We start from the raw sequence: 114,093 nt of genomic DNA, 5'->3' as shown, positions 1-114,093 counted from the left end.
GCCCGGCGCCGAGTATTTCCGCGGCCAGGAAACCGCCGTACTCGTTGGTCTCCCGGATGATCAGGTCCGGTCGCCACGGCTTCGCGACGTCGAGCAGGTTCGCGGTGAAGGCCGCGGTCATCCGTTCGTCGAACAGCGGAACGCTGAGCGGGCCGGACACCTCCGGCCGCCACGCGCTCACTGTCCTCCGCAGCGTCTTCGTCTGGATCTGTTCGGGCGCAAGGACATCCGGCAGTACCAGTACCGGCACGCCCAGTCGTTCGATCTCGGCGGCGACCGCGCCTCCGGTGGCGATCGCGACCTCGTGTCCGGCGCGGCGCAGCGCTTTCGCCGCCGGGACCAGGGCCGGGACGAGATGCGAGCGAATAGGCAGCCCGGTGAACAGCACGCGCATCGAGAAATGCCTCCGGAATCATTCGCTGTCGGGAAAAGCGCTGTGTTCAGGCTGGCACGCTTTTCGGTGAACCGGGCATACCAAAAGTTGGGGGGTGCGGGAAACGTCGTTGCCGGGTGGGAACGAGGCGGCCATGCTTGCCGAATGGACGAGGTGCGCGAGGCTGTCCGGCAGGGCGCTGGCTCAGCCGAGGTGGGCGAGGCGCTGTCCGATGCACTGGCGCCGCTGGTGGCGCACGACGCGCTGCGCGTAGCGGCGACAACCCCGGCTGCCGGGTTCGGACCGGCTGCCTTCAGCTTCTGGCACAAGTTCGATCCCGGCCTCGGATTGGCAATGCTGCACCGTGCGTACGCCTGCGGCAGCGAGCGCACACCATCGGCTCAAGTGCTGGGCGGCGACCTTTACCGCGGGTACGGCGTCGGCAGTGCGCTGACGGTCCGGCTGCAGGACCGCCGCGGCACCTGGGGAACGCTGGAGTTGCTGCGGTCCCACGGCGGCAGGCGGTTCGCCGAAGAGGACGTACGCCGGGCGCTGCGGCTGGGCCCGGCGCTGGCCAGCGTGCTGCGCCAGTACGTCACGGCGGGACCGTTGGCGCCGCGAACGCCGATGCTGGCCCCCGGAGTGTTCATCGTGGGACCGGACCACCGGATGCGAGCGGCCACGCCGCAGGCTCGCGCCTGGTGGGACCACTTGCGCGCCAGTCACCGAACCCCGGACTTCACCGATGCCGCGCACCTGGCCGGGTTGTCGCTGCAGACACGGCTGCACCTCAAACACCCGCTTGCCCACCCGCCGGTGCTGACCGCGCCAGCCGCCTCCCACGGCCGATGGGTCGGCTGCCACGCGGAGCCTCTTGACGACGGCTCCGGAGACGTCGCCGTGGTCATCGAAGCGTGCACCGGCCCGCGACTGGTGCCGTCGTTCTGCGAGTGGTACGGCATCACTCCCCGCGAGCGCCAGGTCGTCCAGCACGTCTGCGAAGGAGCAGCGGCCAAGCAGATAGCTCGCCGCCTCGATCTCTCAGTGCACACCGTCAACGAGCACCTGAGAGCGGTCTTCCGCAAGACCTCGGCCGGAGGGCGGGAAGAACTCGTCGCCGCGCTCACCGGCTGAATTCCTTGTCGCCAAAGAGAAACAGCGCGGAAACGAGGGCAGTTCCGTGACGGAGGAACTCGGAGTGCAGCCACGCCAAGAGCCCGCCGTACTGAACCCCGCGGCACCCCCTCGGCAGACCCTTCGGTGACAGTCCCGCATCCGATTGCCGGAGAAGGGTTGACCCGCCGTCTGTTATCGCTAACATTGCCCTCCACACGCCCGCCGACTTCAGCGAGGAGGTGCGGGGATGCCCGCCGACGGGTCTTCAGCCAAACGCCAGCCAGGGCTTGCCGAAGTGGCGGCGATGGCGGGTGTTTCGCACATGACGGTCTCCCGCGTCGTGAACGACACCGGGCCGGTCCGCGCCGAGACGCGGGCGCGGGTGCTGGCCGCGGTGGACCAGCTGGGGTACCGGCCCAATTCGGCGGCCAGGACGTTGGCGACCGGGCGGTCGAGCGTGCTCGGCGTCGTGGCACTGGAGTCCAATTTGTACGGTCCGGCGAGCACGCTGTACGGGATCGAGCACGCCGCCCGCGAGGAAGGGTACGGCGTCACGATTTCCAGCGTCAGCCGTCCGCGGCGGTCGTCTTTCGCCGAGGCGGTGGACAATCTGCGGCGGCAGGCGGTCGGCGGGATCGTGGTGATCGCGCCGCACGTCGCGGCGGGCGAGGCGTTGCGGCAGGTGGCCGACGACATTCCCATGGTCGCGGTCGGCGGCGGCGAATCGGCTCCGGTGCCGGTGCTTTCGGTCGACCAGTACGACGGGGCGCGCCGGGTGACCGAGCACCTGCTGTCGCTCGGGCACGAAACCGTGTGGCACGTCGCCGGTCCGGAGGACTGGCTGGAATCGCTGGAGCGGGAACGCGGCTGGCGGGAAGCGCTCGAACGGCGCGGCGCGCGGGTGCCGCCGCCGTTGCGCGGGGACTGGAGCCCTCGTTCCGGCTACGACGCGGGCCGCCGGCTGGTCGCCGAGGCACAGCCCGACGCGGTGTTCGTCGCGAACGACCAGATGGCGCTGGGCGTGCTGCGCGCGTTCGCCGAGGCGGGCCTGTCGGTGCCAGGACAGGTGCGCGTGGCCGGTTTCGACGATGTCCCGGAGGCGGCTTATTTCAGCCCGCCGCTGACCACCGTCCGGCAGGACTTCATCGAGGTCGGGCGGCGGACTTTCCGGATGCTGATCGAACGCATGGAAGGCGGCGACCCCGGCGTCCGCCATCTCGTCGCGCCCGATCTGATCGTCCGGGACAGCACCGGACCCCGGTAACCGGCACCGCACAGCCGGGTCCGCGCTCGCGGGCACCTGCTTATGTTAGCGCTAACAGTCGAGCGGCGACCTCGTCGCACGGCACGGAACGCGGAAGGAAATCCCTCCAGTGCCAGCAGATTCCCTCGTCGTCGGCGTCGACTTCGGCACGCTGTCGGGACGCGCGGTGGTGGTCCGGGTGCGCGACGGCGCCGAACTCGGGACCGCCGTGACCAGCTACCGGCACGGGGTCGTCGACGACCGGCTTCCCGCCACGGCCGAGGACCTGCCGCCGGGCTGGGCGCTGCAGGTTCCCTCGGACTACGTGGACGTCCTGCGCACCGCCGTGCCCGCCGCCTTGGCCGAAGCGGGCGCCGACCCGCGGGACGTGATCGGGATCGGCACGGATTTCACGGCCTGCACGATGATCCCGACCACCGAGGACGGCACTCCGCTGTCGGAACTGCCGGAGTTCACCGGCAATCCGCACGCGTACGTGAAGCTGTGGCGGCATCACGCCGCGCAACCGCAGGCCGATCGCATCAACGCCATCGCTCGCGAACTCGGCGAGCCGTGGCTGCCGCGGTACGGCGGGCTGATCTCGTCCGAATGGGAGTTCGCCAAGGCGCTGCAGCTGTTCGAGGAAGCCCCCGAGGTCTACCGCGCCATGCGGCATTGGGTCGAGGCGGCGGACTGGATCGTCTGGCAGCTCACCGGGACCTACGTCCGCAATGCCTGCACCGCCGGGTACAAGGGGATCTATCAGGACGGCCACTATCCAGGCCGGGATTTCCTCCGCGCGCTCGCTCCCGGCTTCGAGTCCTTTGTGGAGGAAAAACTGGACCGTCCGGTCGGGCAGCTGGGCTCGCTCGCCGGGAAGCTCAGCGCCGAGGCCGCGGCCTGGACCGGGCTGCCCGCCGGGATCGCGGTCGCGGTCGGCAACGTCGACGCGCACGTTACCGCGCCAGCCGCGCAGGCGGTCGAGCCAGGCCAGATGGTCGCGATCATGGGCACGTCGACCTGCCACGTGCTGAACGGCGCCGACCTGCGCGAGGTCCCAGGCATGTGCGGAGTCGTCAACGGCGGCATCGTCCCCGGGCTCTGGGGTTACGAGGCGGGGCAGAGCGGAGTGGGCGACATCTTCGGCTGGTTCGTCGACCACTGCGTGCCATCGTCCTATTCGGACACTGCGCGCGCGGAAGGGCTTTCCCTTCACGAATTCCTGACCCGGCTCGCGGCGCGGCAGGAGATCGGCGAGCACGGTCTGGTCGCGCTCGACTGGCACAGCGGCAACCGGTCGGTGCTGGTCGACCACGAGCTGTCCGGGGTGCTCGTCGGGCAGACCTTGCGCACCCGGCCCGAGCACGTCTACCGGGCGCTGCTGGAGGCCACCGCCTTCGGCACCCGCAAGATCATCGAGACTTTCGAGGCCGCCGGGGTTCCGGTCACCGAGCTGATCGTCGCGGGCGGCCTGACGAAGAACCCGTTGCTGATGCGGATCTACACCGATGTCACCGGCCTCCCGCTGTCGGTGATCGGCTCGGCGCAGGGACCCGCTCTCGGCTCGGCGATCCACGCCGCGGTCGCCGCCGGCGCCCACCCCGACGTGCGCGCGGCCGCGGCGGCGATGGGCTCGGTCGAGCGGATGGCCTACCAGCCGGTGCTGGCGAACGTGTCCGCCTACGACGAGTTGTACGCGGAATACACCGCGCTGCACGACTATTTCGGCCGCGGCGGCAACGACGTGCTGCACCGTCTCGCCGCGCGCCGCCGCGAACTGGCCACTGTCGCGAAAGGACAGAACTGATGACGCTGACCGCCCAGGCGCGCGGGACGATCGCGGAGCTGCGGGAATCCGTCGCACGGCTGCACAGCGAGCTGACGCGCAACGAGCTGGTCGTCTGGACCGCGGGCAACGTTTCGGCGCGGGTGCCCGGCGAGGACCTGATGGTGATCAAGCCGTCCGGGGTGTCCTACGACGATCTGACGCCCGACACGATGGTCGTCACCGACCTGTACGGCAAGCTCGTGCACGGAGAACTCGCGCCGTCGTCCGACACAGCCGCGCACGCCTACGTCTACCGGCACCTGCCCGAGGTCGGCGGCGTCGTGCACACGCATTCGACCTACGCCACGGCCTGGGCCGCTCGCGGCGAGCCGATCCCGTGCGTGCTCACGATGATCGCCGACGAGTTCGGCGGCGAGATCCCGGTCGGCCCGTTCGCCCTGATCGGCGACGACTCGATCGGCCGCGGCCTCGTGGAAACCCTTCGCGCGACCCGCTCCCCCGCGGTCCTGATGCGCAACCACGGCCCGTTCACCGTCGGAGCCACCGCCCGCGACGCGGTGAAGGCCGCGGTGATGGTGGAAGACGTCGCCCGCACCGTCCACATCGCACACCAGCTCGGCACGCCCGCCCCGCTGTCCGGAGCCGACGTCGACCGGCTGCACGCCCGGTACCAGAACGTCTACGGGCAGCGCTGAACCCATGACCCAGCAAGGAGAAAAGATGATCTCCGCGACCAAGCCGCAGGTGTGGTTCCTCACCGGCAGCCAGGCGCTCTACGGCGAGGAGACCCTCGACCAGGTCGCCGGGCAGTCGTTGCGGATCCGGCAGCTGCTGTCCGGTTCCGGCGAGCTGCCGTGCGAACTCGTCAGAAAAACGGTGCTGACCGAATCCGCCGGGATCCGGCAGGTGCTCCAGGAAGCCAATGCCGACCCCGCGTGTGTCGGGGTCATCGCGTGGATGCACACTTTCAGCCCCGCGAAGATGTGGATCAGCGGGCTGGACGCGCTGCGCAAACCGTTGCTGCACTTGCACACTCAGCTCGACGCGGCACTGCCGTGGGCCACTCTGGACATGGACTACATGAACCTCAACCAGGCCGCGCACGGCGACCGGGAGTTCGGGTTCGTCCAAACGCGACTCGGGATTCCGCGCAAGACGGTCGCCGGGCATGCGGCCGATCCGGCGGTGGTCGCCCGCATCGACGCCTGGGCGCGGGCGGCGATCGGCGCGGCGCATCTGCGGACCTTGAAACTGGCGCGCTTCGGCGACAACATGCGCGACGTCGCGGTCACCGAAGGCGACAAGGTCGAGGCTGAGCTGCGGTTCGGCGTCTCGGTCAACACTTACGGCGTCACCGAACTCGCCGCGCGGGTGGACGCGGCCTCCGAGGTGGACGTCGACGGCCTAGTCGCGCAGTACGCGGACGAGTACGCGCTCGCTCCGGAACTGGCGCGAGACGGAGAACGGCACGAATCACTGCGGTACGCCGCGCGGATCGAACTCGGCCTGCGATCCTTCCTCTCCGAAGGCGGATTCGGCGCGTTCACCACGAACTTCGAGGATCTCGGCGGGCTGCGGCAGCTGCCGGGGCTCGCGGTGCAACGGCTGATGGCCGACGGCTACGGTTTCGGCGGCGAGGGCGACTGGAAGACGTCCGCGCTGCTGGCCGCGGTGAAAGCGATGGGCCGCGGCTCGGAGCGCGGAACGTCCTTTATGGAGGATTACACCTACCATTTCGGGCCGGGCGAACCGAAAATCCTCGGCGCGCACATGCTCGAGGTGTGCCCCAGCATCGCCGCGGACACGCCGTCGTGCGAAATCCACCCGCTCGGCATCGGCGGTCGCGAGGACCCGGTGCGGCTGGTCTTCGACGCAGCGCCCGGCCGGGGCGCGGTGCTCGGCCTGAGCGATCTCGGCGACCGGTTCCGCCTGGTGGCCAATGAGATCGAAGTCGTACCGCCGGACGAACCGCTGCCCAACCTGCCGGTGGCTCGCGCCGTGTGGAAGCCCGCGCCGTCGCTCGCCACGTCCGCGGAGGCGTGGATCACCGCGGGCGGCCCGCACCACACCGTGCTCACCCAGGCCGTCGGCGTCGAAACCCTGCGGGACTTCGCCCGCATGCTCGACGTCGAACTGCTCGTCATCGACGGCGAAACCACCACGGCGGACTTCGCCGACCGCATCCGCTGGAACCAGGCCTACCACCGGCTCGCCCAGGGTTTCTGAAAGAAGGAGAACGAACAATGAGGTTCATTCGGGGAATCCGCACCGCCGCCGCGGCGGCCGGGGCCGTCGTACTCGCGTTCGGCGCCACCGCCTGCGGGTCCAGCGCGAAGACGGCCGACCAGCAGGCTGGCGGGGCGGCCGGCGCGCTGGTCGGCGTGACGATGCCGACCAAATCGTCCGAGCGCTGGATCCACGACGGGGACAACATCAAGGCGGCGCTGGAAAAACTCGGCTACCAGGTCGACCTGCAGTACGCCGAGAACGACATCCCCACCCAGGTCAACCAGATCGAGAACCAGCTGACCAAGGGCGCGAAGCTGCTGGTCGTCGCCTCGATCGACGGCACCGCGCTCACCACCCAGCTCCAGGAGGCCGCCGACCGCAAGGTCCCGGTGATCGCCTACGACCGGCTGATCCGCAACTCGCCCGCCGTCGACTACTACGCCACCTTCGACAACTTCAAGGTCGGCGTCGAGCAGGCCAATTCGCTGCTCAAGGGCCTCGGCGACGGCCCCGGCCCGTTCAACATCGAACTGTTCGGCGGATCGCCGGACGACAACAACGCGACTTTCTTCTACAACGGCGCCATGTCGGTGCTGAAACCGTTGATCGCCAGCAAGAAGCTGGTCGTCAAGAGCGGCCAGGTCGACTTCGCGCCCACCGCGATCCTGCGCTGGGACCCGGCCACCGCGCAGCGCCGGATGGAAGACCTGCTCACCAAGACCTACACCGGCGGCGCGAAGGTCCAAGGCGTGCTCTCGCCTTACGACGGGCTGTCGATCGGGATCCTGTCCGCGCTCAAGAGCAACGGCTACGGCACCGCCGGGCAGCCGTATCCGGTGGTCACCGGGCAGGACGCCGAGGTCGCCTCGGTCAAGTCCATCATCGCCGGGGAGCAGTACTCCACCGTCTTCAAGGACACCCGCAAACTCGCCGACGTCACGGTGAAAATGGCCGATTCCGTCCTCAAAGGACAGAAGCCCGCGGTCAACAACACCACCGACTACAACAACGGCACGAAGGTCGTCCCCGCCCAATTGCTGCAGCCGGTCGTGGTGGACAAGTCCAACTACCAGAAGGAGCTGCTCGACTCCGGCTACTACACGGCGGGCCAGCTGAAATGACCGAACTGCTCGGCATGCGCGGGATCACCAAGACCTTCCCCGGCGTCACCGCGCTGTCCGACGTCACGCTCTCGGTGCGGCGCGGGGAGATCCACGCCGTCTGCGGCGAGAACGGCGCCGGGAAGTCCACCCTGATGAAAATCCTTTCCGGCGTCTACCCGCACGGCAGCTACGAAGGCGAAATCTCCTTCGACGGCCAGGACTGCGCGTTCGGGTCCGTCCGCGACAGCGAACGCCGCGGCATCGTGATCATCCACCAGGAACTCGCGCTGTGCCCGCAGCTTTCGATCGCCGAGAACATCTTCCTCGGCAACGAGCGGGCCAGCCGCGGCTGGGTCGACTGGAACCGGACCAACCACGAGGCCGCGGAGCTGCTCCGCCGGGTCGGGCTGCGCGAGAACGCCGTCACGCCGGTCAGCGACCTCGGCGTGGGCAAACAGCAACTGGTGGAGATCGCCAAAGCCCTGTCCAAGCGCGTCAAACTGCTCATCCTCGACGAGCCGACCGCCGCGCTCAACGACAGCGATTCGGCGCATCTGCTCGCGCTGCTGCGCGAACTGCGCGACGACGGCGTCACCTGCGTGATCATCTCGCACAAGCTCGGCGAGGTGACCGCGATCGCCGACACCGTCACGATCCTGCGCGACGGCAAGACGATCGAAACGCTCAGCGCGGCCGGGCTGAGCGAGGAGCGCATCATCACCGGCATGGTCGGGCGCGACCTCGAACACCGGTTCCCGCCGAGGGAGCCGGACATCGGCGGCGAGGTGCTCCGGATCGAGGACTGGACCGTGCACAGCCCGAGCCAGCCCGGCCGGGTCGTGGTGGACGGGGCGAACCTGACGCTGCGCCGCGGCGAGATCGTCGGGCTCGCCGGGCTGATGGGCGCGGGCCGCACCGAACTCGCGATGAGCGTCTTCGGCCGCTCGTACGGCACGAACATCTCCGGCAGGCTGGTCAAGGACGGCAAGGAGATCACGCTGCGGTCCGTGCGCGACGCCATCCGCAACGGCCTCGCCTACGCCACCGAAGACCGGAAACTGTACGGGCTCAACCTGATCGACGACATCCAGCGCAACACCTCCGCGGCCGGGCTGTCCGCCCTGGCCCGCCGCGGCTGGGTGAACGAGCACGCCGAACACGACGTCGCGACCCGGTTCCACCGCGAGCTGCGGATCAAGGCTCCGTCGGTGCGCAGCGTCACCGGCAAGCTGTCCGGCGGAAACCAGCAGAAAGTCGTGCTGGCCAAGTGGATTCTCACCGACCCGGACGTGCTGATCCTCGACGAGCCCACCCGCGGCATCGACGTCGGCGCGAAGTACGAGATCTACACCATCGTCAACGAGATGGCCGCGCAGGGGAAAGCGGTCCTCGTCATCTCCTCCGAACTGCCCGAACTGCTCGGCCTGTGCGACCGCATCTACACGCTGTCGGCGGGCCGGATCACCGGCGAGGTCGCCCGCGCCGACGCCACCCAGGAACTGCTCATGCGACACATGACGAAGGAACGGCCATGACCACCACGAACCCCGTGCGGCCGGCCGATCCGGCCGCCCCGCCCGGCAGGCGCAGCCCCCGGCGGATCTCGATCAACCTCCGGCAAAGCGGCATCTACGTCGCCTTCGCGCTGATCGTGGTCCTGTTCGAGGCGATCACCGGCGGCGCGCTGCTCGAACCGCAGAACATCTCGAACATCATCGTGCAGAACTCCTACGTGCTGATTCTCGCCATCGGGATGATCCTGGTGATCATCTCCGGGCACATCGACCTCTCGGCGGGCTCGGTCGTGGCGATGACCGGCGCGGTCGCCGCGGTCCTCACGGTCAACCTCGGGCTGCCGTGGCCGCTCGCGGTCGTGCTCACCCTGATCGTCGGCGCGGTGATCGGCGCCTGGCAGGGCTACTGGGTGGCCTACTTCGGCATCCCGGCGTTCATCGTGACGCTGGCCGGGATGCTCGCCTTCCGCGCGCTCACCCTCACCGTGCTCGGCAACCAGGGCATCGGGCCGTTCCCGGACGCCATCCGCACCCTGTCCAACGGCTTCACCGGCGGCTACCTCGGCAACATCGGCCTCGGCCCGCTCGGCGGCGCCGACCTCGTCAGCCTCCTCGCCGGGGTCGTCGTGGTCGCCGGGATCGTGCTCTCCCAGTGGCGCAAACGCACCGCCCGGCTCGGCTACGGCCAGGAAGTCGACCCGTTCCCGCTGTTCGTCCTGAAAATCGCCGTCGCCGCCGCGCTCGTGCTCGCCGTCGTCGTGCAACTGGCCCGGTTCCGCAACCTGCCCTGGGTGCTCGTGCTGCTCGCCGTCCTCGTGCTCGGCTACTCCCTCGTCGCCGGGAAATCCGTGTTCGGCAGGCACGTCTACGCCATCGGCGGGAACCTGCAAGCCGCGACGCTGTCCGGGGTCAAGGTCAAATCGGTGACGTTCTGGGTTTTCGTCAACATGGGCGTGCTCGCCGCACTGGCCGGCATCATCTTCGCCGGACGGCTCAACCAGGCCGGGCCGACCGCGGGCGTCAACTTCGAACTCGACGCCATCGCCGCCGCGTTCATCGGCGGGGCCGCGGTCCAGGGCGGGGTCGGCAAGGTCGTCGGAGCCATCACCGGCGGCCTGATCATGGCCGTCATCAACAACGGCATGTCCCTCATCGGCGCCCCCAGCGAGCGCGTCATGCTCGTGAAGGGCGCGGTCCTGCTCGCCGCGGTCGCCTACGACATCTGGACCAAACGCCGCGCGGGCGCCGCCGCTCGCTGATCGTTTCCGGTGGGCGGCGAAGCGTCGCCCGCCGGAGCCTCGGCTACTGGAGGAACCGGGCCAGAACCTCGGCGAGCTGGCCCGGATTCTCCTCGGCCATGTGGTGCCCCGACTCGATGCGGGCGGACGTCAGCTCGCCGCGGACCCACGGACGCCAGACGGCGACCGGGTCGCCGTAGAGGTCCTCCATGTCGTCCTTGACCGACCAGGCGACGAGGGTCGGGCACTCGATGCCGCGGCCCGCCGCCCGGTCCGCCTCGTCGTTCGCGCGGTCTACGGTCAGCCCGGCCCGATAGTCCTCCAGCATGGCCCGCACGGTCGCGGGATCGGCTACCGCCCGGGTCATATCGAGGTAATTCTCGCGCCCCATGGCCTGTTCGTCCGGGTGGTACCAGGCCATCGGATCGGCCGTGATCACCCGCTCGGCGTGCGGGGAAGCGCCGAAGAAGAACCAATGCCACCAGGCCGTCGCGAACCGGGAGTCGGCGCGTTCGAGCGCTTCGAGGATCGGCACGCTGTCCAGCACGCCGAGGCGAGACACCGAATCGGGATGGTCGAGCGCGGTCCGATAGGCGACGTAACTGCCGCGATCGTGGCCTACGACGGCGAAGCGGCGGTGGCCGAGACTACGCATCAGCGCCACGACGTCGGCCGCCATCGCGCGGTCGCAGTAGACCTCGTGCTTCTCGTCGGGGACGGGTTTGGCCGACCGGCCGTATCCGCGCAAGTCGGGGCACACGACGGTAAACCCTGCCCGGGCGAGCTCGGGAGCTACCTGATACCAGGTGGTGTGCGTGCGGGGATGCCCGTGCAGCAACACGACGGGCGGTCCTTCTCCCCCGCTTCTTCCGTGGAGGGTTACGGATTCGCTGACCGGGACGTCCCATTCGGTGAAGGTGTCGAACACTTCGCCACTCTCTCACCGCGGAGGCTCGGCCGCGCGCTGCGACGACTCGGGAATTACCGTGCGGCCAACCGGTTCCCGAGCGCGTCGCCGCCGTTCCTAGAGGTCGATGACGACCTTGCCGTGCACGTGCCGCTCCGCTTGAAGCTCGACCGCGGCCCGGATCTGGTCGACCGGGAAGCGCGCCGCGATCGGAATCCGGAGCCGTCCCGCCGCGACCAGACCCGCGATTTCGTCGAGAGCGCCCGGGGCCGCGTTGGCTCCGTTGGCCGGAGTGATCCCGTCGACCCGGGCCGCGATGGTGGTGATGCGCTCGTCCGGCACGCCGAGTTCGCGGGCTGCCCGCGCGGTGTCCGTCCCGTGGAGGTCCATGGCCGCGGTGACGCCGGCCGGAGCCAGCGCACGGACCCGGTCGGCCAGGCCGTCGCCGTAGACGACCGGCTCGGCTCCCAGTGCGTGCAAGGCGTCCGCCGAGGCCGCCGACCCCGTGCCGATCACGCGCGCGCCCGCGAGCCGCGCGAGCTGGACCGCGAAGACGCCCACCCCGCCTCCGGCCCCGCCGACGAGCACTGTGTCCCCGGGGCCAGGGTTGACCACAGCCAGAGCCGCGGCCGCGGTGCGGCCCGCGATCGCGAGGACGGCGGCGGTGCGGTCGTCGACGCCAGTTGGGGTGTGGTGCGCCTCGCCGCCCACCGCGATGGTCCCCGCCTCGTCCACGACCACGTAGCCAGCGACCGCGCGGGACAGGACGCCGCCGAATACGCGGTCCCCGACCGAGAACGCGCGCACGCCGTCGCCGACCTGGTCCACGGTCCCGGAGTAGTCGGTGCCGAACCCGCACGGCAGGCTCAAGCCGAACCGCGCGGCGGTCTCCGCGTCCGAGGTCATGAACCAGTCCATCGGATTCAGCCCGGCCGCGGCGACCCGCACGCGAACTTGCCCCGGCCCGGCCCGCGGCACGGGCACTTCGCGGACCTCCAGGCATTCCGGCCCGCCGAACGACGCGAACTGGACCGCCCGGCTCGGAATGGCGTTCGGTTCTTCCATGCTCACCCGTCTCCTGGAGCGCTTCGAGAAGGTACGGTAAACGGACTATGCTCCGTTTCTGTCCGTCAGCCTAGCACAAGTGGAGCGTGATCCGTTTTGACTGCCGCGAAGCCCCCCAGAGCGCGCGCGGACGCGACCCGCAACCGCCAGCAGCTCCTGGCCGTCGCGACCCGGCTGTTCGCCTCGGCCGAAACCGAGCCGTCGATGCGCGCGATCGCTCTTGAAGCGGGCGTCGGCATCGCCACCCTCTACCGGCACTTCCCCACCCGCGAATCGCTGGTCGACGCGGTCTACCAGGACCAGGTCTCGCGCCTCACCAGCGGTGCCCGCGAGCTGCTCGCCGAGCTCGGTCCCGCCGCGGCACTGCGCCGCTGGATGGACCTGTTCGGGGACTGGATCGCGACCAAGAACGGAATGCTCGACACGCTGCTCGCGATGGTCGAATCCGGCGAGATCGCCCACGCCCACACCCGCGCCGAACTGCTGGAAGCCATCGACGCCATCCTCGAAGCGGGCCGCACGAGCGGGGAACTCCGCGACGACGTCCCCGCCGAAGACATCGCCGCCGCTCTGATCGGCATCTTCACGGTGGCTGGCGCGCCCGGGCGCGAAGCGATGGCGGCCCGGCTGCTGGATCTTGTGCGGGACGGGCTTCGGCCTTCCGCTCGCCAGGCTGAGTGAACGGGAAAGCGGGGCAGGCTTGGCGGTCACTGCATTTCCAGGAGCCACAGCGACCCTGCTGAGCCCGCGAAAGCCCGAAGTCGTTTCTCGCGGCTCTCAGCATCGTGCATAACCGCGCGTCTCTGCCCGCGATTCACCGGACCGCAGTCGTCAACTCCCCTCGCGAAGCGACCTTCAGCTTCCGCAGCACGCTGGCTACGTGCTGTTCCACCGTCCGGCGGGACAGGAACAACACCTCGGCAATCTCGCGATTCGTGTGCCCGTCCGCGAGAAGCCTCGCGACATCCTGCTCTCGCGGCGAAAGCTTGTTGCCGTAACCACGTCTTCCCCGCCTCGACGGCGACACCGCACCGGTCGCACGGTGGGTGTGGCGGCAGCGAGCCGCCGCCCGGGTCGCGCCCAGATCCGCGAACACCTCCGCCAGGCCGGAGAACGGCTCGGCTGCGTCCGGTTCGCCCATCGCGAGACGGCTTCGCGCGGCCTGTTCCCTCGCCAGCGCTGCCGGATACGGCGCGGGGAGCCGGTCGTAGCCCTCGCTCGCTTCGTGGAAGAACTTCGCCGCGGGTGCGTGGTCGTGGCGATGTGCGGAAAGGACGCCGCGACTGCAGAGCAGCGCCGCGGCCGCCAGTGGCGCGTCCAGGTGGCGCACCTCCCGTTCGGCCTCGTCGACCAGCGCGGCAGCGGCTCCGGTGCGCCCGACGCGGCAGTACGCCTCGACAGCCACCGGCAGCAGTTCGCCGGACCAGGCCCACACTCCCTTGGCGCGCAACAACTCCAGGCCGAGACCGGCCCGCGCCGCGGCTGCCTCGTCCTCGGAATGCGCCAGCAGCATGGTCGCGATTCCGGCGTGGGCGGCGAGCACGACGGGAGTCACCGCGTTTTCCGGTTCGTCGGGGCCGACCGCCGCGAAATGGGCGGCCGCTCGCTCCCGTTCGCCGCGGGCGTCCGCCAGCAGGGCCAGCACGAGGGAGAGCTCACCGCTCATCGGCAGCAGTTCCCGGTACTCCGCCAGCAGCGCGCGGGCTTGGGCGTCGAGCCCGTCCCATCTGCCGGTGAGCCAGTCGGTGTGCACGCCGGTGGAGCGGGCGATGCCGATCAGGTATGGCGCACCGCAGTCCGACGCGAGTTCGATCGCGCTGCGCACCAGGCTGCCCGCGCGCCGATGGTGGCCGATCCACGCGCACGCGTCGGCGACATTGGCGTGCAGCCGGGCCAACTGGCGTTGCTGTTCGGCCGACGAGACCGCGGTCGAGACGGCGTCCATCGCCGCCAGCGCGGCCGGGTCGCCGAGCTGGAGCCGGGACGGGAGGCTGTTCGCCAGCAGGGTCAGCACGAGGGTGCGCTCGGTCGTGTTCGCGACGATCTCGTCCGCCCGGTCGAGCCAGCGCAGGTGCTCGGCGACCGGCGTGGCCCCGAACCACGGCTGGCCCAGCACCGCGATGCCGCGGCCGGCGAGATCGGGCCGGTGGCCGAGATCGTGCACGGCCAGCTCGATCTGGGTGCGCGCCGCCTCGATGCCGCCCGCCTGGCGGATCAGCAGCAGGCCGCGGCTGAGCCGGATCTGCCCTCGGTGGGTACGGGAAAGCCGGTCGTCGGACAGCAATCGCTCCAGCGCGCTCGCCACCTCGTGCTGGGCGGTGCCGTAGTTGGCCAGCTCGCTGAGTTTCACCGCCATCCGGTCCACATCGGACGAATCGAGCCCTGGTTCGGACAGCAGGGTGCACAACAGGTCGGTCGCGGTGGCGAGGTCGCCGGCCGACGTGGCGGCGTCCGCGGCCGCTTCGCCGTAGCGTCGCGCGTCGGCGAGCGCGCCCGCTTTCCGGCTGTGGTGGGCCAATTGCGTCAACGGTGCCGGATTTTGCTGGCAGAGCAGGGAAACCGCACGCCGGTGCAGTTCTTGCCGGTCCGGGCCGGGGATGGCGCGGTACACCGCCTGTTGTGCGAGCGCGTGCCGGAAGCCGTAGTGAAAGTCCGCCTCTTCGACCAGCGCGTGCCGCTCGAGCGCGAGAACGAGAGCTTGCCTGGCCCGCGGTGGCGGCAAACCGGCCATCGCACCCAGGAGGTGCGCGGACGCAGGCACGCCGAGCACCGCGGCGGTTTCGACGATCCGTCTCGCGGGCACCGGAAGGCCGGAAAGCCGTTCGAGCACGGCTTCGCGAAGCCGCACGGGCACCGCGACGTCGTCGAGAATGCGACGCGCAGTCAGGCGATCGGCGTGCGCAGCGGCCGGTGCGTCCAGCGTGCGCACCATTTCCTCGATGACGAAAGGAATTCCAGCGGTGCGCTCGTAAACCAGTGCGGCGAACTCGGCGGACACGGTAGTGCCGAGCAGTTCGCTGGCGAGCAGCCGAGTCCTCTCCGCATCGAGGGGACGCAGTTCCAGCAAGAGGTTCGTCGCGCCCACCGCGGGGCGGAATGCGCTGCCGAGCGATGCCTCATCCCCGCGATAAGTGAGCACCAGGCTGGTTTCCGGTGGCGGCTCGGCGGCGAGAAAGCCCAGCAGCCGCCGCGATCCGTCGTCACACCAGTGCAGGTCTTCGACGACCAGCAGCACCGGCCCAAGCGCTTCGAGCACTTCGCGGACCGCACGGAAGAGCCGGTGCTGGTCGGCCCGGCGGTCGCCCAGCGGAAGCGGGGCCGCGGGGAGCCAAGCGCCGAGTTCGGGCAGGTACGGGCGGAGCGCCCCGGCGACCTCGTTGAGCGGCCGCGCGTCGGGCAGGTACCGGCCGGCGTCGCGCAGCGCTTCGAGCAGCGCGCCGTACGGGAACGGCTCGCGCGTCGCCTGCCCGCCCCCGGCGAGGACCCGGCGACCGGCCAGCTCCGGGCTTCGGAGCGACTCCGCGACCAGCCAGGTCTTGCCGACGCCCGCCTCGCCCTCGACCAGCACGACCGACGGCGGCCGGATGACAGCCGCCACCAGCGAGCGCAGTTCCCCGGCCCGGCCGACGAGCGCGGCGGCGCCCGCCGTGGCGTCGTTGCGCACCATGGCCTCCCGATTCCGGAAAAACCGGCACAGCACCCAAACCATCCTTCTGGCGTAAACGGAGTTTAGGTCGCGCCGGGTGCTCACGGAACCCGCACGGCCGGTTACCGGACTTTCGTAGGACGGGCCAATAGTTACGTAGTCCTACGGACCGCAGCCTCGCTTGTTCGGACCGGGCGGCCAGCCGAAGAGTGGTGTCTCTGTGGCTCTCCGTCACAGGAACCCGACGAATTCCGAGGTGAGTTCCAGATGCGCGGGAAGGCAACGACGGCATTGGCGCTGGCAGTGTTCGGCGCAGCGGCGCTGGGCACAGCGAGCACGGCACAGGCGGCAGAGGGCACAGTCGTGCCAGCCAAACAGCACTACGGCGACCAGTACATCGTGGTGCTCAAGGACGCCTACAGCGGGCAGTCCTCGGCGAGTTCGTTCACGCAGCGTTATGGCGGCGAAGTCCGCTCCACCTACTCGGCCACGCTGCACGGGTTCTCCGTGCGCGGGATGACCGCGCAGCAGGCCCGCCGGCTGGCCGCCGATCCGGCCGTGCGCACCGTCTACGAGGACGGCACGGCGAAGGTCACCGGCACTCAGCAGAACGCGACCTGGGGCCTCGACCGGATCGACCAGAAGAACCTGCCGCTCGACCACAGTTACACCTACCCCAATACCGGCGAAGGCGTCACCGCCTACGACCTCGACACCGGGATCAAGCCGGACAACCCCGAATACGAGGGACGCGCGAGCGTCGGCAAGGACTTCGTCGGCGGCGACGGCATCGACTGCAACGGGCACGGCTCGCACACCGCGGGCACGATCGGCAGCAAGACCTACGGCGTGGCGAAGAAGGTCAAGATCGTCGCGCTGAAGGTGCTCGGCAACGACTGTTCCGGCAACGGCCCGGACTCCGCCGCAGTGGACGCGATGGAGTGGGTCACCGCGAACGCGGCCAAACCCGCCGTGGCGAACATGAGCCTGACCATGGACCAGGTCGGGGTGGGCGACGACGCGATCAAGAAGTCCATCGCGTCCGGCGTGGTCTACTCCGTCGCCGCCGGGAACTCCTCGACCGACGCGTGTAACACCAGCCCGGCGCGCGTGCCGGAGGCGATCACGGTGAACGCCTCCGACGAGAACGACAACCGGGCGTCGTTCTCGAACTACGGCTCCTGCACCGACATTTTCGCGCCAGGCAACAACATCACGTCCCTCGGGCTGTCGAACGGCAGCTCCGCGAACATGAGCGGGACCTCGATGGCGACGCCGCACGTCACCGGCGCGGCAGCGCTCTACCTCGCCGCCAACCCGGGTGCCACCGCGCAGCAAACCCAAGACGCCCTCGTGGCCGGAGCGGTCGACGGCGTGATCAAGAACCCCGGCAGCGGTTCGCCGAACAAGCTGCTGAACGTCTCCTTCATCGGCGGGACCGGACCCGCTCCGAAGTGCGGCGTCAAATCGAACACCACTCCGGTGGCCATTCCGGACGCCGGAGACGCGGTGACCAGCTCGGTGACCCAGGACAGCTGCGACGGCAAGGCCGCGGCAACGCTCCCGGTGAAGGTCGACATCGCCCACACCTACACCGCGGACCTTGCGGTGGACCTGGTCGGCCCGAGCGGGAAAACCTACTCGCTGCGCAAAGCAGGCGGAGTCGGCGAAGCGACCGGCGTGCACACCACCTACACAGTGGACGCCTCCGCCGAATCGGCGAACGGCACCTGGAAACTGAGCGTCAAGGACGTCAACCGGTTCGACACCGGTTCGATCGAAGGGTTCTCGATCACCTTCTGACCCAGGCCGGAAACGGTGCGCCGCGGTCCTGACGGCCGCGGCGCACCTTGTTGTCACCGGACAGTCAAGGTGTAGGTCGCAGTGCCGCTCTTGCCGTTCGCGTCAGTCGCGGTAACGGTGATCGGGTAGGTGCCCGCCTGGAACGGTGCGATCACTTGCATGGTCGAACTGCCGCCGGAGGAGATGGCCTGCGGGTTGAAGAACGGTGCGATCGGCAGTCCGGAACCGGACGCGGACAGCTTGAGCGAACCGGTCCCGCCGGTCGCCGACACGGTCACGCTGGTGAACGAGCCCGCTCCGGCCGAGCCGCTTCCGGGCGTCACGGTGACCTTGACGTCGCCGGTCGGGGTGCCCTTGCCGACGGTCAGCGTGAGCTTCGCGGTGGCGGTGTCCGCGGCGCCCTTGCCGGAAATCGTGATCGGGTAAGTGCCTTCGGGCGTGCTGGCCGCGGTTTCGACGGTCAGCTTGGCGGTGTCGCCCGACGTGATGCTGGCGGGCTGGAAGGTTGCCTTCGCGCCGCTCGGGAGCCCGGACGCGGTGAGATCGACCTTTTCGGCGCCGTTCTTCCCGGCCTTGCTGGTGACCGTCGTCGAGATGTACTTGCCCGGCTCGACCTGGACCGATCCGGGACTGACGCCGAGGGAGAAGCTGTCGTTGCCGACGTTCCCGATCTGCTCGGCGACCCAGTCGCCCATGTCGTTGTTGAGCCGGCCGTAGACGCTGTACCACTTGAAATCGCTGCGGCTCCACGACGCGACGCCGACCACCTTGCCGTCCACGATCAGCGGGCCGCCGCTGTCGCCGGGCAGGATCGTCGGGTCGCCGTTGGAGTACCCGGCGCAGATCATCGTGGCGTCCTGGAAACCGGCGCCGACCCCCTGGCAGTTCGAGCCCTCGCGGATCGGCAGGGTCGCCTTGTCGACCGTGACGTCCCGCGAGTCGTCGTTGAAGTCCTTCTTGCCGTACCCGACGCCGACGCCGTTCTTGCCGGGCTTGTTCAGTTCGGTGTCCGCGGAGGTGGCGACCTTGGCGTACTGGCCGTTCGGCACCGGGATGTCCGCGTCCGTGGTGACGACCGCGACGTCGTAGCCCTGGTCGAAGTTCACGTACTTGGGATGGGTGTCGTAGCTGACGACGCCGAGCCGGGTGCCGCCGCCCGCGTTGAGGTCGTCGAGGCCGTAGAGAAAGGTTTTCTTGCCCTCGGCGGCCTTGCAGTGCGCCGCGATGAGGATCTTGCGCGGTGCGATGACCGAGCCGGTGCACGTCTGGCCCTGCGGCCGCGAACCGCCCTCGCGCAGTCCGGCGATGATGAACGGGAACTCCGCGACCGAGCTGTCCTGCCCGTGCCAGAACTGCGGCCGCATGGCGGGCGGAATGTGCACGTCGCCGGTCGGGGCCACGGCAGCGGTGTCCGGAGCCGGGGTCGCTTGCGCCGTGCCGGACAGCATCGGCGCGGAGAGGACGGCCAGCCCGGCGGCCAGCAAGCCCAGTGTCCGGTGGGTTCTCTTCACAGCGGTTTCCTTTCCTAGGACAGGAAAGTCACCATCCGGTGCCCGGCGGTGCGGTAGCAATCCGGGAACCGGACCGTATGGGTACGGATCTATCTCCGCCGCGCGCTGGGCGAAGAGCCGCCATTCGGGCTGTCCTCCCGCCGGTACCGGCGCGGCGGCGGAGCACTCCGGAGCCGGAGGGCCAGACTGAAGCCGGTGACCGATTCCGCGGAACGCTCCGCGAACACTGTGCCCCCCGGCTTCGACCGGATCCTCGCTGTCGGAAAGCCCCAGCCGATCGGCAGCTTCCGGTTCTGCTTCGCCGACCAGCACTGGGAGTGGTCCGACGAGGTCGCGCAGCTGCACGGCTACGAGCCGGGCACGGTCGAGCCCACCACCGAACTGCTGCTGTCGCACAAGCACCCGGCGGACCGCGCCGAAGTCGCCGGGAAGCTCGCCGCCGCCGTCCGGGAAGGCATGGCGTTCTGCAGCCGCCACCGCATCATCGACACCGCCGGGCGCGAACACCACGTCCTGGTCGTCGGCGACCGGCTCTACGACGACACCGGCGAAACTGTCGGCACCACCGGCTACTACATCGACCTCGGCGTCAGTCTCGACGAGCTCCGCCAGGAGGTGCTCACCGAAGCCCTCCCGGACGTCGTCGAGGCCCGCGACCGGATCGAACAGGCCAAGGGCGCGCTCATGCTGGTCTACGGCATCACCTCGGACCAAGCCTTCGCCGTGCTGCAGTGGCGGTCCCAGCAGACCAACACCAAACTCCGCGTGCTCGCTGGAAAACTCACCGCCGCCCTCCCCGATTTCGACGGCGAATCCCAGCACTTGCGCGCCCGGTTCGACCACCTGCTGCTGACCCTCCACGAGCATCCGGCGCACGGCTGAGCCCGGCACTGTCCGGCCGGTGCATCTTCTAGTGCACGTGAAAGGCGGCCGTTCCCCGACAGTGTGACGTGGGTTTCGCGGACCGTTCCGGGGGTAAACGGTCGCCAGACCTTAGGAGACGCGATGCCACCTCGTACCCGTTCGGACGCCGCGGCCGAGCCGGAGCCGCGCGCGGAGAGCCGGACTGACAACGGCGCCACTGCCCCGATGATCCCCGGCACCAGGATCCCGCTGCCCGCGATGCCGTCCGGAGCCGCGCCCAAACGCGCGTTGTGGTGGGGCGGGCTGGCCGTCCTGGCCGTCGTCGGAGCCCTCGAATGGCCCGTGGCGGTCGCGGTGGGCGCGGGCGGATACGTCGCCGAGCGGCTCGCCCGCGAGAACCGGTCCGACGGCGACGGGCAACCGGCCTAGCCAGCCCCGAGGCGGACCCGGCGGTGGTTCGCGAATACACCGGGCCGAACCGCCCGAGGCTGCTGGGCAGGCACGGCGACGACGCCAGCGGAACAGCTCCCGCCGGAACGGTTTGCCCTGCCCCGCACGGCTTTTGCCGCTGCGGTCCCGCCGTCGCTCCGAAGCCTCGGCGACCACGACGCGGCGGGCGGATCGCCGAGGCGTGGTTCCCCGGCGAGAAAGGCATGGACGTGCGATTCGCAGCAGGACTTCCCGCGACCGTGCTGGGACTGCTCGGACAACTGCCCGGGAAGGCCCTGCGCGGGACCGCGGACGCGGTGGGCGCCGCGGGCGAGGCGGCGGCAGTCACGACCGAGGTCGCGGTCAGCGGCGTGCGGACCGGATTCGAAGCGGCGGCGTCGGTCGCGACGACGGTCTGGCAAGCCGTCGCGGACCGGAGGCCCCACTGGCAGGACGGGCGGCGGTTCCATCTCCCGCTGGACGCGCACCGTTCGTTCGGGTCCCGGGCCGGGGCCGTGCTCGCCGAGACGGTCGCGGCGGTGCGGGCTCATCCGGACGTCCTTGCCGCGTACTGGGACGGCGGCCTCGCGCGGCTGGTCGTGCAGGTGGCCGAAGACGCCGCGACCGACCGGGTCGCCGCCGAGGTCGCTGCGGTGGCCGAACGGCACGGGCTTGGCGTGGAAACCGACGAGCCGGTGGCGCATCCCGGCGATCTCGGCGAGGTGCGCAAGGCGGCCGCCGCTCTGGTGCTCGACGCCGCGGGACTCGCGACGGCCCTGACGGCACGGGCGCTTCCGCTGCGCCGTCCTCCCCGGATCGTGGACGCCGCCCTGACGATCGTGCGGGAGGACCCGCGGGTTCAGGAGATGCTGAGGTCCGCGCTGGGCACTTCCCGGGCCGAGTACGCGGTGGCCGTCGCCACCGCGGCGGTGGGCGGGGCGGGCCTCGCCCCGGCCGACCTGATGCTGGACGGAGCGCTGCAGGCGGCGAGGCTGGCGCAAGCCGCCGCCGGAGTAGCCGTCTTCCACGCGGTCCACGACCGGGTGTGCTTGCCCGAGCGCGTGAGCGTGGCTCCCGGTGCCAGTCGGCCCGCCGTACCCGATGAGCTGCGCGACTATGCGGCCGCGGCCACCACCGGAAGCTTGGTGGGTGCAGCGGCGACAGCGGTGTTCCGCGGCGACTTCGACGAAGCCGCCGCGGCCGTGCTCGCCGGATCTCCGAAACCGGCGCGGCACGGCTGGAGCGCGTACCAGGCCGGTCTGAGTTGCGCGTTGGCACGCGAGGGCGTGCTGGTGCGCGACCCCGCTCGGCTGCGGTTGCTCCAGTGCGTGGACACCTTCGTGGTGCAGGCCAGTGCTTTGCACACGACGCGGCGCACCGTGCTCGAAGCCGACCCGAGCACGCCGGAGTGGGGCGACGGCCGGTTATGGCAAGCCGCGGAACAGTTCTTGACCTCAACGGACAGCGAGATCCGCTTGCGTCCGGCCCACACCGGCGACACCGGGTCGATGATCGCCTCGGCCGGCGGCCGAGACGTGGGAACGGTGCTGATCGGTTACGCGCCCGAGCCGTTGGCCGAAACAGTGCTGGACGCCGCCGGGCAAGCTGGTCTGCGAGTGGTCGTGGTGAACGACGGCGCTGTCGGAGACCGCAGTTGCACCGCGCTGGCCGACCAGACCGCCGACGCCGGGCAGAGTCTCGAAGAGGTCGTCGCCGCTTTGCACCAAGAGAACCGCGTCGTGCTGACCGTCGGCCGGACGAACGACTGCGAAACGGGAGACGGCGCGGACGGGATCCTGCGCGGAGACCTCGCCGTGTCGCTGGCGGACGGGAACAGTGCGGTGGTCTGGACCGCCGACCTGGTGTGCACCGAAGGCCTGGGCGGGGCGTGGCGGCTCTTGCGCGCAGTCGAGGCGGCGCGGCGAGCCGGACGCCGCGCCAAGGCTTACGCCGAAGCGGCCGCCGCGTTGTCCGGGCTACTGGTCGTCGCCGGGGGACGGCGGAGGTGGGCGCGGCTGGTGTCTCCGCTGGCCCGGATCAGCCCGGTCAATCTCGCCGCGGGAGCGGCGCAGGTCAGCGGATGGCAACTCGCGTTGCAGGTCGCGACCGCACCATCGCCGGTACCCCGGCCGCACGTCCCGTGGCACGCCCTGACAGCGGACGAGGTGCTGCGCCGGCTGGACGACCAGAACGGCCGCGGGGAGCGGAGCAAGCCGGGGCTGCAGCGGGCGCGCGAAGCGTTGGCCGCCGTCGCCGAACTGCCAGCGGCCGCGCCGTTCGGCTCGGCGCTGCGGCTGGCCGGCGCGATCGGCTCCGAACTGAACGATCCCCTCACTCCCGTCCTCGCGGTGGGGGCGGCGGCTTCGGCCATCCTGGGGTCCACAATGGACGCTCTGCTGGTGCTGGGCGCGATGGGTGTCAACGCTTCGGTGGGCGGCGTGCAGCGGTTGCGCGCCGAACGCGCGCTGGCAGCGCTGGCCGACACTCAGAAAACCGTCGCCGCTTGCCGCCGGGACGACCAGGAGACCAGGATCGTCGACGCCGCCGGACTCAGCCGGGGAGACGTGATCGAGGTACGGGTCGGCTCCGTCGTGCCCGCTGACGCGCGACTGCTGGAGATGGACGGCTTGGAGGTGGACGAGTCGGCGCTGACCGGCGAGTCGCTGCCGGTGGCCAAGCAACTGGCCGCCACTCCGGCGCAGTCGATCGCCGAGCGGCGGTGCATGGTCTTCGAGGGCACGACGGTGGTCGCCGGCTGGGCGCGGGCAGTGGTGGTGGACACCGGCGAGCACACCGAGACCGGACGCGCGGTCGCGTTGGCGGCCCGAACTCCGCCGAGCGCGGGCGTGCAGGCACGTCTGCGAGAACTGACCGGCAAGGCGTTGCCCCTGACCCTCGCCGGTGGCGCTGCCGTGACCGGCCTGTCGTTGCTGCGCGGGCGCCGGCTGCGCGAAGCGATCAGCGGCGGGGTCGCGGTCGCCGTCGCCGCGGTCCCCGAAGGGCTGCCCTTGGTCGCCACCGTCGCGCAAATGGCGGCAGCCCGGCGATTGAGCCGCCACGGCATCCTGGTGCGCACCGCGCGCACGCTTGAAGCTCTCGGCCGCGTGGACACCGTATGCTTCGACAAAACCGGGACCCTGACCGAAAACCGGCTCCGGGTGGTCGGGGTCGCCACCGCGGAGGCCCAGCGGTGCACACCGGACGAACCAGCCGCGGCCGACGTCCTGCGCGCCGCCGCCCGCGCCTGTCCTCGGGTCGAGGACGAAGCCGCCCGGCAAGCCCACGCCACCGACGACGCGGTACTCGCCGCCGCGGTTCCCGACGAGGACTGGGAACAGCTCGAAGGCCTGCCATTCGAAGCCAGCCGTGGCTACGCGGCAGCAATCGGCTCCGTGAAAACCACCGTGACGATGGCCGTCAAAGGCGCGCCCGAAGCGGTCCTGCCGCATTGCACCGACGTCTCCCCCGCCACCTGTGCGATGGCGGAATCTCTTGCCGCGGAAGGACTTCGGGTCCTGGCCGTCGCGCAACGACACCTGAACGGCGAGCACGCGGACGTCGTCGGCGAACCCCTCGAACAGTTGCAGCTCCTCGGTTTCGTCGCCCTTGCCGACGCCCCGCGCACCGGCTCCGCAAGCCTGGTGCGCGATCTCCGGGACCGCGGCGTCGACCCCGTCATGCTCACCGGCGACCATCCGCGAACCGCGCTCGCGATCGCGACCAGCCTCGGCTGGCCGTCGGACACCCCGGTGGTGACCGGCGCGGAACTGGCCGCACTGGACCGCGACGGCCGCGCGGAAACCTTGCGCGAGGCGGGCGTCGTCGCACGCGTCGCACCGGAACAGAAGCTGCAGGTAGTCGAAGCGCTGCGGGCAGCGGGACGGGTCGTGGCGATGGTCGGCGACGGAGCCAACGACGCCGCCGCGATCCGCGCCGCCGACGTGGGCATCGGGGTGTCCGCACGCGGGTCGAGCGCCGCCCGCAACGCCGCGGACCTGGTCGTCACCGACGGCGGCGACCTCGCCGTGCTGGTCGACGCGGTCAGCGAAGGCCGGGCGCTGTGGCGCAGCGTCGCCGACGCCATCAGCATCCTCATCGGCGGCAACGCGGGCGAAGTCGGCTTCACCGTGCTGGGCACCCTCGCCGCGGGCAGGTCCCCGCTGTCCACGCGGCAACTGCTGCTGGTCAACCTCCTCACCGACATGTTCCCCGCCATGTCCGTCGCGGTAACCCCCGCCGACGATTCTTCCGCGACGGGCGGCGCCGTGGACCCGGCCGGCCACCCGGTGGGCACGGCCGTGCTCGGTGCGCCGCTGGGCCGCCAGATCCGCCGCCGCGGCATCGTGACCGGAGTCGGCGCGAGCACCTCGTGGCTGATCGGCACGCTCACCCCGGGAACGGCCCGGCGCACCAGCACGATGGCCCTGTGCGGACTGGTCGGAGCCCAGCTCGCGCAGACTCTTTCCGGCCGCCTGCACAGTCCTCTGGTGCTGGCCACCAGCCTCGGCTCCGCCGCGGTGCTCGCCGCCGTCGTGCAGACGCCCGGGGTGAGCCACTTCTTCGGCTGCACGCCGCTCGGACCGCTCGCGTGGGCCGGAGTCGGCGCCGGGGTCGCGACCGCGGCGACGAGCCCGTGGTGGTCGCCGCCGCTGGAGAAGCTCACCGACAAGGTCGCCGCACGGCTGCCCGCTATCACCGGTTAAAAGCGGCCCCCGGGGCGGGGCCCAACCAGTCAAAAGCCGAGCCGCGAATCCCCGCGACCCGGCATCGTCCCGCCGTGGGCTATTCGTAAAGCACGTAAGACGGGACCGGGCTCAGCGCGAGCACCTCGGCCGGGGTCATCAATGCCGCGCCCCGGCGGGTGTCCTCGTCGAAGAAAAGCTTGAACCCGGACCGGGCGTGCGCGGGTTTCGTCGGCATCAACGTCTTCCACGTCGCCCGTTTGGCCGCCGCAGAGCCGATGCCGTCGACGCTCTTCACCGCCGAAACCCCGGGATGGGCGAGCAGACGGTCCTCGTCGCGCACCACTTTCGCCGCCACCTGGTGGTAGACCATGACCTTCCCGGGCAAGCGGTGCGCCAGCACGAGCCCGCTGAGGTACCGGGCGACCCCGTCGAGTTCGGTTCCGGTGGTGCGGCCGAATTTCTCGCCCGGGATCACGCCGGGTTCGACAGCCCACTCCGGATCCAGCGCGAGACCGACGTCGGGTTCGGTCAGCCAGTGTTCGTAGGCGCGCGCCTCGGAAAGGAAATCCGCCCGGCCCGGCTGGATGCCGAGCAGGAGCAAGCCGTTCAGCGCTCGGGCGGCTTCGAGGTACTGCCGCACGGTTTCGTCGGCGCACCGGCTGCGGTACATCCCGTCGGCTCCGGCGGAGCGGTGCACAGTGGTGGCGATCAGCTCCACGACCGGCGTGATCGAGCGGCCGGCGGGAAAAGCCCCGATCCGCTCCCGGAGCGCGCCGCTCGCCGCGGCCAAGTCTCCGGTCATCCGGCCGAGCGCCTTCGAACCGGGTGCCCCGCAGAAGCCGACGAGAAGCTTGCCGGCGAGCGGATCGGCCGGAGGGGGCGGCGGGGGTTCGGGGGCGGACGACCGCGCCGCCGGAATGGCCACCGCTCCCGCCCGAAGAGGTGCGCCGCACGCACTGGCCGTGAGGCCCGCGAGTCCCGCGGTGAGAACCAGACGACGGGTGAGATGGGGCATCCGCTCTCCTTCGGTGCTGGGTCATCTGGCCCGATTCGCTTGCCAGAGCGGAGGAATACCCGTGCCGATCTTCCGGCAAACCGGATCCCCGACGATCACCGCATCGTGCCGGAGGCGGTTTCCGGCGCAGGGCTCTCAGCAGGGACAATGCCGGATTTCCGCTCAGCGCAACGAAAGCCGGCCTCACCTGACCCGGTGGATCCGGACCCCGGCCGAGGGTCCCGGCGGCAGAATCCCCGCATGCACTCCTTGCTCCGGCGCGGTTCGCTGCTGACCGTCGTGCTGCTGGCCGCCTGCGGGGCGCCCGCGCCCGGGATTCCGGTGTCCCCCGCTCCGCACCCGGCTCCCGCGGCCGCCGCGCGGGTCACCGCGGAAGCCGCCCGGAGAACGGGCGCCGACGAACTCGGCCGGATCCCGATCCTGATGTACCACCGCCTCGCGGAAAAGCCGCGCTCGGTCTACGACCGCACCCCAGCCGATTTCACCGCGGAACTGGAGCGGCTGGCAGCCGAGGACTACGTCCCCGTGACGACGGCGGACCTGGTGTCCCGGAAGCTCGATCTGCCCGCGGGCGCCCATCCGGTCGTGCTGACTTTCGACGACGGCGATCCGTCGGTTTTCGCTCTCACCCCGCAAGGAGAGCCCGCGCCGGGCACCGCCGTGCGGATTCTTCTGGACGTCGCGGCGAAACATGGCGGATTCCGCCCGGTCGCCAGCCTTTACGTCAACCAGCACCCCTTCGGCGGCGACGCACGCGCATTGCGCTGGCTCGCGGACCACCATTTCGAAATCGGCAACCATACTGCCCGGCACACGAATTTGCGGAAAGCGACCGACGCCGAGGCGGAGACAGCGATCACCGAGGGGGACGCACTGATCAGGCAGGCGGTCCCCGGTTACCAGCCGAGTACGCTCGCGCTGCCGTACGGCGCACACCCCCGGCGCGAAGAAATGGCGCTGCACGGTCCGGGGTATTCCTACCAGGGCGCGTTGCTGGTCGGAGCCAATCCCGCGCCTTCCCCGTGCTCCAGCGAATTCGAACCGGCGTCGATTCCGCGCATTCGCTCGCAGTCTTCGGGACCGGAAATGGAGTACGGCTCCGCGCATTGGCTCGACAAACTCAATGCCAGCGACGGGCACCGCTACACCTCGGACGGCGACCCGAATACCGTGTCCTATCCGCGCGGGTCCGCGTCGCCCGCGCCAGCCTGCGCGAGCGTGAGCCTTGCCTACTGAACCGCACGTGCGCCGCGACGGCAGCATCGCCGACTGGCTGCCGCAGCCGCGTTCGCGGCCCCCGGCCGTCACCGGCGCCCGCAAGCCGCCGTCCCACGCGGCCAAAGCGAAGACACCGCCGCCCGCCAAGCCGAAACCACCACCGCACTCTGCCGAACGGAAGACACCACCGCCCGCCGCGCCGAAACCGCCACCGCACTCCGCCGCACCGAAGACGCCGCCCGCCGCCCCGCCGACGGAATCGCCGCACGAGCCCCTCCAGGTTCGCCCGGCCTGGTGGCCGCTGCTCGTGATTCTCCTGGCATTGCTGCTGTGCCTGGCCCTTTTCGCGGCTCCGTTCGCCGTCGAAAAGCGCGGCACCGCCTTGCCCGGACCGCCCCCACCAGCCTCGGCGACCCGAGCCGTCCGGCCGCCAGAGCCCGCCGCGCTGCCGGACGGCGATCCGCTCCCCGCGGCTGGTACCGGGAAATGGCGGGTGATCCTCAGCTCCAGCAAGCGCACAACACCGTCGGCAGCGCGAGAACTCCCCTACACAGTGGAAATCGAGGAAGGCCTCGAAGACACGTTGTTCCCCGCGGAAGTCGAGTCGATCCTCTCGGACCCTCGCGGCTGGACTGGGCTCGGCGAAGCGTCGTTCCGCCGCATCGACGACAGCGGCGGCACTCCGGCGTTCCGGATCAGCTTGACCAGCCCGGGCACCAGCCGCAGGCCCGACGTCTGCGGCTTCGCGATCCCGTACGAGACGTCGTGTTATCTCGCCCGGGACCACCGAGTCGTGATCAATCTCGCCCGCTGGGTGCGCGGCGCCCATTCCTACCCGGGCGACCTCGCCGGCTACCGCCGCTACGCCGTCAACCACGAAGTCGGCCACGCGCTCGGCCACGGCCACGTCGGCTGCCCCGCCGACGGGGCTCCGGCGCCGGTGATGATGCAGCAGACTTTCGGGCTGGCCAACGCTTACGTCTCGGCTCTCAACCGCGCCGAACCCGGAGCCGCTGTCAACGTCCCTTCGGACGGAGCGGTGTGCCGTCCGAACCCCTGGGTCGTGCTGGCGCACTGAGCCGCCGGTCGCCCAGGATCGGCGCGAGGCCGGGGATTTCGCCCAGCGCGCCCAGCAACGCGCCGACGCACAGATCGCGCAGTTCCGTCCGGGACATCGACTCGGACGTCAGCCAGTCCACGCTCAGCACGCGGACGAACTGCAGCCATCCGGTGAGCGTGGCCGACATCAGCTCCCGCTCGTGCCCGGCCAGGCCGGAAGCGTCGACGAGCCGCTGCCGCAGCACGGCCAGTTCGTCGGTGATGGCCGCCTGCACGACCGGATCCCCGGCCAGGGTGCGGTTGGCCGCGACGACCGTGTTGCGGTGGGCCAGGAAGTAGTCGAAATGCACCTCGAGGCCGAGGGCGATCTGGTCGGTCAACGGGGTTCCCGGCTCAGGTTCGGTCTCCGCGAGCAACCGTCCGGCCGCCTCCCGGTACACCGCGGCGAACAGATCGGGTTTGGCGCGGAAGTGGCGGTACAGCAAGGCCCGGGAGATTCCCGCGCGCTCCGCGATCTGCTCCATCTGCACCGAGTCGTAGGGCTTGGCGGCGAACTCCCGGGCGGCGGCGTCGAGCAGCTGGGCGCGGCGCTGGGCGGGATCGAGTCGGCGCTGCGGCATGCGCCCAGTCTAGTTGACACGTGTCTACCTCGGTCGTACGGTCGCGGTAGACACGTGTCTACTTACTGCGAGCGAGGTCCCCCGTGCACGTTCGGCGTATCGCCCTGGAGTCGGCCGACACCGCCGCCGACCTGCCTTCGTCCGGTTATGTCGGCGCGTGCGAGTTCACTGCGCCTGGCACCCGCTCGCCCGAGCAGTGGGCGCGTGCGGCGTGGGAACAGGCTCCGCCGCCCGTGCGCGGGTTCCTGCGTTTCGGGTGGCGGGCCGGACTCGGTCTGCGCTTGGGTCCACGGGACACGCCGACCCATGTACTGGGCTGGGCGCTGACCAGTTCGACCAGGGAAGCCGCCGTGCTCGACGCCCAATCCCGCCTGCTGACCGCGCGCAATGTCGTCGAAGTCCGCGACGAGAGGGTGCGGTGGACCACCTTCGTGCGCTTCGACCGCCGACCGGCCGCCGCGCTGTGGTCCCTCGCCGCACCCGTGCACCACGCGACGATGGGGTGGCTGCTGCGTCGCGCCATGAAGGACGCCTGAGCTCAGTCTCTCGTGGCCTCGATGAGCCACAAACGCGCAGTGTCCACAATGGCCGGATCCATCGCCGGAGGCACCGGGCGTTCGAAGCTGCGCGCCAGATTCGCGGGGTCGGTGACACGCGCGTTCCAGCCGTGCCCGGCCAGCCACTGCCGAGGGTCGGCGACCGCGGACTGCCACGATGCGCCAATGCGAGCGAAGGCGGCCAGTGCGGGTTGGAAGGCTGGCAGGGAGAGAGTGTCCGGGTTGACGTGCTCCGCGCCGAAATGACTGCCGGGAAAGGAAAGTGCGCTGACGTCCGCGATCAGCGCGTCGTTTTCGCGCTCGGTGAGATACACGAGCAAGCCTTCGGCGAGCCACGCGGTCGGCCGGTCCGACCGGAACCCCTGCCCGACGAGCGCCTCGGACCAGTCCTCGCGCAGGTCAGTTGGCACCACCACTCGCTCGCAGGCCGGAGCCGCGCCCCGTTCGGTCAAGACTTTTTCCTTGAACCGCACGGTGTCCGGCAGGTCGAGTTCGAACAGCCGGGTGCCGTCCGGCCACGTCAGCCGGAACGCCCGGGTGTCGAGACCGGCGGCCAGCAGGACGACCTGACGGCATCCCGCCGCGACCGCGGTGCGCAGGTAATCGTCGAAGAACCGGGTGCGCAGCGCGAAATAGCCCGCCATGAACTCGGCCCCGTGCCCAGCCGGGGGCTCGTCGCCGCCGCCGAGGAACGCCGCCGCCCACGGATCGCTGAACAGGCGGTCCGGCCGGAGGTGTTCCGCCGCCCGGCCGCGGGCGATCGCCAGCGCGGTCCGGCCAACTCCGGAGGGGACATCGGTCGCGGGCATCTCGGGCCTCCGATTCGGCGAGGATTGTCGTGATCCGGATAATCATCAGCATGCTGATGATTTCGGAACCGTACCAGCGAGCCGGGCGCGTCCGCCATGCCCGATGACCCGATCGCCGCTTCGCTGCCGCCGGACGAGTGGCCGCTGGGCCGGTTGCTGGCCACCGCGGCGCGCCTGCTGCAGAACGCTTTCGACGCCGAACTGAGCACAATAGGGCTCAACCACGCGGGTTTCGTCGCGTTGCACGTCCTGCGGGACGGCCCGCTCAGCCAGGCCGAACTGGCCCGCCGCTGCCGCGTGCAGGCGCAAACCATGAGCCGCACCGTCGATCGGCTGCTCCGGCACGGCCTCGTCGCCCAGGAACGCGATCCGGGCGACGCCCGGCGGTTGCTCGTCTCGATCACGGGGAAAGGGCGGCGCGCCCACCGCGAGGCTCCCGGCCGGGATTCCCGCCGTGCGCTGGAAGTCCTGTCCGATCCGGACGGCTTCCGCGCCGAACTGGCGCGGCTGGTCGTCGCGCTGCAGGCGGAGGAATGACGAGGTGGCCGGATCTGTGGGGTAGATGTCCTTGTGGACACAGCGATCTCTTGACGAGACTTCAGGCATGACGGACAACACCCGGCTGGAGGTCGTGGCAGCGGTGTGCTCCGGCGTGGTCCTGCTCGATCTCGCCGGACCAGTCCAGGTGCTCGACGGCGCGGGCGGCTACCGGCTGCGGCTCGCCTCGGCGGACGGACAGCCAGTGCGCTCGGACACCGGAGTGCTGCTGAGTGTCGACTGTGCACTGTCCGAAATAGACGGAGAAATCGACACCCTGCTGGTCCCCGGTCCCCCGCCGGGCCGAGTCGGCTCCCCCGCCCCGGAGTTGCTCTCCGAAATCCAGCGGCTCGGCAGCGCCGCGCGCCGCGTCGCCTCGGTGTGCACCGGCGCGTTCCTGCTGGCGGAAGCCGGGTTGCTGACCGGACGGAAGGCCACCACGCACTGGGCGATGTGCGCCGAACTGGCCGCGCGCTTTCCCGGCGTTTCCGTGCGCCCGGACGCCATCTACGCGCGAGACGGCCGGATCATGACCTCGGCCGGGGTGACCGCGGGCATCGACCTGGCGCTGGCACTGGTCGAGGAAGACCTCGGCCCGGACGTCGCCCGGAACGCCGCACGGCAGCTGGTTGTCTTCCTGCGCCGCCCCGGCGGGCAGTCGCAGTTCAGCGTCTGGAACGACCTGCCCGCACCGAAAACTCCCGCACTGCGCGGAGTGCTGGACGCCGTCGCGGCGAACCCCGCAGCCGACCACACGCTGTCCGGCATGGCAACGCGCGCGCGGGTCAGCGAACGTCAGCTGAGCCGTTTGTTCCGGCGAGAACTCGGCGTCACACCAGGACAGTACGTCGCCCGGATCCGCGTCGAGGCCGCCCGGGTGCTGCTCGAATCCGGCGACGCCGGCGTGGAGACCGTGGCCCGCCGCTGCGGTTTCGGCTCCGCCGAGACCATGCGCCGCCTTTTCCTCCAAGTCCTCGGCATCACCCCGACCGCGTACCGGCAACGATTCGCGTATTCGTAAAGGAGCACCCCAAGTGCCAAACCACATTTCCCGGCGCACCGTGCTGGGCGGCACCGCGGCCGGCGCCGCCGCACTCGCACTCGGCGCCCCGGCAGCCAGCGCGGCGGAGCTGTCCTTCCCCGCCACCAGGCTCGCGCGACGGGCCCAAACCTTGGTAACCGTTTCGCAGCAACCGTTCCTGCGCAACCACAGCCTGCGCAGCTTCCTTTTCGCGAGAGCCGCCGCGGAGCTCAACGGCCAGCGCGCGGACGAACACTACGACTCCGAACTGATGTTTCTCATCTGCGTGCTCCACGACATGGGACTGACTGACAAAGTCACCACCGACCAGCGATTCGAAATCGCCGGAGCCGATTTCGCCGCGCGCTTCCTGGAAAGCCACGGCATCACCGACCGCCGCGTCGACACCGTGTGGGATGCCATCGCCCTGCACACCACCCAGCAGGTGCACGATTCCCCGGTCTTCCGGCGCCGCCGCCCGCCCGAGATCCGCGTCGCCCAGATCGGCATCGGCATCGACCTCACCGGCCCCGACGAACCCGGCCAGCTGCCGCCCGGCTTCGCCGCCCGGGTCCACGCCCGCTACCCCCGCCTGGGCGGCTGCCGCGCCCTCACCGACGTCATGGTCGCCCAGAGCCTCGCGAACCCCCGGAAGGCGCCCCCGATGACGCTACCCGGGGAGATCCTCCACCAGCGCCATCCCGAGGTGCCTTATCCGAGCTGGGAGGCGGTGCTCGACGCGAACACCTGGGGAGATTGATTCGCCGCGACGGGCTCCGCTGCCGGGGTTGCGCCGGAGCCGTCGAACTGGCCAAGATCGCCTCCTGTCTAGGTCTGACGCCAACCTGAGCGATATCGTCCCGAGTTGATGTGGAGAAGCGGCACCCAGAGCCCTCGCGGCCGCTGGCGAGCCCGCTGCCGTCCGAAGCGCCACGGTGCTTCGGACGGGTCGATCCCCTCGCTCAGGAAGGTGTACATGTTCCGTTCGCGCACAACTCTCGCGGCGATCACCGTCGGCGCCGCCCTTCTTCTCCCACCGCCCGCGGTCGCGTCCCCCGGGGCAGAGTCCTACGCGGACGTCCTCGATCTCCAGGGCGTTCCCACCTCGGCGCAGCCCGCCTCCGCTGGCGGCGATGTCAGCGACATCAACGTATTCGCCGACCGCGGCGCGTGGCACGCCTACGCGCTGCCCAAGGTCGGCGACACCAAGTCCTACGGAGCGTTCACCGGACCGCTGTACCTGGCGCAGGAGTACCCGTGGTGGCTGAGCACCGGTTTCAGCCGCCTCACCCTGAGCGAAGCCGGGCACCCGATCAACCTCGCCGACGCCCGTGACCCGGCATTCAGTTCGCTGCCCGGCGCGCTGCGGCAGAGCTTCGAGGTCGACGGACTGCGCGTCGTCATGGAACTGCGCTATGCCAGCAACCGCACCGCATTGGTCCAGGCCACCGTGGAGAACACCGGGCACCGGTGGCGGTCGGTCGGCGCGGGCTGGAGCGGCACGCTGCTGCGGCCGGACGCCGGACCCGCGCACGACGCGCCCCGGCTCTCCGCGACCAAGGACGGGGTCGCGGTCGGCTTCGCCAAGGTGCGCGAAACCAACGACTACTTGACCGACGGCACCGAACGCTTCCAGGTCGCGCACGACGACCCGGTGACCACAAAGGTCACCGGCGACACCTACACCACAACCCGCGACACACCCCTCCTGCTCGGCCCGCACGGCCGGCGAACGCTGAACTGGACCGAGTCCTACACCTTCACGCCCGCCGAAGCCGCCGCCGACGCCCCGGCAGCGAGGCGCGCGCTGAGTCAGCCGTGGCGCACCGTCGCCGAGAACGACGCTCGCTGGCACGGCTACGTCGCGTCGGCCACTCGCGGGGTTCCGCCGGACCGGCGGCGGCTGGCGGTGAAGGCGACGGAAACGCTCATCACCAACTGGCGCAGCGCGGCGGGCGCGTTGAAGCACGACGGCATCACGCCCGCGATCTCCAACAAGTGGTTCACCGGCCTGTGGGCGTGGGACACCTGGAAGCAGGCGGTCGGCACCGCGGTGTTCGATCCGGCGCTGGCGGAATCCCAGATCCGCTCGATGTTCGACTACCAGGTGACCGCGGCGTCCGCGGCCCGCCCGCAGGACGCCGGGATGATCCCGGACGCCGTCTTCTACAACGACCCCGCCCGCGGCGGCGGCAACTGGAACGAACGCAACTCCAAACCGCCTCTCGCCGCCTGGGCGGTCTGGTCGGTCTACCAGCGCAACGGCGATCTCGGTTTTCTGCGCGAGATGTACCCGAAGCTGGCCGCCTACCACGACTGGTGGTATCGCAACCGCGATCACGACCACAACGGCCTCGCCGAATACGGCGCGACCGTCGATCCAGCCAACAAGACCGCCGAGGACAAACGCCTCGCGGCGGCATGGGAAAGCGGCATGGACAACGCGCCGCGCTTCGACGCCAAACTCGGCGCCACCGTCGTGGACAACACCTCGCCGTCCGGACAGGTCGTCGGCGCGTCGCTCGCCCAGGAGTCGGTGGATCTCAACTCCTACCTGGTGGTGGACAAGAAAACCCTCGCGCTGATCGCCGACCGGCTCGGCGACCGCCAGGCCGCCCGGTCCTACCGCGCCTCGGCGGCCAGCGTCGCGGCGACCGTCCAGCGCACCATGTTCGACCCCGCCACCGGCTGGTTCTACGACACGGAACTGGGCACCGGCCGGCGACTGACCGCACGCGGCAAGGGAATCGAAGGCACCATCCCCCTGTGGGCCGGCGTCGCCACCCCCGGCCAGGCGGCAGCCGCGCGGCAGAACCTCCTGTCCCCCGCCGAATTCGACACCCGCATGCCGTTCCCGACCACTGCGGCCAGTTCGCCGTACTACCAGCCGACCGGCTACTGGCGCGGCGCGGTGTGGCTGGACCACGCGTACTTCGCGCTGACCGGCCTGCAACGCTACGGATACAGCGCCGACTCAGCGGCACTGGCCGACCAGCTCCGCTCGAACGCGGCTGGCATGCTGGGCGACGGACCGCTGATGGAGAACTACAACCCGGCCACCGGAGCCCCGATGAACTCCCGCGGCTTCAGCTGGTCGGCGGCGATGCTGCTGGCGCTCGACCACCCGCAGCGAGGCTGACACTCAGTCGCGCTGGGGTCCGGCCGCTTTCCGCGGTCGGGCCCCGGCGCGCGCTGCGCGGAACCCTTTACACAACCGCCATATGCCAGAGCGTGAGCGGGATAGTCAGGGGCAAGAGCGCGAAAACCAGGAAACTCTTGTCGAAGCGTTTCTCGCGGCTCTCGATCGCGGAGCTCTCAACCGACCGGCTGAAATCGAGAGCCGCGTTCAACCGCTTCTCGTTCCGGCTCGCGCGAGCCCCATAACGCCGGGAAAGCTGGGCCAGCAGCCAGGGGTGGTCGAACTTCCACAGAAGACTGTTGCTTTCCAACCCGATCTCGATCCGGTTGCCGCCGGACTGCCCCGCGACCACGCCGGAGCCGTCACCACCACGCTTCTCGCCGCCGATGCGAATCCCCGTCAGCCTCAGTCGGCCGCCCGTGAAGCAGCAACCAGACGGTCCGGCGAATCGTCGGCAAAAGCGCCGTTCGTCGGATTTCCACACAGCCAGGGCAAGTTCCGCACACATGCCCGGTAACGCTTCCGGGTTCCCGCCGATAGCGGTGTGAACGGCTACTGGGTGGAGGTTTGCGGTGGGTTGGATTCGTGGTGCGATGAGCGCTGGCGCGGTCTGCGCGTTGCTGACCTGCGCACTGGCCGGGACACCGGCCGCGGCGGCAGGCAACTCGGCTCCCCCGAGCCCCAGCACCGCAAGCGCCCCGGCGCATCCGGGCTCGGACTACATGGGCTCGACGATCGGCAAAGACCCGGCACCGAAATCCGCCCCGCGCACGGCCATGGCGGCGGGCACGACGCTGCCGGGCATGGACGTGTCCCACTACCAGGGCACAGTGGACTGGAACACCGCAGCCGCCAACGGCGCGAAGTTCGCCTACATGAAAGCCACCGAAAGCACCACCTACACCGACCCGCAGTTCACCGCCAACTACACCGGCTCCGCGAACGCCGGAATCCTGCGCGGCGCCTACCACTTCGGCCTGCCCGACACCTCCACCGGCGCCGCCCAGGCCCAGTTCTTCCTCGCCCACGGCGGCGGCTGGGCAGCCGACGGCAAAACCCTCCCGCCCGTGCTCGACATCGAATACAACCCCTACAGCACCGCCGACTGGACCGGCTGGTGCTACAACATGACCCCGGCCCAGATCACCGCCTGGATCACCGACTTCACCACCACGATCCACGACCGCACCAACCGCTGGCCCGTCATCTACACCACCAACGGCTGGTGGAACCACTGCACCGGCAACAACCCGAACTTCGCCCACGATCCACTGTGGATCGCGGCCACCATCACCATGCCCGCCAGCTGGACCGACTACACCTTCGCCCAGACCGCGAAGTCAGGCACCTTCCCCGGCGACCAGGACGTCTTCAACGGCGCCCTCGCCGACCTCCAGACCCTCGCCACCGGCGCCGAACCCGACAAGATCGCCGAGCACTACACCGCACTCGGCGGCCCGAACTCCTACCTCGGCACCCCCGCCGGCACCGAATACCCCGCCGCCGGCGGCTGGGCCCAGAACTACCAATACGGCGTCATCGGCTACAACCCGCCCACCGGCGCCTACGCCGTCCACGGCGCCATCGCCCAGCACTACCAGGAACTCGGCGGCCCCACCGGCTTCCTCGGCCTGCCCACCACCGACGAAACCCTCACCCCCGACAACAGCGGCAGCTACAACCACTTCACCAACTCGGGCTCCATCTACTGGACCTCCACCACCGGCGCACGCTCCCTCCACGGAGCCATCCGCGACAAATGGGCCGCACTCGGCTGGGAACGCGGACTGGGCTACCCCACCACCGACGAAACCGGCACCCCCGACGGAACCGGCCGCTACAACCACTTCACCAACACCGCCTCGGTCTACTGGACCCCCGCCACCGGCGCCCAGTCCATCCGCGGCCCCATCCGCCAGAAATGGGCCGACCTCGGCTGGGAACGCGGCCTCGGCTACCCCACCACCGACCAAGGCACCACCCCCGACGGCGTCGGCCGCTACAACCACTTCAACGGCGCCCAAGGCGCCTCCATCTACTGGACCCCCACCACCGGCGCCCAATCCATCCACGGAGCCATCCGCGACAAATGGGCCGCACTCGGCTGGGAAAAAGGCACCCTCGGCTACCCCACCAGCGACGAATACGCCGTCACCGGCGGCCGCCGCAACACCTTCCAGCACGGAACCATCACCTGGAACAGCGCCAACGGAACCACCCAAGTCACCTACAACTGACCTGCCCCGCGAGTCGCGCGTCCTCAGGGAGCACCGCGGCGAAGGACGGACCCGCTACCCGTCCTTCGCCGCACCGACACACCGCTCTGAACACACTCCAGATGCGCAGAGCGGTGCCTAGAACCGGTGTCCATGCATGCCACAGGATCCGCGCAGGCGAGCAGAAGCCGGAGTGTGACGCCGCAGTGACGCCGCCTGCTCATGCTGCTTGATGGCGTGAGTGGGAAGGGCACCCCGATGAAACCCATGTTCATCCCGGACCGTGCGGCGGCGAACGTGCCGGAAGCCGCCGTGACATCGACGGCCCCGGGCCTCGACGAGGCACCGGACACTGTCGCGGTGCCCGGCGATGCGCCGGACTTCAGCCGGATCCCTGTCCACACCGGCCGGACTCTGGGGAAAAGCGAGGCGGGCGACGAGTTCGAGCGGGAAGCCGATGAAATAGCGGAGACCGTGCACGGACCGGTGAACGAAGTGCCGTCGACGGCACCCGCCGTGGGGACACACCCAGCGGACACCGTGTCTTCGGCCGGACGTCCGCTGGACGCCAGTACCAGGGCCTTCATGGAACCACGGTTCGGCAGGGACTTCTCTCAAGTCCGGATCCACGACGACGCATCCGCAGCGCGTTCGGCGCATGACGCGGGTGCGTTCGCTTACACGGTCGGGAACCACATCGTGTTCGGCGCGGGCAGATTCGCACCGGCCACGCGACCAGGCCAGCGGCTGCTCGCGCACGAGCTGGCTCATGTGGTGCAGCAAGAGGGCATTCCCTCTCCGGTGCGGCAATGCCAGGCTATTCCCGGCGCGGCACCCGCGGTGTCGGCCGACGAACGGAAGAAAGAAATCGAAGCGGCGTTGCGGGAGTCGCGGTGGGACACCGCCGAACCGCCTGGTGCTTACTACGTGTTCAACGGCTTGTCCGAAAAGGACATGGTCGCGGTGTACCGGATTCTGTCCCCCGGCGCGCGCCAGGCGCTGGAGGCCAACCTCGACAAGACCGGTCTCGACCGGGCTTGGATGTTCACCGCGATCCAGCAGGCCAAGCAGACCAAAGCGGGAGAATCCTGGTGGCGGGACCAGTCCGACCAGGTGCACAACGCGATCAGGTCCGGCAATTTCGCGCGCTACCCGGACGGTGCGTTCTGGATCGTCAATCCGCTCAACGCCGCCGACACCAAGCGGATCATGACCTTCCTCGATCGTGACCACCTGGACGAACTCATCGCACACCAGCAGCAGGCGGTGGAAGCCGGAGTGCCCTACGTCAACCGGATCGTGGCCGAAGCCAGTACGGCCCGGGCCGCGCGCGGCGCCAGCGCGAAGGAACGGCGTATCGCCGATCTGATCCCGTCCGGACGCCCGGTCCCCGGCGTCGGAGACGGCACGCTCACCCTGCCCCCGATCGAGGCCGACACTTCCGCGGCGCTGCGCGCACTGGCGGAACTGAACGATGCCGAGCTGCTGCGAGCCGTCCGGAGCCTGCCCGCCGAGAAACGGTTCACGCTGGAGATGAACGTCGGGCAGGCGGACCGCCTCGGCCTCGACGGCAACCGGCTGCGTCATTTCCTCCAGCGTGCCGAACAGCCCGCCGAGGCAGTGCGCGCGGACCGGATCGTGGACAGTTCCTGGTCGGCGGACTACCACCAGCCGGCCGGGGACTATTCGCACACCGTCCAGGCGACCGGACCCGGCAACGCGGGCAACACGTTCGAGTACACCATCGACGAGATCGGGGACGACGAATCGTCGCCCGCGGAGGTGGACCGGCTGTGGAAGGAAGCGCGCATCGGCCGCGGCGGACTGCTCTGGCCGGCGAAACTCAACAAGAGCACAGTGCCCAACCTCTGGGCCGTGCGGCAATGGGTGCGGACGCAACTCGCGAACATGCACGGCGCGGACATGCTGTTCATCATGCAGTCGTACCTGGCTGTCGACTTCCTGCTGCACGCTGGAGTCGGGCTGACCGCGCCGCCCACCTCGACACCCCGGCCACGGCCTGGCGGATCCGGCCCGCCTCGCCAAGGCTCCGGCGGGACCGGCGGCGGTAGCGGTGGAGGTGGTGGCGGCGGCGAGAAATCGGTGCAGCTACCGGGTCTTCCGCCCGGCTACACCCCGCCGGAACGGCAGCTGCCGCCCGGGCCAGTGCCGACCCCGCCAGAACGACGGTTGCCGCCCGGGCCCGTGCCCACTCCGCCAGAACGACGGTTGCCGCCCGGGCCAGTACCGACCCCGCCGGAACGGCAGCTCCCGTCCGCACACACCCCGCCGGAACGGCAGCTCCCGCCGGGCCCGGGCACCGCGACGGTGACGCGGATCTTCCCGAAGGTGAACTGGGGGCCGGGTTCGCGGGTGCTGAATCTCGGCGGCGAGGGCGAGGTTCCGGGTGCGGTCGACTTCAACAGCGACGTCGCGCCGCTGAGCCGCACTCGCGTCCGCGCGGAGGACAAGCTGATCACCGGCGACTACAACGAAGACTGGCCGATCGAGTCGAACTTCCTCGACCAGATCGTCGGCCGCCGGATGGCGTTCAACAGGGGGCCGACTCTGAAGAAGATGATGAGCGAGGCCTACCGCACCCTCAAACCCGGCGGCACCATCGATGTCTGGACCACCTCGCCCAATTCCGGAGAAGGCTGGAAGCAAGCGATGATCGAGGCTGGTTTCCCGGCGGAGAGCGTCAAGATCACCAGGGTGACGCCGAACTCCCCGCAAGGCAGCGGCGTCCGCGCGGTCAAGTGATCGCGGCAGGCCCTCGATCGGCCGGGCGAAGACAGTCACTCCGCACGCGATCATGCGGCACATTTCACACGCGTCATGAAGCGTCTCGAGAGGCGTGCCAGTTTCGCAGCGTCGGTTCGCTCGTACGGGTTATTCTGCCACGGAGTCGTGGGAGCGGCAGCGCACTTCGATTTGTGGTGCGAGAGCACAGGTTCGCCAAGGATTCCGCACTCGGACCCAGCCCTCCGACAACCCCACGAGCGGTCCTCTCGCTCCGTGCTGAACGGGACGACCGGGGATCTGCCCGCGCGTGAACAGGTCGAACCACCGGGCCACACCGGCGGGAGCATCCCGCTCAGTTCGCCGCACGAATACGGTCATCAGGGAGCACCTGGCGCACGAGCGCTGACGGCGATTGATCGGGCTGATCGCCGAATAGCTGCCACGGCACGGGGTATCCGCCGTAGATGAGCGTGCATGTTCCCGCCGGACTTTCGGCTTTTCTCCCGGGCGCCGCGGTCGCAGGAGTGGCCGCGGTCCTGTTCGCGGTGGGTTCGGTATTGCAACACGAGGCCGCGGTCGGCGGTGCGGGGACTCGCGGGGTGGAACTGCGCCAGCTCGTGGCCAGTCCAAAGTGGATGGTCGGGCAAGGGGCCACGGTGCTGGGCACCTTGCTGCAGGTACTCGCGCTGGCGTTGGCGCCGGTGGCGATCGTGCAACCGCTGCTGGCGGGGAGTTTGGTGGTAGCGCTGGCGATCCGCTCAGTACGGGACAATTGTTTGCCGTCCCGCCTGGAGTCGCTCGGCGCGTTGTGCACGTGCGGCGGCTTGGCGGTCTTCCTCGTCGCCGCACGTCCGGCCGCGGCCACAGCGGGCAGGCACAGTTCTTCCCCGTGGCTGATTGTCGTCGCGGTCGTGCTCGCCGTCGGATTGGTGGGCGCGTGCAGCCGGATCGGCCGGGGATCGTGGGGTGCGCTGCTGTGCGGGGCGGCGGCCGGGATCGCCGCTGGGATAGCCGCGGTGCTGATTTCGTTGGCGTTGACCACCTTCAGCGACAGCGGGCTGGGCCACGCCCTGACCAGCGGGGCGTTGTGGGCCGCGTTGCTCGTCGCGGTCACCGCGCAGCTCGGAAGCCAGCAGGCGTATGCCCGCGGCGCATTGTCTTGGTCGCTGCCCGCGCTGGTGCTGCTGGACCCGCTTGCGGCGGTACCCGCGGCACGTCTCCTCACCGGAGAACGACTCGAGCCCGGTCACGCACTCGTGTGGGCCCCGGCCGCAGCGGTCGCGGTCCTCGGGGTGACACTCCTCTCACGCACCGGCCAGGGCTGCCGTCGGCCGCTGCGGCTCGGACTCCGCCAGCTCCGTACAGCTCAAGACCGGTCATGACCGAGTTCGCCACAGCCGAAAGAACGTCCGCATTGCCATCTGCCCGTCATTGACGACAGCCCAGAAATACAGCACGATCGCGCACATTTTCGCGCCTAGCATTATCCTCGCCTGCCCGCCGTGTTGCGAGAATCCCGCGACGCCTGCTTCAACGGTCACGAATAAGAAACGAACGTCGCGGGTACTGTCCAGTATCAACGTTTGCGATCGGAAGTCGCGGGCGGAGGCAGGAAGGAGTAGATCGTGTACCGGAATACTCCAGACCCGAGCATGGAAAAGAGCGACGCCGAGCAGGCGGAAGACGCCGTGGGGACCGGCGCGGGAGCGCCCATTGACACTTCCGTCAGGTCGCGTATCGAAGAACTCGCGCCGGCGACGTCTCGCGAAGCAGCGGTCCTGCGCCGGAAACTGGCGCTGTGGCTGAAGGAAGTGCCGTTGGACGCGCACAGCAGGTTCGATATCACGCTGGCCGCCTACGAGGCGTTGGCCAACGTGGCGGCGCATGCCTATCCCGGCGGTAGCGGCTGGGCTCGGCTGTACGCGGACTGGGCGGGCGACACCATCACCGTGGCCGTCAGCGACACCGGTTGCGGCATCGCTCCGGGCCGCGAACCTGCGGCCACGTCGGGCGGCCGAGGGCTGCCGCTGATCGACGAGGTCACCGACCGGATGACCGTCGACACCGGCGGACGCGGCACGACCGTGACGATGATCTGGCGGCCGGCCGCGCTGCGGCGGAACACCGCGACCTGATCTCGCGGGCCGGTGCCGCGCGCTGTTCAGTGCGCGGCACTGGCCGCCGCGACCGTGCTGGAGTTGCCTTCGCCGGGCAGCGGCGTCGGCCCGAACCAGTCCAGGCAGACCACCATCGCGTCGTCCTCGGCCTGGACGTGGTCCCGGCGGGTGGCGAGTTCGCGCAGCATCATGCCGGGCACGTGCGCTGCGGGCAGGTCCGCGGTCGTCACGACCGCCTCGGCCAGCTCGCGGTCGCCGTAGAGGTCGCCGAGAAGCCCGGCGGCGTTGTAGACGCCGTCGCTGACGAACACGAACCGGTCCCCGTCGACGGCCTGGAACCGGTGGACGGCGTAGACGGTTTCCTCGAACATGCCCAGAGGCAGCTGCTCCTCGAAGTGGATCCGCTCGGCCTTGCCGTCCCGCAGCCGCCACAACCGCGGGGACCCGGCGTCGACGACGTCGACCATGCCGGTGCCGAGATCGACCTCCAGCAGCAGCGCGGCCACGTGCCCGGCACCCTGGTAGTGCCCGTAGACCGCCTGGTCGGCCAGTTCGGCCTGCGCGTCCAGTTCGACGCCGGCGCGGCGGGCGTTGCGCAGAGCGTTGACCGCGAGGTTGGTCAGCAAGGCGGCTTCGCTGCCTTCGCCCATGCCGTTGATCAGGGTGACGGCGAGCTTGTGGGCGGAGGCGGACCAGTCGAAGCAGTCGCCGTAGATCGCGTAGGCGGGTTCGAGCTGGCCGCCGAGGGCGAACTCGGCGCGGGTGCAGGCCCGGCCGGGCAGCAGCTGCCACTGCATTTCGGCCGCCAGCGTCAGCCGGGACGAGCGGCGGGCCTGGATGTAGAGGTCGGTGTCGCGGTCGGCGACGAACAGCTCGTGGGCCAGCGCCTCGGCGAACCGTTCGAGTTCGGCCCAGGTCTGCGGTTCCGGTTCCTCCGGAAGGGTCACGGCCAGGATGCCGAGGCGGTCGCCGCGGACGCTCACCGGCAGATACCCGGTCACTCCGGCGCTGTCGTGGGCGAACGTGGCGGCCTGCGCGACGAACGCCGTCCCGGCCGTGGTGCCCTCGACCGGGATCGGGTCTGTCGTGTAGGGCAGCGTTTTCACCTGGCACAGTTCGGTGAGCGCGTAGTCGGCCATCCACAGCTCGACCGCGCTCGCGCCGAAATGCTCGGACAGCGCGGAGCGCAGCGCGGCGGGCAGGCCGTGGGGCGGCACATCGCGCAGCAACCGCTCGACCGCCAGGGATCTGTCCAACGCCGCCTCCTGCTCACGCCGCCGGGCGCCGGTGCGGCACGCGGTCAGTCTGTCGAGTCTGCTCCGCTCCGGGCGTGCCGGTCTATGGCGATTCGCGTGAGCTGTACTGCCAGTTCAGCATATGGATGCCACAGTGGAGACCGTGAATCGGTCCCGCGAGCAGTCCCGGCAGAACGGGACGGCTGGCACGTCCGGACTCCCCGACTTGCTCGAAGCGGTGATCGAGCAAACGCGGGAGGCATCCCCGCGCCCGCTGTCGAACACCCAGCTGCGCGCGGTCGTCGCACTCGACCGCCACGACGGGCTGAACCTGCGGACCCTGGCCGAGCTGCTCGGGTCCACACCTCCGCTGACGAGCCGCCTGTGCGACCGGCTCGAAGCCGTCGGCTTCCTCGAACGGCTGCCGAATTCCCGCGACCGCCGCGAGCTGACCCTGCGGCTGAGCGAACGCGGCCGCGGCTACCTGCGGGATCTGCGGGCTCGCCGCCGGGAAAACATCCAGGCGGTGCTGGAGCGGATGACTCCCGCCGGCCGTGCCGCGCTGACGCACGGGCTGAGGGAATACCAGGCGGCCGTCGCCGCGCAGGAGCGTGCCGAAGAGCCGGAGTGAGCCCCCCGGTGTTGCACCGCTACCCTCGAATGTTGTTATATGACAACAATGGGTCGGCGTTACGCGGCACGGCCCCGACCGCAGGAGGATACGGGTGCCGGGCACGGACAAGGGCGACGTCCGCGGTCTGCTGACGCGGACTCTGGACGAGGACCACGCCGCCCTGGTGAACGACTGGGTCCGGCAGCGGCTGGAGGTCCCGGGCGAGCCGCACGACGAACCCGGCCTGCGCCGCGAAGCCGCGGAACTGCTCGAGACGCTGCGCACCGCGCTGGGCACCGAGCTGCCGGCGAACCTGATCGCGGAACGGGACCCGGCCGTGCGCGACGCGCTGACGTCGCTGTCGCAGCGGCGGGCGCGGGCGGGCGCGGCGCCGTCGGCCACCGCGATGTCGATCCTGGCGCTCAAGCGGACGCTGCTGGACGCGGTCGAGCGGCGCAGCGATGACCCGGCGTTATGCTACCGGGCGGCACTGCTGGTCAGCGAGCTGCTCGACAGCGCCGGCGTGCTGTCGTTCGCCGTCTACGCCACTGGGCGCGAGCAGATCATCCGCGACCAGCACAACCAGATGCTGGAACTGTCGACCCCGGTCGTGCGGTTGTGGCGGCACATTCTCGCGGTGCCGCTGATCGGCACGCTGGACAGCGCCCGCACCCAGGTCGTGATGAACAACCTCCTGGAGGCGATCCAGGCGCACGAAGCCCGCGTCGCGATCATCGACATCACCGGAGTGCCCACGGTGGACACCGCGGTCGCCCAGCATCTTCTGCAGACCGTGTCCGCGGTGCGGCTCATGGGCGCCGACTGCGTCATCAGCGGGATCCGGCCCCCGATCGCGCGGACCATCACGCAGCTGGGCATCGACCTGTCGCACATCGTGACCCGGGGGTCTCTCGCCGACGCGCTCGCCACCGCGATGCAGCTGCTGGGAGAACGTCCCCGCGTCGGCGCGGTGAACGGGTGAACCCCGGGCTGCCGATCCTGCGGCTGGGCGACGTCCTGCTCAGCGGCTTGCTCAGCGACCTGGACGACACCGCCGCGCTGGCGTTCACCGACGAACTGGCCAACCGCGTCGCCGACGAGGGGATCCGCGGGGTCGTCATCGACATCTCCCGGCTGGAACTGATCGACTCCTTCGTGGCGCGCGTCCTGATGCAGCTGGCCGACACCGGACGGCTGCTCGGCACGCGGATGATCGTCGCCGGGATGCGCCCGGCCGTCGCGATCACCCTGTCCGAACTGGGACTGCAGCTCACCGGCGTCCAGACCGCGCTCAACGCCGAACAGGCGATGGAGCTGCTGGGCTGGCGCCGGCCCGCCGAGGCCGCCGAAGAGGCGCCTCATGCTCCCTGACGGACTCACCGATCCCGGACAGGGCACCCCGCCGGTCGAGCATCTCGTGCGGGTCGAGGAAGACCTGCTCGCCGCCCGGCACGCCGTGCGCGCCAGCGCGGTCGCGGCGGGCTTCTCGATCGTCGACCAGACCAAGATCGTCACCGCGGCCAGCGAGCTGGTCCGCAACGCCTACATCCACGGCGGAGGCGGCACGCTGACGATCGAGGTCGTGCGCGGCGACACCGGCCGGGTCGGGCTGCGCCTGCGGGTGCGCGACGAAGGCCCCGGCATCGACGACGTCGCACGGGCGATGACCGACGGGTTCAGCACCGGAGCCGGGCTCGGGCACGGACTGGGCGGCACCCGGAGGCTGGCCCACGAGTTCCAGCTCGACACCGTGCCCGGGCAAGGCACGACGGTCACGATCGTGCGCTGGAAACCGTGAACGCCGCCGCGGTTCTGCCGCCCTCCCGGCACGTGCGCGTCGACCACGCCAGCGCCGTATACGCCGCCACGCGCACGGCCCGCGAGACCGGCCGCGCCGCTGGGTTGCCCGACGTGCTCACCGAACGCGCGGCCGTGGTCACCTCGGAACTGGCCAGCAACCTCAGCAAGCACGCGGTCAACGGCTCGGTGGTCGTGCAGCGCTCGGCGATCGGGCACGGCGTCGACGTACTCGCCGCCGACGACGGGCCCGGGATGGCCGACGTGGGGCACTGGCTGCTCGACGGCAACTCGACCACCGCCACCCTCGGCACCGGTCTCGGCGCGGTCAGCCGGATGGCCACCGTGTTCCGGATCCACTCGGAACCCGGCGGAGGGACCGTCGCCGGTGCCCGGCTCCTCGCCCCGGGCACGCCCGCCGGCCGGGCCGCCGCGATCGGGCATTTCTGCCTGCCCCGCGACGGGGAAGAGCAGTGCGGGGACGCGGTGGCGGTCGCGCAGGCGGACGACGGCTGGACCGCCGTCGCCGTCGACGGGCTCGGCCACGGCCCGGACGCCGCCGAGGCCGCCGATCTCGCGATCCGCGTCTTCGGCGAGAATCCGGACCGGCCGCTGCCCCAGCAGCTCGCGAGCATGCACCGCGCGCTGCGGGTCACCCGCGGCGCCGCCGTCGCCCTCGCCCGGATCACCCCGCACCGGCTCGACTTCTGCGGCGTCGGCAACGTCAGCGGAACGGTGGCCGGCCGGGCCCGCGAACCCCGGTTGCTGCTGAGCGTCCCGGGCATCGTCGGATTCAGCCTGCCCGCCGTTCAGGTCCGGCAGGCCCCGCTGTCCGAGGACGACCTGGTGCTGCTGCAGACCGACGGCGTCGGCCACGGATGGCGGACCCTGCCGCCCGGCGGCAAAGCCTTGCCCCTGACCGCCAACGCGTTGCTGCTGGCGGCCGAACTCGCCCACCACCACCGCAATCCGCGCGACGACGCCGCCATGATCGCCCTGCACCCCCATTGGCTCGCCTGATGCATCCCGACCTCGCCCAGCTCCGCCTGCGCCTGCGTGTCGCGTGCGCCGACGCGGGCGTCCCGGCCGACGATCGCGCGCGCCTGGTCCTGTCCGCGACCCTGCTCGCCGAAGCCGTCCTCGCCGCCGGCAAGCGCGTCGGCCTCGAAACGGTCGCCGCCGAGCACCGGCTCGCCATCACCCTCCGCCTGCCCGACCCGGTGGACCAGGCCCGGCGCAACAATCTCCCGCTGCTGCCCGACGCCGGCGACGACGCCACCCCGACCTGGTATCTCCCCGCCGGGCAAGGTCCGGCGCCCGCTCCGGCCGACGACAACACGGCCACCCGCGAGGAAATGCTCGCGCTGATCGCCCGCGCCGACGGACTCGCCCAGCAGCAGCGGGAACTCAAGCACGAACTCGCGGAGACCAACAGCGGCGTGCTGGCGATGTACGTCGAACTCGAAGAGCGCGACGAACAACTCCGCACCGCGCACGCGTTCATCTTCCGCGAACTCGAGGACGCGCTGCGGCCCCCGCCGCCGCACGCGCCCGGCCTCGAACTCGCCGTGCACTACTCGCCGACCGAACCGGATTCGCCCACCGGCGGCGACCTCTACGACTGGTTCGTCCTGCCCGACGGCTCCCTACACGTGACGCTCGTCGACGCGGTGGGACACGGCGTCACCTCCACCCGGCACGCGCTCACCGTCACCCACGCCATCCGGACCCTGGCCCTGCAGGGCCACCCGTTCCGCGACCTCATCGCCCGCACCTCCGACACGCTGGCCCGGATCGAACCGGACCTGATGGCCACCGTCCTGCTGGCCCGCATCGACCCCGTCACCGGCCTCACGACGCTGGCCAACGGCAGCCACCCGCCGCCGCTGCTGCTCACCGCCGCCGGAGCCGCGGACCTGCTGCATCCCCCGGTCGTCGGCCGCGGCGTCGGATTCCCCGACCCGGGCAGCCCCGAACTCACCCTCCGCACCCTGCTCCCAGGCGACACCCTGCTGCTCTACACCGACGGACTCATCGAAAGCCGCGGCGACCTCGACGAAGGCCTCGTCCGGCTGCTCGACCACGCCACCGCGCACGCCCGCCACCCGATCGGCACCCTCCCCGGCGACCTCGTCGCCCGCATGCACGATGTCGTCCTGCACACCGACGACACCGTCCTGCTCGCACTGCGCCGCGCTCCGGCGAACGGCAGCCGTTGACAGGGGAATCGCTGCGGCATCAACGGCCTGCGGCAGTGCACGTCACTGCGACGACGCGGCTCAGGCCGAGAAACTGTGGTGAGGTCCCCGCTCCGGGTGCGGATCGGCGAACAGCCCAGGGCGGCGGGCCACCCGCTTCGCCCTCGGCACGCGACTTCGGTCAGGTCCTTTTCGCCGGCGCCGGTCTGTCCGCATGCAGTTTCGCCGCAGCGGCCGCCTGAAACGCGCGCAACCCGGTTTCGAGGGCGTCTCGCTCGTCATCGCTCAACCCGGCGAGCACAGCGTGCAGGCTCGCCCGCCGCCGCGCGCGCAGGTCTTGCACATAGGCCCGTCCGGCGTCGCTGAGCTGGAGCGTCAATTCCCGGCGATTCTGCGCATTCGGCAACCGCACCAGGAATCCGACAGCTTCCAGGCGATCGCAGAGACGGCTCGTCAACGGCGGCGTCGAGCCCAGAAGCTCGGCCAGAGACCGCAGGTTCAACCCGTCATAGCGGTCCAGCGCGACCACGGCGCGCACCTGCGACAGCGACAACGGCCTCGGCGACGCCTCACGCGCCTGGTCGAAAAAAATCTCGAGCAGTTCGGCGGTGTCCGACACCGCCGCCGCTGCTTGCTGTGAAGCGCCAGCCCTGCGGGTCCGATTCACTGCGTTCACTGTGGCATCCCTGGGTCGAGCCGTCGCTCCAGTTTAACGCCGCTCTCCGAAACAAGGGTCGAAACTGCTCCCGATCGACCTTCCCGAGAAGCTGGGAACCAGCGGCGGTGCGCTCCGGACATCGCACGGTGTCACCTGATGGTTCAACCTGTTCCCGGGCGGGTAGACCTCGGGCATCGTTCAACAGCGAGCGAGAGGACTCCCGCGATGACCGCTCGTGAGCCCGCCGGGGAGCCTGCCCCCGACCCGGGCTCGGGGTTCGTGCGCGAGGTGGTCGCGACCGCGGCGCAAGCGGCGGCACTCCGCACGGTTCTCGCCGACTGGGCACGCGCTCGCGGACTGCCCGACGAGCTCGTCGACGACGTGAAGCTGGCCGCATACGAAGCGATGGTCAACGTCGTCGAACACGTCTGCCCGACTGAACCCGCGGGCACCGTCACCTTCACGCTCACCGCCCGGCTTCGCCCGACCGAGCTGACCGTGTCGGTCACCGACCACGGCCGCTGGCTCGACAACACCGGCAGAACTCACGGCGGCCGCGGCCTGCCCCTGATCCGGGCTCTCGCCCCAGACCTCGCCATCGACAGCGACACCACCGGCACCACCATCGCCATGACCTGGCCCATCCCCGCTGGCGACACAGAATTCGGCGTCGCCGCGCACGCTTGAGGCGAGCGCTCCGGGACAGGAACCGGCCAGTGCCCCCGCGACGCGCGCGACTGGCTCCGGACTGGTCCGGCGGAAGCGCCGCGAACTGGCAAAATGGGCTGGTGACCGATCTCGCGGACTCTCCTGACCCCACGACCCCGTCCGCTCCGGACCGGTCAGGGAGCGGGCCCGCCCGCATTATCGGCAGCTTCCGTTTCCGCTTCGCCGACCAGCATTGGGAGTGGTCCGACGAGGTCGCCCAGCTGCACGGGTACGCGCCGGGAAGCGTGCAGCCCACCACCGAACTGCTGCTCTCCCACAAACACCCCGAAGACCGCGACACGGTCGCCGAAACCCTCGCCGCCGCCGTACGCGACCGCTCGCCGTTCTGCAGCCGCCACCGCATCATCGACACCGCCGGGCACGAGCACCAGGTGCTCGTCGTCGCCGACCGCCTCTACGACAGCACCGGCGCCACCGTCGGCACGTCCGGCTACTACATCGACCTCGACGCCGACCTGGCCGACGAACGCCAGCACACCCTCGACCAGGAACTCGCCGGCGTCGTCGACGCCCGAGCACCCATCGAACAGGCCAAAGGCGCGCTCATGCTCGTCTACGGCATCACCGCCGACCACGCCTTCGACATCCTGCGATGGCGCTCCCAGGAAACCAACACCAAGCTGCGGGACCTGGCCGCCAACCTCGCCGACGCCCTGCCCGCCTTCGGCACCGCACCGAACGAACGCCGCGCCCACTTCGACCACCTGCTGCTCACCGCACACGAACGTCCTCAGGCAGACTCCGCTGACCTGGAACCGTAAGCTCCGCGGGCGGTAGCCTGCTACCCGGAATTCACCTGTGGTGGTAGCGAGCGGGTGTGTCAATTTCGCACGACGCCACGCAAAAGGGGATCGAGGACCGACCCGTTCCGCGAAAACGCTGTCGTCGGCAGCCGGAATCCGCTAAGCGATCGTCCGCTTTCCCGACGTCGCCCGCGACGATGAACGCGTCCGCCGATTCGCCGAAGAAACCGTCTCGAAATTCCGGACGCCACGGCGAGCAAGCGCTAACTCCGGGCCGGTGGCCAGCGGAAAGCTGTTTTCACCGAACTCGATACCGACTCAACTGGTTTCACTCCGGTTCGGACGACGAAGGCACCGGACTCGCGGTGTCCGTCTCCGCAGGATCCTCGCTGTCACCGTCGAAACGGTGCCGTATCTCGTTGAGGGTGTCGGCGATCTGGCCCAGTTCGGTCAAGGCTGTCTGGTGCGCCTCCCTGATGGCGGCGGCTTCTTCCCTGGCACGAGATACGATGGCTTGCGCTTCCTCGCGCGCGGCGCGTTCGGTTTCCGCTCGGGCGGACTCGGCGTCGGCGGCCGTCTTCTTCGCTGCAGCCAGGATCTCCGCGCTTTCCGCGCGGGCGTGCCTCTTGATTTCCTCGGCCTCGGATTCGGCGACCTCCAGGATCTTTTCGATCCGCTTGCCCAGCCCGCTGGAAAGCTCGGCCTCCGCGGCCCGAGGACCCGGGATGTTCGCCCTGGCCAGCTTGCGTTCTGCCGCCCTTCGCGCCCTTTCGTGCCGTTCCACTCGCTTTTCCACGACTCGCACGTATTCGTCCACTTGCCGGCGGTCGTATCCGCGCATGACGACGGGGAACCGGACGTCAGACTCGGATGCTGTCTCAGGTTCGGCAACCACATTCTCCATGTGCTGAGTGTCCGCACCGACAGCCGACCTGGCAATCCGAAACCAGGCATCGACCCCCACAAGAGCGCTTTCGGAGGACCGTCCACGCGGCCACAGGGCGGCTGAGCACGCCGATCGTGTCCTACCAGGAATTCCCCGGAAATGCTGATCAGGCCGCCCTGCCATTCCGGCTTGTGCCCAGCAGCACCAGGCACAGCTCTTTCTCCCCGCGAGCCCCCACGTGCTGCCGGACCCCGGCACCGCGAGGTCACCTGTCCCAGATTCACTCTGGCGGCTAACCTCGTGCTGTCCACAGGAGGTGGGTCGTCCATGGCCGGTGAGAACGCAGCCCGTCTCGCAGTGCTGATCGACGCGGACAACGCGCGCCCCTCGATCATCGAGGCGCTGCTGGCCGAGGTCGCCAAGTACGGCACCGCGCACGTCAAACGCGCCTACGGCGACTGGACCGGCCCCACCCTCAAAGGCTGGAAAGAACACCTGCTCGCCCAGTCGATCCAGCCCGTCCAGCAATTCGCCTACACCACCGGCAAGAACGCCACCGACGCCGCGATGGTCATCGACGCGATGGACCTGCTCTACTCCGAACGCTTCGACGGCTTCTGCATCGTCTCCAGCGACAGCGACTTCACCCGGCTCGCCGCACGCCTGCGCGAATCCGGCCTCACCGTCTACGGGTTCGGCGAACGCAAAACACCCCAGCCCTTCGTCGCCGCCTGCGACAAGTTCGTCTACACCGAAAACCTCGCCTACACCCACGCTCCCGCGGAACCGGCGGAAGCGCCGCCCAAGCAGAAACCCGTCGCCTCCGCCGCCGAACTCAAGGCAGACACCGCACTGGTGAACCAGCTGCGCAACGCCGTCGACGCAGCCTCCGACGACGACGGATGGGCGCCGCTGGGAGCCGTCGGCAACATCATCACCAAACAACGACCCGACTTCGACTCCCGCAACTACGGCTACGCCAAACTCAGCACCCTCGTCACCGCCACCACCCTGTTCGACCTGGAGCGCCGCAGCCCCGGCGACGGCAAACCCGCGGTCGTCTACATCCGGGACAAGCGATACCGGCCCGACAAGCAGACGACGCACTCCCCCGACCACACCTGAACTCCGCACCGGCGCTTAGTCCACATGCGACCGGGTACCCCCTCAGGATGGTGCGCACCGGCAGACCCGACAGCGGCCTCCCTGCCATGGACGCGGCTTGCCCCAGCCCGCCGGAAGTCCGCACGGCCGTCCAGCACCTTCGCCGCATCCCCGCATGGCGAGCTGCGCGGCACCGGGTGTCCTCCACTCTGCGCACGCGGGCGCCACGGGCAGCGCCGATCGCCGTCTCGCACTGATCTCGGCCAGCGCGGACCCGACTGCGGCACGCGTGGTCGCGCCGAGATTGGTGCCGAAGCTGCAGACCACCGACGGGTCACTGCTTCTTCCCTTGCTTCACCGCGTCGAGCAGCGCGAGCAGTCCGGCTCCGGCACCTTCCCGGCATCCCGCCGCGCGCTGGTGCCCACGCGCCTCGCCGCTCCAGAGCCGAAAAGGCCGCACGGCCGAGCGTTCTGCCCGGCCGTGCGGCGGTGCTCTGAACCGTGTACCTGACTTCAGCCGCGGAGGGCGCTGCCCGCTTTCCAGGCGTTCCAGCTGATGGCCCAGTCGCCGTGGCCGTTGTCGATGGCCAGCTGGGGGCCGCCGGAGTTGGTGATCTCGACGACGTCGCCGACGTTGAAGTTGTCGAAGAACCACTTGGCGTTCTCGGTGTTCATGTTGAGGCAGCCGTTGGAGACGTTGTCGCTGCCCTGAACGCCGACCGTTTTCAGGTTCTCGTGGAGGAATTCGCCGTCGTTGGAGATCCGGACGTCCCAGTTCTCCGGCGCCTTGTAGTAGCCGGGGTCGCCCTCGCACACGCCGTAGGTGCAGGAGTCCATGATCGTGTGGTCGACCTTGGCCAGCACGGTGTGGGTGCCGTTGAACGTCGGCGTCGGGCCCCGCGGCGGGGTGTCGGCGGTCTTGCCCATGCTGATCGGCGCGGTTTTCACCAGCTGTCCGTTGTGGAACGCGGTGATCTGGTGGATTTTGCCGTCGGCCTTGGCGATCCAGGAGTCGTGCACCTTGTAGGTGGCCGAGACGTCCTGGCCGCCGTACAGGCCGCCGCCGATCGGCATGCCGAAGGTCGTGGTCTCGAGCTTCACGGTCGAGCCCGCTTTCCAGTAGTCCTTGGGCCGGTAGTGCACTTCGCGCTTGTTGACCCAGTACCAGCTGCCGTCCTGGTCGGGCGAGGACGTCACCTTGAACGACTTCTCCACCGTGGCCTTGTCGGCGATGTCGTGATCGAACTTCAACCCGATGACGAGCCCGACGCCGAAATCGCCCGACACCGGCTGGAACAGCGCCGGAGTGGCGACCCCGGCCGGCTTGACGGTGTGCACTTCCCCGCGCTGCTCGGTCGGAGTGCCCGCCTGGTTCACCGCGGTGGCGACCACCTGATACGTCGCGCCGTACCGGAGGTGATCGGTGCTGGTCCACGTCGTTTTGTCCGGCGAGAGGCCGCCCGCGACGCTGTTGCCGGTCTGCGGGTTCACGACCTTGACCGCCTGCAACGTGCCGCCCGACGCCTTGACGACGATCGGGTCCTTCGGACTCAGCTGGTCCGAGGGCGCGAAGGCCACCGTCGCCGCCGGTACGGCGGGCGCTGTCGTCGTCCCGGCTGTCCCGGCCGCACGCGCGGCCCCCTCGACGTCGCTCTGTCCACTACATGAAGCCAGCAGGAAGGCCACCAAGCCGAGGCCGGCAATGCGGATCGCTCTCACGCCCCTCAGACGTCCCACCGCACCGCACGTTGCATCACGATTTGATCTCTCCCCCGCGCACCGGCGCTCTATGCCTTGATGTCCGATAAACGACCAATTTCGCGAACGTCCCGATCACCGCAGACCCTGGTCGACAGCCTGCTGATCAGCGCTTCCGGGGATTCTCCAGAATTACGGAAAAGGAAGCACCTCGCCGGGACTTCACCGATATTCTTGCCCCGCCCTTACCCCGAAGGGGTGCGCTCGTGACCACAACCGCTGTGCCGAGGTCGTCCCTGCCCCGCTTCGCGGCACTGCCGGTCGCGGCTGTCGCCGTCGCGCAGATCGCCGTGCTGACCGCGTTGTCCAGCCGCTATGGATTCCACCGCGACGAGCTGTACTTCATCGCCGCGGGCGACCGTCCGGCCTGGGGCTACGTCGACCAGCCGCCGATCACCCCGCTGCTGGCCAAGGCCGCCACCGCGCTGTTCGGCGACACGCCGAGCGGGCTGCGAGTGGCCGCGACGCTGTGCGGCGCGGCGACCACGATTCTCGTCGCCTTGGTCGCACGGGAATTCGGCGGCGGACGCCGGACACAGTTCGCCGCCGCCACGGCGACGGCGTTGTCCGGATATGTGCTCGTGGTGTCGCACATGCTCTCCACCAACAGCGTGGACATGGTCCTGTGGACGGCCATCGGACTTCTCGGACTCCGGCTGCTGCGCACCGGCGACGGGCGGTGGTGGCTCGCGATCGGCATGGCTGTCGGCGTCGGGATGGCGAACAAGTGGCTCGTGCTCGTGCTGCTCGCCGCGCTCGGCATCTCCCTGCTCATCACCGGACCGCGCGCGGTGTTCGCCAGCGGCTGGACGATCGCCGGAATCGCCGTCGCGGTCGTGCTCCTGCTGCCGCAGCTGTTCTGGCAGATCAGCCACGGATTCCCGATGCTGACCGTCGCCGGCGGCATCAGCGCCGACGACGGCACGAAGAACCGCCTGCTCTTCGTGCCGTTGCAACTGGTCTACCTCTCTCCCGTGCTCGTGCCCGTGTGGATCTCCGGCCTCGTCCGGCTCTGGCGCGCTCCGGAACTGCGGTGGGCACGCGCATACGCGCTGAGCTACCCCGTGGCCTGCCTCATGCTGCTGTTCGTGGGCGGAAAACCGTACTACGCGGTGCCGCTGCTGCTGTTCCCGCTCGCCGCCGGGGTCGATCCCACACTGCGATGGCTGTCCCAGGGCGGGAAACTCCGGCGCGGCACCGCCGGGATCCTCGCCGCCGCCGGCACCGCGATCTCAGTCGTCGTCGGGCTGCCGGTACTCCCGATCACGGCACTGGACGGTCCGGTCCTGGCGTTCAACAAGGACCAGGGCGAACAAGTCGGCTGGCCGGAACTCGCCTCGACCGTCGCCCGCGCCTGGCAGCGCATCCCGCGAGACCAGCGGGCGACCGCGGTCGTCCTCACCGCAAACTACGGCCAAGCCGGCGCCCTCGAACGCTTCGGCCCGAGCCTCGGCCTGCCCCGGCCGTACTCGAACCACATGTCCTACGCGGACTGGGGCCCGCCGCCGGACACGATGACCGGCCCGATCCTGTACGTCGGCAAACTCCGCTCCGCGGCACTCACCGCGTTCGGCGGCTGCCAGCGAGTCGCCGTCAACGACAACGGTTTCGGACTGCCCAACGATGAACAAGGCACCGAGATTTCGCTGTGTTCTCCAGGTTTCGAGCCTTGGTCGCGGATCTGGCCCCGGCTGCGGACGTTCTACTGAGTCCGCTGCGGCGCTCGTGACCACGGCTGCCCCGGTGATCGCAGGACGTCTCCGGTGAGCTGTCCCCGCTTCGTGAGGTCACTTCACGGTCAAGGCCACGCTCCAGGGCTCGACCTTCGCAGTGCACGGGCTGCTCGGCCCGGATTTGACACAGCGTGATGTGGTGCTGATTGTGGCGGTGCCAGGATGTTTCGCGCGGAAAACCGATCGAACGCCGCCGTCCGGGGTCAGGCTGTCCGAGGTGCGCGTGAGCACCGCGGGATCGCTGGATTGCGCACTCACCCACGCGTACTTGGCCCCGTTCTTGGTGAAGGCCTTGAGATTGACGGTGACTGTGTCGCCCACGTCCACGCGCACGTGGTTACCGTTGTCCGACTTCGTCAGGGTAATGCTCGAACCAGGCGATTGAACCCGGTCGGCTTCCTGGCCGTGCGCAGCCGCCGGTGCCGCAGCACCCACCAGGACAGCGACCAGAGCCAACCCCGCACCCCGTGCGGCGGTCGACCGCTTCGTTCCCATCACGACTCCCTCCCACTTTGATCCTGTCGGGAACCCTCCCGACGGCAACAGACCTACCCTCCCAGCCCAGCCCGACAAGACAGCGAAGAATCGGCTCCACACCACCCGATCGTGGGCCACAGCAACCGAACCGGGTGTCACCGCTCAACGCCCTCCCCAGTTCCGGCGGGTACGAATTCGCGGCACTTCACACACTGTGTCCCTAGTGGACACTTGGCACCCGGCCGCCTGATGAGCCATCCGCGCTACCACGCCTGCGGGACAGCTGGCTGACCTCGTTGACCCAAACGGCCGCACCCTGTATCCACAATGGACAGTTTATTCACGTCACGGCACATGAATCACTGTGACCGCAATGGAATATTCCCCAGCAGCCGTTCGGGAAACCAGGTAACGATCCCGGAATCGCGGACGATGCAGAGGTGGTCGGCCAGCCCCGGGCGCCATCGAGCCGGGCGGTCAATCCGGACAGATCGCCGCTCGACTCTGCACGGAGGGCAGGCGTGAAGCGATTCTCTCGTCGTTGGGGCATGGTGCCGCCGCCTGCCAACGCCCATCCTGCACCGAGTCACTCCGTTGGGAGAGATCATGAAAGCGAGACACCTCCTTGTCTCAACAATTCTGCTAGCCGCTAGTTGCCTCCTCGCGAATACCACTTCCACGGCCGACAGTGCTGAATCGTGCACCGGCCAGGCTGCCTCGGGCACCGATTACCAGGCTGAAACCGTTGCGCCAGACCAGACCTGCACGAGCCAGGCGAGTGCCGCCGTCAAGTGGCATCCAGGCCACTACATGACGAGCGATTGGTGGCATGACGCGAGGACTCCGGCGAGCATGGCGAGTGGCGAACTCCGAGTCGTCAACACCTCGCCGCATGTCCGGGGTTGGAAGGGAAACTACTACTGGGCCGCACTCGAGACAGGCAAAGGGGTTTACGACTTTTCGGTCATCGATGCCGAACTGGCGCAACTCAACCAAGGCAACCCGTCTCCGCGCAAGAAGTTGATGATCGATATTTCGTCGAGCGGATTCCTGCACTCGCACGACCAAGATCCAGGCGGCCTGCTCACCAAGGTGCTCCCGAGTTATCTGACGACGGACACCGCCAGTTACGGGTCCGCCCCCAAAGCCGGCACTAGTGGCTGGTGGTACGGCGGTGGCGGGTTCGCCATCACCGCGGCCGTCTGGCGTCCGGCCGTGAATGACCGGGTCATCGCGCTGCTGCGCGCGTTGGGCGCACGCTACAACAACAATCCCGACGTCGAGGGCGTCGAGCTGACCGAGACCGCTTCCCAGGTCGGCGAAGGCGGCGGCTACAACGACAACAACCAACTGGCCCAGCTGGAGCGGATGCTGACCGCGGCGACGGCCGCGTTCCCCAACACCAATGTCACTCTCGAGAACAACTTCATGGGGGCTCAGGCCCCTACGAGCGCGCTGGTCCTGTTTCAGAACGCACACCGGGTCGCGGAGGGCGGACCGGATCTGCTGGGCAAGACCGCGGCCGACAAGGTCCATCCTCCCAAGGAACTGACCTGGGGACAGCAGTGCGTGACGGGATATCCCGGGACGGGATGCCCCAACTTGACCGGCAGCATCGCCGTGATCCAGAACGTCGACGAGCCGGAACTGCTCGGCACCCAGTTCCAGGACGCCGGTGCGCCTTTCACGCCTCTCGACATCTACAACAACGGCGAGGACTACCTGCACGCCAGCCATCTCATGTGGACCTATCTGGTCGGCAGGCCGATCAACAACTGGCCCACCATCGCCTCGATGATCGATGCCCACCCCATCCGGTACACCGCCTGCCCGACGAGCTACCCGGGATGCGACACGCGGTAACAGGATGAACGCGACAGTTCTCGCGGCCCGGCTTCGATGCTCGTTCAGGACGTGGCACCGGCCCGGGACCGCAGCCCCTCGGCGAAGACGCGTGCCGCCTCCAGATCGGCAGCGTCGGGTCGGCCCTTCTTGATGCCGCCGATCGGCTTGAACGGAAGGTAGGTGTCCCACGCGCGACACGAGAAGGAATCGACCACCTCGAACCCCTTCCGCTCGAGAAGCCGTACCAGAGGACGGAAGAACGGCTGGAACCGAGCTTCGGGAAACCCGCTGGTGGCGAACACGAACGCCGCTCCCCGGCGCACCGGCGGCAGCGACCGGACGAACTCGCGCAACTGCGGGTGAAAGGAACCCAGGAAGATCCCCGAACCGAATCCCACGAGATCGCACCCGGCGAGCCCGGCCGGGTCGGCCTCTTCCGGAGTGGTGACAGGGGCGTCCAGCACCTGGCCCATGACGTCGGCGATCCTCTTGGTGTTGCCGTGCGACACCGAGGTGCACACGATGACGGACTTCATGACGCTGTCCCTTCGCTTCTCTTTCTTCGCTGTAGTGCCGGATCGGGCCGCGAGACCTGCCACGGTCTCCGGCCTGATCGTCCGCACCACTCCAGGACGAGGCACGAGCGGCGAATGTGACACGAGAGAACGCGCGAGTTCCCGCGGGCGCTGGCCGTCAATCCCGCGACCACCGAATTCCTACTCGTCAGGAACCCGTTCGGCGCCGCCGCTCCGCTGCGGGCGCCTAGACTTCGGCCATGGTCCAGGGCGAACCGCGCATCCTCGTCGTCGAGGACGCCGAAGCGATCCGGCTTTCGGTGGAAGTCGCGTTGCGAGCGGCGGGATTCGCGGTGCGGGCGCTGCCCGACGGCGAACAGCTCGAAGCGGAGCTCGCCCGTTTCCGGCCCGATCTGGTCGTGCTCGACGTGCTGCTGCCCGGCCGCGACGGGTTCGCGCTGCTGCGGGTCGTCCGGCGGACCTGCGCGGCAGGGGTGGTCATGCTCACCGCGCGCGACGGCGTCGAGGACCGGCTGCGCGGGCTCGGCGAAGGCGCGGACGACTATCTCGTGAAGCCGTTCGTGCTGGCCGAACTGGTCGCGCGGGTCACCGCGGTGCTGCGCCGGACCGGTCGTGCGCGGCCGGCGGTCGAGATCGGCGATCTGGTGGTGGACTTGGACGCCGGGCTCGCGCTCTACCGCGGCGAGCCGGTCGAGCTGACGGTCACGGAGTGGAAGCTGCTGGCGTATCTCGCCGCGCACCGCGACCGGGTGGTCGGGAAGGCGCAAATCTTGAGCGCGGTGTGGGGCTACGACGAGTACAGCGCGAATCTCGTCGAGGTCAATGTCAGTACGCTGCGGCGGAAACTCGAAGCGCACGGCCCGCGGCTGCTGCACACCGTGCGCGGCCAGGGCTACGTCCTGCGGGGTGACCGTCCGTGAGCCGGATGAAGACCGGCTCGCTGTACCGCCGGGTCACCGTCACCTCGCTGGTCGTGCTGATCGCGGTGCTCGCGCTGGTCGGGTTCGTCGTGTTCGCGGTGTTCCGCACCCAGGCCGAACAGGACGTGAACCGGGTGCTGGCCGGGCGGGTCCAGCTCGCGCAGCAGCTCGCCCGGCAGAACGTCGGCCCGGCCAGCCTGTTGCGCCGGGTCGAGACGGCCGGCGTGCACGGGCGGCTGGCGCTGCCGGACGGCACGGTCGTCGGGGAACCGGCCCCGCCGGCCGGATCGCGGCTGAAACAGGTCAAGGCGACGCTGAGCGGTCCGGCCCGGATCGACGGCGCGAAGCTGACCCTGATCGCGGACGATTCGATCGTAGCCGGGGCGGAAGCACGGCTCGGCAGGCTGCTGCTGATCACCGGGCTCGCCGCGATCGTCGCGACCGCGCTCTTGCTGCTGGTCGGCGTCCGGCTGGCGTTGGCGCCGCTGGACGCGATGACCCGGCTGGCCCGTTCGATCGTTTCCGGCGGCCGCGGCGGTCGATTGACGCCGGCCCGGGCCGATACCGAACTCGGCCGCGCCGCGGCAGCGTTCGACTCGGCGCTCGACGCGCTGGAGGGCGCCGAGCAGACCGCGAGGGCGTCGGAAGAGCGGACCCGCCAGTTCGTCGCCGACGCCGCGCACGAGTTGCGGACGCCGATCGCCGGCGTTCAGGCAGCGGCGGAGGCCCTGGTGCAAGCCTCCGGCGACCCGGAGCACGCCGCGCAGCTCCAACTGCTGCTGGCCCGCGAGGCGCGACGGGCCGGGAAACTGGTCAGCGATCTGCTCGACCTCGCCCGGCTCGACGCCGGTGCCGAGATCGCCCGCGAACCGGTCTCGCTGCTCGCGCTGGCCCGCGCACAAGCCGACCGGATCGCTGTGCTGGCACCGGAAATCCGGGTCGAAGTGTCCGGATCGGACACTGTCGTCCGCGGCGACGCGGACCGGCTCACCCAAATCCTGGCCAACGTCGCCGACAACGCGGTGCGCGCGATGCACGGGCAGGGCAGCCTCGTCCTGGACGTCACCGCGGACGGGTGCACAGTGACCGATTCCGGACCCGGTGTTCCCGAACCGGATCGGGAGCGGATCTTCGACCGGCTGGTCCGGCTCGACGACGCCCGCGACCGCGACACCGGCGGGTCCGGCCTCGGACTGCCCATCGCGCGCGGCTTCGCGCGGGCACACGGCGGCGATCTCCGGTGCGTCGAAGGCCCCGGCGGCGGCGCGCGGTTCGTCCTGTCCGGGCTGGAGCCGGTCCTAGGCGAGTAGCCCCTCGAGGCGGCCGGAGTGGCCGGGCAGCACCCGGCCCGGGTCGGTGCCGAGCACCTGCGCCAGCATGGTCGCGTAGACGTCGCGGAAATCGGTCGTTTCCTTCAAGTCCCCCTCGGCGAGGTCAGTCAGGCTCGGCTCGTCGCCGTGGAATCCGCCGCGCACGCCGTTGCCGAGGACGAAAACCGGACCGGCGGTGCCGTGGTCGGTGCCCTCGCTGGCGTTCGCCGCGACCCGGCGGCCGAACTCCGAGTACACCAGCACGACTGCCTGCTTGCCGCGATCGGTGCGGCCGAGCCGTTGCACGAACGGCGTCAGCGCGCCGTCCAGCTCGGTGAGCAACCGCTGCTGGGTGCCGCGTTCGTCGGCGTGTGTGTCGAAACCGCCCAGCGACACCGAATACGCCCGGGTCGGCACCCCGGCTTCGATCAGCCCGGCGACGACGTCGAGCTGCGCGGCCAGCGCACCGTCTTTGTGGCCGCCTTTGGCCTTGTGCGCGCCCTTGGCCGGACGCGTGGCCGCGCCCAACGCCTGTTCAGCGCGATAGAGGTCAGCGATCGAACGCGCCGCTTTCGCCTGCCAGTAGCCCTCGCCGTGCTGCGCGGTGCCCAGTGCTTGGAAAGCCTTGCCCAGCGCGCCTTTCGGCACGGTCAGACCGCCGACCGGCATGGACGCCGCAGCGGTCTGCGCGCCCGCCAGCATCGGCGGAAGCACCGGCTCGACCGACAGCGCGCGCAACGGATCGTCGCCGGACGCGTCCAGCCACCGGCCGAGCCAGCCGGTCGGCACCGGCGTGTCCGGCGACGCGGTTTGCCAGATCGCCATCGACCGGAAGTGGCTGTGGTCCGGCTTCGGGTAGCCGACCCCGCGCACGATCGCCAGCTCCTTGCTGTCCCACAAGCCTTTCAGGCCTTTCAAACCCGGGTTCAGGCCCAGTCCGTCGCCGAGGTCGAGCACTTCTTCGGGCTGGTACGCCAGCTCCGGCCGGGCGTTCTGGTAGGCGCGATCTCCGGCTGGCACAACGGTGTTGAGTCCGTCATTGCCGCCATACAACGTCACGACGACCAGGACGCCGTCCTTCGGGTCGAGCGGCGTCTGCTGGGCCGCGGACATCAAGTGCGTCCAGTCGACCTGGGTGGCACCGGCCGCGAGCGCGCCGGCGGCCGTCACGCCGCTCGCGAACAGGAACCGCCGACGGGTCAGTTTGTTCATGGTCTCCTACCCACTCACCACGTACTCGGGCGCGCACGCCGCGATCGCCGCCAGCTGCCGAGGATCGCTCGCGACGCCGCTGAGGCACGCGCGCGTCCGGTCGGACCACCCGTCGACGCCCAGCAGGTCGCCCATCGCCGCCGGTTTGTCCTGCGCTTTCGCCACCGTGCCGAGTTCGGCGTGCTGCGCGACGAGCTGCGCCAGATGCAGCCGGGCGAGCCCGGCCGACGTCGTCAGCCACGCACTGCCAGCCGCCCAGCCGCCGACACTCGGCGGCTCGAACGGCACCTGGCCCATCCCCCGCAGCCCCGTCAGCAACTCGGCGCCTGCCTTGGCGTCGAGCGCGGACGGGCGCACCCGGAGCGCGCGGAGCAGGCCGCCGAGCCATTCCACCGGCTGCTTGACCAAGGACGTCGCCGAATCGTGGAACGCGTCTTCCTTGACCAGCGCGGCCAGCAGGGACCGGATGTCACGGCCCGGCCCGTACGCCGCGACAAGCCGGGCCAGTGCGTCCGCACTCGGCGGCGTCGCCGAGACGAGCCGGAACCAGAGCCGCCCGACCACGTACGGCGCCGAAGAGGGTCGAGACAGCACGAGGTCGACGAACGAACCGGCGTCGAAATTCGCGGTCTGGCCAAGGATGGTCTTCGGCGTCGCGTCGTGGCGGCGCGCAGTCAGCCGGGCGACCGGGTCCTCGCGGGTCGCGGTCCATCCGGTGAGGGCACGCGCGGCTTCGCGGACGTCGGTCTCGGTGTAATTGCCGACGCCGAGGGTGAACAGTTCCATGAACTCGCGCGCGAGATTTTCGTTCGGCTTGCCGGCTTTGTTGCTGTTGCCGTCCAGCCACAGCAGCATCGCCGGGTCGACGATCATCGCGTGGGCGAGCTGGGTGAAGCTGCCCATGCCCAACGTCCGCAAGGTCTGGTTCTGCGCGAGCATCAGCCGCGGACTGCGCACCTTCTGCTCGCTGGTCGCGAAATGCCCGTGCCAGAACCAGGTCAGCCGTTCGACCGCGGGGAGGTCCGCGGCCGCGATCCGGTCCAGCCACCACAGGGCGGCACGCGAGGCTTGCGCCTGAAGTTGTTGCTCGGCTTGCTTTTTCGCCGCCTTGTCCGCTTTCGCCGGCCGCGGCGGCGGAGCGCCGACGTCCGGAAGCGGCGTCGCCTGGGCACCCGCGTCCGGCCCGGTGGCCAGCAACCGCGCCACAGTCGCGGCGAATCCGGCGTCGAGATCGCCCGGCCGGGGCCCGAACCCCAGCCGGTCGTGCAGCCGACGCACCGCCGCGCGCTCGGAAATGACCGCCATGCCCCGATCATCGGGAGCCGCGCGGCGGATCGCCAGCAGCGTGCGGGTTCTTTCAGCGGACCCACAGCTTCGGCCCTTTGGTGGCTACTCGCGACCTTGGTCAGCTCCCCCGGCGACTTCACCTGGCCTGCTGAACCGGCCGGTTTTTCCTGCCCGCGAACAAATACTTGCGGTGTCCGCCGTGAACCGGGTCTATCGCAGCCAGAATCGGGCCTACGTCCCGAACCGCAAGTGAGCACGGCGGCCCAATCCGGCCCCTGTCGTCCTCCATGGCAACCCGACGGGCCGGTCCGGAGCATCTGAACGCGGCAGCGCGGACCGTCCCCTCTCCGCCTGCGCGATCGCGTCGAAACTCGACGCAGCACAGCGAAAGAACTCCTCCGCGGGACCGTCCGCGCAGCCGACACGACCGGCTCAGCGAGCACGCCGCCGGGTCAGGCGTCGAGTTCCTTGCGGGCAGCGCGCTCGCCGCTGATCTCGATCTTGCGGGGCTTGGCCTGCTCGGCAACCGGGATCCGCAGCGTCAGCACACCCGCTTCGTAGGCAGCGTTGATCTGGTTGGTGTCCAAGGAATCCCCGAGGAACAACTGCCGGGAGAACACGCCCAAGGGCCGTTCGGACACCTGCATCTCGACCGACTGGTCGGTCATCGCGGGACGGCGCTCGGCCTTGACCGTCAGCACGTTGCGCTCGATGTTCAGCTCGATCGCGTCCGGGTCGACGCCGGGCAGATCGAACGCGATGACGAACTCGTCGCCGACGCGGTAAGCGTCCAGCGGCATCGCCGCGGGCCGCGACCAGGTCCCCGCGACGTTGTGGAAGGCCTGCTGGGCCAGCCGGTCGAACTCCCGGAACGGGTCGGTGCGCATCAACATGACGTTTCCTCCCTGTCGTGTCAGCTCTGGTGTCGACGCACACCACAGAGGTATCACGTCATCGAAACGATGACAAGTCCCGGTGTCACTGAAAGGACGACACGCTCCGAGCGCTTCCGAGCGAGCGCGGGAATCCCGGCGATCTGGCCGCTGCACCGGAGGGGGCTCGACACCGACCGCAGGAGCCGAGTCCCCGTGGCGCCGGTTGCAATCGCGACACGGGAGTGCTAAATCAGAATTAGCACTCCAAGCCATCGAGTGCTAACCGAGCGCTCGCCTGGCCCCAGCCCGCACGGTGCCGCGAACGCCGGAGGGAAGACTTGCCGACCCGCGCGACGCCAGCTGACGCGACCGCCCCGGCGCCGCGCCCGAACACCGCACCCGGGAGTCTGTGATGACCGCAGTAGTCCTGTTCGCCATGACTGTCTTCGGCTGCGCGGCCGCGACCATGACCGCCGCGCGCCGCCACCACGTCTGAACCCCGCTCCCCGCCACGAACGGAGGACCCGGAACCCATGGGGCTCGACAAAGTCTGGATCCAGACGCTCAGCGACGGCCTCCTGCGCGCCGACCAGGTCGTCGGACTGACCTCGCACGCCACGCCGTCCCTGCCCGGCAAGGCCCCGCGCTGGCTGCTGGACGCGACCATCGCCGTCGCCGCGGGCAGCGGAGCCGGCGGAAACACCTGGGACATCGGCATCCTGCACCGGACACTCGCCCAAACCGCCGACGAGCCGGCCGAAGCGCCCGAAGCACTAGCCCGCATCCTCGCGCGGCTGGACCAGCCGGGCACCGCCGGAATCATCACCCCGTCAGCCACCAGGCACGGAGTCACATTCTCCTTCGCGGCCTTCACCGAGGACACCGCCGAATCCGGATCCAGCACCGCAGTGGCCGAGACAACCGGCTGACCCCGGCGGGCAGGAATCCGACGATTTCACAGCTATGGCACGAGAACCAGCCACCGCACCCACGCATTGCCCGAGGAACACGGTGCCACGAAACTGCGGCGTCAGGCTGGCAGACGCCCGCGGTTGCGGTGCCCTTCCGCGACAGCCCATCCTGCCGCCCCACACCGCCGGAAGCACGCCGGTGGCGAGCAGCCTAGCCGCTGCTGACCGCATCGTTCGTCGGGTGAGATTCGCCAGATGCAAGCTGTCGCGCCCGACGTTGCGTTCTCCGCCCGCGACCTGGCCACACGCGTGTTCGCCGGAGCCCGCCGCCCTGCGGTACGCAGCTTCCCTTCGCCTGCCTGCTCCGCTCGGCGGACGACATCGGCGGATTGCTCGGGACGTGCGGATCCTTCATTTCGCAAACCGGGGACAACTCGACAATCTCTTCCACATCGTCGAGCCAACGCCACTCACCGATCCGAAAATTCGACCGCTGGCGAAGGTATTCGAAATGCCGTTCTAGCTCTCGGCGGCCACTATCGGCATATTCTCGTCGTCGAGGCAGTCGACCAGCATGGCCACGCCGTCGAAGTACGCGTCGGCGCGGTTCTCGGCCTTCAGGTCTTCCAGTCTGAGACAACCCCCTGATGCCATCGGGCTCCAGCACCTCCAGCGATACCCCAACGGCGGTCATGAAACAGGCTTACTCGAACAATCCCTTGCCCTACCAGCGCCGCACTCGCCTCCAGAACCCCCGCGGATGTCGACGGGCCTCCGGCACGGCGGATGCCTTTATCTTCGCCAGCGGGGACGTGTCGATCTCGCCCTCGACTTTCTTCCAGCCAGCGCCAAAGCTGTTGCAGCGCCCGGAAATACTTGTTGACGCAGGCATCGGACAGGGGCTTTCCGGTGCGTTTGCCCGGACGTTCTTGCAGATCGATGATGAACTCTTCGACGTGCGCCTTTTCGATCTCTGACGCGCCGGGCGTATCCTCCTCGACGAGGAAGACGGTGAAGTCTCGGCGACGCGCAGGTAGGAGTCGATCGTGTTCTGGGACTTGTTTCGGCCTTGAGCTGCCGCCTCCAGTCCGGAAGCAGCTCTCCGCGAGCGTCAGCCGCAGCACGTCTCGGGAGTGCGGGCGGTCACCAAGTTTTCGAGCCCCTGGCGTACGTGACGCCGCGCTGCCCCGCCATCCGCCCCAGTTGCGCGGGCAATCGCTTCGCGGCGCCCACGGTGATCCACCTGTTCGGCATCTCCGGCCTCTTCTTGTACCCCGGCGCTGTTCCAATACAGTTGACATAATACAGCTGACCCATAACCCTGGGTGCGGACGGGGGGAAGGAATCGTCATGTCGGAACAGCCGAAGGTACGGACCACGGAAGGCATGGTGCAGGGACGCTGGCGGCGGGGGCACGCAGTGTTCCGCGGCATCCCCTACGCCCAGCCCCCGGTCGGAGCGCTTCGCTTCGCCGCGCCCGCCCCGCCGCGGCGATGGGAGGGGACCAGGCAGGCGGTCGAGTTCGGCCCCGTGGTGCCGCTGTCCCTGCCGATCGACGTGCCCCCGCAGGGCGCCGACTGGCTGACTCTCAACGTCGGCACTCCGGATCCCGGCGCGGCGGGACTGCCGGTGCTGGTGTGGATCCCCGTGGGCGGCTACCTCTCGGCGGCGTCGAGCGACCCGATGTACGACCCGGCGGCGCTGGCCGGGGCGGGAGTCGTCGTGGTGACCGTCAACTGCCGCGTGGGCGCGGAGGGATTCGCGTTCCTCGACGACGTGCCGCCCAACCGCGGATTTCTCGACCAGATCGCGGCGCTGGAGTGGGTGCAGCGCAACATCGCTGCCTTCGGAGGCGACCCCGGCCGGGTCACCGTGGGCGGGGTGTCCGCGGGAGCGGGCTCGGTCGCCGCCCTGCTCACGATGAAGTCCGCGCGCGGCCTGTTCCGGCGGGCCATCGCCCATTCGGTGCCGGGGCTGCACAGCACCCCCGCACTGGCACGGCAGGTCACCGCCGCGTTCGCGGACCGGCTCGGAGCGGCGGCCCCCACCGCCGAGGCCCTGCGCGACATCGACCCATGGCATCTGGCCGCCGAGCTCACCTTCTTCAACGCCGGCCTCCACGCACACCGGGAGAGCTGGGGACGCCTCACGGAGACCGGCACCGCGCTGTGCCCCGTCGTCGACGGCGAGGTTCTCCCGGAAACGCCTTGGCCCGCGCTGACCGGCGCGCGAGCGAGCGGGATCGAACTGCTCGTCGGCCACACCCGGGACGAATTCCGGTACTTCAGCGTCGTGAGCGGACGGTATGGCACCTTCACCGAGGAAGATGCCCACGCAGCCCTGGAACTACACGCCCCACAGCCGGACGGCGCGCGGGCCTACCGTGCCGCGTTCCCGCAGGCAGGCCCGGAGGAACTGGTGGAGACGCTGTACTCCGACGCCCTCTTCCGCATGCCGTCACAGAAGCTGGCCGAAGCGAACGCCGCAGCCGGCGGCACCTCGTACCTGTTCGAACTGTGCTGGGCCGCCCCGGCCCTCGGCGGCGTCCTTGGCGCCTGCCACAGCCTCGACGTGCCCCTGGCGTTCGGCACGCTGGACAGCCCCGTCGGCACCCAGCTCATCGGCGAGGAGCCCACTCCCGAGGCCGTCGCGCTCTCCCGCGAACTCCAGGCGGCATGGGTCCGCTTCGTCACCACCGGCGACGCTGGCTGGTCCGCGCACCGGCCCGGCGAGCGCCTCACCCGCGTCCTGGACACCGAGTCGAAGACCCTGCCCTACCCCGAACAGGCATCTCGCCAAATCTGGGAAGGCCACTCCCCCGCCCCGTTCGACCTCCCGTAATCGCCGAAGCCGGCTCCCCGGCCCCACCTTCGAAAAGTCGCCGGAGGACGGCTGATCCGCAGATGCCCAGCCGGCCACACCTGGCCTGGATCGGTCCACCGCCGTGTCACCGCTGACGCGTCGCCGGTGGCACAACAAAGGGCGCGGCCAACCAGCCGCGGGTCGCCCGCGCTCTCCTCGGCTCTCCAAAGTGTGATCGCCCTCGTGGTCGATCGGCGGGCGTGGCTGGGCACGCCGAACGCCTCGAGGACAGCGTCCAGAGTTCAGGTCTGGTCGGCGTCGGGCCCTTGAGCGAGTCGATGTGCGGCAATGCCACGGTCGTAACTCTGGCGAGCGGTGCGGCTGCTCGGATTACCCGCCGCGCACGGCGCGCTGGTAAGCTGTCAACTGGTCCGGGTCGTCGATGCTGCCGTGATGGTGGACCTGGAGCCACCTGCCTGCGGCGTGGTCGTAGCCGAACACGCGGCTGGTCCGGATGGTGAGCGGCACCGCCGCGCCGGTGCGGTCGTGGTACTGCCCGGTCTCCCGTCCCGCGAACACTACGACCTCTGGCCACTCGTACGTGGCTGCGTCGCCGAAGGTGACCGTCAGGGCGAGGCTACCGGCGAAGATCCGCCGGTACAGGTCGGTGACCGCGGAACCGGAACGGAGGATCCCGCCGACCGGATTGTTCAACTGCGCGAGCTCGTCCTGCGACCACACCGCGGACAGCGCGTCGAGGTCTTGGTGGTTGAGCGCGTAATAGAAGGTTTCGAGCGCTGCGACGGCGCCCTCGCGGCCGGGATCCGCACTGGCGGCGAGGCGTTCTCGCGCGGCCGGGCCGAACTGGTAGTCGACGAGAGAAATCATCGGGCGTGCTCCTCAGGGGCCGAAGGTGTGTGGTGAGGCCGCGGAGGATGTCGGCGGCCGGTTCGGCTTGCGCATGGGGACAACCGTTGCCCGCATGGACGAGCAAGCGCTGCAGTCGGCGGCCTTCCGGAGCGAGCTGGTCAGGTGGTGCAGTGCCGGAAATCCCGACGGCGCGGCCCCTGTGCACCGATCGGTGAAGGTGTTTCACAGCGCCCAGCCGGAACGGCCGAAGAACGCACGGGTCAGCACGGTCCGTCCCGTTGCGGCGTGGTCGAGTGCGGCGCAGTGGGCAGCCGACGCACCGCTTTCGTCAGAGCGAAGCAGAATCGTGGCGGCCATCGCCGCGACCGCACCGGCCTTGCCGCACGGCGGCATCTTCGGCTACGGCGGCCAGCGGGATGGGACCGCGAGCAGCAGGTCGACCTTGTCGCGCCAGCCGTCGTCGCCCCTGGTGGTCGGAGTGCTGCAGAGGTCGAAGCCTCGCCGATCCGCTTCGTACGGGATCGCCGTGTGGTAGCGCTCGCGCTCGGCCCGGTCGACCGGTACGGGATTCGGTGCGAACAGATTCACACCGAACGGCACGTCGGCAACGCACAGCTCCTCGAGCAGGGTGGCGGCTGCGGCCGGGGCCGAAAGCCCCGGAGCGGAAATCGCCTCGGCCACCAGGTCTCCTGAATCGTTGAAGTCGGTCATCGCCCATTGTGGGAACCGAAGGCCGCGCTGAGGAATTCCGCTCAAGACCGGGCTATGCCTCCCTGAGCTGACCAAGCGGCAAGGAGACCGTCGATTTTCAGCGCTGCAGATGCCTCGCACACCCGCGCAGACGTGGGTACGACGCACCGGCTGTGACGCTTTCTGGGCAAACCCTCGACGACACAGCCGGTCCCGCATACGCGGAGTGCCGCGAACTGACCGCCCCGCAGCACTCCGAGTCCTGACGCGCCAGACGGGAAGCAGGACAGAGCGAACTAATCGGCACCGTCCCCTCTGGTCAGCGCCGCGTCAGCAGCCCGTGTCACGACGTGTGCACTGCGCCTTCCGCCGCAACAGAACGCCCAGCCGGAACCCCGTGAACCGTCGCTTATCCACCCTGTTCGATCGCGCGTCGGGCGTTCGCGAGCCACACGGCCACGCAGTGCTTCGCCCGCTCGAGTTCCGGCTGGTGTTGGGCGATCAGACGATTTCGATAGCCTGTCTCCACAACGACCCAGACCCGGAAAACGTCGGTCCGCGCCCGGCAGGCGGCGTCGGCTGTGGCAGTGAGGATCTCGAGCGGGGTCGGGTCGGTGTAGTACCAGCCGTCGCGGTTGCGGGGCCAGGAGCCGTTCCCTTCCGCTGCTTGCCACGGCGCGTCGGAGTCGAACCCGGTGTCGTGCATGCATGTGCTCCACGCCGCGAGTGCGGTGCGCATCCGTTGGTCCCGGACCGTTTCCTGCTGGAATGGTTGTGCGGGCTCCGGGGAGGCTGGTGTCGTGCATCCGCAACGGCTGGAGGATGCGCCGCTGCACCTGCGTGGCGTACGAGGTTCCGGTGGCTTGCTCCACCAGGAGCCCGGCCAGCACGTAGTTGGTGTTGGAGTACTGCCAGCGCGTGCCGGGCTCGAAGCGCAGCGGCTTGGCCAGGGACAGGCGGACCAGTTCGTCCGGCCGGTAGCGGTGGAAACGGTTCGCCACGCCTTCCTTGCCCACCAACGGGATTCCGGGCTCGACGATGGATCCGTCGGGGCCGGATTCGCCGATGTAGTCGAACAGGCCGCTGGTGTGCTGCGGCAGCATCCGGACGGTGATCCGGCGGTCCAGGCCGAACCGCGGCAGGTAGCGGCCGACCGGGGCGTCGAGGTCGAGCTTGCCCTCGCGTTCCGGTGGATGCCCTGAGGGTCTGTCCCTTCGGGATGCCTTGCGATACCCACCACCAGACCACGATCCTGCCGCCGGTACCGCCACGACGACAGAACCCCGCACTGACGTGCCCATCCGGCCTCTCCTGAGCTCAGCCGGGCGTGTTTACTGCGCCGGCCAGCGGACATCCTCTCTCTGGGCTGACGGTTGCGGGCGCGTCTGCACGGAGCCATCCTGGCGGACGCAAGCCATGCCGTGCGGACGCAGGGCTCGGTCGGCGACAAGGGAACCGGATAGAAACATGCAATCAGCGTGGCCTGTTCTCGCCTGGTCAGCCAGGGATCCTCATACCGACCACTCGCCTCCAGCGCTAACTCGCCGGGGCGTGGGCGGGATGCGCCGGGGCTGCATCGATTACAGCCTCGACGTCAGCAGAACACAAGCGCACCGTTCCGATCCCTAGATCCAAACGGAGCCGACCGGTGCGCGGTACGGGGCCGGCTCGGCGCTGTTGGCGGCTGCGGAATGATGAGCCACCGACCAAGGGATCCGGTACCTCTCGGCTGGCATCCAGCACCGCAACGCCGGCAGGGTCCGCTTCTACAGCGGCGATGACTTCACCGATGCCGGGTTTAGCCTGGTCAGACGGCTGGCCGAGTAGCACGTGCGCTGGTCAACGTCGTCGACCACGCCTATCCCGCCGGCAGGCGGCTCGCAGTGTGGAGGCGAAGCACCCCACCATGGGCGCTGTCCCGCGGCGGGGTGCTCGCACAAGGTCAACCGGTCGGGTTAGGAACCTGCATCGTTGCTATCTTGTGCACGCAATCCGGGGGCGAAGGGGCACCGCCGAGCAGTGCCATGGACACCATTTTCTTTACTTCGCGGTCACAGTTGACGATTTCTACGGGCGGAGGCTTTTTCGGCGAGGGGTTTTTGGCACTGGACACGAGGAAAGTGAAGAGGTCCAGGAAGCCGTTGGCCGGATGGTCCACCCCGGCCGGTGAACCGAGACTTCGCTGGGCAGCCGGTGTTGACGCGGATCCCCCGGACATCGTCGGCGATTCGACGCAGACTCCAGGCGCAGTAGGGGATTCACCGGCCTTCAAGAACTCAGCCGTGGCCTTCGCTTCGCCTTTGACGGCATCGGTCACGGTAGCGCAAAGGCGCACTTTGGCTCCTTGGAACTCTTCTGGAGTGCCCTCGAACAAAGTCTTCACTCCCTGCGACGGGGTGATCTGGTCAGCGCTCCTGGGACTGCCGGCAGACAATGGCCCACTCGCGACAGCGGCACCCGAACCGGCGATCGTCACCATCATCGCCCCAGCCACCGCAGCCATACCAATACGACATCGCATACAGCACACCGTTCCTTTCACATGGGAAATGCGGTCACCACGCGGGATTCCCACCTTCGCCTTCTGCTGCACTGCCCACCAGCCAGGAACCCTCGAACCAGCGACAAGGCTTTACCAAGCAGCTCCGGCGCCACTCTCGCCACGCACCCAGGCCGCGACAGGAACAGGACAGCCGCCTGCACACCATTTCGACAACGTCGCTGGTCACCGTTGTGGGTGCGCAGTCGAACGCGGCAGCCGTCGAGCGAGCCGCTGGTGCCGCGGCGACCGATCCGCACTATAGGTCGAATACTCCGAGACGGGCGGGTCCGGTGATCAGTTGCACGTGGCCTCCCCGCTCGAACGCACTCCAGACACGGCCGCTGCTCGAGCAGGGCGTTTGCCATGGGCGGGGCGCGACTCGCGCACGTTATCCGGCAGAGGCTCGCTGTTGCGCCGGACATAGGAACCTCTGGAAATGACAGAGCCTGGGTCGGGGCAGAGTTCTGCCTCGGCGACGAGCAGGCACTCGCAGATGGCGTTGGCGAGCCACCTCTTGCGGGTCGGCACGGTAGCGCCGCCGTGTGCATCGAAGGGGGTGCTCGGTGACAACGGGTGCTCCCCCACCCCACCACCAGCGCCGCCAAGCGGGTTGCCCGGAAAACTCGTTCGCGTGGACCGCCGATGCGGGCATTGCGCCAGCCATTTGCAACGCCAGTATTAGAAGTACGCCGTGCTCGAAGCGAACGAGACAAAGGAGGTAACGCGACCGAGAGCACCCAGGCCCTCCTGCGAACAGCAATCGCTACCGGGAACGCGGAGCATGGCGACGCCCGCACGGCGATCTGGCGACCCTGCCAGCGGAGTCGATGGTCCTGTTCGAATCATGACCGCGCTCAAAAGAACTGCTCATAGAGAACGTCATGGCAAAAAGATCCCGCCGTCGATCGATAACGGCTGGCTTCGTAGCCGCTTGCGCCGCGATGCTGTTATTCGCACCCCCCGCAACGGCGTTCACCGGCGGCTTCGAGCCCCAAACAGCCGCGCAGGCACCCTGGTACGTGTCGGTGCACGGCAAGTCGGCAAAGGGTGCTTCCTGGAGCTGCAGTGGTGTACTCACCACGGCAACCACTGTAGCCACTGCGGCCCATTGCCTGACCGGTGGCGGCGCGGGCGTGGATTCAGGCACGGTGTTCACCGTGTACCGCGGCACGGTCGGCACCACGCCGTCCCAGACCGCGACCAAACCGACGATCGTCTCGCCCACCGGGGAGAGCGACCTCGGCCGACTGTTCCTGCCCAAGAAATTCGACAACGCCACAGCCGCCGCAGCAGAACGCTCACCGATCAAGACCAAGGTCACCGGCAAGTCCGGGTACCTGTACGGCACGGGCCTCACACCGAGCGGGCCTGCGACCTCCATCAACCGGCTGCCGGTCGCCACAGCGGAGTTGAAAATGGCGGTTCGCGCGAAAATCGCCGCTAACCACACCACACCGCCTCAACACGCGTGCCCCGGCGATTCCGGCGGACCCTTGATGATCTGGCGAGAAAAAACCGGCGGGGGCAAGGAACTGGTCCTGGCAGGCCTGATCATCACTGGCTCCGGTACGTGCCCGAGCCAGGCCATGGCAACGACCACCGTCGCGGCGTGGACATCGAAGTTCAGCGAATTCTTCGTGACCGCCACCGCCGAACCCTGAGCCGCACACCGCTCCGTTCTTGCAAGAGGCCAATTCACCACTGTCATCACACCAAAAAGCACCCACCTCTGAGTCCGATTCGCTTTCAGACGCCGCGGGAAGGCCAGCGATGCGAACATTCGACAAGACAACCGGCCGACCACGTCGGCACTGGACCGGCACACCACCCGCCTTCTATGCCGCGGCACTGTGCGCCACGACCGTGCTGGCGCCATCCGCCGCAGCCTTCACCGGGGATTACACGACGGGAACACCGGACAAGGCTCCGTGGTACGTCTCCCTCGTCATCACCCGGCCTTCCCAGCCGAACGCGATCTGCAGCGGTGTGCTGACCACGCCCCGGACCGTAGCAACCGCTGCCCACTGCCTGAGCCACGGCACCAAAGCCACCTACACCGTGTATCGCGACATCCCCGGCCGGGGTGTCAGCCAGATCGCGACGAATCCTGCCGTCGTCTCCCTCCCGCAGGCGTCCGACCTGGGGCGGCTTTACCTGCCCAAGGCGTTCGCCGGATCCAGCCCGGTCCCGGCCATCCGCTCGAACAGCAAGAACGACGTCATCGGCAAAACCGGTTACATGTACGGCACGGGCGTGACCCCCGGCGGCAACGCCAAGAAAATCCTCCGGGTGACGGCGGCCACGTACGAGTGGAACCCGGTGAACGTGCACACCTTCGCCGCTGTCCACAAGGGCGAACCGAACAACGCACACGCCTGCACCGGCGACTCCGGTGGCCCCTTGATGGTGCGTCGCGCCAAACAGGGAAGCCAACAGGAAGAATTCGCCATGGCCGGCTTGACGCTCTCCGGGCCGTCTTATCCCGACGGGACGCCGAGTTGCCCGGCGAAACCTGCCGATTACCGCACGAACATCGGGTGGACAGCCAACAAGGACAGCCTGTTCCTCGCGCCGCCGCGATAAGGGCGGCGAGCAGAACGATCGAAAAAGCCAAGGAAGCCGGCAGCATCTTCGGTTCTGCCGTGAATACCCGATGAAGAGGAGAGCCGACCGTCATGGTTGCAGAGAACTACTACGACACCCTGCCGAAGAGCGCGCAGGAGGACATCGAGTTGTACGGGGCGATGCACGACGGAGCGACGAAGCTCCCTGCCCCCGCTTGGCTGGTCGAGCGCCCGGGCAACCCCCACCGCATCACGTGGAACGTCCCCGGGGCGGACCGCTACCAGTTGGTGGAACTGCAGTCCGAAGGCGAACCGGTCGTCGTGGGCGAGCAGCAGGACATCAGCGACTTGACATTTCCGGCCACCGGCGAAGGCGAACCCCGCACCGTCGGATACCGCGTTCGCGCCTTCAGCGGGCGCGAACTGCTGACCACCTCGTCGATCGGCTCCGGCGACGGGGACAAGAAAGCCGATCTGTGGAAGTACCTGCACCAGTGGAAGAAGTGGCGCGAGATTGCACCACAGGAGCCGGACAGCCGCGAACTCCTGGGATCGCCGAAGAAGTCGCCGAAAGACGATTGGATTCGCGTCGAGCAAAAAGTTAAACTCGTTGCTACGCCCGCTTCCCTCATCAACCCGGACCCCAATGAACGGTCGTTGTGGCCAGGCAACATCATTCGCTCGGACAAGGCGGTCAAGGACGGCCTCCTCCAGTCCTGCATGATCAGCGAGGACCACCGCACAACCTTGGGCATCAGCATCAACAACATCGGATCAGGCCAGGGAAAGCAGGTCGAGAAGCCTAACTACACCAACGTCATGAATGCCATCAAGCAAGCCGCCAAGGGCCAGGAAGGAGCCCCCTCCTCCACGGTGTTCAAAGTCGTGAGCGGCCAGACCAGCACGAGCGTGTGCCTGGAACTCGGAATTTCCGCGCAATTCCTCAAGTTCGGTGGCAAGTTCGACCTCTCCGCAGCGAGGAAAGAGAAAAAGAACACAGTAGTGGGGTTTCTCCGCGAGATCATGTACGACGCCCTGTGCGACGTCAAGCCACCCAACGACTACCTGAACGAAAAGTTCACCAACACCGTGCTGCACGAGCTGATCAGCAAAGGTTTCATGGGCGAGAAGAACCCGCCGTCGATGGTTTCCGGCGTCATTTTCGGCCGCACGCTGATGTTCTCGATGACAGCCAGTCATAGCGAAGAGTCCCTGAGCGCCGCACTGGAGGCGTCATTCGGACTCTGGAAAAAAGTCGACGCCAAAGCCAAAGCGGACTACCAGGCGATGGTCACCGGATCATCGATCAGCGTCTACGCGTCCGGGGTGACATCAGACAACTTGAAGAACATCATCAACTCCGAAAAAGGTATTCTGTCGATCTTCGATGTCAAGCAGACGCTCGACAAATACACCGTGCTCGGCTACACCCTCCACAGCCTGGAGGACGAAGCGCTCAAGATGAGCGAAAAAACCACCTTCGACGCCGTGACCTGGCGAAAGCCGTCCAGGCGGTTTGAAATCGAGAATGTGTACAATGGCAGCGACGGGGAGTGGGAAGGCAATCTCTCCCTCCAGGGCGGATCGTCGGGAAAGATCTTGAGCGACGGAAAGTTGAGCCCGCAACCTTTTCACAGCAGGAAGATCCCGAACCAATCCGAGAACTCGTACAAATACGAGTTCGACGAAGCAAACGTCTCGTATTTCAGCAAGATGGCGAACAAGCGGATCGAGTACAAAGGAAAAGGCCACATCGACGTGCAGTCCGGCTATACCGGCCGCCTCACCGGCACCCTGCGCATCGACGACAGCTCAGGGAAACGACTCGGCCACGTCGGCTGCACGTTCGTCGTCAAGGATGTCGAGTAGACGCCCACCGCCCAGCCGCGCAGGCAATTCCGCTGGCGCGACCTGGCGTCTTCTCTGAGCGACAGATGATGGCTGGCACCAAAAGCAGGCGATAGTCGCACAAGGCGGCGACTTCCAGCGTTCCGGCGAGCGCGGATGCGGTGGCCCTGCCCGGAACCGGCGGCCTGAGCGGCCCGGCCGGGAATGTCGCAAGCCAACCGAGTTTCCCCTTCCACAGGTACGGCGTTCGGCCCCGGCGCATGATCACGCCAGCCGCCCGGATCGGCATGCCTGTCGTCGGTGACGGCAATGGCGTGCGTCCGCAGCGCCCCGGTGAACTGCCACTCTGTGCAGAAAAGCTAGGCGCGGTCCGCTGTTCCCGGCCGCAGGACGACGGGAACGCCCCGGCTGTGAGCAGAGGCGCCCGTAGACGGTCGGCGCGGCAGCGGATCCGCTTCCGGATGGCGTCCTGGACGACGAAACGCGGCGGAAGCAGGCCCTCGCAGCCAAGCGCGCGTACTTCCAGCAGCTGGCCTACCGCAGCTCTCGCGCTCGCGGGCGCAGTCACGACGGGGCCGCTGGAGGCTAAAGGAGCGCATCGACGAGGTTCAGTTTCCGGTGCGCCGCCTGCGCCCGTTCCTCCGCCGCGGAGGCCCCGTAGCGTTCGAGCATCTGGCGGCTGCGCCACCCGCGATCCGCATGATCGCCTCATCGCTCATACCCGCCAGCTTGCACCGGTGCGCCCACGTGTGTCGGAAGAGATGCGGGAACACCGGGCCGGTTCCTGCCTGCTCCGCACGGCGGTCGAGCATCGACCGGATGCCCCACTCGTTCAGCGCACCGTAGCGCCCGAGCCACGCCGCGACAGTGCGCCTGCCATAGGGATGGCGTATGCGGGAACGGAAGTAGCGCCGGAGCGCTTCCGCGGTCGCGGGGTTGAAGGGCACGTCACGCATGCGACGGCCCTTGCCCAGAACGCGGACGACATCGACGTCGAAATCGAAGCTGCCGCGCTCCTGCTCCGCAGGATTCGCCACCGTCAACAACGACAGTTCGCCGACCCGGTCCCCGCAGTCGATCAACACCAAAATGACCACCCGGTCCCGCAGTTCAGCAAACTCTTTACCTTTCGCGGCAACCAGTAGCTTCTTTAGCCCATTTTCGCGCAGAACCGTCGGCGAAATGTCCGAGACATTCGGCACCTCTATTTTGTAAAACGGGGAAAAATCGACGATATCTTCCACATCGTCGAGTCAGCGCCAGAACTGCAGCCGGTACTGCTTGGCGATGCAGCTGTGCGACAGCGACTCTCCGGTGCGGAAACTCGGCCGCCGATCTCAGGAGCCACCATCGGCATGTTCTCGTCGTCGAGGTAGTTGACCAGCATGGCCACACTGTCGAGGTAGGCGCGACCGTGGAGTCGGCGCGGTCGTCGGCCTCAGATGCGTTCTCCAGTCCGAGACAAGCTCCCGGATGCCATCGGGCTCCAGCACCTCCAGCGATGCCCCAACGGCGGTCATGAAAACAGGCCTACTCGAACTGTCCCTTGCTCTACCAGCGCCGCACTCGTCTCCAGCACTCCCGCGAGACCTCGGCTCAAGATCGTCTACACGAACGTTTCCGCAGGTCAGACCCTATATAAAGAGGGGGCAGAGTGGGCCGGGTCGGGCTCGAACCGACGGCCAAGGGATTATGAGTCCCCTGCTCTAACCAACTGAGCTACCGGCCCCTGGGTTCGCTTCCGCAGGTCGATCCCCCCAGTTCAGGTCAACTTAGCACAGGCCCGCACTGGGCCCGGGGCGTAGGCCGTTCGGGTCGAGACCCCTCGTCGAGGGCTCCGGTCGCCTAGATTGCTGGGGTCGGGTCCCGAGAGGAGACCGCCATGCCCATGCCGGTACGGGTTCCGCTCGCGCTTCTCGACGCGCTCGCCGCCGGGCTCGGGCTGGGCTATCTCGCGCGCGACTATCGCGACACTCTCGTCTCGCACGGGCCGGGGCTCTCGATAGCCGCGGTCGTCGGGATTGCGGTAATCGTGGCGGCCTACCGTGGATACCGTGCGGTTCGCAGCGCCAACACGCGCATGGAGGCGATAATCGCGGACGAGCTGTCCCGGCGTAAGCCGTCGCCGCGGCCGCGGGAGAATCCGCCGGAGACAACGGGGAATCATCCCTGAGCGGCATCGCCCAACTCGACGATGGCGGCGTGCAAAGCGGGGGCGAGTGCGTCGGCTAGACCGCCTGGCGGCACTGCCTCGCGCAGCAGGTGCAGCCAGGCGAAGACCGAACCGAGAAGCAGTGCGTGCACCACGGGGAGTTCGGGGCGACGGGTCAGCTCGCCGCGGGCGATCGCGCGGTCCAGAACTTCGGTGAGGTAGGCCTGTTCCCGCAGCAGGAACAGCTCGCCGTGGCGGGTTTCGGGCGCGGCGTGGAGGTCGGCGAGCAAACCGGGCAAGGCGTTTCGCACCTGGGGTCCGTCCAAAGCGGACTGAATGTCGGCGATTACGCCCGCCACGTCGCCGCGCAGAGTGCCGGTGTCGGGCGGTGCCGAGAGGGCGTCGTCGTGCACTACCGCTGCGAACACGAGTTCCGCCTTCGATTTCCAGCGTCGGTAGAGCGCCGCTTTGCCGACTCCGGCGCGTGCGGCGATCGCGTCGACCGTGCACCGCTGGTAGCCGACCTCCTGGAGAAGCTCGTTGACTGCGGTCCGCACCGCCGAGTCGATCCCCTGCTCTCTCGGCCGTCCACGTCGGCTGTGCGTCATGGCACATAGTTTACGAGACTGTCAGTTCCGTATATGTTCGGGGGCATGACCTGGGACAAGACTTCGACCCGCACGCTCGCCGTCGATCCGGCGGCGCTCTGGGACGTTCTCGCCGACGTCGAGAACTGGCCGCGCTGGGATCCGGATGTCGCGCGCGTCGAGCTGCGCGGGCCGGTCGCGGCGGGTTCGACCGGATTTCTCTATCCCAGCGGCGGAATCCGCGGCAGGGTGCACGCGAAGATCGCGCCGGACTTCACCTTCACGTCCTGGCTGCCCGGCCGCGAACTCGCGCTCCGCCAGCCCGTTCCGCTCGGGAAGATGGACCTCCGACTGAGCGTCGCGGCGGTCCCGGGCGGGGCCGAGCTGACCCAGCGCGTCGTCCTCGACACCCCGCTGCGGGCGGTCATGGTGCGGATCATCGGTGCCGGCATCGTGGCCAACTTCGGCCGGAAATGCGACGCGCTCACCCGGCTCGCCACCGCGAAAGCGAGCTGACCGTCCTCGCGGTCCCGGTCCGGACCGCGAGGACGGACCGGCCTAGTTCCGGTACCGGAACAGGATCCGGCCGCGGTCGAGGTCGTACGGGCTCAGCTCCACCAGGACCCGGTCGAACGGCACGATCTTGATGAAGTTCTTCCTGATCTTGCCGCTGATGTGGGCCAGCACGTGGTGCCCGTTCGCCAGCTCGACGGTGAACCGGGCGTCGCGCAGGCACTCGACCACGGTCCCCTCGACTTCGATCCCGCCCTTACCGGCCATGGCGCATCAACTCCACCGTGCTGTTCGCCCGCCGCGCGCCGATGCCTTCGAACAGCGCCGTCGCCGCTTCGTTGGCCTCGTTCACCTCGGCCGATGCCGTCATGCGGCCCGCTCGGTGGAAGACGTCGAGCGTGTGAAGCAACAACCCGCGCGCGATGCCGCGGCGTTGCCGATCCGCGCGGACGGCGATGAGCCCGATCCGGGGCAGGCGCGTCACCTGAACTACCCGGACCAGGCCCACATACTCGCCGTTCTCGACAGCCACGGCGTACTTCGACGCGTCCACGACGGTGTCGCCCGCCGGGCGAGGCAGCACCTCCGCTGGCATCTCAGTCCAGCCGACGCTCGCCTCGACTTCGGCGCGGATGACGCGGTCCAGCTCTCGCAACAAGCCTTCGTCAGCGGATCCGGCGGGCACGATCGCGACGCCTGACGGCACCGCCACCGGCCCGGTGACCTGCGGGTCTGTGGGCACGACGTACTCCCACTCGCGCCGCCGGACCGTCAGGCCGGCCCGTTGCCAGCCGTCCAGCAGTTCGCGGTCGGTTTCGTCGACCACGGTGTGGACGGGGTCCGGCAGCGCGGCCAGCATCTCGCGGGCGAGCTGGTCGAAGACGGAGCGATGCCAGGCGTCGACGCTGAGGAAGACCCGTCCGTCGGGGCGCGTGGTGGCTTCGCCGCGGCCGGCGAGCCTGCCCTCGTCCAGCGCCTGCCACAGTCCCGGTTCGACCCGGGTGATCCGCACAGCGGGTTCGCCAGCGGTGAAACGCAGAGTGTCCATGATGGTCACCTTTCGGAGTGCCTTTGCTCAAGGCGCTCCTGGCGACCCCTACGTCAGCCGCCCGACCGTGACGACACGGGGAGCACCCACATCGAAACAGCGTTCATGGGTCTCACCTCCTGGTGCCGAGTCACGGTCGGGACGAACCCTAGACGGCGCGCGAAACCCCCGTCCACCGATTTAATCCCGCTCAGCCGATCCGCAGCACCACCTTGCCGCGACCGTGCCCGGCGGCCACGTCGCGATGGGCGTTCGCGGCGTCGTCGAGCGAATACTCCGCCCGGACGGTCACCCGCAGCTCCCCTCGCGCGCACAGGTCGAGCAGCTCGCGGAGCCGCCGGGCGGACCGGTCGCTGTTGAGCCATTGCGCACCGAGTTCCGCCGCCAGTGGCGGCTCCACAATGGACCCGATGCGGTTGCGATCCGGCACGATTTCCGCCGCGGTGCGAAGGTTCCCGTGCCCGGCGGTGTCGAGAGCAAGGTCGATGCCGTCCGGAGCGGCCGCGCGGAGACGGTCGAGTTCGCCTTCTCCGTACACCACTGGTATGGCACCGAGCGTGCGGAGATATTCCTGGTTCTGTTCGCTGCCGGTCCCCACCACGCGCAAACCGCGGTGGCGCGCCAACTGGACCGCCATCGAGCCGACGCCACCGGCCGCGCCGTGGATCAGGATCGTCTCGCCGGACCGCGCGCCGAGCCGTTCCAATGCGGTGTGCGCGGTCTGCCCGGACGCGGACAACGCCCCGGCCGTCAGCCAATCGACGTTCTCGGGCTTAAGCGCTATTTGGCTGGCGGGCACGGCGACGTATTCGGCGTAGCAGCCCAGCGACCGGAACCCGGAAACCTGGTCCCCTGTCCCGAATCCGGTCACTCCAGCACCGACCTCGACGATCGTCCCGGCGAACTCGTTGCCCAGGATCTGCGGGAACTCGATGGTCGTGCCCGGCGGCGTCCAGCCGTCCCGGATCGCGACGTCGGTCGGCTGAACGCCCGCCGCCTCGACGCGCACCAGCACCTCCCCCGGGCCCGCGACCGGCGTCGGCAGCTGATGGGTGGTCAGAAGTTCGGCAGGTCCGAACTTGTCGATCGCGGCAGCGCGCATCACGATTCCGCGCGACTTTGCTTCTTTCTGATCTGCCAACACTTCTGCTCCGTACTCCTCGTTATCGCCGAACGCGAGCACTTCGTCGCGCTCCAATCGCCGCCGGCTGGGCGGCACCTAAAGTGGACTTCATCAAGCGGACTTGATGTCAAGCACGGAAAGAGCTGCGATGCCCCAGATCACAAGCGAGGTCGTCTGGCTGAAGCCGGGACAGATCGCCGAACGCGCCGGCGTGAGCGTCCCGACGCTGCACTATTACGAAAGCCGCGGGCTCATCGCGAGCAGGCGCACGAGCGGCAACCGGCGCGAGTACCGGCGCGACACGCTGCGCATGATCGCCTTCATCCGGACCGCGCAGCGGGTCGGGGTGTCGCTGGAAGAGATCAAGGACGCGCTCGCCGAGCTGCCGGACCAGCGCATCCCCACCAAACGCGACTGGGCGCGCATCTCCCGCCGCTGGCACGACCGCCTCACCGCGCGGATCGAGGAACTGACCGCGCTGCGCGACCGGTTCAGCGACTGCATCGGCTGCGGATGCCTGTCGCTGAAATCCTGCCCGTACTCGAATCCGGACGACGTTCTCGGGCAGAGCGGCGCTGGGGCGCGCCGGTTCCCCCATTAGCTACGCGTCTCCCCCACGGACAGAACCGGGCTGCGACGCGGCGGAGCGGCTTAACCGCCGAGCGCGGCCCGGAAGTACCGCCCGGTCGCGCCGTCGTGCTCGGCGAGGCCCTTCGGCGTGCCGGTGTAGAGCACCTGGCCGCCGTTCTCGCCCGCGCCGGGGCCGAGGTCGAGCACCCAGTCCGCCGCGGCGACCACGTGCAGCGAATGCTCGACCACGACGAGCGTCCGGCCCTCGTCGACGAGCCGGTCCAGCAGGGCCACCATCCGCGTGGTGTCGCTGGGATGCAGGCCCGCAGTGGGTTCGTCGACGAGCAGGTCGTCGCTGGTCGAGTCGAGCTGGCGGGCGAGTTTCAGCCGTTGCCGCTCGCCGCCGGAGAGAGTGTCGAGCGTGCGGCCGCTCGCCAGGTGCCCGAGCCCCAGCTCGCCGAGCAGCGCGGCCAGCCGGACCACGTCCGGATGCGGCACGTACCGCGCCAGCGCCGACACCGGGGTGCCCAGCACCTCGAGCACCGTCCGCCCTTCCAGCCGGGTTTTCAGTGCCTCGGGACGGAATCCGGTCGCGTCGCACTCCTCGCACGGCGTGTCGACGTCCTCCAAAAACGCCAGGTCAGTCCGCCGCACGCCGGTGCCGCGGCAGGCCGGGCAGCCGCCTTGCGAACGCGGGTTGAACAGCTTCGGCGACTCGCCGCTCGCCTCGGCGAACGCCCGCTGCACCGGATCGGCCAGGCCGAGCCAGGTACCGACCGTCGACCGCGACGTCGCGACGATCTGGCTCTGGTCGACCACCGTGAACCGCGGGTGCCGCTCGGCGAGTTCGCCCGCCAGCGTCGACTTCCCGGACCCCGCCACCCCGGTGATCACCGTCAGCACGCCCGTCGGCACGTCGACGTCGATACCGCGCAGCGTGTGCCGGTCCAGCCCGCGCAACGGCAGCCAGCCGGTGGGCTCCCGCAGCCTGTCCTTGAGCCGGACGCCCGTGCGCAGCGCTCGCGCGGTCGTCGTGTCCGCCTTCCGCAATTCCTCCGGCGAACCGTGGAACACCACGCGCCCGCCCGCTTCCCCGGCTCCCGGTCCCAGGTCGATCACATGGTCGGCGGCTGCCATCACCGCTTCGTGGTGATCCACTACCAGCACCGTATTGCCGTGATCACGCAGCCGCCGTAGTACATCAACCAAAGACGCGACGTCGGCCGGATGCAGCCCGTCGGTCGGTTCGTCCAGCACGTAGGTGAGGTCGGTGAGGCTCGATCCCAAGTGCCGCACCAGTTTCAGCCGCTGCGATTCGCCGCCGGACAGCGTCGGCGTCGCGCGGTAGCAGTGCAGGTGCCCGAGGCCGAGCGTGATCATCGATTCCAGCCGCAACCGCAGCGCCGCCACGAGCGGACGTGCCCACTCGTGGTCCAGTCCGGCGCAGAATTCGAGCAGTCCCGCCGCGTCGCGATATCCGAGGTCCACAATGGACACCCCGTTGACCCGGCTTTCCCGCGCGGCCGGGGCGAGCCTGCTGCCGCCGCAGTCCGGGCACGGCCGCTGCTCGGTCACCTCGGCCAGCGCCGCCCGCACCGCCGGCCCCATCTTGGCCTCGCGCTCCACGAGCAGCCGCCGGATCCGCGGCACCATCGACTGATACTGGGCGCTGGCCGGGAACCGCGGCAACGGATTCGGCGGCTTCTGCGTCGGCCCGTGCAGAAGGAACTGCACCAGTTCCTCAGGCCACTCCCGCAGCGGGATGTCGTTGTCGAAGAATCCCGAGTAGACATAGCGCTTCCAGATCCAGCTGCCGACCGCGAAACTGGGGAAGACCATCGCCCCGTCGTTGAGCGAACGGCTGCGGTCGATCATCCGCTCGCCGTCGATGTCGGTGACGGTGCCGAGCCCCGCGCACGCCGGGCACATGCCGGAAGGATCGTTGAAGGAGTACGCGGGCGAGTAACCCGCGGACGGTTCGCCCAGGCGGGAGAACAACATCCGCAGCATCGTCCACACCTCGGTGGCGGTGCCGACCGTCGACCGCGAATTCGTCCCGAGCGGCCGCTGGTCCACCACGACGACGGTGGTCAGGCCGCTGAGCGAACTGGCCTCCGGAGCCGGATCGTGCGGCAGTTTCGTGCGGACGAACGCGGGCATCGTCGAATACAGCTGCCGCCGCGATTCGGCCGCGAGCGTCGCGAACGCCAGCGAGGATTTGCCGGACCCCGACACGCCGGTGACCGCGACCAGCTGGTGCTTCGGGATGTCCACGTCCACGTCGGCCAGGTTGTGAGTGCGCACACCGCGGAGGCTGATCATGTTCGACGGCATGTCTCGCAGCCTACGTGCCGGTTGGGGGTTCGGCGGGCGGAGCGGGGTCGGGTGGGCCAGGTTCGCAGTGACGCGCCTCTCATGAGCCTGGCTCGATCGGGCTTCCCTGGGTCGGGTTGAACCGGATTCCTGGCCGGGCGGGTTTCGGAGAGCCGGAGCGGATCGCGACCTTCGGGAGAAGTCTTCGGCGCACCGGTGAATCCGGCCTCGGCTTTCCTCGACCTGGGCCGCTCCCGGCTCTCCCTCGGGGCCGTCGCGCCCGCAAGTTTGGACTTGCTGGTCCATTTTTCCGGGAGCACCCTGGCCGGGTCAGGCGGGCGCCGTCCCGCACGCGTTTTCGGGAACGGAGCGAGGCCCCCGATGTCTCTTGACCAGTATTACCTGCTCGGCCGGTCCGGATTGCGGGTCAGCAGGCTCGCGCTCGGCACGATGAACTTCGGCGTCGACGGGTTCCACGCCGCCTACGGGAAGACCGAGGACGAGGCGCGGCCGATCTTCCGCAAGTACGTCGAGGAAGGCGGCAATTTCATCGACACCGCGGATTTCTACACGGCGGGCGAGAGCGAGCGGCTGCTCGGCAAGTTCCTCGCCGAGACGGGTGTCCGGGACCGGCTCGTGCTGACATCGAAGTTCACCAACAGCGTCGACCCGGGCGATCCGAACGCGGGCGGCAACGGGCGCAAGCACATGATCCGGTCGGTGGAGGCGTCGCTGCGCCGGCTGGGCACCGATTATCTCGACCTGTTCCTGCTGCACACGTGGGACCGGATCACGCCGGTCGAGGAGGTGCTGCGCACGTTCGACGACCTGGTGCGGTCGGGGAAGATCCGGTACGCCGGGCTGTCCGACGTGCCCGCCTGGTACGCGAGCCGCGCCCAGACGCTCGCCGACGCGCATTCGCTGCCGCCGATGATCAGCCTGCAGCTGCCGTATTCGCTGATCGAGCGGACGATCGAAACCGAGCACGTCCCGGCGGGTCAGGAACTGGGCCTGGGAATCACCGCGTGGAGCCCGCTCGGCGGCGGGTTCCTGAGCGGCAAATACCGCAGCTCGTCGGCCGGGCTGAGCGGCGAGGGCCGGTTGACCGGCGAGGGCGCCGCCGGGGCCGGGACCTGGACCGCGCGGCAGTGGGAGCTGCTCAAGACGCTCGAGACGGTCGCCGACGAGCTCAACGTGACGATGGCACAGGTCGCGATCAACTGGGTGGCGACGCAACCGGGCGTCGCGTCGGCGATCGTCGGGGCGAGCAGCGCGGAGCAACTGGACGCGACGATGCACGCGCTCGACTTCACCCTGCCCGCCGATCTGCGCGACGCCCTGGACCGCGCGAGCGAAGTGCCGCCCGCCGGGCCGTACCGGATGTTCACGCCGGACTACCAGTCGTGGCTGATCAACCCCGGCCTGAAGGTGGGCGACAAACCGGAGGGTTACCGGCCAGTGGTGCGGAACTGGGTGCCAGCGCAGCCGTGAACCGCGCGGATTCCGCGCGCTGCTGAAAAAATAATTTCCCCCGCCCTTTTCAAGATATAGCGCACCCCGGGGCTTGCCGCAAGCCCCGGGGGATGCCGCAGAATCGCTGCTCGACCATGGAAATTCGGGCTGTCGGGGGCGCTGTGCAGGATTGTCGCGGGGCTATTCGGGATTCGGGGCGTGCGGGAATGCGGTGCCGCCAGCGAGATGGTCGCCGTGCCGCAGCTAGGCCGCCTCCGGGTCCGGTTCCGCACCGCCCGCCTCCGGACGCGCCCGCTCGCCTGCGCGCCGGACTCGGCCCTCGACGCCGGAATCCGCGCCTGCCCGAGGACTCGACGCGGTCCGCCGGAGCCTGCCCCGCCACGTTGCGGCTCGTTGCGGCTCGTTGCGGCTCGGCTCGTTGCGGCTCGGCTCGGCTCGGCTCGGCTCGTTGCGGCTCGGCTCGTTGCGGCTCGGCTCGGCTCGGCTCGGCTCGGCTCGGCTCGGCTCGGCTCGGCTCGGCTCGGCTCGGCTCGGCTCGGCTCGGCTCGGCTCGGACGAGCGTGCCACGCAACCCGCCGACCCACACAACCCGCCGACCGCGAACGACTCCCGGCAAGAGAAAAAACCGCAAGAAAACGCCAGTCCGCCCCACCACTTGACAACGGGTGGACAATAAAAAATCGACGCGTCTTCACCAGGCAATCAGAAGTTCGCGCCGAATCTGTTTTCAGAATAACAGCAGCGAGGGGCACGTGTCAACTCAGGGGTACGAAGAAGAACTGCGGTCCGAACAGGACTACGTCGCCGGGCTGTACCGGCGGCTCGACGGCGAGCGCGCGCGGGCCAAGGAGCGCTACACCGCTGCCCTCAAGCGAAACGACGAGACGCCGGGCGAGCGGGACGTCGAGGTGCGCGCGCTCGCTCGCGAAACGCGGCGGCTGTCGGTCGCGGACTCCGGGTTGTGTTTCGGGCGGCTCGACTCGCTCGAAGGCGAGCATTCCTACATCGGCCGGATCGGGCTTTTCGACGAGGACGACGAGTACAAACCCGTCCTTCTCGACTGGCGCGCGCCGGCGTCGAGCGCGTTTTACACCGCTACCGCGGCCACGCCCGAGAACATGCGGCGACGGCGGCAGTTCCACACCCGCGGGCGGCAGATCGCCTCCTTCACCGACGAGGTCTTCGGGCGGCCGGGCAGCGGCGAGGAGAACGACGCCGACGCCGCGCTGCTCGCCGCGGTCAACGCGCCGCGCGGGGAGGGGATGCGGGACATCGTCGCGACGATCCAGGCCGAGCAGGACCGCATCATCCGGCTCGACCACCCGGGCGTCCTGGTCATTGAGGGAGGGCCAGGAACCGGGAAAACCGTCGTGGCGCTCCACCGCGTCGCGTATCTGCTCTACACGCAGCGCGAGCGGATGGAGCGCCACGGCGTCCTCGTCCTCGGGCCGAATCCGTCGTTCCTGAACCACATCGGCCGGGTGCTGCCGTCGCTCGGCGAGTCCGACGTGGTCTTCACCACCCCGGGCGGGCTGCTGCCGGGGCTGCGGGCGCACGCCGAAGACGAGCCGGAAATCGCGCGGTTCAAGGGATCTCTGCGGATGCTCGACGTCCTCGCCGCGGCGGTCGCGGACCGGCAGGAGCTGCCCGCGGAACCGATCTCGATCGAGCTCCGCGACACCACGGTCCGGATCGACGCGGCGACCGCCGAGTGGGCGCGGGACGAGGCGAGGCAGAGCGGGCGGCCGCACAACGAGGCGCGGGCGGTGTTCGTCGAGATCGTCACGTACGTGCTCACCGAACGCGCCATGAGCCGCATCGGACGCGGCTGGCTCACTCGCGACGACAAGGAGGAATGGGAAGATCTCCGCTCGACGCTGGTCGGCGAACTTCTCGCCAGCACCGCGTTCGTCAAGGCCATCGACCGCCTCTGGCCGGTGCTGACCCCGGAAAGCCTGCTGACCACGCTGTATTCCTCCCCCGCGCGGCTCAACGCGGCCGGAGCCAGCCAGGCGCTGCTGCGCGAGCCAGGCAGCGAGTGGACGGTCTCGGACATCCCGCTCCTGGACGAGCTGATCGACCTCCTGGGCAAGGTGCCGGACCGGGCGAAGCAGCGGGAGGACCAGGCCGACCGCGAGGCGGAGGCCGAGTACGCGGCCGGCGTGCTCGACATCATGCGGCTCGACCGCGAGGAGATGGACGAGGACATCGGCCTGTCCGCCGAACACCTGCTCTACGACACCGACCTGGCGGAACGCTTCGTCGAGACCGACACCCGCGACCTCGCCGAACGCGCCGCCGCGGACCGGGACTGGACGTACCGGCACGTCGTGGTCGACGAGGCCCAGGAACTGTCCGAAATGGACTGGCGGGTGCTGATGCGGCGGTGCCCGAGCCGGTCGTTCACCGTGGTCGGCGACCTCGCGCAACGGCGGTCGGCGGCGGGTGCGACGGACTGGGGCACGATGCTGGATCCGTACGTTCCGGGCCGGTGGGCCTACCGTTCGCTCACCGTCAACTACCGCACCCCAGCGGAAATCATGGCGGTCGCGGCGGCGGTGCTGGCCGAGTTCGCGCCGGGCGTCGAGCCGCCGGAATCGGTGCGCGCGTGCGGGGTCCGGCCGTGGTCGCGGAAGGTCGCCGACGACGAATTGCCCGCCGCGGTCGAGGAATTCGTCCGGGAAGAAGCGGGCCGGGAAGGGACCAGCGTCGTGATCGGGCCGCCGGATGTGCCCGGTGCGGTGCCAGCGTCGGAGACGAAGGGCCTGGAGTTCGACGCCGTGCTTCTGGTGGACCCGGACCGGATTCTCGCGGAAGGCCCGCGCGGCGAAGCCGAGTTGTACGTCGCGTTGACGCGGGCGACGCAACGGCTCGGCGTGTTGCACCGCGGCGCGTTGCCGTCGGTGCTGAACGGGTTGGAGGAACGGGTCTAGCCGGTCAGGAGCGCAGCTCCGGCGCGAGGACGCTGCTGCGCTTCAACGCCTTGAGCACCACCCCGGTATGCACCGAATCCGCCTGCCGGGACCATCCCGAACTGCCGACGAACTCGTGCAACGCGGCGATGTCGGGCAAGGTCACGTCAGCGAGCAGCTGATACTCGCCCGTCATCGCCGCCGCGTACCGCACGTGCGGCGAGGCCAGCAGTGCCCGCCCGAGGTCGTCGACGTGGTGCGGGCGGCAGCGGATCCACAGCAGGGCCTCGACCGGAAGCCCGAGCACGGCCGGCTCCACCACGGCTCGGATGAACACCTTTTCCTCCCGCCGCAACGCTTCCAGCCGGCGACGGACGGTCGATTCCGAGATTCCGGCGGCGCGCGCGAGTTCCTCGTGGGTCCGTCGGCCGTCTTCGCGCAGCGCGCGCACGATGGCGCGTTCGTCGCTGCTGAAGGCGACGCCGTCGGGCTGCCGGGGTTGCGGAGTCGCTTGCGGGAGCGATGAGAGCGCCTCCGTCTCGGCCGGGCTGAGCAGGCCGGGCTGCCATTCGTGGATGGTGCGGTAGTAGCGCGTGACGGTATCTGCCGTCAGATCGTGCAGACCGGGGATTGCCGCCATTTCGTCGAACATGAAGGTCTGCAGGCGGTTGCGGTCGCAGAAGACCTCGGCGACCAGTTCGCCCTGCCCGGTGATCAGGTAGCAGAAGCTCGTCTCCGGCCGTCCCGCGAGCGCGGTGCCCGCGGGACGGCCGAGCCCGGCCTGGCAGCGGCCGCGCAGCAGCAGCGGCACCCCGTGCGGAGAAACGGCGACAACCGTCACGACGCCGGTGTGCAGCAGGTGTGTTCCGCGACGGGCCACTGTGCGCTCGGGCGCGTCCAGCACCTCGGCGATCCGCCGCCAGGAAGCGCGGCCGTCAACCTGCAGCGCACCGACGATCCGGCGGTCGAGAGGGTCCAGACGTGCGGTCATCAGCCAATACTGTGGCTGATTCCGCCATTTGTCGAGCGAGCCTTGTCTGACCTCAGCACCGCGCGCGATGCTGACGTCGCGAACGGACACCAGCGAAAGGGAGGCCAGTGAGCGCCGAGGAGATCTGCTACTTGCCCGCCCGCGAACTGGCCCGGCGGCTGCGCACGCGCGAGCTGTCCGCCCGTGAGGTGCTGCGCGCCCATCTGGATCGGATCGAGCTGGTCAACCCCCAGATCAACGCCATCGTCACCCTCACCGCCGAGCGCGCGCTGAGCGAGGCCGCGGCCGCCGACGAACGACTCGCGCACGGCGAGGAAATCGGTCCGCTGCACGGGATTCCGGTGGCGCACAAGGACACGCACGACGTCGCCGGAGTCCGCACCACCTACGGCTCCCCCATTTTCGCCGACCACGTGCCCGACAGCGACACCCTCGTCGTCGAGCGGATCCGGAACGCGGGTGCGATCACGCTCGGCAAGACGAACGTGCCGGAGTTCGGGGCCGGTTCGCACACAATGAACCCGGTTTTCGGAGCCACGCGCAACCCGTACCGGCGGGAGCTGTCCGCTGGCGGCAGCAGCGGGGGCGCGGCGGCAGCGCTGGCCGCGGGCCTGCAACCGCTCGCCGAGGGCAGCGACATGGGCGGTTCGCTGCGCAATCCGGCGTCGTTCTGCAACGTCGTCGGCCTGCGTCCGTCGCCCGGCCGCGTGCCGACCTGGCCCGCGACGATGCCGTGGGAGGCGCTGGGCGTGCAGGGGCCGATGGGCCGGACGGTCGCCGACGTCGCGCTGCTTCTGTCTGTCATCGCCGGGCACGACGAACGCAACCCGATCTCGCTCGACCAGCCCGCCGCGCCCTTCGCCGGGCCCCTCGACGCCGACCTCTCCGGCCTGCGCGTGGCGTGGTCGCCGGACCTCGGCGGTCTGCCGGTCGATCCGGCGGTCAACGCCGTGCTGGAACCGGCGGTGAAGGTGTTCGCCGACCTCGGCTGCCGCGTCGAACCGGCCTGCCCGGATCTCACCGTGGCCGACGACGTGTTCCGCACCCTGCGCGGATGGCTGTTCCACGCCGGGCTCGGCGATCTGCTCGAAGAACATCCGGACAAGGTGAAGCGGACGCTCGCGGGAAACATCGCTTTCGGCGCAACGCTTTCCGGTGCCGACATCGCGCGGGCGCAGACTCGGCAGCTTCAGCTGATCAGCGGGATGCGGGAGTTCTTCACGGAGTACGACCTGCTGCTCGCGCCGGTGAGCCAGCTGCCGCCGTTCCCGGTGGAGTGGGAATATCCGGAAACCGTTGCCGGGCAGCCGATGCACGACTACCTGGAGTGGATGCGCTCGGCGTACTCGATCTCGGCGACCGGCTGCCCGGCGCTGTCGGTGCCCGCCGGGTTCACCGGGGACGGACGTCCGGTGGGATTGCAGATCATCGCGCCGGTGCGGGGAGAGCTGGGGTTGCTCCGGGCCGGGCATGCTTTCGAGCAGGCGACCCGGCATGGGGAGCGGCGGCCGGTTTTCTGACGGTCGGCGGTGGCTCCGGTCGGGTTGGCCGAGATCCGTGAGCAAGGGGTTGGCGCTCGGTCGAGCACCTCATTTGTGGGTGGCCGCAGGGCGCTGACCTCGGCCTGGGAAGCCGCAGAGCAGCGCACCGCTGCGGAGCGCGCTAGGACTTCTCCGCGCCGCGCACACCTTCAAGCAAGCGACCGGGACCCTGCGGCCCGTCCCCCGACTCGCCGCCCGCGCGGAACTCCGTCGCGAAATCAGCCGCGCCGAGCACCGCGCTCGCGCGGGCGGTGATCCGGTCCACGTCCACCCGCTCCGCGGCGGGCAGCGGAGCCCCGACCCCAGCCCGGGCGGCCGCGGCAGCGCCCAGCAGGCGCGCGGCCTCGCGGGCGGCACCGGCCAGGGCGTGGGCGCCCGCCAAACCTTCCAGTGCCAACGCGATCGCTCGCGGGTCTCCCGTCCGCTGAGCGATTTCGTACCCTTCCTGCTGCCGTAGCAGCGCGGTCTCCGGATCATCGCGCAGTTCGGCGACAAAACCGAGTTCCGCGAGGATCAACGTATTCCCCGGTTCGAAATCGACCTGCCGGTTCCATGCGAGCAGTTTCCGCAAATGCTTCTCGGCGAGATCGAGGTCGCCTTCGCGCCGGGCACCGAGAGCCAGCCCGGTCAGTGCGTACATTTCCCCGGGGGTGAAGCCGTGTTCCGCAGCGACCTCACGGGCTCGGTGATGCAGTTCGCGGGCGGCGGCATAATCCTTGCGCAGCAAGGCGACCCGGCCCAGCCACGACAGCTGGTACGACGCTTCCGGCCACAACCCCAGCTCCTCGGCGATCCGCAGCCCTTCGGCATAGCCAGCCTCGGATCGAGCGTAATCCCCGGAAAGCGTCCCTAACGTGCCCTGCGCGAAAATCGCCTGCAGCTGGCCCCATTGGTCGCCGATTTCAGCGAACAGGTCCGCGCAGCGATCGGCGTGCCGTCTCGCTCCGGCGATATCGCCTCTCGCCAGTGCTTGGCTCGCCCGGTCGCCGCTGGCCGCGGCGATTCCCCATTGGTCGCCGGAGGCTTCGAAGGCGGCGAGGGCGTCCAGGGTCAGCGGTTCGGCTCCGGGCAGATCGGCCACTGTGGACAGTGCGTAGCCGATGAACCACTTGGCCCGGGCGCTCAGCGGGAGTTCGGCCACGGGACGCCAGTCGGGGCGTTCGCTGGCGAGGATGCCGAGCGCGGTGAGCGTCGCCTGTGCTTCCGTGCGCAGGTCCGGGTCGCCGCCTGGCAGGGTGAGCGCCACGCGCAGGGAGCGCATCGCTTCGGCCATCCGGCCGCGCAGGAATCGGTACCAGGCCAGGCGGTTCGCCAACCGCAGCGCGTCGTCGGCGCTTCCCCATCCGGCCAGGTTTTCCGCCGCGGCACGGAGATTGGGCAGGTCCGCGTCGAGCCGGTGCAGCCAGCGCCGCTGGTCCCGGCCGCGGAGACCGGCGTCCGCCGCACCGGCGAGCTGGACGTAGTACTCGGCGTGCCGACGTCGCGTCTTGTCGAGGTCGCCCGCTTCGCGCAGCCGCTCCAAGCCGTAAACCGCCACCGATTCGAGCAGCCGGTAGCGCGGCACGCCGGTGTTCACGGGCACGACCAGCGAGCGGTCGACGAGCTTCGCCAGCAGACCCAGCACTTCGCCTTCTTCGACGCCGTCGCCCGCGCAGACCGCCTCGGCCGCGTCCAGTGCGCAATCCTCGGTGTGCACTGACAAACGTTGCAGCACAAGGCGTTCCGGCTCGCTCAGAAGTTCCCAGCTCCAGTCGATCATCGCGCGCAGGGTCTGCTGCCGGGCGGGCACGCCGCGGCGAGTGGTGTCCAGCAGGCGGAACCGATCGTCCAGACGGCGCAGCAGCTCCGGTACGCCCAGGGTGCGCACGCGAGTCGCGGCGAGTTCGAGGGCCAGCGGCAAGCCGTCCAGTTTCCGGCAAATCTCGGTGACCGCAGCGGCATCCGCACTGTCCACAGTGTACCCGGTGTCCGCGGCGCGGGCAGTGAACAGCCGCGCGGCGCTGTCGTGGTCCAGCGGCGGCACGGGGAACTGGGTTTCCCCGGCGAGCCCGAGCTGTTCGCGGCTGGTGGCGAGGATCCGCAGTCCGGGCGCGGCGGCCAGCAGCCGTGCGGCGGTCGCGGCGACCGGCTCGATCAGCTGCTCGCAATTGTCCAGCACGATCAGGGTTTCCTTGCCGCGCAAGGATTCGGCCAGCCGCTCGGCCGGATCCGCCTGGGCGGGCGCCGCGGCGTCGCGAATCCCCAGCGTGGCGGCGATCGCCTCCACTACCCACTCGACCGGCGGGCACTGGCTCAGGGCGCACTCGTGCCGGTCCATGCCGGTCAGCTCCACCAGCCACGCGCCCGCGGCGAAGTCGCCGCCGAGCCGGTGCGCGGTCTCCAGGGCGAGCCGGGTTTTGCCGACGCCGCCGGGTCCGGTGAGCGTCACCAGCCGGGATTCGCGGACGAGCGTGCCGACGGCCTGGACAGCGGCGGTCCGGCCGACCAGTTCGGTGAGCGGCACCGGAAGCCGCGGGACGACGGTGATCAGAGCCGGGTCGTGCGCCAGGATCGACCGGTGCAGCGCGGTCAGCTCGGGGCCGGGATCGAGGCCTAGCTCGTCGGCGAGACGGCGGCGGAGTTCGTCGTAGGAGGCCAGCGCTTCGCTTTGCCGTCCGGCCGCGTACAGCGCACGCACCTGGAGCGCGCGCAGCCGTTCCCGCAACGGATGCTGCCGGACGAGGTCGGCGAGTTCCGCGGTCAGCGCGGCATGTTCGCCCAACGCGAGCCGCGCGTCGGCGAGGTTTTCTTGCGCGGCAAGGCGATCCTCTTCGAGCCGTTGGATCACCGGCTGCGCGAAGGCTTCGTCGGCGAACTCGGCGAGCGTCGGGCCCCGCCACAACGCCAGCGCTTCGGTGAGCAACGCGACCTTGGACTGCGGGTCCTCCGCCGTGCTCGCCGCTGTGGTCAACGCGCGGAAGCGTCCGACGTCCACCGCCTCCGGTTCGACCCGCAGGACATAACCGGGAGCTTGGTGCACCAGCGCGCCGCCGGAACCCGGTTCGGCCCGTTCGAGTGCGCGGCGCAGCTGCGAGACCTTCGTCTGCAGGGTGTTGACCGGGTTGCCGGGCAGCTGGTCGCCCCACAGGTCGTCGGCGAGCCGGTCCGCCGACGCCGGACGGCCTTCGTGCACGAGCAGGACCGCGAGCAGGGTCCGGACCTTCGCCTCGGGCACCCGCACCGGCCGTCCGTCGTCGCTGTTCACGGCCAGGGGCCCCAGGATGCCGAATCGCACGAATCCACCGTAACCGCACCCGTGCGCGGACCCGCAGCGAACCGTGCGCGGCGCTGGGCACCGTGGTCGGCAGATCAACGAACTGGAGGGACGACATGTCCGGGAATACGGCCGCGGTGACCGTGCTGGGGCTCGGTGCGATGGGCAGTGCGCTGGCGGGCGCGCTGCTGGACGCGGGAGCGCCGCTGACGGTCTGGAACCGCTCGTCGGACAAGACGAAACCGCTGGTGACGCGGGGTGCGGTGGCGGCGGAGTCGGCCGCCGGGGCGGTCGCGGCGAGCGAACTGGTGATCGTCTGCCTGCTGGACGACGCTTCGGTGCGCGAGGTGCTCGGCACTACCTCGCTGGCGGGCCGGACGGTGGTGAATTTGACCAACGGAACCCCTCGGCAGGCCCGTGAGCTGGCCGAATGGGTCTCGGAACGAGGCGGGACGTTCCTCGACGGCGGCATCATGGCCGTCCCGCCGATGATCGGGCAGCCCGGCGCGTTCGTGTTCTACAGCGGACCCAAGGACGTGTTCGAGACGCACCGCGCGACGTTCGACGCGTTCGGCGGCAGCAACTACGTCGGCGAGGATCCGGGGCTGGCCGCACTGCACGACCTCGCGCTGCTCTCGGGGATGTACGGGCTGTTCACCGGCGTCTTGCAGGCCTACGCACTGATCCACAGCGAGGGGCTGTCCGCGGTCGAATTCGCGCCGCTGCTGAGCGGGTGGCTGACCGCGATGGGCAGCTTCGCCGACCACGCGGCCGTCGAGGTCGACAGCGGCGACTACACCCAGGGCGTCGTGTCGAACCTCGGGATGCAAGCGGCCGCGTTCGACAACCTGCCCGCCGCCGCGGCCGACCAAGGGGTCAGCAGCGAACTGCTCGCGCCGCTGCACCGGCTGCTCGTGCGCCGCGCCGCCGACGGGCACGGCGCGGAAAACCTCACGAGCGTCATCGAACTGCTGAAGAAATAAGGAGAATTACCGTGAACGTGACGATGATCGGCCTCGGCCCAATGGGGCAGGCCATGGTGCGGGCCTACCTGGCGGCGGGCCACGAGGTGACGGTGTGGAACCGCACCGCGAGCCGGGCCGATGGGCTGGTGGCCGAGGGCGCGAAGCGTGCGGCGACCGTCTCCGAGGCGCTGGCCGCGAACGAACTGGTGCTCCTGAGCCTTACTGATTATCAGGCGATGTACGACATTCTCGCGCCGACCGAGGACGCGCTGCGCGGCAAGATCGTGGTCAACCTCAGCTCGGACACGCCGGAGCGGACCCGGGTGGCCGCGGAATGGCTGGCCGCGCGCGGCGCGGAGATGATCGCCGGCGGGATCATGGTGCCCGCGCCGGTCGTCGGCACCGAGGGTTCGTTCGTGTTCTACAGCGGCGCGCAGCCGACCTTCGAACGGATCAAACCGGCCCTGCGCGTAATCGGGCGGCCGGACTACCGGGGTGCGGACCCGGGTCTGGCGCAGCTGTACTACCAGTCGTTGCTGGACCTGTTCCTCACCACGCTCTCGGCGTTCCTGCACTCCGCCGCGCTCGTCGGCACAGCTGGGGTGCCCGCCGCGACGCTGGTGCCGTATGCGACGGAATTGCTGACGCTGGTGCAGACGTCCCTGGACGAGGCGGCGAAGAACGCCGACAGCGGTGTCCATCCGGGCGACCAGGCGAACGCTCGGATGATGGGCGCGACGGCTGACCACATCCTCGCTGCGAGCCGCGACGCGGGGATCGATGTGGCTCTGCCCGCCGCGGTGAAGGAGCACTACGACCGGGCTGTCGCCGCTGGGCATGGGCGGGACAGCTGGACCAGTCTGGTTGAGGTGATTCGCAGCAGGGCGTGAGCGTTGGGGGAAGCGCGGGCGGGGTCTTTCGCCGCGCTTCCCCTCTCCGGCCGCACTGGGTGTTTCACTGTTGCCGGGGCGCGGTTGGCGGTCGCCGCGGCGGGTATTGCGGACCGGGCGGGCGTTGAGGCGGCGGATACTGGCCGGCGGGAGGGCCCACGTGGTAACCGGTCCGCAGCTGCCGAGCGCGCAACCAGTTTCTCAGCGGGACGATGATGGCCAGCCCGGCACCGAGCACCACCACGGAGAGAACGGCGATGATGATGATCGCCCACCAGAATATGTCCACGTCCCCCGCTTCCGTTTCGCCTGGACTGGCCTGCACGGCTCGCCCGTCGGTTTCCCTGAGGATGCCAGGAAGGACGCCTTGCCGCTCGCATCGGGAGCGGCCGCACTCGTCTTCCTCCGCGACGCGCCCGGGCGACGGTCATTCCCCAAGAAGACGATCATCCTTATGGGAACCGTAGAACTCAGCTTGCCGGAGCATGAGCTCGCGCATCGAAGTGTCTCTCGACGCGCCGTAAACAGTGCCGGGGAAGTCCAAGATGCGCTGGAGTTCCCACAGCTCGTCGTGCCGGTCCGGGGAGAAGAGTTCGGCCGGGTCCCCCGCGGCGATCCAGCCGATGGGCAGCACCGCGCCGGGTTCGAGGCGGGAATTGACGTGCAGCACGCTGTTGATCCGCAACTCCGCTCCGGCGCCGGCGACCGAGCCCGGGAACAGGGAGGCCCCGGTCGCCACGAACACCTCGTTCTCGACGACGGCGCCGTTGACATGGGCGTGCGGGCCGATCAGGACCGCGTCCCCGAGTGTCGCGGGATGCGCGGCCCGGCCCCGGACCAGTGCGTTTTCCATGATCACGACGTCCGAGCCGGTGCGGATCTCGCCGTCTTCCGCGGTGAGCACCGCGCCGTGCAGAATCCGGGCCCGTTCGCCGAGAACGACCGCGCCGCACAGCACCGCGGACGGCGCGACATACGCCGATTCAGGGACTACCGGCTTCTGCCCTCGATGTTCGATCAGCATCCGCCCACGCTAGCCCGCCGCGACCGGCCCTACCGCGTCGCGCCGGGCAGACCGGGCAGCAGCTTGTCGAGCGTGATCGGCAAGTCCCGCACCCGCACCCCGGTCGCGTGGTGGACCGCGTTGGCCACCGCCGCCGCGGTGCCGACGATGCCGATTTCGCCGATTCCCTTGCTGCCCATGGGGTTGAGGTGCGGATCGGTTTCGTCGAGCCAGTCCGCGCGCAGGTCTTCGACGTCGGCGTTGGTCGCGATGTGGTACTCGGCGAGGTCGTGGTTGACGACGTGGCCGAACCGCGGGTCGAGGACGCTGTTCTCGTGCAACGCCATCGACAGGCCCATGGTCATGCCGCCGAGCAGCTGCGAGCGCGCGGTGACCGGGTTGACGATCCGGCCGACCGCGAACGTGCCGTGCAGCCGCGACACCCTGACCTCGCCAGTGTCGGCGTCGACTCGCACCTCGGCGAACTGCGCGCCGAACCCGTACATCGCGTAGTTCTTCTCTGCCGGGTTTTCCGGGGTTTCCGCCTGCGCCTCATCGCCGTCGCCGGGGTCGGAGCCGTACTTCTCCCGGAACGCCCGCGCGGCCGCGACCACCGCCGAGCCCCACGACGCGGTTCCAGTCGAGCCGCCCGCGACCGTGGCTTTCGGGAAGGTGGTGTCGCCGATCCGAACCTCGACGGAATCGACGGGTACGTCCAGGGCGTCCGCCGCGATCTGCGGCAGGATGGTCCACGCGCCGGTTCCCAGGTCGGCCGCGCCGATTTCGACGGCGTAGCGGCCTTTTTCGAACCGGACGGTCGCGCTCGACCCGGTCATCCGTTTCGCCGGGTACACCGAGGCCGCGACGCCGCTGCCGACCAGCCACGGCCCGTCGCGGCGGACGCCTGGTCGCCGGTCGCGTTCGTTCCAGCCGAAGCGTTCGGCTCCGGTGCGCAGGCATTCGACCAGGTTCCGGCTGGAGAACGGGAGACCCGTTTCGGGGTCCCGCTCCGGTTCGTTGCGAACCCGCAGGTCGACCGGATCGACGCCGAGCGCCTCGGCGAGCTCGTCCATCGCCACTTCCGGGCCGAACATCCCCGGGCACTCCCCCGGCGCGCGCATCCACGACGGCACCGGGACGTCGAGCTTCGCGAGCCGGTGGCTGGTGGCCCGGTTCCGCGCGGCGTACATCATCCGCGCGGGCGTGGCGGTCTGTTCGGCGAACTCCTTGATCCGCGAGGTCTGCTCGAAAACCTCCATCCGAAGCGACTCCAGCTGTCCGTCGCGGTCGGCGCCGAGGCGGATCCGCTGGATCGTCGGCGTGCGGTATCCGGCCAGGCTGAACATCTGCTGCCGGGTCAGCGCGAGCTTCACCGGACGGCCCGGCACGGTCCGGGCGGCCAGCGCGGCGAGCACGACGTTGGCGTGCGGCATGCCTTTCGAGCCGAACCCCCCGCCGAGGTACGGGCAGATCACCCGGACCCGGTCGGCGGGAAGGCCGAACACCTTCGCCACGGTGGACCGCACCGAGTGCACGCTCTGGGTGGAATCCCACAGCGTCAGCACGTCCCCGTCCCACAAGGCCGTTGTTGTGTGCGGCTCGAGCGGGTTGTTGTGGTACATCGCCGTGGTGTAGGTCTGCTCCACTGTCACGGCGGACGTGGCTTCGAGGTCGCCTTCGCTCGTGTCGGTCGCGAAACTGGGGTTTACCTTGTCCGGCCGGTAAAGTTCGGGATCGTCGGCGGTGAGCCGGGCGTTGAAAGAATCCGTCTCGTACTGCACGTCGACGAGTTCCGCCGCGTGCCGTGCGGTCTCGGACGTCTCGGCCAGGACGAGCCCGATCACCCGGCCGCGAAACGGGATTTCGCAGTCCTGCAGCACCGCTAGCTCGGCGTCGTCGGTGTTGGCGAGCCGTTCGGCGGTGAAGGGGGTGATCAAGCTCTGGACGCCGTCGAGGGCTTCGGCTTCGACGGTGCTCATCCGCAGACAACGGCCGCGAGCGATGGTCGACTGAATCGGGTAGCAGTAAAGCGGTGCTGCGACGGGGTGTTCGTAGGCGTACGGCGCGGTCCCGGTGACTTTCGCCGGGCCGTCGCGGCGGGTGAGCCCGCGTCCGATCGCTCGCGGTTCCAGCAATCCGGTCATCGGTCGCGCTCCTCGGTCAGGTCGCGCAGCACCGCCGCCAGGGTGCGCGCGGCGAGCGGGATCTTGAACGCGTTCCCGCCGTCGAGACCGTCCAACGCCTTGGCGTCCGCGAGTTCGGCGTCGGCGGCCGCGCGGAAGACGTCGTCGCTGGGCCGTGCGCCGCGAAGGATCTGCTCGGCACGCTCAGCGCGCCACGGTTTGTGCGCCACTCCGCCGAAAGCGACCCGGACTTCCTCGATAATATCGTCCGAAATGGACAGTCCAATCGCGACTGAGACGAGTGCGAAGGCGTAGGAGGCCCGATCGCGCACCTTGCGGTAGGCCGACCGGCGCGACCAGGAGGTGGCGGGCAGCGTGATGTCCGTGATCAGTTCGCCGTGCTCGAGGACGGTGTCGCGCTCCGGGTGCTCGCCCGGAAGCCGGTGCAGTTCCGCGAAGGGCAGCACCCGCTCGCCCGACGGGCCAAGCACGTGGACGCGCGCGTCGAGCACTGCCATCGCCACGGCCATGTCGGAGGGATGCGTCGCGACGCACTGCTCGGACGCGCCGAGGATCGCGTGATGCCGCGTGTAGCCGCCGAGGGCCGAGCAGCCGGACCCGGGCGAACGCTTGTTGCACGGAGTCGTGACGTCCTGAAAATAGACGCAGCGGGTGCGCTGCAACGGATTGCCGCCGACGGTGGCCATGTTCCGCAATTGCGGCGACGCTCCGGACAGCAGCGCCTCGGCCAGCACTGGATACCGCTCCCGGACTCGCTGGTCGGCCGCGAGGTCGCTGTTGCGCACGCCCGCGCCGATCACCAGTTCGCCGTTGTCCTCACGGATTTCCGTCGACATCAGACCCGTCACGTCGACCAGGCGATCCGGCTGCGCTATGCCGAGTTTCAGGTGGTCGACCAGGTTGGTGCCGCCAGCGAGGAACATCGCGGACGGCTCAGCCGCCACGGCCCGCACGGCCTCGGTCGTCGTCGCCGGTTTGCCGTACGCGAACGGCTTCATCGCTTTTCTCCCGCTTCGCGAACCGCTGCGACGATCCCCGCGTAGGCACCGCAACGGCAGAGGTTGCCACTCATCCGCTCGGCGATCTCCTCGTCAGTCCACTGTGGAGCGTCAGCGACCGGCTTGGTGACGTGGCTGGGCGCGCCATCGCTGAACTCCGCCAGCAACCCGGCCGCCGAACAGATCTGGCCCGGCGTGCAGTAGCCGCATTGGAACGCGTCGTGGTCCACAAACGACCGTTGCAGCGAATGCAACTCGCCGTCCTCCGCCAGCCCGGCGGCTGTCGTCACCTCGGTGCCGTCGCAGGACAGTGCGAGCGTCAAGCAGGAGAGCACTCTGCGGCCGTCGAGCAGGACCGTGCAGGCTCCGCATTGGCCGTGGTCGCAGCCCTTCTTGGCGCTGTAGTCGCCGAGCTGCTCGCGCAGGAGGTCCAGCAGGGTGCGGCGCGGGTCGACGGTCAGCCGGTGCTCGGTCCCGTCGACGCGCAGCGCGATCGTCCGGCCCGCGCTGGCGGTGTCCGGCCTCGCGATGGTTTCCGTCTCGCCCGGTCGCATACCGCCGCCATACCCGCTCGTCCCGGGCCCAAACGTCCGCGGCAAGTTTCGCGAACACCCCTATCGGCTGTCCGTATCGTTCTGTTACATCCGGATTCGAGAGCAACGACACTCTTGTCCACACCGCCCTGGATACGGTAAAAGCAGCAGGTCACACCGAAAATCCGCAATCCGCAGCGGGCACGTCCGGCAGGCCGCCGACCGGGTGACTCCACGTCGCTAGGAGAGACCTTGACCGCGCTCGCTTCGCCGCCCGCCGCGCTGCCCGCTGTGCGGAGATCCCGCGCCGGGATCGTGGCCCTGGCCGTCTTCGCCGTCGTGCCCGCCGTGCTGGCGTTGTGGACCGCGCTGCGGGCCCCGCGCGCGCACGTCCTGCTCGACTACTGGCACGTCCTCGCGAAGATCACCGACGACCAAGGGCACCTCCTGCTAGGCCAGGTGTTCACCTACCACCTCGACCAGCCCTTCGTGATCCCGTCGCTGCTGTTCTACGCCGACGCCGCCTGGTTCGGCGGCGACAACCGCGTCCTCACCGTCCTCACCGTCGCCCTGATCGCCGGGACCGGCGCCTGCCTGTACTCGATGCTCCCCCGGTCCCTGTCGCCGCGGCGCAAAGCCGCACTCACCGCCGCGATGTCGTGGCTGCTGTTCACCTCGCACCTGGCCGAGATCTGGCTGCAAGGCACCAACGGCATCAGCTGGATCCCCGCCGTCTTCCTCACCGTCCTCGCCGCCTCCCAAGCCCACCGCGGCCGCCTGTGGACAGCCGCGACCGCCGCCCTGCTCGCCAGCCTCAGCTTCGGCGCCGGACTCCCCGCCTTCTTCGTCGTCGCCGCGATCTGCCTGCTCCGCCGCGAAAACCGGGTCAAGACGATCGCCCTGGCCGCCGCCGGAACCGTGATCCTCGCGGGCTGGCTGCTCACCAAACCCAGCGGCGCGCAATCCTTGGCCACCACCGCCCTCGACCCCGACGGCCGCCTCTCCGCCGCAGCGGCCGCCCTCGGCAGCCTCTGGTCCGGCGACCAAGCCGTCATCGCCGTCCTCGCCGGAGCCCTCACCACCGCGCTCCTGGCCGCCTGCGCGATCTCAGCCAGGACCGACCCGCGCGCCGCCGGATGGATCGGCCTCGCCGGATACGCCGCCGCCCTCGCCGCACTCGTCGCACTCGGCCGCACCAGCAACCTGGCACCCGGTGGGAACATCGGCCTCATCAGCCGCTACGCCATCGTCAGCGCGCTCGCCCTCATCGCGCTGCTCGCCCTCGCGACGCTCCTCCGCCCCCAGTGGCCGTTCACCGCCGCGGTCATCGGCATCTGCGCGATCTCCCTGACCACCCACGCCCTCGGCGGCGCCAAAGCCGACCTCACCCGCCGCGCCTACGCCCCGCTCGCCCTCGCCCCCATCGCCCTGCGCACCCACGCCACCGACGTCCTCGACCAGCTCCACATCCAAAGCCAGGTCATCCCCGCGGCGAAAGCCCTCGGCGTCTACCCCTTCACCCCCAACTTCACCCTCGGCTGCCACGGCCCCGAACTCGGCACCACCCTCAACCCCAACACCGCCACCGACCTGCCCGTCGCCCACGGCGTCGTCACATCCACTGGCGGCGCGCTCATCACCGGCTGGACCGACCTCCGCCCCGACTGCGTCCTCGTCACCGACCCCACCGGCACCGTCACCGGCGGCGGAATCACCGGCCTGCCCTCCCCCGCCCCCGGCATCCCCGACGGCAACGCCTGGCAAGCCACCGCACAACCCGGCACCGAACCCGTCACCGTCTACGCCGTCCAAGGCGGACGCCTCTACCGTCTCCACGAAGCCGCCGCCCCGCGCGGCTGAATCGCCTTCCTCCTTCGCCGTCCTTGGTGAACGCCGAGACGGATTCGGTGTCCATTCGGCCAGTACCTCGAAGACTGCGCGCGCTTCGCGCATGACCCCGGCGAGCGACCGGCCGTTGTCAGTCGTCCCGGCTCCGGTAGTCGTCGCGTCCGCTCTTGCCAGGCCGTTGAAACAGACGGATTCGGCTGCCCGGGCCGCTCGCCCGAAACTGGCCAACTCGCCAGCAAAATCGAATTAGGCCGAACAGCGCCGCGCCATCGGACAGCGCGGAGGCGGACGCTCAGCAGCCGTCCGCGCGCGAAGTGCTGCGGCACAACCAAAACCGGCCGTCCGTCCACGAAGGACTGTGATCACTGTCCACAGTGGAGCGTGGACAGATCACCACCGCCACCGCATCCCGTGAATTCCCGGCCCCTGCCCGGTCCGGATGACGTGGACGGGCACGCCGGGCCGCACCCGCACCTCGGCGGTTTCCAGTTCCGGCCCCGCGGGCGAATCCTGGCGGTAGGACACGCATTCCGCGGGCAGCGCCGCCGGATCGAACCGCACTTCCAGCAGGTGTTCCGCGATCGGCAGCCGGAAGCGCCGGTCGTAGCGCGAGTCGGGCTCCTCGTCCCGGAACGCGAACCGGTACTCCACGATCGCCGTCTCGCCCGGGGCCAGCGGATGGTCCAGCACCAGCTCCGTCACCGAAAACGCCTGCTCCGGCGCCGTCCGCACGATGCCGGGGCGGCAGTACCGCGCCGACACCAGCTCCGGCGACTGCCCGGGCGTGAACCCGCGCAGCGCCACGATCCGGACGAACGCCGGTTCGTCCATCGCCCGCAGCACTTCCCGCACCTGCAGGCCGCGCATCCGGCCCCCGGCGTCGACGTGCAGCGTCTCGTGCACGCTGACCGATTCCGGCGAAGAGTCCTCGAACGAGTTCAGCACCATCGGAAGCAGGCTGCGGTTCTCCCACAACCGGTCCCACCGCGCCGCCCGCGGAGCCGGGCCGCCGGTGCGCGGCCGGTCCAGCAGCGCGCGCAGCGCCCCCGGCGGCACGTCCAGCACCGCTTCCAGCAAAGCCAGCGCCCGCAAGGATTCCGGCCGCTCCGGACGGCTGCGGCCGGTGCGCCACGAGCTGAGCGTCGTCGTGCTGACCGGCGCGCCGGACGCGGCGAGCCGTTCGCGCAACCGCGCGAGTCCCAGGCCGCTGCGCTCGATCGCCAGCGTGAGGGCGCGTTCGAACGGCCCCTCGGCCAGCGCTTGAGCCAGCTGCTCCCGGGCCGGAGCCGGGGCGAACAACCGCATTTCGCCTCTCCTGGAAAAAACGGACCGTCCGAGACGGATTCTCGGCATCCGTTCACCGGTTGGCAACCCGCCGAAAGTCGCGTCGCCGCCGCTTGCCCGCGACCGGCGCTTCGGCGGATTCCGCCGTCCGGCCGCGCTGCTTACGTTCGGAAGCGTCCCCATCGGCAAACCTGTTCCCCAAGGAGCGACATGCGCGCACTCACCCGGGCCCTCGCCGTGCTGACCGGTTCCTGCGCGGTGCTCGGCGCGTTCGCCGTGACCCCGGCGTCCGCGACCACCGCCGCACCCGCCGCCCAGCCGTCGATCATCGGCGGCAGCACCGCGCAGAACCCCGGCTACATCACGCGGTTCAACGGCCACGCCAACGGCTACACCTTCTTCTGCACCAGCACGCTGATCGGCAGCCGCTGGGTTCTGACGGCGAAGCACTGCATGTACGACAACAACGGGCAGCGCCTCACCGACATCGACCTGTACATCGGCTCCAACAGCGCCAGCGGCGGGGTGCACGCCAAGGCTGCCTCCACCTACGTCTACTCCGGCGGCGACCTGGCTCTGATCAAGCTGAACACCGACGGCGGCAGCACCTTCGCCCGCCTCGCCAGCAGCTCCGACGACGCGCAAGAGGGCGACAGCGCCACCGTGTACGGCTGGGGCGCGACGCAGAGCACCGACGAGGGCCATCACCAGTCAAGCGTGCTGAAGAAGGCCCAGGTCACCATCTCGAACACCCAGGACAGCGACAACGCCGGCGGCCCCGCGATCACGGCGAGCACCCCGAACGGCGCGGTGGCGGGCGGAGACTCAGGCGGCCCGATGGTCGACGGCGGCGTCCAGGTCGGGGTGTGCTCGACGAGCGACCGCTCCAGCGTCACGACCTACGGCAGCGTCGCCGCGGGACGGGACTGGATCCAGCAGGTCTCCGGGGTCTGATCGACGTGGCCCGCGCCGGAGGGAATGTCCGTTAGTGCGCGATCCTTCCGGCGCGGGCCAGCCTCAGCCGGGCTTCTCCAACGCCACCACCTGCCGCAACCTCGCCGACGGACGCGACTGGATCCAGCAGATCTCCGCAGTCTGACCGGCATGGCCCACGCCGGAAGGAATCTCCGTCGGCGCGCACCCCTTCCGGCACGGGCCAACCTCAGCCAAGCTTCTCCAACGCCACGACCCACCGCACCGTCGCCGCCGGACGCGACTGGATCCAGCAGGTCTCCGGAGTCTGATCGACGTGGCCCGCGCCGGAGGGAATCTCCGTCAGCGCGCACCCCTTCCGGCGCGCACCAACCTCAGCCGAGGCTCTCCAGCGCCTTCTCCGCCGACCCAGCGTCCTTCTCGATCCCGCGCCACGGGTCCTCCTTGCGCGCCAGCCTCCGGTGCAGCTTGTCCGGTCCCCAGCCGTTCGGCTCGGCCTTGCCGAGTTCCGGCCAGTCCAGCGGGGTCGCCGAGGCCGCGCCGGGGCGGGCGCGCAGGGAGTACGGGGCCACGAAGGTCTGGGCATAGCCGTTGCGGTTCGCGTCGACGAAGATCCGGTCCCCGCGCTGGTCCTTGCGCTGGGCGGTGGTCAGGCGGTCCGGATCGGCGGCCGCGACGCGGTCCGCCAAGGCCCGCGAGAGTTCCAGGACCACGTCCGTGGCGGCCGTGGCGTCGAGGGGTGCCACGACGTGGAAGCCGCGGCCTCCGGTGGCCTGCAGATACGCGGCGAGCCCGGCTTCGGCGTACTGGTCGCGGATGCTGCGGGCGGCGGTGCGCAGGTCAGCGACGTCGGTGCCGTCCGGCGGGTCCAGGTCGAGCACCAGCAGGTCCGGCTTCTCCGGTGCGTCCACTGTGGACAGCCAGACGTGAAACTCCACCGTGCCCTGGTCGGCCAGGTACAGCAGGGAATCCTCGTCGTCGCACACGACGTACTCGTCGGTGCCGCCGCCCCGGCGCGGCACGCGTTCGGTGCGCAGCCACGACGGGAAGTGCTCGCCTGGGTGCTTCTGGAACCAGCCTTGGGCCTCGATGCCGTCCGGGTAGCGGCGCAACGTGAGCGGACGCCCGCGCAGATGCGGCAGCATCGCGGGCGCGACCGTCCGGTAGTGCTCGACGACGTCGCCCTTGGTGAGCCCGTCGGCGGGGTAGAAAACCTTGTCGGGGTGGGAAATCTTCACGGGCGCTCCCGGATCACGTCGGCGGGCTTCTTGTCCTCGCGCAAACCGGCGAACCGCGGATGGCGCAACCGGCCGTCGCGGGTCCACTCGGAGAAGCCGATCTGGGCGACCAGTTCGGGCCGCACCCAGTGCGTACCCCGCTCCCGCACCGGATCGGCGAACGGCGAGCGGTCGGTCTCGCGCCGGGCCAGCTGCGCGTGCAGCGAGGTCAAAAGCTGGTGGTCGAAGCCGGTGCCGACCTTGCCCGCGTACCGCAACTGCCCCTTCTCGTGGTATCCCAGCAGCAGCGCGCCGAAGCCGTGGCGGCTGCCCTGCGGGGCGGTGTACCCGCCGATCACCAGCTCTTGCCCCTGCTGGCACTTGAACTTCAGCCAGTCCGGCGAGCGGCCGTGGTGATACGGCGCGTCGGCGCGTTTCGCGATCACGCCCTCCCAGCCGCGGCGGCACGCCTCCTGGAAGAACTTCTCCCCCTCGGTGTTGCGGTGCGCCGACAGGCGGAGCGGGTCGTCGAAGACGAAGGCGTCGCGCAGGATCGACTTCCGCTGGCGCAGCGGGAGCGACGTGGTGTCCTGCTCGTCGTAGTACAGAAGGTCGAACAGGTAGTAATACACGCGCACGCCGGTCGCTCGGGCGCGCTCCGGATCGGTGAGGTGGATACGTGGCTGGAGGGCGGAGAAGCTGGTCTGGTCGCCGTCGAACGCGACGATCTCCCCATCCGCGACGAACCGCAGTCCCCCTTGCGCGGCAAGGGCTTCCACGATCTCGGGATACGCGTTGTCCATCGTCTTGCGGTTGCGGGAGTACAGCGTGGGAGTCCCGCCGTCGCGCACGCAGATCGCGCGCACGCCGTCGAGCTTGCGCTCGTAAATCCAGCCTTCGTCGGAGAAGCGGCGGTCGGTGAGCGTGGCGAGCGTCGGCTCGCGCCAGCCAGGCCCGGTCGTCCCGGTCATTCGAGGTCCCGGTTGGTACGGCCGGAAAGCACGGATTCGAGCTGGGTTTTCGCGGGTTTGCGACGACGGTCGGCACCCTCGTCGTCCTTTTTGATCAGCAGCCACTGTTCCTTGCCGGACGAGCCGCGACGGATCAGGGAGAAGGCGCCGCGCAGCTTCTCGCCATGCAGAAAGACCTTGAGATGGCCGTCTTCGAGGGCTTGTTCGGCCGAGTCTTCGGTGAGCACGTCGAAGGTGCCGGTGTCCCACACGATCACGGTGCCACCGCCGTACTGGTCCGCGGGTATGGTGCCCTCGAACCGGGCGTAGTCGAGCGGATGGTCCTCGGTGCGGATGGCGAGCCGCCGGTCCGACGGGTTCAGCGACGGGCCCTTCGGCACCGACCACGAGACGAGAACGCCGCCGATCTCCAGGCGGAAGTCGAAGTGCAGGCTGCTCGCGTCGTGCCGCTGAACGACGAACACCGGTTCGGTGTTCTCCCGGCCCCCGTGCGGCTCCGGCGTCCGCCGTGGGTCACGCTTGGCGCGGTATTCGGCCAGCCGGTCCTTCGAGGACATCCCATCACCTCCGACCGCCCGGATGCCCGGGCGCCGGGGGCGTGAAACGTCGCGCGCGCTTCGGGTGAGTGAAAAGACGGACAGCGGGAACCCGCACCGTATGACGAAGGAATTCCGCGAGGGCGACCGCGTGCGCTGGGACGCGGGCAACCAAAGCTCGACCGGCGTGGTGGAGAAGAAGATCACCAGCGACACGGAGGCGGGCGGCCGCAAGGTCAAAGCGTCCCCGGACGACCCGCAGTACCTGGTCCGCAGTGAGAAATCCGGCAGGACAGCGGTGCACCGGCCGGAGGCGATCCACCCGGCCTGACCGGCCGGGGCCGCTGTTTACCGCCGCGGGCAGCGGGTAAACGGACTCTCGACCCCGTTTCCGACCTGTGAGCGCCCCGATGACCGGTTTTCTTTCGCCCGAACAGGCCACCAGCCCGTCCGGCCAGTTCTTCACGCCGTTCTCCGGCCAGGCCGCGCCCGTCGGCCGCGGTTGCCCGGCCGACGTGGCTCGCGGCCCCGTCGCGGACCGTGCGGGCGCGTGCCGCACCCTCGACAGCCTCCGGCAGGACCACACCCCGGCACCCGCCGAGTACGGCAAGGACCGCACCGCCTGCGACGACCGGATCTACCCGGTGATCAGCCGCGACGACGAGAGCGAACAGACCGTCGAGGTGCTGTCCCCCCGCACCAGGAACAACCCGGCGCTGATCGGCGAGGCAGACACCGCAGTCCGCGTGGACGGGCTCCGCTTCGATACCGCAGCGGCCGCCTGAGGTGCCCGCCCTCCCGGTCCTGTTCGGCGTCGCCGGGCTCCTCGCGCTCGCCGCGGCCGTACTGCCGAAACTGGTCGCCGACCGGCCGTTCTCGACCCCGCTCGTGATGCTGCTCGCCGGGCTGCTGCTCGGCCTGCTGCCCCTGCCCCGCCTCGGCGATTGGGCCTCCCCTGCCGAGCACGCCGACGCAGTGGAGTCCTTCACCCAGCTCGGGATCGTGCTCGCTCTCGCGGGCGCCGGCCTGTCCGTGGACCGGCCGTTCGGGCTGCGCAGATGGATGTCGCCGTGGCGGCTGCTGTTCGTCGCGATGCCGCTCTCGATCGGGGCGGTAGCGCTGCTCGGCTGGTGGTGGCTCGGCGTCGCGCCCGCCGCCGCGCTGCTGCTGGGTTCCGCGCTCTCCCCGACCGACCCGGTGCTGGCCGGCGACGTCGGCGTCCCGGCGCCCGGCGCGGACCCGGATCTGGCGCGGGACAACGAGATCCGCTTCACCCTGACCACCGAAGCGGGCCTCAACGACGGTCTCGCCATGCCGTTCGTCCTGATCGCCCTGCTGCTGGCCGGAACGCACGTCTCCATCGGCACCGACGTGCTGCTGCCGCTGCCGATCGGAGTGCTGACCGGCCTCGCCGTCGGGCGGCTGCTGGCGTGGACGTTCTTCCGGATCCCGTCGTCCCGCTTCCGGCTGGCGGAATATTCCGACGGATTGGTCCTGCTGGCACTGGCCTTCCTGCCGTTCGCGGCGGCGGAACTGCTGCACGGCAACGGTTTCCTCGCCGTTTTCACCGCGGCGGTATGCGTGCGGACCAGCGAACGCTCGCACGGCTATCATGAGGTGCTGCACACCTTCGGCCGCCAGCTCGAACGGCTTTTCGTCGCCATCACACTGCTGGGATTGGGCTTCGCCCTCGGCGACGGCCTGCTGCGCGGCCTCACCGCGCTCGAAGTCCTCTTCGCGGCCGTCGCGGTGTTCGTCGTCCGGCCGCTCGCCGGGATCGGTTCCCTGCTGCGCTCCCCGGCCCGCGGCCGCGCCGCGCTGGCGATCGCGTTCTTCGGCGTGCGCGGAATCGGAACGCTCTACTACCTCGCCTACGGACTCCACCAGTCCGACCTCCCCGGCGCGGACCAGCTGTGGCGGATAGGCGCGCTGGGAGTGGCGTTTTCCGTGCTGATACACGGGATCCTGGCCGCGCCGGTGATGCGCCGGGTCGAAGAACAGAGGGCGCATCTGCCCCGGAGCCTCCCGGGCGATACCGGGTAGTTCGCTTTTCTGGCAAGGAAAACGGCTTACCCCATCGGGTTACGGAAATCCCGGTCAGGCACTCGCGGCCCGACACGATGGTGGAACGAAGTGGAAGCGGGTCGCTTTCCGCCAGTAGGTTTCTCGACGCACCCGGGCGGACAGGACGCCCTGCCTGCCCGACGCGATCGTCGATCCCGCTAGGAGCACACCCCCATGGTGAAGAAACCCGGTCCCGCGACGGGCACTGTCGCGACCGGCGTTCTGCTGTCCGCCAGGTCCCGCGGCGGGTCTTCCGTGCCGCGCGACTGCACTGGCACGCCCGGGCTGCGCGGTGCCGACGTGGATGCGCTTGCCGCCCGCCACGTACCCGACGGCGTCGCGGTTCGCTGCCCGGGTGAGCGGCGAGCAACGAGCGAGTTCCCGGGCACCGGCGGCGGCACCATGAACACAGTCGCCCGCCGCTCACCCCACGGCGCCGGTGTACCGGTCCGCCACTCCGGCACACACAAGACAGCGGCCGGGTCCCCGACAACCCGCGACATCGCAGCGAACGCAACCGCCGCCCGTCGATCATCCGACGATGCAAGCACACCAGCCCGCCACCCCAGCGCGCACCAGGCATCAGCCGAGCCCAAGACACTCTCGGCACCACCACGAACCCACCCGACGGCACCAGCACACCGGCCCGCCACCACAGCACGCACCACACAACGGCCGAGTCACCGAACACCCGCGGCACCACCACGAACACACCCACCACCCGCCGCCCACCCCACGGCACCACCACCCCAGCCCGCCACCCCCGCACCCACCAGGCGGCCGAGCCCCCAGACACCCCGCACCCCTGATCCTCCGCGACTCGGCCGCGCGCGCAAAGCGTCCGAGCCGCGGAGTCCGGTGGTTCGCCTCCGCTCCGCCCCCGCCCAGGCCGGGACCTGCCCGACATTCCCGGGCCGGCCCGGGTGGGCCGCGGTGCGGAGGCGACCCCGGCGCGGGCGGGACCGGTGCAGCACTGCCCAGGGGCGCACCGGCCCCGCCCGGAGAACGCCCCGGCGTCCTCGAAAACCCGGCCGCCGCGCGGGATTCGCCGCGGCCGGTCCCCCCGTTCCTCCCGCCGAATCGCGGCGGGTTGTTGTTGGCAAGGAGTTCTACCAGTGATCAAGCAGCTCGGTTTCGTCGCCACGGCTCTCGCCGCCGGAATGGCGATCCTCGGCGGGTCGGCTTCCGCGGCCGAGGCCACCGTCGCGGACGGGCCGACCGGCCAGGGCGACGGCCAGATCGGTCTCGGCAACGTGCACAGCCTCGACGCGGTGCACAACCTGAACCTCGTCGGCGGAGTGTGCGACAACAACGTCAACGTGCTCGGCGTGCAGGTCCCGGTCCGCGACGTGGCGCAGGGCCTCAACGTGCCGGTGCTGTCCCCGGGCGAGAACGGCGCCGCGGGCAAGACGCCGTACAACTGCGCTTCCGGTGCCATCGTCGACGGAGGCACGACTCAGGGCGACTGACGAACGCGTGATCGCGGCCGCCGCGGGGAGCATCTGCCCCGCGGCGGCCGCTTCGCGGGCTCCAGTCCGGTTGTCTGGTGTGCGAGGGATTTCGGTGAACCTGTCGCCTGATACGACGCGCCGTCCGCTGTCCGTCGGTGTCGAACGCGAGCAGTCAGTCGTCACCGTGACCGCGGTGGGCGAAGTCGACCGGCGCACGACGCTGGTGTGGCGCGAGGCCTGGAGCGGGCTGTGGCGTGCCGGAGTGCCCGCGCCGGTCGTGCTCGCGGACCTCACCCAGGTCACGTTTTTCGGCTCGAGCGGCATCGTCGTGTTGCTGGACGTCCTGGAGAAGGTCCGGAAATCCGGCCTTACCCTGGTGGTCGCGGCTTCCCGTCCGGTCCGGCGGTCGTCGCAGATCACCGGGATCGACTCGCGGGTCGCGCTGTGCGACTCCCTGGACGAGGCTCGTGCCCGCGCGGGCCGGGCCGGAAGGCGGCGCGACCACGTCGCGCACTGGGACCCGGCGTCTCGGCCGGGCGGCGACGCGAGCCCGGCGGAACTCCTCCGGTGCCTCCGCGCCGAGAACGAGCAGCTGCGAGACGCCCTCGACCGCCGCGTGGTCGTGGAACAGGCCAAAGGCATGGTGATGGCGCACCATCAGGTCACCGCCGACGAGGCGTTCGAGCTGCTGCGCCGGCTTTCGCAGCACACCAACGTGCGGATCCGCGACCTCGCCGCGCAGATCGTCGGCACCGCGGTCCCCGGGGCGAGCGTCAGCCGAGCTGCGGGACATCGCCGGGAAAACTGATCGGCAGCCGGTACAGGCCGCGAGCCTGGCGTCCGCCGTTGAGCCAGCCGTGGAAATAGATGTTCCCGTCGACCACGTCGGCGCCGCCCGGGCCGTCGACGGCGCCGCCGAGCCGCTCGGTGGAGAGAAACGGGGCGTCTGCCTTCACGAACGCGCCCGCGAGAGTCGGTGCCGTGGCGTACCCGGTGTGGTAACCGGAGCTCTGGAACGTGTCGGCGGAGTAGAAAAGCACGTACCGGGACGGGGTTTTCACCATCGCCGGCGCCTCGACCACGTTCTTCTCCGAACCGAGGTCGGCGCGGAGCAGTTCCGTGCGGGGCCCGGAAAGCGTCCGCCCGTCCGGGCTCAGCTTCTGCGACCAGATCGCCGCCGGCGGACCCGAAGCCGCGCCGTTCGCTTTGTACAGCAGGTACCGGCTGCCGTCGGATTCGAGGAAGGTGTGCGGGTCGATGTCGCCGTCGTCCTCAGGCACGCAGACGAGCGGCTCGTCGCCGTCCGGCCGGTACGGGCCCGCGGGCCGGGCGGAAGTCGCCGTGCCGACGCACATCGGCCCGTTCGGGAGGCGAGACGCGGCGAAGTACAGCACGAAGGTCCCGTCCGCCGCCGCGGTGACGTCCGGTGCCCAGAACCCGCCGTCCGGTTTGGCCCATTTCGGCACGGAGGCGAGAGCGTCGCCGACGATCCGCCACGGGCCCTCCGGAGCGGGCGCGCTCGCCATCGGGATCTTCCCGGAACCGGTGCTCGTCGAGAACGCGAAGTAGCCCGAAGCGGTCTTGACGACCTCGGGGTCCGGGAAGTCCTGTCCCAGCAGGAGCTGAGGTGCGCTGGCCGCCGACGCGGGCGGGCAATGGGCGAGGCTCAGGAGAACGGCGGCGAGCGCGGCGCCAGCCCGGCGGAAGGAAAACATGTCACGATTGTCGTTGGCCGCTAACGGCATCGCCGACTGGCGGCAGGCCCGCCACTGGAAGGGTGGACGCCCGCGTCCCGATCCGGTGAATCGCGCGGAAACATCTGTCACCCTCGCGTGCAAGCCGGTTTACCTTGCCGGGAAAGGGATTTCCCAGGTGGACTCCGGTTTTCCGGGACCGCCGCGGGAAAGGGCGGGCACCCGGGCGGGCGGATCGCTTGCCGCGGCCCGCAATTCGGGCCGGGCCGGGGGTAACGTCAGTCCGGCCGGGTGCCAAGCCCGGTCGTCCTAGCGCTCGTTCGCGGCACCACGTCATTCATTTCGGGCGCTTTCCCCTTTGGAAAGGAAACGAAC

General features: G+C 69.6%; 99 protein-coding genes, 1 tRNA gene and 1 pseudogene (1 of these 101 running past the window's edge). 58 read left to right on the top strand and 43 right to left on the bottom strand.

Annotation, left to right across the window (positions count from 1 at the left end; all coding sequences use genetic code 11):
• Positions 1-394 carry the 5' portion of a glycosyltransferase gene (locus ACZ63D_RS21875; protein ID WP_465356160.1) on the bottom strand. The gene continues 761 nt to the left of window position 1, outside the view, so 394 of the gene's 1,155 nt are visible here — the first part of the coding sequence; it begins with the start codon at positions 392-394; its stop codon lies off the left edge, out of view.
• Between the two features lie 144 nt (positions 395-538).
• On the opposite strand from ACZ63D_RS21875, the gene ACZ63D_RS21870 reads away from it, so the two are divergent.
• From ACZ63D_RS21870 to mmsB, 8 genes are all read left to right on the top strand, one after another.
• The gene (locus tag ACZ63D_RS21870) at positions 539-1,507 is read left to right on the top strand and encodes a LuxR C-terminal-related transcriptional regulator (RefSeq protein WP_465356159.1); all 969 of its coding nucleotides are present in this window, start codon (positions 539-541) and stop codon (positions 1,505-1,507) included.
• A 229-nt stretch (positions 1,508-1,736) separates the two neighbouring features.
• The gene (locus tag ACZ63D_RS21865) at positions 1,737-2,753 is read left to right on the top strand and encodes a LacI family DNA-binding transcriptional regulator (RefSeq protein ID WP_465356158.1); all 1,017 of its coding nucleotides are present in this window, start codon (positions 1,737-1,739) and stop codon (positions 2,751-2,753) included.
• A 109-nt stretch (positions 2,754-2,862) separates the two neighbouring features.
• Positions 2,863-4,539: a ribulokinase gene (gene araB, locus ACZ63D_RS21860; protein WP_465356157.1), complete on the top strand. Its 1,677-nt coding sequence runs from the start codon at positions 2,863-2,865 to the stop codon at positions 4,537-4,539.
• Positions 4,539-5,216 carry an L-ribulose-5-phosphate 4-epimerase gene (locus ACZ63D_RS21855; RefSeq protein WP_465356156.1) on the top strand — a complete coding sequence of 226 codons (678 nt, stop codon included), beginning with the start codon at positions 4,539-4,541 and terminating at the stop codon, positions 5,214-5,216. The genes araB and ACZ63D_RS21855 overlap by 1 nt, the downstream gene beginning before the upstream one ends.
• 25 nt (positions 5,217-5,241) lie before the next feature.
• Positions 5,242-6,747: an L-arabinose isomerase gene (araA, locus tag ACZ63D_RS21850; RefSeq protein WP_465356155.1), complete on the top strand. Its 1,506-nt coding sequence runs from the start codon at positions 5,242-5,244 to the stop codon at positions 6,745-6,747.
• 17 nt (positions 6,748-6,764) lie between these two features.
• Positions 6,765-7,871: a multiple monosaccharide ABC transporter substrate-binding protein gene (chvE, locus tag ACZ63D_RS21845; protein WP_465356154.1), complete on the top strand. Its 1,107-nt coding sequence runs from the start codon at positions 6,765-6,767 to the stop codon at positions 7,869-7,871.
• Complete coding sequence (gene mmsA, locus ACZ63D_RS21840; protein WP_465356153.1) at positions 7,868-9,388, top strand: multiple monosaccharide ABC transporter ATP-binding protein; 1,521 nt, start codon at positions 7,868-7,870, stop codon at positions 9,386-9,388. Before chvE ends, mmsA begins: the two co-directional genes overlap by 4 nt.
• Positions 9,385-10,626: a multiple monosaccharide ABC transporter permease gene (gene mmsB / locus ACZ63D_RS21835; RefSeq protein ID WP_465356152.1), complete on the top strand. Its 1,242-nt coding sequence runs from the start codon at positions 9,385-9,387 to the stop codon at positions 10,624-10,626. The genes mmsA and mmsB overlap by 4 nt, the downstream gene beginning before the upstream one ends.
• A gap of 43 nt (positions 10,627-10,669) precedes the next feature.
• Here the strand turns inward: mmsB and ACZ63D_RS21830 are convergent, their stop codons facing one another.
• Positions 10,670-11,533 (bottom strand): alpha/beta fold hydrolase, encoded by an 864-nt coding sequence (locus ACZ63D_RS21830; RefSeq protein WP_465356151.1) that lies wholly within the window; start codon positions 11,531-11,533, stop codon positions 10,670-10,672.
• A gap of 96 nt (positions 11,534-11,629) precedes the next feature.
• Positions 11,630-12,577 carry an NADP-dependent oxidoreductase gene (locus ACZ63D_RS21825; protein WP_465356305.1) on the bottom strand — a complete coding sequence of 316 codons (948 nt, stop codon included), beginning with the start codon at positions 12,575-12,577 and terminating at the stop codon, positions 11,630-11,632.
• 96 nt (positions 12,578-12,673) lie between these two features.
• On the opposite strand from ACZ63D_RS21825, the gene ACZ63D_RS21820 reads away from it, so the two are divergent.
• Positions 12,674-13,258, top strand: coding sequence for a TetR/AcrR family transcriptional regulator (locus tag ACZ63D_RS21820; RefSeq protein ID WP_465356150.1), 585 nt, complete (start codon positions 12,674-12,676; stop codon positions 13,256-13,258).
• Between the two features lie 133 nt (positions 13,259-13,391).
• Here ACZ63D_RS21820 and ACZ63D_RS21815 read toward each other — a convergent pair whose 3' ends face one another.
• Positions 13,392-16,241 (bottom strand): ATP-binding protein, encoded by a 2,850-nt coding sequence (locus tag ACZ63D_RS21815; protein ID WP_465356149.1) that lies wholly within the window; start codon positions 16,239-16,241, stop codon positions 13,392-13,394.
• Between the two features lie 249 nt (positions 16,242-16,490).
• Between ACZ63D_RS21815 and ACZ63D_RS21810 the strand changes: the two genes are divergently transcribed.
• Positions 16,491-18,026 (top strand): S8 family peptidase, encoded by a 1,536-nt coding sequence (locus ACZ63D_RS21810; protein WP_465356148.1) that lies wholly within the window; start codon positions 16,491-16,493, stop codon positions 18,024-18,026.
• A gap of 53 nt (positions 18,027-18,079) precedes the next feature.
• On the opposite strand, the gene ACZ63D_RS21805 is transcribed toward ACZ63D_RS21810, so the two are convergent.
• On the bottom strand, positions 18,080-19,537 hold the full coding sequence (locus ACZ63D_RS21805; protein ID WP_465356147.1) for a trypsin-like serine protease: 1,458 nt from the start codon (positions 19,535-19,537) through the stop codon (positions 18,080-18,082).
• A 195-nt stretch (positions 19,538-19,732) separates the two neighbouring features.
• On the opposite strand from ACZ63D_RS21805, the gene ACZ63D_RS21800 reads away from it, so the two are divergent.
• The 3 genes from ACZ63D_RS21800 (at position 19,733) to ACZ63D_RS21790 (ending at position 25,533) form a co-directional block, all read left to right on the top strand.
• Positions 19,733-20,419, top strand: coding sequence for a PAS and ANTAR domain-containing protein (locus ACZ63D_RS21800; protein ID WP_465356146.1), 687 nt, complete (start codon positions 19,733-19,735; stop codon positions 20,417-20,419).
• Positions 20,420-20,542: 123 nt separating this feature from the next.
• Complete coding sequence (locus ACZ63D_RS21795; RefSeq protein ID WP_465356145.1) at positions 20,543-20,830, top strand: hypothetical protein; 288 nt, start codon at positions 20,543-20,545, stop codon at positions 20,828-20,830.
• A 224-nt stretch (positions 20,831-21,054) separates the two neighbouring features.
• A complete protein-coding gene (locus ACZ63D_RS21790) occupies positions 21,055-25,533 on the top strand; it encodes a cation-translocating P-type ATPase (RefSeq protein WP_465356144.1) in 4,479 nt (1,492 codons plus the stop codon).
• A gap of 79 nt (positions 25,534-25,612) precedes the next feature.
• On the opposite strand, the gene ACZ63D_RS21785 is transcribed toward ACZ63D_RS21790, so the two are convergent.
• Positions 25,613-26,530, bottom strand: a complete 918-nt coding sequence (locus tag ACZ63D_RS21785; RefSeq protein WP_465356143.1) for a hypothetical protein — start codon at positions 26,528-26,530, stop codon at positions 25,613-25,615.
• Positions 26,531-26,770: 240 nt separating this feature from the next.
• Between ACZ63D_RS21785 and ACZ63D_RS21780 the strand changes: the two genes are divergently transcribed.
• Positions 26,771-27,766: a polysaccharide deacetylase family protein gene (locus ACZ63D_RS21780; RefSeq protein ID WP_465356142.1), complete on the top strand. Its 996-nt coding sequence runs from the start codon at positions 26,771-26,773 to the stop codon at positions 27,764-27,766.
• Complete coding sequence (locus tag ACZ63D_RS21775; protein WP_465356141.1) at positions 27,756-28,826, top strand: DUF3152 domain-containing protein; 1,071 nt, start codon at positions 27,756-27,758, stop codon at positions 28,824-28,826. The genes ACZ63D_RS21780 and ACZ63D_RS21775 overlap by 11 nt, the downstream gene beginning before the upstream one ends.
• Here the strand turns inward: ACZ63D_RS21775 and ACZ63D_RS21770 are convergent.
• Positions 28,765-29,427, bottom strand: a complete 663-nt coding sequence (locus ACZ63D_RS21770; protein ID WP_465356140.1) for a TetR/AcrR family transcriptional regulator — start codon at positions 29,425-29,427, stop codon at positions 28,765-28,767. The genes ACZ63D_RS21775 and ACZ63D_RS21770 overlap by 62 nt on opposite strands.
• 83 nt (positions 29,428-29,510) lie before the next feature.
• Between ACZ63D_RS21770 and ACZ63D_RS21765 the strand changes: the two genes are divergently transcribed.
• Positions 29,511-29,963, top strand: a complete 453-nt coding sequence (locus ACZ63D_RS21765; RefSeq protein WP_465356139.1) for a hypothetical protein — start codon at positions 29,511-29,513, stop codon at positions 29,961-29,963.
• Positions 29,964-29,965: 2 nt separating this feature from the next.
• Here the strand turns inward: ACZ63D_RS21765 and ACZ63D_RS21760 are convergent, their stop codons facing one another.
• Positions 29,966-30,793 carry an SAM-dependent methyltransferase gene (locus ACZ63D_RS21760; RefSeq protein ID WP_465356138.1) on the bottom strand — a complete coding sequence of 276 codons (828 nt, stop codon included), beginning with the start codon at positions 30,791-30,793 and terminating at the stop codon, positions 29,966-29,968.
• Between the two features lie 96 nt (positions 30,794-30,889).
• Here ACZ63D_RS21760 and ACZ63D_RS21755 point away from each other — a divergent pair, with 96 nt between their 5' ends.
• The 4 genes from ACZ63D_RS21755 (at position 30,890) to ACZ63D_RS21740 (ending at position 35,490) form a co-directional block, all read left to right on the top strand.
• Positions 30,890-31,330 carry a MarR family winged helix-turn-helix transcriptional regulator gene (locus tag ACZ63D_RS21755; protein WP_465356137.1) on the top strand — a complete coding sequence of 147 codons (441 nt, stop codon included), beginning with the start codon at positions 30,890-30,892 and terminating at the stop codon, positions 31,328-31,330.
• A gap of 67 nt (positions 31,331-31,397) precedes the next feature.
• Complete coding sequence (locus ACZ63D_RS21750) at positions 31,398-32,351, top strand: GlxA family transcriptional regulator (protein WP_465356136.1); 954 nt, start codon at positions 31,398-31,400, stop codon at positions 32,349-32,351.
• Between the two features lie 40 nt (positions 32,352-32,391).
• Positions 32,392-33,111, top strand: coding sequence for an HD domain-containing protein (locus ACZ63D_RS21745; protein WP_465356135.1), 720 nt, complete (start codon positions 32,392-32,394; stop codon positions 33,109-33,111).
• A gap of 216 nt (positions 33,112-33,327) precedes the next feature.
• Complete coding sequence (locus ACZ63D_RS21740; protein ID WP_465356134.1) at positions 33,328-35,490, top strand: MGH1-like glycoside hydrolase domain-containing protein; 2,163 nt, start codon at positions 33,328-33,330, stop codon at positions 35,488-35,490.
• A 67-nt stretch (positions 35,491-35,557) separates the two neighbouring features.
• Here the strand turns inward: ACZ63D_RS21740 and ACZ63D_RS21735 are convergent, their stop codons facing one another.
• Positions 35,558-35,998, bottom strand: coding sequence for a hypothetical protein (locus ACZ63D_RS21735; protein ID WP_465356133.1), 441 nt, complete (start codon positions 35,996-35,998; stop codon positions 35,558-35,560).
• 85 nt (positions 35,999-36,083) lie between these two features.
• On the opposite strand from ACZ63D_RS21735, the gene ACZ63D_RS21730 reads away from it, so the two are divergent.
• The 4 genes from ACZ63D_RS21730 to ACZ63D_RS21715 all read left to right on the top strand — a co-directional run bounded on the left by ACZ63D_RS21730 (position 36,084) and on the right by ACZ63D_RS21715 (position 42,586).
• The gene (locus ACZ63D_RS21730) at positions 36,084-37,727 is read left to right on the top strand and encodes a GH25 family lysozyme (RefSeq protein ID WP_465356132.1); all 1,644 of its coding nucleotides are present in this window, start codon (positions 36,084-36,086) and stop codon (positions 37,725-37,727) included.
• A gap of 237 nt (positions 37,728-37,964) precedes the next feature.
• Positions 37,965-40,469, top strand: a complete 2,505-nt coding sequence (locus tag ACZ63D_RS21725; protein WP_465356131.1) for an eCIS core domain-containing protein — start codon at positions 37,965-37,967, stop codon at positions 40,467-40,469.
• Positions 40,470-40,915: 446 nt separating this feature from the next.
• The gene (locus ACZ63D_RS21720) at positions 40,916-41,833 is read left to right on the top strand and encodes a DMT family transporter (protein WP_465356130.1); all 918 of its coding nucleotides are present in this window, start codon (positions 40,916-40,918) and stop codon (positions 41,831-41,833) included.
• A gap of 243 nt (positions 41,834-42,076) precedes the next feature.
• Positions 42,077-42,586: an ATP-binding protein gene (locus tag ACZ63D_RS21715; protein WP_465356129.1), complete on the top strand. Its 510-nt coding sequence runs from the start codon at positions 42,077-42,079 to the stop codon at positions 42,584-42,586.
• Between the two features lie 26 nt (positions 42,587-42,612).
• On the opposite strand, the gene ACZ63D_RS21710 is transcribed toward ACZ63D_RS21715, so the two are convergent.
• Positions 42,613-43,824, bottom strand: coding sequence for a PP2C family protein-serine/threonine phosphatase (locus ACZ63D_RS21710; protein WP_465356128.1), 1,212 nt, complete (start codon positions 43,822-43,824; stop codon positions 42,613-42,615).
• A gap of 142 nt (positions 43,825-43,966) precedes the next feature.
• On the opposite strand from ACZ63D_RS21710, the gene ACZ63D_RS21705 reads away from it, so the two are divergent.
• The 6 genes from ACZ63D_RS21705 (at position 43,967) to ACZ63D_RS21680 (ending at position 48,432) form a co-directional block, all read left to right on the top strand.
• Positions 43,967-44,434: a MarR family transcriptional regulator gene (locus ACZ63D_RS21705; protein WP_465356127.1), complete on the top strand. Its 468-nt coding sequence runs from the start codon at positions 43,967-43,969 to the stop codon at positions 44,432-44,434.
• A gap of 94 nt (positions 44,435-44,528) precedes the next feature.
• Complete coding sequence (locus ACZ63D_RS21700; protein ID WP_465356126.1) at positions 44,529-45,398, top strand: STAS domain-containing protein; 870 nt, start codon at positions 44,529-44,531, stop codon at positions 45,396-45,398.
• Positions 45,395-45,787 (top strand): STAS domain-containing protein, encoded by a 393-nt coding sequence (locus ACZ63D_RS21695; RefSeq protein ID WP_465356125.1) that lies wholly within the window; start codon positions 45,395-45,397, stop codon positions 45,785-45,787. The genes ACZ63D_RS21700 and ACZ63D_RS21695 overlap by 4 nt, the downstream gene beginning before the upstream one ends.
• Positions 45,777-46,214 (top strand): anti-sigma regulatory factor, encoded by a 438-nt coding sequence (locus ACZ63D_RS21690; protein ID WP_465356124.1) that lies wholly within the window; start codon positions 45,777-45,779, stop codon positions 46,212-46,214. Before ACZ63D_RS21695 ends, ACZ63D_RS21690 begins: the two co-directional genes overlap by 11 nt.
• Entirely contained in the window at positions 46,211-47,233 is a 1,023-nt protein-coding gene (locus ACZ63D_RS21685; protein WP_465356123.1) for an ATP-binding protein, read from the top strand. Before ACZ63D_RS21690 ends, ACZ63D_RS21685 begins: the two co-directional genes overlap by 4 nt.
• Positions 47,233-48,432, top strand: a complete 1,200-nt coding sequence (locus ACZ63D_RS21680) for a PP2C family protein-serine/threonine phosphatase (protein ID WP_465356122.1) — start codon at positions 47,233-47,235, stop codon at positions 48,430-48,432. The genes ACZ63D_RS21685 and ACZ63D_RS21680 overlap by 1 nt, the downstream gene beginning before the upstream one ends.
• Before the next feature lie 160 nt (positions 48,433-48,592).
• On the opposite strand, the gene ACZ63D_RS21675 is transcribed toward ACZ63D_RS21680, so the two are convergent.
• Positions 48,593-49,030, bottom strand: coding sequence for a MarR family transcriptional regulator (locus ACZ63D_RS21675; protein WP_465356121.1), 438 nt, complete (start codon positions 49,028-49,030; stop codon positions 48,593-48,595).
• Between the two features lie 264 nt (positions 49,031-49,294).
• On the opposite strand from ACZ63D_RS21675, the gene ACZ63D_RS21670 reads away from it, so the two are divergent.
• Both ACZ63D_RS21670 and ACZ63D_RS21665 read left to right on the top strand, forming a co-directional pair.
• Positions 49,295-49,756 (top strand): ATP-binding protein, encoded by a 462-nt coding sequence (locus ACZ63D_RS21670; protein WP_465356120.1) that lies wholly within the window; start codon positions 49,295-49,297, stop codon positions 49,754-49,756.
• Between the two features lie 101 nt (positions 49,757-49,857).
• Complete coding sequence (locus ACZ63D_RS21665; protein WP_465356119.1) at positions 49,858-50,559, top strand: PAS and ANTAR domain-containing protein; 702 nt, start codon at positions 49,858-49,860, stop codon at positions 50,557-50,559.
• A 310-nt stretch (positions 50,560-50,869) separates the two neighbouring features.
• Here ACZ63D_RS21665 and ACZ63D_RS21660 read toward each other — a convergent pair whose 3' ends face one another.
• Positions 50,870-51,505, bottom strand: a complete 636-nt coding sequence (locus tag ACZ63D_RS21660) for a DivIVA domain-containing protein (protein WP_465356118.1) — start codon at positions 51,503-51,505, stop codon at positions 50,870-50,872.
• A gap of 249 nt (positions 51,506-51,754) precedes the next feature.
• On the opposite strand from ACZ63D_RS21660, the gene ACZ63D_RS21655 reads away from it, so the two are divergent.
• Entirely contained in the window at positions 51,755-52,552 is a 798-nt protein-coding gene (locus tag ACZ63D_RS21655) for an NYN domain-containing protein (protein WP_465356117.1), read from the top strand.
• A 492-nt stretch (positions 52,553-53,044) separates the two neighbouring features.
• Here ACZ63D_RS21655 and ACZ63D_RS21650 read toward each other — a convergent pair whose 3' ends face one another.
• Positions 53,045-54,250 (bottom strand): L,D-transpeptidase, encoded by a 1,206-nt coding sequence (locus ACZ63D_RS21650; RefSeq protein WP_465356116.1) that lies wholly within the window; start codon positions 54,248-54,250, stop codon positions 53,045-53,047.
• Between the two features lie 245 nt (positions 54,251-54,495).
• Here ACZ63D_RS21650 and ACZ63D_RS21645 point away from each other — a divergent pair, with 245 nt between their 5' ends.
• Positions 54,496-55,998, top strand: coding sequence for a glycosyltransferase family 39 protein (locus ACZ63D_RS21645; RefSeq protein WP_465356115.1), 1,503 nt, complete (start codon positions 54,496-54,498; stop codon positions 55,996-55,998).
• A gap of 78 nt (positions 55,999-56,076) precedes the next feature.
• Here the strand turns inward: ACZ63D_RS21645 and ACZ63D_RS21640 are convergent, their stop codons facing one another.
• Complete coding sequence (locus ACZ63D_RS21640; RefSeq protein ID WP_465356114.1) at positions 56,077-56,517, bottom strand: hypothetical protein; 441 nt, start codon at positions 56,515-56,517, stop codon at positions 56,077-56,079.
• 834 nt (positions 56,518-57,351) lie between these two features.
• On the opposite strand from ACZ63D_RS21640, the gene ACZ63D_RS21635 reads away from it, so the two are divergent.
• Positions 57,352-58,362 (top strand): hypothetical protein, encoded by a 1,011-nt coding sequence (locus tag ACZ63D_RS21635; protein WP_465356113.1) that lies wholly within the window; start codon positions 57,352-57,354, stop codon positions 58,360-58,362.
• Positions 58,363-58,406: 44 nt separating this feature from the next.
• Here the strand turns inward: ACZ63D_RS21635 and ACZ63D_RS21630 are convergent, their stop codons facing one another.
• A complete protein-coding gene (locus ACZ63D_RS21630; RefSeq protein WP_465356112.1) occupies positions 58,407-58,880 on the bottom strand; it encodes a flavodoxin family protein in 474 nt (157 codons plus the stop codon).
• A 239-nt stretch (positions 58,881-59,119) separates the two neighbouring features.
• Between ACZ63D_RS21630 and ACZ63D_RS21625 the strand changes: the two genes are divergently transcribed.
• Together ACZ63D_RS21625 and ACZ63D_RS21620 are read left to right on the top strand one after the other, a co-directional pair.
• The gene (locus ACZ63D_RS21625) at positions 59,120-59,800 is read left to right on the top strand and encodes a response regulator transcription factor (RefSeq protein ID WP_465356111.1); all 681 of its coding nucleotides are present in this window, start codon (positions 59,120-59,122) and stop codon (positions 59,798-59,800) included.
• Positions 59,801-59,805: 5 nt separating this feature from the next.
• Positions 59,806-61,110, top strand: coding sequence for a sensor histidine kinase (locus ACZ63D_RS21620; RefSeq protein ID WP_465356304.1), 1,305 nt, complete (start codon positions 59,806-59,808; stop codon positions 61,108-61,110).
• On the opposite strand, the gene ACZ63D_RS21615 is transcribed toward ACZ63D_RS21620, so the two are convergent.
• The 3 genes from ACZ63D_RS21615 to ACZ63D_RS21605 all read right to left on the bottom strand — a co-directional run bounded on the left by ACZ63D_RS21615 (position 61,099) and on the right by ACZ63D_RS21605 (position 64,502).
• A complete protein-coding gene (locus ACZ63D_RS21615; protein WP_465356110.1) occupies positions 61,099-62,322 on the bottom strand; it encodes a DUF1501 domain-containing protein in 1,224 nt (407 codons plus the stop codon). The genes ACZ63D_RS21620 and ACZ63D_RS21615 overlap by 12 nt on opposite strands.
• A gap of 6 nt (positions 62,323-62,328) precedes the next feature.
• Positions 62,329-63,627 carry a DUF1800 domain-containing protein gene (locus tag ACZ63D_RS21610; protein ID WP_465356109.1) on the bottom strand — a complete coding sequence of 433 codons (1,299 nt, stop codon included), beginning with the start codon at positions 63,625-63,627 and terminating at the stop codon, positions 62,329-62,331.
• Positions 63,628-64,061: 434 nt separating this feature from the next.
• Positions 64,062-64,502, bottom strand: coding sequence for an Hsp20/alpha crystallin family protein (locus ACZ63D_RS21605; protein ID WP_465356108.1), 441 nt, complete (start codon positions 64,500-64,502; stop codon positions 64,062-64,064).
• A 515-nt stretch (positions 64,503-65,017) separates the two neighbouring features.
• On the opposite strand from ACZ63D_RS21605, the gene ACZ63D_RS21600 reads away from it, so the two are divergent.
• The gene (locus ACZ63D_RS21600; RefSeq protein WP_465356107.1) at positions 65,018-65,413 is read left to right on the top strand and encodes a hypothetical protein; all 396 of its coding nucleotides are present in this window, start codon (positions 65,018-65,020) and stop codon (positions 65,411-65,413) included.
• Between the two features lie 501 nt (positions 65,414-65,914).
• Here the strand turns inward: ACZ63D_RS21600 and ACZ63D_RS21595 are convergent.
• Positions 65,915-66,049, bottom strand: coding sequence for a hypothetical protein (locus ACZ63D_RS21595; protein ID WP_465356106.1), 135 nt, complete (start codon positions 66,047-66,049; stop codon positions 65,915-65,917).
• Positions 66,050-66,087: 38 nt separating this feature from the next.
• Between ACZ63D_RS21595 and ACZ63D_RS21590 the strand changes: the two genes are divergently transcribed.
• Positions 66,088-66,372 (top strand): hypothetical protein, encoded by a 285-nt coding sequence (locus ACZ63D_RS21590; protein WP_465356105.1) that lies wholly within the window; start codon positions 66,088-66,090, stop codon positions 66,370-66,372.
• 373 nt (positions 66,373-66,745) lie between these two features.
• Complete coding sequence (locus ACZ63D_RS21585) at positions 66,746-68,236, top strand: carboxylesterase/lipase family protein (protein WP_465356104.1); 1,491 nt, start codon at positions 66,746-66,748, stop codon at positions 68,234-68,236.
• Between the two features lie 351 nt (positions 68,237-68,587).
• On the opposite strand, the gene ACZ63D_RS21580 is transcribed toward ACZ63D_RS21585, so the two are convergent.
• From ACZ63D_RS21580 to ACZ63D_RS21555, 6 genes and pseudogenes are all read right to left on the bottom strand, one after another.
• A complete protein-coding gene (locus tag ACZ63D_RS21580) occupies positions 68,588-69,085 on the bottom strand; it encodes a YybH family protein (RefSeq protein WP_465356103.1) in 498 nt (165 codons plus the stop codon).
• Positions 69,086-69,289: 204 nt separating this feature from the next.
• Positions 69,290-69,424, bottom strand: a complete 135-nt coding sequence (locus ACZ63D_RS21575; protein WP_465356102.1) for a hypothetical protein — start codon at positions 69,422-69,424, stop codon at positions 69,290-69,292.
• 42 nt (positions 69,425-69,466) lie between these two features.
• Positions 69,467-69,778 (bottom strand): hypothetical protein, encoded by a 312-nt coding sequence (locus ACZ63D_RS21570; protein ID WP_465356101.1) that lies wholly within the window; start codon positions 69,776-69,778, stop codon positions 69,467-69,469.
• A 388-nt stretch (positions 69,779-70,166) separates the two neighbouring features.
• On the bottom strand, positions 70,167-70,463 hold the full coding sequence (locus tag ACZ63D_RS21565; protein ID WP_465356314.1) for a hypothetical protein: 297 nt from the start codon (positions 70,461-70,463) through the stop codon (positions 70,167-70,169).
• A 130-nt stretch (positions 70,464-70,593) separates the two neighbouring features.
• Positions 70,594-71,058, bottom strand: a pseudogene (locus ACZ63D_RS21560) (serine hydrolase domain-containing protein); the annotation flags it as partial.
• Between the two features lie 641 nt (positions 71,059-71,699).
• Entirely contained in the window at positions 71,700-72,239 is a 540-nt protein-coding gene (locus ACZ63D_RS21555; RefSeq protein WP_465356100.1) for a hypothetical protein, read from the bottom strand.
• A gap of 941 nt (positions 72,240-73,180) precedes the next feature.
• On the opposite strand from ACZ63D_RS21555, the gene ACZ63D_RS21550 reads away from it, so the two are divergent.
• The 3 genes from ACZ63D_RS21550 to ACZ63D_RS21540 all read left to right on the top strand — a co-directional run bounded on the left by ACZ63D_RS21550 (position 73,181) and on the right by ACZ63D_RS21540 (position 76,732).
• The gene (locus ACZ63D_RS21550; RefSeq protein WP_465356099.1) at positions 73,181-73,960 is read left to right on the top strand and encodes a trypsin-like serine protease; all 780 of its coding nucleotides are present in this window, start codon (positions 73,181-73,183) and stop codon (positions 73,958-73,960) included.
• A gap of 109 nt (positions 73,961-74,069) precedes the next feature.
• A complete protein-coding gene (locus tag ACZ63D_RS21545) occupies positions 74,070-74,882 on the top strand; it encodes a trypsin-like serine protease (RefSeq protein WP_465356098.1) in 813 nt (270 codons plus the stop codon).
• Positions 74,883-74,974: 92 nt separating this feature from the next.
• On the top strand, positions 74,975-76,732 hold the full coding sequence (locus ACZ63D_RS21540; protein WP_465356097.1) for a thiol-activated cytolysin family protein: 1,758 nt from the start codon (positions 74,975-74,977) through the stop codon (positions 76,730-76,732).
• Positions 76,733-77,319: 587 nt separating this feature from the next.
• Here the strand turns inward: ACZ63D_RS21540 and ACZ63D_RS21535 are convergent.
• Positions 77,320-77,955 carry a tyrosine-type recombinase/integrase gene (locus ACZ63D_RS21535; protein WP_465356096.1) on the bottom strand — a complete coding sequence of 212 codons (636 nt, stop codon included), beginning with the start codon at positions 77,953-77,955 and terminating at the stop codon, positions 77,320-77,322.
• 411 nt (positions 77,956-78,366) lie between these two features.
• Positions 78,367-78,440 (bottom strand) — tRNA-Ile (locus tag ACZ63D_RS21530).
• Positions 78,441-78,593: 153 nt separating this feature from the next.
• On the opposite strand from ACZ63D_RS21530, the gene ACZ63D_RS21525 reads away from it, so the two are divergent.
• On the top strand, positions 78,594-78,884 hold the full coding sequence (locus tag ACZ63D_RS21525) for a hypothetical protein (RefSeq protein WP_465356095.1): 291 nt from the start codon (positions 78,594-78,596) through the stop codon (positions 78,882-78,884).
• Here the strand turns inward: ACZ63D_RS21525 and ACZ63D_RS21520 are convergent.
• On the bottom strand, positions 78,875-79,471 hold the full coding sequence (locus ACZ63D_RS21520) for a TetR/AcrR family transcriptional regulator (protein ID WP_465356094.1): 597 nt from the start codon (positions 79,469-79,471) through the stop codon (positions 78,875-78,877). The two genes, ACZ63D_RS21525 and ACZ63D_RS21520, sit on opposite strands and share 10 nt — an antisense overlap.
• Positions 79,472-79,516: 45 nt before the next feature.
• On the opposite strand from ACZ63D_RS21520, the gene ACZ63D_RS21515 reads away from it, so the two are divergent.
• Positions 79,517-79,966, top strand: coding sequence for an SRPBCC family protein (locus tag ACZ63D_RS21515; RefSeq protein ID WP_465356093.1), 450 nt, complete (start codon positions 79,517-79,519; stop codon positions 79,964-79,966).
• 42 nt (positions 79,967-80,008) lie between these two features.
• Here ACZ63D_RS21515 and infA read toward each other — a convergent pair whose 3' ends face one another.
• The 3 genes from infA to ACZ63D_RS21500 all read right to left on the bottom strand — a co-directional run bounded on the left by infA (position 80,009) and on the right by ACZ63D_RS21500 (position 82,113).
• Positions 80,009-80,230 (bottom strand): translation initiation factor IF-1, encoded by a 222-nt coding sequence (gene infA / locus ACZ63D_RS21510; protein WP_037818449.1) that lies wholly within the window; start codon positions 80,228-80,230, stop codon positions 80,009-80,011.
• Positions 80,220-81,011 (bottom strand): GNAT family N-acetyltransferase, encoded by a 792-nt coding sequence (locus ACZ63D_RS21505; RefSeq protein WP_465356092.1) that lies wholly within the window; start codon positions 81,009-81,011, stop codon positions 80,220-80,222. Before ACZ63D_RS21505 ends, infA begins: the two co-directional genes overlap by 11 nt.
• Positions 81,012-81,201: 190 nt before the next feature.
• The gene (locus tag ACZ63D_RS21500; RefSeq protein ID WP_465356091.1) at positions 81,202-82,113 is read right to left on the bottom strand and encodes an NADP-dependent oxidoreductase; all 912 of its coding nucleotides are present in this window, start codon (positions 82,111-82,113) and stop codon (positions 81,202-81,204) included.
• Positions 82,114-82,282: 169 nt separating this feature from the next.
• On the opposite strand from ACZ63D_RS21500, the gene soxR reads away from it, so the two are divergent.
• Positions 82,283-82,735 (top strand): redox-sensitive transcriptional activator SoxR, encoded by a 453-nt coding sequence (gene soxR, locus ACZ63D_RS21495; RefSeq protein WP_465356090.1) that lies wholly within the window; start codon positions 82,283-82,285, stop codon positions 82,733-82,735.
• 50 nt (positions 82,736-82,785) lie between these two features.
• Here the strand turns inward: soxR and ACZ63D_RS21490 are convergent, their stop codons facing one another.
• Positions 82,786-85,038 (bottom strand): ATP-binding cassette domain-containing protein, encoded by a 2,253-nt coding sequence (locus ACZ63D_RS21490; RefSeq protein WP_465356089.1) that lies wholly within the window; start codon positions 85,036-85,038, stop codon positions 82,786-82,788.
• 360 nt (positions 85,039-85,398) lie between these two features.
• Between ACZ63D_RS21490 and ACZ63D_RS21485 the strand changes: the two genes are divergently transcribed.
• Positions 85,399-86,508 (top strand): aldo/keto reductase, encoded by a 1,110-nt coding sequence (locus ACZ63D_RS21485; RefSeq protein WP_465356088.1) that lies wholly within the window; start codon positions 85,399-85,401, stop codon positions 86,506-86,508.
• A gap of 734 nt (positions 86,509-87,242) precedes the next feature.
• On the top strand, positions 87,243-89,423 hold the full coding sequence (gene helR, locus ACZ63D_RS21480) for an RNA polymerase recycling motor ATPase HelR (RefSeq protein WP_465356087.1): 2,181 nt from the start codon (positions 87,243-87,245) through the stop codon (positions 89,421-89,423).
• A 4-nt stretch (positions 89,424-89,427) separates the two neighbouring features.
• Here the strand turns inward: helR and ACZ63D_RS21475 are convergent, their stop codons facing one another.
• A complete protein-coding gene (locus tag ACZ63D_RS21475) occupies positions 89,428-90,393 on the bottom strand; it encodes an Lrp/AsnC family transcriptional regulator (RefSeq protein ID WP_465356086.1) in 966 nt (321 codons plus the stop codon).
• A 107-nt stretch (positions 90,394-90,500) separates the two neighbouring features.
• Between ACZ63D_RS21475 and ACZ63D_RS21470 the strand changes: the two genes are divergently transcribed.
• Positions 90,501-91,913: an amidase gene (locus tag ACZ63D_RS21470; protein ID WP_465356085.1), complete on the top strand. Its 1,413-nt coding sequence runs from the start codon at positions 90,501-90,503 to the stop codon at positions 91,911-91,913.
• 142 nt (positions 91,914-92,055) lie between these two features.
• On the opposite strand, the gene ACZ63D_RS21465 is transcribed toward ACZ63D_RS21470, so the two are convergent.
• Positions 92,056-95,208, bottom strand: coding sequence for an AfsR/SARP family transcriptional regulator (locus ACZ63D_RS21465; RefSeq protein WP_465356084.1), 3,153 nt, complete (start codon positions 95,206-95,208; stop codon positions 92,056-92,058).
• Between the two features lie 95 nt (positions 95,209-95,303).
• Between ACZ63D_RS21465 and ACZ63D_RS21460 the strand changes: the two genes are divergently transcribed.
• Complete coding sequence (locus tag ACZ63D_RS21460; protein ID WP_465356083.1) at positions 95,304-96,170, top strand: NAD(P)-dependent oxidoreductase; 867 nt, start codon at positions 95,304-95,306, stop codon at positions 96,168-96,170.
• A 23-nt stretch (positions 96,171-96,193) separates the two neighbouring features.
• Positions 96,194-97,042, top strand: coding sequence for an NAD(P)-dependent oxidoreductase (locus ACZ63D_RS21455; protein WP_465356303.1), 849 nt, complete (start codon positions 96,194-96,196; stop codon positions 97,040-97,042).
• 427 nt (positions 97,043-97,469) lie between these two features.
• Here the strand turns inward: ACZ63D_RS21455 and ACZ63D_RS21450 are convergent, their stop codons facing one another.
• From ACZ63D_RS21450 to ACZ63D_RS21435, 4 genes are read right to left on the bottom strand one after another with little or no spacing between them, the layout of a single operon-like run.
• A complete protein-coding gene (locus ACZ63D_RS21450) occupies positions 97,470-98,066 on the bottom strand; it encodes a gamma carbonic anhydrase family protein (protein WP_465356082.1) in 597 nt (198 codons plus the stop codon).
• Between the two features lie 29 nt (positions 98,067-98,095).
• Positions 98,096-100,189 carry a xanthine dehydrogenase family protein molybdopterin-binding subunit gene (locus ACZ63D_RS21445; protein WP_465356081.1) on the bottom strand — a complete coding sequence of 698 codons (2,094 nt, stop codon included), beginning with the start codon at positions 100,187-100,189 and terminating at the stop codon, positions 98,096-98,098.
• Positions 100,186-101,187 (bottom strand): FAD binding domain-containing protein, encoded by a 1,002-nt coding sequence (locus tag ACZ63D_RS21440; protein ID WP_465356080.1) that lies wholly within the window; start codon positions 101,185-101,187, stop codon positions 100,186-100,188. The genes ACZ63D_RS21445 and ACZ63D_RS21440 overlap by 4 nt, the downstream gene beginning before the upstream one ends.
• The gene (locus ACZ63D_RS21435) at positions 101,184-101,741 is read right to left on the bottom strand and encodes a (2Fe-2S)-binding protein (RefSeq protein WP_465356079.1); all 558 of its coding nucleotides are present in this window, start codon (positions 101,739-101,741) and stop codon (positions 101,184-101,186) included. Before ACZ63D_RS21435 ends, ACZ63D_RS21440 begins: the two co-directional genes overlap by 4 nt.
• Positions 101,742-101,972: 231 nt before the next feature.
• On the opposite strand from ACZ63D_RS21435, the gene ACZ63D_RS21430 reads away from it, so the two are divergent.
• Positions 101,973-103,580 (top strand): DUF2079 domain-containing protein, encoded by a 1,608-nt coding sequence (locus ACZ63D_RS21430; RefSeq protein ID WP_465356078.1) that lies wholly within the window; start codon positions 101,973-101,975, stop codon positions 103,578-103,580.
• Positions 103,581-103,958: 378 nt separating this feature from the next.
• Here the strand turns inward: ACZ63D_RS21430 and ACZ63D_RS21425 are convergent, their stop codons facing one another.
• Positions 103,959-104,873: a hypothetical protein gene (locus ACZ63D_RS21425; protein ID WP_465356077.1), complete on the bottom strand. Its 915-nt coding sequence runs from the start codon at positions 104,871-104,873 to the stop codon at positions 103,959-103,961.
• Positions 104,874-105,062: 189 nt separating this feature from the next.
• Between ACZ63D_RS21425 and ACZ63D_RS21420 the strand changes: the two genes are divergently transcribed.
• On the top strand, positions 105,063-105,806 hold the full coding sequence (locus tag ACZ63D_RS21420) for a S1 family peptidase (RefSeq protein ID WP_465356076.1): 744 nt from the start codon (positions 105,063-105,065) through the stop codon (positions 105,804-105,806).
• 353 nt (positions 105,807-106,159) lie between these two features.
• Here the strand turns inward: ACZ63D_RS21420 and ligD (ACZ63D_RS21415) are convergent, their stop codons facing one another.
• From ligD (ACZ63D_RS21415) to ACZ63D_RS21405, 3 genes are read right to left on the bottom strand one after another with little or no spacing between them, the layout of a single operon-like run.
• A complete protein-coding gene (ligD, locus tag ACZ63D_RS21415) occupies positions 106,160-107,023 on the bottom strand; it encodes a non-homologous end-joining DNA ligase (protein ID WP_465356075.1) in 864 nt (287 codons plus the stop codon).
• Positions 107,020-107,973, bottom strand: a complete 954-nt coding sequence (gene ligD / locus ACZ63D_RS21410; RefSeq protein WP_465356074.1) for a non-homologous end-joining DNA ligase — start codon at positions 107,971-107,973, stop codon at positions 107,020-107,022. The genes ligD (ACZ63D_RS21415) and ligD (ACZ63D_RS21410) overlap by 4 nt, the downstream gene beginning before the upstream one ends.
• Positions 107,970-108,530 carry a DNA polymerase ligase N-terminal domain-containing protein gene (locus ACZ63D_RS21405; protein WP_465356073.1) on the bottom strand — a complete coding sequence of 187 codons (561 nt, stop codon included), beginning with the start codon at positions 108,528-108,530 and terminating at the stop codon, positions 107,970-107,972. Before ACZ63D_RS21405 ends, ligD (ACZ63D_RS21410) begins: the two co-directional genes overlap by 4 nt.
• Positions 108,531-108,630: 100 nt before the next feature.
• Between ACZ63D_RS21405 and ACZ63D_RS21400 the strand changes: the two genes are divergently transcribed.
• The 5 genes from ACZ63D_RS21400 (at position 108,631) to ACZ63D_RS21380 (ending at position 112,832) form a co-directional block, all read left to right on the top strand.
• On the top strand, positions 108,631-108,840 hold the full coding sequence (locus ACZ63D_RS21400; RefSeq protein WP_465356072.1) for a hypervirulence associated TUDOR domain-containing protein: 210 nt from the start codon (positions 108,631-108,633) through the stop codon (positions 108,838-108,840).
• Positions 108,841-108,919: 79 nt separating this feature from the next.
• Complete coding sequence (locus ACZ63D_RS21395) at positions 108,920-109,294, top strand: hypothetical protein (RefSeq protein ID WP_465356071.1); 375 nt, start codon at positions 108,920-108,922, stop codon at positions 109,292-109,294.
• A gap of 1 nt (position 109,295) precedes the next feature.
• Positions 109,296-110,552 (top strand): cation:proton antiporter, encoded by a 1,257-nt coding sequence (locus tag ACZ63D_RS21390; RefSeq protein ID WP_465356070.1) that lies wholly within the window; start codon positions 109,296-109,298, stop codon positions 110,550-110,552.
• A gap of 1,136 nt (positions 110,553-111,688) precedes the next feature.
• The gene (locus ACZ63D_RS21385; protein WP_465356069.1) at positions 111,689-112,042 is read left to right on the top strand and encodes a hypothetical protein; all 354 of its coding nucleotides are present in this window, start codon (positions 111,689-111,691) and stop codon (positions 112,040-112,042) included.
• A gap of 94 nt (positions 112,043-112,136) precedes the next feature.
• Positions 112,137-112,832 (top strand): ANTAR domain-containing protein, encoded by a 696-nt coding sequence (locus ACZ63D_RS21380; RefSeq protein WP_465356068.1) that lies wholly within the window; start codon positions 112,137-112,139, stop codon positions 112,830-112,832.
• On the opposite strand, the gene ACZ63D_RS21375 is transcribed toward ACZ63D_RS21380, so the two are convergent.
• Positions 112,798-113,739, bottom strand: a complete 942-nt coding sequence (locus ACZ63D_RS21375; protein WP_465356067.1) for a glycoside hydrolase family 43 protein — start codon at positions 113,737-113,739, stop codon at positions 112,798-112,800. The two genes, ACZ63D_RS21380 and ACZ63D_RS21375, sit on opposite strands and share 35 nt — an antisense overlap.
• Positions 113,740-114,093 lie beyond the last annotated feature (354 nt).

The sequence above is a fragment of the Amycolatopsis sp. NPDC104775 genome, from assembly GCF_055583325.1.
The sequence above is the reverse complement of the archived record's forward strand: the minus strand, read 5'-3'. Positions and strand labels throughout refer to the sequence as shown.

Bases quoted from the DNA above. Each gene is read 5' to 3' on its own strand.
- ACZ63D_RS21870 (WP_465356159.1), top strand. From the start codon at position 539: ATGGACGAGGTGCGCGAGGCTGTCCGGCAGGGCGCTGGCTCAGCCGAG.
- ACZ63D_RS21865 (WP_465356158.1), top strand. From the start codon at position 1,737: ATGCCCGCCGACGGGTCTTCAGCCAAACGCCAGCCAGGGCTTGCCGAA.
- ACZ63D_RS21855 (WP_465356156.1), top strand. From the start codon at position 4,539: ATGACGCTGACCGCCCAGGCGCGCGGGACGATCGCGGAGCTGCGGGAA.
- araA (WP_465356155.1), top strand. From the start codon at position 5,242: ATGATCTCCGCGACCAAGCCGCAGGTGTGGTTCCTCACCGGCAGCCAG.
- chvE (WP_465356154.1), top strand. From the start codon at position 6,765: ATGAGGTTCATTCGGGGAATCCGCACCGCCGCCGCGGCGGCCGGGGCC.
- mmsA (WP_465356153.1), top strand. From the start codon at position 7,868: ATGACCGAACTGCTCGGCATGCGCGGGATCACCAAGACCTTCCCCGGC.
- mmsB (WP_465356152.1), top strand. From the start codon at position 9,385: ATGACCACCACGAACCCCGTGCGGCCGGCCGATCCGGCCGCCCCGCCC.
- ACZ63D_RS21825 (WP_465356305.1), bottom strand. From the start codon at position 12,577: ATGGAAGAACCGAACGCCATTCCGAGCCGGGCGGTCCAGTTCGCGTCG.
- ACZ63D_RS21810 (WP_465356148.1), top strand. From the start codon at position 16,491: ATGCGCGGGAAGGCAACGACGGCATTGGCGCTGGCAGTGTTCGGCGCA.
- ACZ63D_RS21795 (WP_465356145.1), top strand. From the start codon at position 20,543: ATGCCACCTCGTACCCGTTCGGACGCCGCGGCCGAGCCGGAGCCGCGC.
- ACZ63D_RS21790 (WP_465356144.1), top strand. From the start codon at position 21,055: ATGGACGTGCGATTCGCAGCAGGACTTCCCGCGACCGTGCTGGGACTG.
- ACZ63D_RS21785 (WP_465356143.1), bottom strand. From the start codon at position 26,530: ATGCCCCATCTCACCCGTCGTCTGGTTCTCACCGCGGGACTCGCGGGC.
- ACZ63D_RS21780 (WP_465356142.1), top strand. From the start codon at position 26,771: ATGCACTCCTTGCTCCGGCGCGGTTCGCTGCTGACCGTCGTGCTGCTG.
- ACZ63D_RS21770 (WP_465356140.1), bottom strand. From the start codon at position 29,427: ATGCCGCAGCGCCGACTCGATCCCGCCCAGCGCCGCGCCCAGCTGCTC.
- ACZ63D_RS21760 (WP_465356138.1), bottom strand. From the start codon at position 30,793: ATGCCCGCGACCGATGTCCCCTCCGGAGTTGGCCGGACCGCGCTGGCG.
- ACZ63D_RS21755 (WP_465356137.1), top strand. From the start codon at position 30,890: ATGCCCGATGACCCGATCGCCGCTTCGCTGCCGCCGGACGAGTGGCCG.
- ACZ63D_RS21750 (WP_465356136.1), top strand. From the start codon at position 31,398: ATGACGGACAACACCCGGCTGGAGGTCGTGGCAGCGGTGTGCTCCGGC.
- ACZ63D_RS21740 (WP_465356134.1), top strand. From the start codon at position 33,328: ATGTTCCGTTCGCGCACAACTCTCGCGGCGATCACCGTCGGCGCCGCC.
- ACZ63D_RS21735 (WP_465356133.1), bottom strand. From the start codon at position 35,998: ATGTGTGCGGAACTTGCCCTGGCTGTGTGGAAATCCGACGAACGGCGC.
- ACZ63D_RS21730 (WP_465356132.1), top strand. From the start codon at position 36,084: ATGAGCGCTGGCGCGGTCTGCGCGTTGCTGACCTGCGCACTGGCCGGG.
- ACZ63D_RS21725 (WP_465356131.1), top strand. From the start codon at position 37,965: ATGAAACCCATGTTCATCCCGGACCGTGCGGCGGCGAACGTGCCGGAA.
- ACZ63D_RS21720 (WP_465356130.1), top strand. From the start codon at position 40,916: ATGAGCGTGCATGTTCCCGCCGGACTTTCGGCTTTTCTCCCGGGCGCC.
- ACZ63D_RS21690 (WP_465356124.1), top strand. From the start codon at position 45,777: ATGCTCCCTGACGGACTCACCGATCCCGGACAGGGCACCCCGCCGGTC.
- ACZ63D_RS21680 (WP_465356122.1), top strand. From the start codon at position 47,233: ATGCATCCCGACCTCGCCCAGCTCCGCCTGCGCCTGCGTGTCGCGTGC.
- ACZ63D_RS21670 (WP_465356120.1), top strand. From the start codon at position 49,295: ATGACCGCTCGTGAGCCCGCCGGGGAGCCTGCCCCCGACCCGGGCTCG.
- ACZ63D_RS21655 (WP_465356117.1), top strand. From the start codon at position 51,755: ATGGCCGGTGAGAACGCAGCCCGTCTCGCAGTGCTGATCGACGCGGAC.
- ACZ63D_RS21640 (WP_465356114.1), bottom strand. From the start codon at position 56,517: ATGGGAACGAAGCGGTCGACCGCCGCACGGGGTGCGGGGTTGGCTCTG.
- ACZ63D_RS21635 (WP_465356113.1), top strand. From the start codon at position 57,352: ATGGCGAGTGGCGAACTCCGAGTCGTCAACACCTCGCCGCATGTCCGG.
- ACZ63D_RS21630 (WP_465356112.1), bottom strand. From the start codon at position 58,880: ATGAAGTCCGTCATCGTGTGCACCTCGGTGTCGCACGGCAACACCAAG.
- ACZ63D_RS21625 (WP_465356111.1), top strand. From the start codon at position 59,120: ATGGTCCAGGGCGAACCGCGCATCCTCGTCGTCGAGGACGCCGAAGCG.
- ACZ63D_RS21620 (WP_465356304.1), top strand. From the start codon at position 59,806: ATGAAGACCGGCTCGCTGTACCGCCGGGTCACCGTCACCTCGCTGGTC.
- ACZ63D_RS21615 (WP_465356110.1), bottom strand. From the start codon at position 62,322: ATGAACAAACTGACCCGTCGGCGGTTCCTGTTCGCGAGCGGCGTGACG.
- ACZ63D_RS21610 (WP_465356109.1), bottom strand. From the start codon at position 63,627: ATGGCGGTCATTTCCGAGCGCGCGGCGGTGCGTCGGCTGCACGACCGG.
- ACZ63D_RS21605 (WP_465356108.1), bottom strand. From the start codon at position 64,502: ATGTTGATGCGCACCGACCCGTTCCGGGAGTTCGACCGGCTGGCCCAG.
- ACZ63D_RS21600 (WP_465356107.1), top strand. From the start codon at position 65,018: ATGGGGCTCGACAAAGTCTGGATCCAGACGCTCAGCGACGGCCTCCTG.
- ACZ63D_RS21595 (WP_465356106.1), bottom strand. From the start codon at position 66,049: ATGGCATCAGGGGGTTGTCTCAGACTGGAAGACCTGAAGGCCGAGAAC.
- ACZ63D_RS21590 (WP_465356105.1), top strand. From the start codon at position 66,088: ATGAAACAGGCTTACTCGAACAATCCCTTGCCCTACCAGCGCCGCACT.
- ACZ63D_RS21585 (WP_465356104.1), top strand. From the start codon at position 66,746: ATGTCGGAACAGCCGAAGGTACGGACCACGGAAGGCATGGTGCAGGGA.
- ACZ63D_RS21580 (WP_465356103.1), bottom strand. From the start codon at position 69,085: ATGATTTCTCTCGTCGACTACCAGTTCGGCCCGGCCGCGCGAGAACGC.
- ACZ63D_RS21575 (WP_465356102.1), bottom strand. From the start codon at position 69,424: ATGGCCGCCACGATTCTGCTTCGCTCTGACGAAAGCGGTGCGTCGGCT.
- ACZ63D_RS21570 (WP_465356101.1), bottom strand. From the start codon at position 69,778: ATGACCGACTTCAACGATTCAGGAGACCTGGTGGCCGAGGCGATTTCC.
- ACZ63D_RS21565 (WP_465356314.1), bottom strand. From the start codon at position 70,463: ATGCACGACACCGGGTTCGACTCCGACGCGCCGTGGCAAGCAGCGGAA.
- ACZ63D_RS21555 (WP_465356100.1), bottom strand. From the start codon at position 72,239: ATGATGGTGACGATCGCCGGTTCGGGTGCCGCTGTCGCGAGTGGGCCA.
- ACZ63D_RS21550 (WP_465356099.1), top strand. From the start codon at position 73,181: ATGGCAAAAAGATCCCGCCGTCGATCGATAACGGCTGGCTTCGTAGCC.
- ACZ63D_RS21545 (WP_465356098.1), top strand. From the start codon at position 74,070: ATGCGAACATTCGACAAGACAACCGGCCGACCACGTCGGCACTGGACC.
- ACZ63D_RS21540 (WP_465356097.1), top strand. From the start codon at position 74,975: ATGGTTGCAGAGAACTACTACGACACCCTGCCGAAGAGCGCGCAGGAG.
- ACZ63D_RS21525 (WP_465356095.1), top strand. From the start codon at position 78,594: ATGCCCATGCCGGTACGGGTTCCGCTCGCGCTTCTCGACGCGCTCGCC.
- ACZ63D_RS21520 (WP_465356094.1), bottom strand. From the start codon at position 79,471: ATGACGCACAGCCGACGTGGACGGCCGAGAGAGCAGGGGATCGACTCG.
- ACZ63D_RS21515 (WP_465356093.1), top strand. From the start codon at position 79,517: ATGACCTGGGACAAGACTTCGACCCGCACGCTCGCCGTCGATCCGGCG.
- infA (WP_037818449.1), bottom strand. From the start codon at position 80,230: ATGGCCGGTAAGGGCGGGATCGAAGTCGAGGGGACCGTGGTCGAGTGC.
- ACZ63D_RS21505 (WP_465356092.1), bottom strand. From the start codon at position 81,011: ATGGACACTCTGCGTTTCACCGCTGGCGAACCCGCTGTGCGGATCACC.
- ACZ63D_RS21500 (WP_465356091.1), bottom strand. From the start codon at position 82,113: ATGCGCGCTGCCGCGATCGACAAGTTCGGACCTGCCGAACTTCTGACC.
- soxR (WP_465356090.1), top strand. From the start codon at position 82,283: ATGCCCCAGATCACAAGCGAGGTCGTCTGGCTGAAGCCGGGACAGATC.
- ACZ63D_RS21490 (WP_465356089.1), bottom strand. From the start codon at position 85,038: ATGCCGTCGAACATGATCAGCCTCCGCGGTGTGCGCACTCACAACCTG.
- ACZ63D_RS21485 (WP_465356088.1), top strand. From the start codon at position 85,399: ATGTCTCTTGACCAGTATTACCTGCTCGGCCGGTCCGGATTGCGGGTC.
- ACZ63D_RS21475 (WP_465356086.1), bottom strand. From the start codon at position 90,393: ATGACCGCACGTCTGGACCCTCTCGACCGCCGGATCGTCGGTGCGCTG.
- ACZ63D_RS21460 (WP_465356083.1), top strand. From the start codon at position 95,304: ATGTCCGGGAATACGGCCGCGGTGACCGTGCTGGGGCTCGGTGCGATG.
- ACZ63D_RS21455 (WP_465356303.1), top strand. From the start codon at position 96,194: ATGATCGGCCTCGGCCCAATGGGGCAGGCCATGGTGCGGGCCTACCTG.
- ACZ63D_RS21450 (WP_465356082.1), bottom strand. From the start codon at position 98,066: ATGCTGATCGAACATCGAGGGCAGAAGCCGGTAGTCCCTGAATCGGCG.
- ACZ63D_RS21445 (WP_465356081.1), bottom strand. From the start codon at position 100,189: ATGACCGGATTGCTGGAACCGCGAGCGATCGGACGCGGGCTCACCCGC.
- ACZ63D_RS21440 (WP_465356080.1), bottom strand. From the start codon at position 101,187: ATGAAGCCGTTCGCGTACGGCAAACCGGCGACGACGACCGAGGCCGTG.
- ACZ63D_RS21435 (WP_465356079.1), bottom strand. From the start codon at position 101,741: ATGCGACCGGGCGAGACGGAAACCATCGCGAGGCCGGACACCGCCAGC.
- ACZ63D_RS21425 (WP_465356077.1), bottom strand. From the start codon at position 104,873: ATGCGGTTGTTCGCCCCGGCTCCGGCCCGGGAGCAGCTGGCTCAAGCG.
- ACZ63D_RS21420 (WP_465356076.1), top strand. From the start codon at position 105,063: ATGCGCGCACTCACCCGGGCCCTCGCCGTGCTGACCGGTTCCTGCGCG.
- ligD (WP_465356074.1), bottom strand. From the start codon at position 107,973: ATGACCGGGACGACCGGGCCTGGCTGGCGCGAGCCGACGCTCGCCACG.
- ACZ63D_RS21405 (WP_465356073.1), bottom strand. From the start codon at position 108,530: ATGTCCTCGAAGGACCGGCTGGCCGAATACCGCGCCAAGCGTGACCCA.
- ACZ63D_RS21400 (WP_465356072.1), top strand. From the start codon at position 108,631: ATGACGAAGGAATTCCGCGAGGGCGACCGCGTGCGCTGGGACGCGGGC.
- ACZ63D_RS21395 (WP_465356071.1), top strand. From the start codon at position 108,920: ATGACCGGTTTTCTTTCGCCCGAACAGGCCACCAGCCCGTCCGGCCAG.
- ACZ63D_RS21375 (WP_465356067.1), bottom strand. From the start codon at position 113,739: ATGTTTTCCTTCCGCCGGGCTGGCGCCGCGCTCGCCGCCGTTCTCCTG.